General features: G+C 38.9%; 74 protein-coding genes and 1 tRNA gene. 34 read left to right on the top strand and 41 right to left on the bottom strand.

All coding sequences use genetic code 11. The features are described 5' to 3' along the window. From M0R21_04930 to M0R21_04955, 6 genes are all read right to left on the bottom strand, one after another. The coding region (locus M0R21_04930; protein MCK9617160.1) for an ATP-dependent DNA helicase RecG at positions 1 to 1650 on the bottom strand (1650 nt) is incomplete at its 3' end. A 93-nt stretch (positions 1651 to 1743) separates the two neighbouring features. Then, the gene (gldN, locus tag M0R21_04935) at positions 1744 to 2604 is read right to left on the bottom strand and encodes a gliding motility protein GldN (GenBank protein ID MCK9617161.1); all 861 of its coding nucleotides are present in this window, start codon (positions 2602 to 2604) and stop codon (positions 1744 to 1746) included. A 29-nt stretch (positions 2605 to 2633) separates the two neighbouring features. Beyond that, positions 2634 to 4199: a gliding motility protein GldM gene (gene gldM, locus M0R21_04940; protein ID MCK9617162.1), complete on the bottom strand. Its 1566-nt coding sequence runs from the start codon at positions 4197 to 4199 to the stop codon at positions 2634 to 2636. Between the two features lie 56 nt (positions 4200 to 4255). Then, complete coding sequence (gene gldL, locus M0R21_04945; GenBank protein MCK9617163.1) at positions 4256 to 5284, bottom strand: gliding motility protein GldL; 1029 nt, start codon at positions 5282 to 5284, stop codon at positions 4256 to 4258. Between the two features lie 47 nt (positions 5285 to 5331). Next, positions 5332 to 6684: an SUMF1/EgtB/PvdO family nonheme iron enzyme gene (locus M0R21_04950; GenBank protein ID MCK9617164.1), complete on the bottom strand. Its 1353-nt coding sequence runs from the start codon at positions 6682 to 6684 to the stop codon at positions 5332 to 5334. Positions 6685 to 6783: 99 nt separating this feature from the next. Further along, positions 6784 to 7737 (bottom strand): type IX secretion system membrane protein PorP/SprF, encoded by a 954-nt coding sequence (locus tag M0R21_04955; GenBank protein MCK9617165.1) that lies wholly within the window; start codon positions 7735 to 7737, stop codon positions 6784 to 6786. 168 nt (positions 7738 to 7905) lie between these two features. Here M0R21_04955 and M0R21_04960 point away from each other — a divergent pair, with 168 nt between their 5' ends. Beyond that, complete coding sequence (locus tag M0R21_04960) at positions 7906 to 8826, top strand: YitT family protein (GenBank protein MCK9617166.1); 921 nt, start codon at positions 7906 to 7908, stop codon at positions 8824 to 8826. Between the two features lie 20 nt (positions 8827 to 8846). On the opposite strand, the gene M0R21_04965 is transcribed toward M0R21_04960, so the two are convergent. After that, on the bottom strand, positions 8847 to 9548 hold the full coding sequence (locus M0R21_04965) for a Crp/Fnr family transcriptional regulator (GenBank protein MCK9617167.1): 702 nt from the start codon (positions 9546 to 9548) through the stop codon (positions 8847 to 8849). A gap of 193 nt (positions 9549 to 9741) precedes the next feature. Here M0R21_04965 and M0R21_04970 point away from each other — a divergent pair, with 193 nt between their 5' ends. The 8 genes from M0R21_04970 to M0R21_05005 all read left to right on the top strand — a co-directional run bounded on the left by M0R21_04970 (position 9742) and on the right by M0R21_05005 (position 17542). Then, on the top strand, positions 9742 to 10548 hold the full coding sequence (locus tag M0R21_04970) for an ATP-binding cassette domain-containing protein (GenBank protein ID MCK9617168.1): 807 nt from the start codon (positions 9742 to 9744) through the stop codon (positions 10546 to 10548). A gap of 8 nt (positions 10549 to 10556) precedes the next feature. Continuing rightward, on the top strand, positions 10557 to 11258 hold the full coding sequence (locus M0R21_04975; GenBank protein ID MCK9617169.1) for a hypothetical protein: 702 nt from the start codon (positions 10557 to 10559) through the stop codon (positions 11256 to 11258). A gap of 3 nt (positions 11259 to 11261) precedes the next feature. Beyond that, positions 11262 to 12425, top strand: a complete 1164-nt coding sequence (locus M0R21_04980; GenBank protein ID MCK9617170.1) for a cysteine desulfurase — start codon at positions 11262 to 11264, stop codon at positions 12423 to 12425. Between the two features lie 9 nt (positions 12426 to 12434). Beyond that, positions 12435 to 12644 (top strand): DUF6356 family protein, encoded by a 210-nt coding sequence (locus tag M0R21_04985; protein MCK9617171.1) that lies wholly within the window; start codon positions 12435 to 12437, stop codon positions 12642 to 12644. Positions 12645 to 12676: 32 nt separating this feature from the next. Next, entirely contained in the window at positions 12677 to 13360 is a 684-nt protein-coding gene (locus M0R21_04990; protein MCK9617172.1) for a hypothetical protein, read from the top strand. 671 nt (positions 13361 to 14031) lie between these two features. Next, the gene (locus M0R21_04995) at positions 14032 to 14982 is read left to right on the top strand and encodes an AccI family restriction endonuclease (GenBank protein MCK9617173.1); all 951 of its coding nucleotides are present in this window, start codon (positions 14032 to 14034) and stop codon (positions 14980 to 14982) included. A gap of 104 nt (positions 14983 to 15086) precedes the next feature. Further along, positions 15087 to 16526 (top strand): N-6 DNA methylase, encoded by a 1440-nt coding sequence (locus tag M0R21_05000; GenBank protein MCK9617174.1) that lies wholly within the window; start codon positions 15087 to 15089, stop codon positions 16524 to 16526. Positions 16527 to 16810: 284 nt separating this feature from the next. After that, positions 16811 to 17542, top strand: a complete 732-nt coding sequence (locus tag M0R21_05005) for a hypothetical protein (protein ID MCK9617175.1) — start codon at positions 16811 to 16813, stop codon at positions 17540 to 17542. Positions 17543 to 17847: 305 nt separating this feature from the next. On the opposite strand, the gene M0R21_05010 is transcribed toward M0R21_05005, so the two are convergent. The 3 genes from M0R21_05010 to M0R21_05020 form a co-directional block, all read right to left on the bottom strand. Continuing rightward, a complete protein-coding gene (locus M0R21_05010) occupies positions 17848 to 18561 on the bottom strand; it encodes a hypothetical protein (protein MCK9617176.1) in 714 nt (237 codons plus the stop codon). 373 nt (positions 18562 to 18934) lie between these two features. Continuing rightward, entirely contained in the window at positions 18935 to 19156 is a 222-nt protein-coding gene (locus M0R21_05015; GenBank protein MCK9617177.1) for a hypothetical protein, read from the bottom strand. Positions 19157 to 19774: 618 nt separating this feature from the next. Beyond that, on the bottom strand, positions 19775 to 19963 hold the full coding sequence (locus tag M0R21_05020) for a hypothetical protein (GenBank protein MCK9617178.1): 189 nt from the start codon (positions 19961 to 19963) through the stop codon (positions 19775 to 19777). Positions 19964 to 20224: 261 nt separating this feature from the next. Here M0R21_05020 and M0R21_05025 point away from each other — a divergent pair, with 261 nt between their 5' ends. Beyond that, positions 20225 to 23101: an N-6 DNA methylase gene (locus M0R21_05025; GenBank protein MCK9617179.1), complete on the top strand. Its 2877-nt coding sequence runs from the start codon at positions 20225 to 20227 to the stop codon at positions 23099 to 23101. A gap of 17 nt (positions 23102 to 23118) precedes the next feature. Further along, a complete protein-coding gene (locus M0R21_05030; GenBank protein ID MCK9617180.1) occupies positions 23119 to 23904 on the top strand; it encodes a DUF3800 domain-containing protein in 786 nt (261 codons plus the stop codon). A 621-nt stretch (positions 23905 to 24525) separates the two neighbouring features. Here the strand turns inward: M0R21_05030 and aroF are convergent. The 4 genes from aroF to M0R21_05050 all read right to left on the bottom strand — a co-directional run bounded on the left by aroF (position 24526) and on the right by M0R21_05050 (position 29023). Further along, positions 24526 to 25521, bottom strand: coding sequence for a 3-deoxy-7-phosphoheptulonate synthase (gene aroF, locus M0R21_05035; protein MCK9617181.1), 996 nt, complete (start codon positions 25519 to 25521; stop codon positions 24526 to 24528). A 2-nt stretch (positions 25522 to 25523) separates the two neighbouring features. After that, entirely contained in the window at positions 25524 to 26531 is a 1008-nt protein-coding gene (locus M0R21_05040; GenBank protein MCK9617182.1) for a CBS domain-containing protein, read from the bottom strand. A 293-nt stretch (positions 26532 to 26824) separates the two neighbouring features. Further along, on the bottom strand, positions 26825 to 28036 hold the full coding sequence (locus tag M0R21_05045) for an acetate kinase (protein MCK9617183.1): 1212 nt from the start codon (positions 28034 to 28036) through the stop codon (positions 26825 to 26827). Positions 28037 to 28060: 24 nt separating this feature from the next. Next, positions 28061 to 29023, bottom strand: a complete 963-nt coding sequence (locus M0R21_05050) for a 3-hydroxyacyl-CoA dehydrogenase NAD-binding domain-containing protein (protein ID MCK9617184.1) — start codon at positions 29021 to 29023, stop codon at positions 28061 to 28063. A gap of 172 nt (positions 29024 to 29195) precedes the next feature. Here M0R21_05050 and M0R21_05055 point away from each other — a divergent pair, with 172 nt between their 5' ends. The 7 genes from M0R21_05055 to M0R21_05085 are packed head-to-tail and all read left to right on the top strand — an operon-like array spanning position 29196 to position 35380. Beyond that, a complete protein-coding gene (locus M0R21_05055) occupies positions 29196 to 30104 on the top strand; it encodes a DUF4271 domain-containing protein (protein MCK9617185.1) in 909 nt (302 codons plus the stop codon). A 52-nt stretch (positions 30105 to 30156) separates the two neighbouring features. After that, positions 30157 to 30912 carry a uroporphyrinogen-III synthase gene (locus tag M0R21_05060; protein MCK9617186.1) on the top strand — a complete coding sequence of 252 codons (756 nt, stop codon included), beginning with the start codon at positions 30157 to 30159 and terminating at the stop codon, positions 30910 to 30912. A gap of 55 nt (positions 30913 to 30967) precedes the next feature. Continuing rightward, positions 30968 to 31360 carry a ribonuclease P protein component gene (locus M0R21_05065; protein MCK9617187.1) on the top strand — a complete coding sequence of 131 codons (393 nt, stop codon included), beginning with the start codon at positions 30968 to 30970 and terminating at the stop codon, positions 31358 to 31360. Then, positions 31341 to 31562, top strand: a complete 222-nt coding sequence (gene yidD / locus M0R21_05070; GenBank protein MCK9617188.1) for a membrane protein insertion efficiency factor YidD — start codon at positions 31341 to 31343, stop codon at positions 31560 to 31562. Before M0R21_05065 ends, yidD begins: the two co-directional genes overlap by 20 nt. Positions 31563 to 31581: 19 nt before the next feature. Next, a complete protein-coding gene (locus tag M0R21_05075; protein ID MCK9617189.1) occupies positions 31582 to 33285 on the top strand; it encodes a S41 family peptidase in 1704 nt (567 codons plus the stop codon). Between the two features lie 7 nt (positions 33286 to 33292). Further along, positions 33293 to 34858, top strand: coding sequence for an O-antigen ligase family protein (locus M0R21_05080; GenBank protein ID MCK9617190.1), 1566 nt, complete (start codon positions 33293 to 33295; stop codon positions 34856 to 34858). Between the two features lie 33 nt (positions 34859 to 34891). Further along, entirely contained in the window at positions 34892 to 35380 is a 489-nt protein-coding gene (locus M0R21_05085) for a cytidine deaminase (GenBank protein ID MCK9617191.1), read from the top strand. 4 nt (positions 35381 to 35384) lie between these two features. Here the strand turns inward: M0R21_05085 and rodA are convergent, their stop codons facing one another. From rodA to M0R21_05100, 3 genes are all read right to left on the bottom strand, one after another. Continuing rightward, positions 35385 to 36644 (bottom strand): rod shape-determining protein RodA, encoded by a 1260-nt coding sequence (gene rodA / locus M0R21_05090; GenBank protein MCK9617192.1) that lies wholly within the window; start codon positions 36642 to 36644, stop codon positions 35385 to 35387. Further along, entirely contained in the window at positions 36641 to 38455 is a 1815-nt protein-coding gene (mrdA, locus tag M0R21_05095) for a penicillin-binding protein 2 (GenBank protein MCK9617193.1), read from the bottom strand. Before mrdA ends, rodA begins: the two co-directional genes overlap by 4 nt. Before the next feature lie 181 nt (positions 38456 to 38636). Continuing rightward, positions 38637 to 39134 carry a hypothetical protein gene (locus tag M0R21_05100; protein ID MCK9617194.1) on the bottom strand — a complete coding sequence of 166 codons (498 nt, stop codon included), beginning with the start codon at positions 39132 to 39134 and terminating at the stop codon, positions 38637 to 38639. A gap of 54 nt (positions 39135 to 39188) precedes the next feature. On the opposite strand from M0R21_05100, the gene M0R21_05105 reads away from it, so the two are divergent. From M0R21_05105 to M0R21_05115, 3 genes are all read left to right on the top strand, one after another. Next, entirely contained in the window at positions 39189 to 40178 is a 990-nt protein-coding gene (locus M0R21_05105) for an acyltransferase (protein ID MCK9617195.1), read from the top strand. 20 nt (positions 40179 to 40198) lie between these two features. Further along, the gene (locus M0R21_05110; GenBank protein MCK9617196.1) at positions 40199 to 42259 is read left to right on the top strand and encodes a hypothetical protein; all 2061 of its coding nucleotides are present in this window, start codon (positions 40199 to 40201) and stop codon (positions 42257 to 42259) included. Between the two features lie 111 nt (positions 42260 to 42370). Next, a complete protein-coding gene (locus M0R21_05115; GenBank protein ID MCK9617197.1) occupies positions 42371 to 43147 on the top strand; it encodes a radical SAM protein in 777 nt (258 codons plus the stop codon). A 2-nt stretch (positions 43148 to 43149) separates the two neighbouring features. On the opposite strand, the gene dusB is transcribed toward M0R21_05115, so the two are convergent. Beyond that, complete coding sequence (gene dusB / locus M0R21_05120) at positions 43150 to 44121, bottom strand: tRNA dihydrouridine synthase DusB (protein MCK9617198.1); 972 nt, start codon at positions 44119 to 44121, stop codon at positions 43150 to 43152. Positions 44122 to 44243: 122 nt separating this feature from the next. Here dusB and M0R21_05125 point away from each other — a divergent pair, with 122 nt between their 5' ends. Then, positions 44244 to 45197, top strand: coding sequence for a CPBP family intramembrane metalloprotease (locus M0R21_05125; GenBank protein MCK9617199.1), 954 nt, complete (start codon positions 44244 to 44246; stop codon positions 45195 to 45197). An 80-nt stretch (positions 45198 to 45277) separates the two neighbouring features. After that, the gene (locus M0R21_05130; GenBank protein MCK9617200.1) at positions 45278 to 46186 is read left to right on the top strand and encodes a magnesium transporter CorA family protein; all 909 of its coding nucleotides are present in this window, start codon (positions 45278 to 45280) and stop codon (positions 46184 to 46186) included. A gap of 8 nt (positions 46187 to 46194) precedes the next feature. Here M0R21_05130 and M0R21_05135 read toward each other — a convergent pair whose 3' ends face one another. Next, positions 46195 to 47271 (bottom strand): bifunctional 3-deoxy-7-phosphoheptulonate synthase/chorismate mutase type II, encoded by a 1077-nt coding sequence (locus M0R21_05135; GenBank protein MCK9617201.1) that lies wholly within the window; start codon positions 47269 to 47271, stop codon positions 46195 to 46197. 111 nt (positions 47272 to 47382) lie between these two features. On the opposite strand from M0R21_05135, the gene asnS reads away from it, so the two are divergent. The 3 genes from asnS (at position 47383) to M0R21_05150 (ending at position 50947) form a co-directional block, all read left to right on the top strand. Then, the gene (asnS, locus tag M0R21_05140; GenBank protein ID MCK9617202.1) at positions 47383 to 48789 is read left to right on the top strand and encodes an asparagine--tRNA ligase; all 1407 of its coding nucleotides are present in this window, start codon (positions 47383 to 47385) and stop codon (positions 48787 to 48789) included. A 74-nt stretch (positions 48790 to 48863) separates the two neighbouring features. After that, positions 48864 to 50312 (top strand): RNA polymerase factor sigma-54, encoded by a 1449-nt coding sequence (gene rpoN / locus M0R21_05145; protein MCK9617203.1) that lies wholly within the window; start codon positions 48864 to 48866, stop codon positions 50310 to 50312. Positions 50313 to 50335: 23 nt separating this feature from the next. Next, positions 50336 to 50947: a hypothetical protein gene (locus M0R21_05150; GenBank protein MCK9617204.1), complete on the top strand. Its 612-nt coding sequence runs from the start codon at positions 50336 to 50338 to the stop codon at positions 50945 to 50947. Positions 50948 to 50950: 3 nt separating this feature from the next. On the opposite strand, the gene M0R21_05155 is transcribed toward M0R21_05150, so the two are convergent. From M0R21_05155 to M0R21_05245, 19 genes are all read right to left on the bottom strand, one after another. Continuing rightward, positions 50951 to 51688 (bottom strand): PorT family protein, encoded by a 738-nt coding sequence (locus M0R21_05155; GenBank protein MCK9617205.1) that lies wholly within the window; start codon positions 51686 to 51688, stop codon positions 50951 to 50953. 678 nt (positions 51689 to 52366) lie between these two features. Further along, a tRNA-Ile gene (locus tag M0R21_05160) sits at positions 52367 to 52440 on the bottom strand. 93 nt (positions 52441 to 52533) lie between these two features. After that, complete coding sequence (locus tag M0R21_05165; protein MCK9617206.1) at positions 52534 to 53949, bottom strand: transporter substrate-binding domain-containing protein; 1416 nt, start codon at positions 53947 to 53949, stop codon at positions 52534 to 52536. A 43-nt stretch (positions 53950 to 53992) separates the two neighbouring features. Next, complete coding sequence (locus tag M0R21_05170) at positions 53993 to 55045, bottom strand: ABC transporter permease (protein MCK9617207.1); 1053 nt, start codon at positions 55043 to 55045, stop codon at positions 53993 to 53995. 91 nt (positions 55046 to 55136) lie between these two features. Then, positions 55137 to 56246: an ABC transporter permease gene (locus tag M0R21_05175; GenBank protein MCK9617208.1), complete on the bottom strand. Its 1110-nt coding sequence runs from the start codon at positions 56244 to 56246 to the stop codon at positions 55137 to 55139. A gap of 5 nt (positions 56247 to 56251) precedes the next feature. After that, on the bottom strand, positions 56252 to 56989 hold the full coding sequence (locus M0R21_05180; protein MCK9617209.1) for an ABC transporter ATP-binding protein: 738 nt from the start codon (positions 56987 to 56989) through the stop codon (positions 56252 to 56254). Positions 56990 to 56991: 2 nt separating this feature from the next. Further along, positions 56992 to 57915 carry an ABC transporter ATP-binding protein gene (locus tag M0R21_05185; GenBank protein ID MCK9617210.1) on the bottom strand — a complete coding sequence of 308 codons (924 nt, stop codon included), beginning with the start codon at positions 57913 to 57915 and terminating at the stop codon, positions 56992 to 56994. Positions 57916 to 57959: 44 nt separating this feature from the next. Continuing rightward, the gene (locus tag M0R21_05190) at positions 57960 to 58418 is read right to left on the bottom strand and encodes a DUF2147 domain-containing protein (protein ID MCK9617211.1); all 459 of its coding nucleotides are present in this window, start codon (positions 58416 to 58418) and stop codon (positions 57960 to 57962) included. Between the two features lie 11 nt (positions 58419 to 58429). Next, a complete protein-coding gene (locus M0R21_05195; GenBank protein MCK9617212.1) occupies positions 58430 to 59326 on the bottom strand; it encodes an HlyD family efflux transporter periplasmic adaptor subunit in 897 nt (298 codons plus the stop codon). Positions 59327 to 59337: 11 nt separating this feature from the next. Continuing rightward, the gene (locus M0R21_05200; GenBank protein ID MCK9617213.1) at positions 59338 to 60606 is read right to left on the bottom strand and encodes a TolC family protein; all 1269 of its coding nucleotides are present in this window, start codon (positions 60604 to 60606) and stop codon (positions 59338 to 59340) included. A gap of 24 nt (positions 60607 to 60630) precedes the next feature. After that, positions 60631 to 61263 (bottom strand): TetR/AcrR family transcriptional regulator, encoded by a 633-nt coding sequence (locus M0R21_05205; GenBank protein ID MCK9617214.1) that lies wholly within the window; start codon positions 61261 to 61263, stop codon positions 60631 to 60633. A 169-nt stretch (positions 61264 to 61432) separates the two neighbouring features. Then, a complete protein-coding gene (locus M0R21_05210; protein MCK9617215.1) occupies positions 61433 to 63154 on the bottom strand; it encodes a LysM peptidoglycan-binding domain-containing protein in 1722 nt (573 codons plus the stop codon). Between the two features lie 253 nt (positions 63155 to 63407). Then, positions 63408 to 63578 (bottom strand): twin-arginine translocase TatA/TatE family subunit, encoded by a 171-nt coding sequence (locus M0R21_05215; GenBank protein ID MCK9617216.1) that lies wholly within the window; start codon positions 63576 to 63578, stop codon positions 63408 to 63410. Positions 63579 to 63628: 50 nt separating this feature from the next. Further along, positions 63629 to 64873 (bottom strand): peptidoglycan DD-metalloendopeptidase family protein, encoded by a 1245-nt coding sequence (locus M0R21_05220; GenBank protein MCK9617217.1) that lies wholly within the window; start codon positions 64871 to 64873, stop codon positions 63629 to 63631. A 50-nt stretch (positions 64874 to 64923) separates the two neighbouring features. After that, complete coding sequence (locus tag M0R21_05225) at positions 64924 to 65742, bottom strand: DUF4292 domain-containing protein (protein MCK9617218.1); 819 nt, start codon at positions 65740 to 65742, stop codon at positions 64924 to 64926. Further along, the gene (locus M0R21_05230; protein MCK9617219.1) at positions 65735 to 67468 is read right to left on the bottom strand and encodes a tetratricopeptide repeat protein; all 1734 of its coding nucleotides are present in this window, start codon (positions 67466 to 67468) and stop codon (positions 65735 to 65737) included. The genes M0R21_05225 and M0R21_05230 overlap by 8 nt, the downstream gene beginning before the upstream one ends. Beyond that, positions 67461 to 68477, bottom strand: coding sequence for a sugar phosphate nucleotidyltransferase (locus M0R21_05235; GenBank protein ID MCK9617220.1), 1017 nt, complete (start codon positions 68475 to 68477; stop codon positions 67461 to 67463). Before M0R21_05235 ends, M0R21_05230 begins: the two co-directional genes overlap by 8 nt. A gap of 26 nt (positions 68478 to 68503) precedes the next feature. Then, positions 68504 to 68938 (bottom strand): dUTP diphosphatase, encoded by a 435-nt coding sequence (gene dut, locus M0R21_05240; GenBank protein MCK9617221.1) that lies wholly within the window; start codon positions 68936 to 68938, stop codon positions 68504 to 68506. 56 nt (positions 68939 to 68994) lie between these two features. After that, entirely contained in the window at positions 68995 to 70479 is a 1485-nt protein-coding gene (locus M0R21_05245; GenBank protein MCK9617222.1) for an oligosaccharide flippase family protein, read from the bottom strand. Between the two features lie 126 nt (positions 70480 to 70605). Here M0R21_05245 and M0R21_05250 point away from each other — a divergent pair, with 126 nt between their 5' ends. The 6 genes from M0R21_05250 (at position 70606) to M0R21_05275 (ending at position 81145) form a co-directional block, all read left to right on the top strand. Next, positions 70606 to 71859: an MFS transporter gene (locus M0R21_05250; GenBank protein ID MCK9617223.1), complete on the top strand. Its 1254-nt coding sequence runs from the start codon at positions 70606 to 70608 to the stop codon at positions 71857 to 71859. A 104-nt stretch (positions 71860 to 71963) separates the two neighbouring features. Then, on the top strand, positions 71964 to 73457 hold the full coding sequence (locus M0R21_05255) for a hypothetical protein (protein ID MCK9617224.1): 1494 nt from the start codon (positions 71964 to 71966) through the stop codon (positions 73455 to 73457). 755 nt (positions 73458 to 74212) lie between these two features. Beyond that, positions 74213 to 74917, top strand: a complete 705-nt coding sequence (locus M0R21_05260) for a T9SS type A sorting domain-containing protein (GenBank protein ID MCK9617225.1) — start codon at positions 74213 to 74215, stop codon at positions 74915 to 74917. 211 nt (positions 74918 to 75128) lie between these two features. Continuing rightward, positions 75129 to 75581: a response regulator gene (locus M0R21_05265; GenBank protein ID MCK9617226.1), complete on the top strand. Its 453-nt coding sequence runs from the start codon at positions 75129 to 75131 to the stop codon at positions 75579 to 75581. 6 nt (positions 75582 to 75587) lie between these two features. Then, positions 75588 to 79133: a PAS domain S-box protein gene (locus M0R21_05270; GenBank protein ID MCK9617227.1), complete on the top strand. Its 3546-nt coding sequence runs from the start codon at positions 75588 to 75590 to the stop codon at positions 79131 to 79133. Between the two features lie 14 nt (positions 79134 to 79147). Then, a complete protein-coding gene (locus M0R21_05275) occupies positions 79148 to 81145 on the top strand; it encodes a PAS domain-containing sensor histidine kinase (protein MCK9617228.1) in 1998 nt (665 codons plus the stop codon). Positions 81146 to 81778: 633 nt separating this feature from the next. Here M0R21_05275 and M0R21_05280 read toward each other — a convergent pair. Further along, entirely contained in the window at positions 81779 to 82339 is a 561-nt protein-coding gene (locus M0R21_05280) for an LEA type 2 family protein (GenBank protein ID MCK9617229.1), read from the bottom strand. 146 nt (positions 82340 to 82485) lie between these two features. Between M0R21_05280 and M0R21_05285 the strand changes: the two genes are divergently transcribed. Both M0R21_05285 and M0R21_05290 read left to right on the top strand, forming a co-directional pair. After that, entirely contained in the window at positions 82486 to 84150 is a 1665-nt protein-coding gene (locus M0R21_05285) for a Zn-dependent hydrolase (protein MCK9617230.1), read from the top strand. Between the two features lie 256 nt (positions 84151 to 84406). Next, the gene (locus M0R21_05290; GenBank protein ID MCK9617231.1) at positions 84407 to 86665 is read left to right on the top strand and encodes a S46 family peptidase; all 2259 of its coding nucleotides are present in this window, start codon (positions 84407 to 84409) and stop codon (positions 86663 to 86665) included. Between the two features lie 232 nt (positions 86666 to 86897). Here the strand turns inward: M0R21_05290 and M0R21_05295 are convergent, their stop codons facing one another. Next, complete coding sequence (locus M0R21_05295) at positions 86898 to 87950, bottom strand: HAD-IIIA family hydrolase (GenBank protein ID MCK9617232.1); 1053 nt, start codon at positions 87948 to 87950, stop codon at positions 86898 to 86900. 666 nt (positions 87951 to 88616) lie between these two features. Further along, the coding region (locus M0R21_05300; GenBank protein MCK9617233.1) for a T9SS type A sorting domain-containing protein at positions 88617 to 88830 on the bottom strand (214 nt) is incomplete at its 5' end.

Here is an 88830-nt window from a genome sequence, read left to right on the forward strand (position 1 = left end):
AACAGTGGTAGCTACTAATATCTGGGTTTCAGCTTTTATAAATTTTTGCATTTCGACTTCTTTATCAGCAGTTTTCATCTGACCATGTAACATGCTGATACTGCAATCAGGAAATATTTCGCACAATTGGGCATACCCTTCTTCGAGATGTTTTATATCGAGGGTTTCCGATTCAAATATCAGAGGGTATACAACATACGCCTGCCGTCCCTCTTTGATTTTTTCATACAAAAATTTATACACCTGTATTCTTTTATTTTCAAATGCATGTATGGTTTTAACGGATTTTCTTCCCGGAGGGAGTTCGTCAATTACAGAAGTATCAAGATCGCCATACACCGTCATTGCCAGGGTGCGCGGAATGGGTGTGGCGGTCATTACCAAAACATGAGGCGGAATACTTGTTTTCTCCCAGAGTCGCGAACGTTGCTCTACCCCAAAACGGTGTTGTTCGTCAATAATTACCAATCCCAAGTTGCTAAATTGTACATTTTCTTCGATAAGGGCATGCGTGCCTATAAGGATGTGAATGGTATTGTTTTCGAGTTGTTGATGTAAAGCCTTCCGCAGGGCAGATTTGGTACTACCCGTTAAAAGTGCAATGTTAATGGACATACCGTTAAGAAACCGTTGTAAAGTAGCAAAATGCTGGGTGGCTAAAATTTCGGTCGGAGCCATCATGCAACTTTGAAATCCGTTATCTGCAGCAATGAGCATACACATCAAAGCCACCAGGGTTTTTCCGCTCCCAACGTCGCCTTGCAGCAAACGGTTCATCTGCTTTCCCGAGCCTAAATCTTTTCTAATCTCTTTTACAACTCTTTTTTGTGCCGCTGTAAGTTGAAAGGGAAGATGGTACTGGTAAAAACTGTTAAAAAATTCTCCTACTTTAACAAAAATCTGTCCTTTGATTTTCTTCTCCCGTAAATTTTTTACGTTCAGCATTCCTAACTGTAAAAAGAAAAGTTCTTCAAATTTCAGTCGGGTTTCAGCCTTTTTCAGCAACAAAGGATTTGCGGGAAAGTGGATATTTACAAGAGCTTGTTCCCTGCTTATCAACTTTAAGTTACTGATAATTTCTTCGGTAAGGGTTTCCGGAATCTGTTCCTTGGCTGCCGGAAGCAACGTTTGCATTATTTTTGCCAGGGTTCTGCTGTTTATGCCCCATTTTTTAAGTTTTTCGGTAGTATTGTAAAAAGGGTACAAACCCTCATAAGGAACGGTATTTTCGGGATTGGCTGTATCTATTTCGGGATGGGGTATGTTGTAAATACCATTAAAAAGAGTGGGTTTGCCAAAAATAATGTAATCAATGTTAGGGTTAAAGCGGTCGGAAAGCCATTTGAATCCCTGGAACCAAATCAGTTCAATAGTCCCGCTGTTATCGGTAAGCAGGGCGGTCATTCTTCTACTCCGGTCTTTGCCGGTAAATTGGATATTGCTTATTCGTCCTTTTAATTGGATATAGGCAAGGTCATTCTGTATTTCGCTGATTTTGGTAATTTTACTTCTATCTATATATTTATAAGGATAATACGATAAAAAATCTTCAACAGTAAATATCTGAAGTTCTTTTTTTAATAAATCTGCTTTTTTAGGACCAACTCCTTTGCAATATTCTACAGGAGACTCAAGAAAAGTATTTTGCATTTTCCTTTAATAATAACGCAAAGATAAGAAGCAATATCAATAAAAAAGCCGTCCCAAGGTTTTGAGACGGCTTTTTTTGCTTAAGTATCAATTTTAGTATTCCCACAAGTCGTGTTCGTAGTTAAACATGTCATCTTTTATCCGTTGTGCTTCGAGCAAAGCATCCAAACCTTGTGCATACTGCGTTATTTTACGGTCGTAAACATTGTCTTCCTTATACACATAGCTTGAAAACATGCGTTTCCAGAACAGGTCGTCAAAGGTAAGGCGGTTAGAGCCATTGTTGCGGTTAAAAACTTCGGCTTTGGCAAGAATATTTCTTGCTTCGGGGAAATATATCCAAAACATAGGTTCATCTCCACGATAATTGCCTTTTTCGTCGAAACTGGCTTTAACCGGGCAGATGCCTATTATTCTTACATCCATCATTGAGCGTTGCTTATCGAAGAACCAGTCTTCCTTGATACGGATTTTTTTAACATCCGATGCATTGAAAGTATTGGTAATTATGGTATCATAGAAATCGTAAGGGGGGTTTGGGCGTTGCATTTGTTGTGTATCTGCACGTTCCAATCGCCCAATGATTTCCTGATAGGTAAGAGGTACTATCATCTCATCGGTTGAGGATGTGGCGTCGTAGGCAGTAAGGGTACCTTCTTTCAGGGCATCCATGATGACTGTCATAAAACTACGCCAACCACTATGCTGAGATTCAGGGTAGTATAACGGCTGATTCATTTTTTCGCGAAAATCAATGACTTGCCAAAGGCGTTTCTGCCAAAAAATATCTGCTTCGCGTACGTAAGCATACGATACAGGTTTTTTCTCAATGGTATTTATTTTATCATAAACGCCGTCACGCGGAGGAGTATCCTGAATTTGTTGCGCAAAACCATTCAGATGAATTGTTGCCAAACCTATGAGCAACAATAAGAAACCGGTGAAATTTTTCATATATAACCTCCAATTAATGATTTCAATAATTATTTTATTTCAAGGCTAATGGTACCCAAGCGACGGGTACTTCCGTCGGGTCCTTTTGCCATTATATTTTCAAGCCAAATTTTATCACCTCGTTTTGAATTTCTGATAAAATTTTTCATTTCTTCTGTAAGAAGATTGCCCTTACCCTGAAGGGGGAAGACGTCTCCTCCGCGGATAGAAATAAAAGTAAACGAATTGATAACAAAGTTCAGGTCGAATTCAAAGTCTTCGGGCATACGTGGGATAAGAGCTCCGGCAGCCAGAAGTGCATTTTTGGCAACGGGACCTCCGTCAACATTGGCAATAAAGGCGTTGGGTGGTGGTAATCGTTTTACCCTGAATTCGGCACTACCCATGCTACGAGTGGTTTTGTCGCTTTTCATTGCTACACTGATGATTGCCTTTCCTTGTTGACTAACTCTTACTACCCAATTTTTGCCCGAAGCATCACGGCGTAGTGTTCCTGTGCTGATGGTTGCAGATAGGTTATTATCTGCTACACCCGGTACGGAAATGGAAACAGGATTATCAACGCCCATATAAAATACATTCATTTTTATAGCAGATACTGTTAATGAAGGACGTGCCACGATGTATTCGTTTTCGAAAGGATAGCTGTTTGTAATTCCGGATGGGGAGGTAACTTTAATTACTCCGTTGTATTTTTTCACTCCTTCGCTTGTTGCAGCGGCTGTGTAGTTTACAATACCATTTTCGCCTGAAATTCTTCCGCCTCCGATAACAACTTCGGGATTTTGTTTGGTATCATAAGCGGCTACCAGGATTTCTGCTTCATATTTATCACCCAAGAAAACGTAGTTACTTTTTGCAATTACTTTTGCAGTAATGGCATCAAAGGTAAAATCTTCAGCAGATATAGATGCATAAAGGTGATTTACAACATCAAACTCAATATTTTGGATGTCGTTGACCAGTTTGTTTAAAATTGTTACATCGGCTGCAAGAATGGTATGGTAAAAGTGATGCATTTCCCATGGTTGCTTGTCACCGCTCGCATCATAAAAAGGACCATCGGTATTAATTCCAATTGTGATATTAGAACGGTTTGCCGGGTCAATCAGATTTAATACATTTGTTTTGTACTGAATAATCTTGTCTTTCAGTTCACGGGCTTTCCCGTTGGAGCCATTTTGTGATTCTCCGATAAAATACCGGGTAGATTGGTCATATTTATCTTTGGTTTGAATTTCGCGTAAAGGGATTTTTTTAGCTTCATCAATAGTAATTCCTTCTGAAACAGAAATTACTTCATATTTTATTCCTTCAATATATTTGATAAGTTCTTGGGTAAGTTTTTGTGCTTTCTGGGCTTTTTCCCAGTAAGGACGTACCTTGTTTTGATTAATTGCAAATTGTTGTTGGAATTTAGAATACGTTCCGTCAATTTTTTGGGAGAAGCTCTTATTAGTGGTTTCCATACTTTCGTTTACCACAAGAAATGCTTCCAGAATTTCAACGGAGACGTTCAATGCCAACAAAGCAGTTAACACCAGGTACATCATCGCAATCATTTTTTGCCTTGGTGTTTCCTTATATGAAGCCATAATTATTTTTTCTAATTAAAATTTGAGTAATGTATTGATTGGTATTGTGCAGATGACTATTTAACATTAACATTCATAGCTGCCAGCATATTGCCATACACGTTGTTGAGTGCGGCAACCCGCTTAGTAAGATTGTCCACTTCGTCTTTGTATAAGCCGGTTTTTTCATTACTGGCTTCGAGATTGGAAAGGAAATTTTTAATCGTTACCTGCAATTTAGCCGTAGCTTCTGCCTGCTGGTTCGAACCCTGGAGTTGCAGTTCGTAAACAGTATTAAGGGCTGCAAGGTTATCAGAAATTTTCTTGATATGTTGGTTTAGCTGAGTAGTTTCTACTTTTGAAAAATCGAGTTGCTGAGCAGATTTTGTCAGTATTTCAGTAGTTTGTGCATATTTCTGGGCAAAAGCATTGACTGTTTCTGTTGCTGTTTTTACACTTCCTGCAAAGGCGTTGGTGGCATTTAAATCCACTTTCAGGGCTTCAGAAGCTTGGGCATAAGCGGTGGAAAGGGTGCCAATGGAAGAAGCTGCCTTTTTCATATTGTTGAAATATTCATCAGAAACGTTGATGTCGGCTTCCAGTTTTTGTGAAGTTTTAAGGTAGGATTCCGATAATTTGCCCACGGATTGCGAAGCACCTTTCATATTCTTAATATATTCATCGGTAGCCATGGAAGCGCCGGAAACATCGTTAAGTTTTGCAGTGGTGTCACTCAGTGAGCGCAAACCTTTACCAAGGCTCTCAATAAGTTCGGGACCTATTTTGGCTTTACCCAGCATATCGTCCAATTCCTGGGTAAGGGGTTTTTTACCTTTAATTACCTCGCCTACTTTGCCGCCATGATAAATTCCGGCAAGTTCGGGATAAACAAGACTCCAGTCAGGTTCAACATGAGGGGGTTCAAAAGCTGAAAAGAAGAATATGATAGCCTCGGTACCTAAACCGATAATAAGCATCATATTGGCACCGTAATAGTGATTAATTTTAAATAGAGCACCCAAAATTACAACTGAAGCTCCCCAGCCATACAACCTAGCCATGAAATTTCTGTATCCTTTTGATCTGGTTAATGTGAATAAACTCATAATGAAATTATTTTTAAAATTATTGTAAATTGGTTAATTGCGAAAGGTTAATTATAAATTCTTGATGCTCTGGCGGGACTATCATCTTTCTGGCGTCCCAGATAGTTCTGAACGCAACGGAAACCGATATAACACTTGGCAGTATCCTGATATTCGTAAGCACGGGTAGAAACCTGAAGGTAATAGGAAATGTCTTTCCACGAACCGCCACGTACCACTTTACGTTTCATGGAAGGGGGGTCGGTATCTTTGGCATTATATACATAGTTTTGGTTCAAATCCCAGGCAAAGTTATAGGTAGCTTCATCAAAAGCAGAATTGGTCCATTCTGCCACGTTGCCTGCCATATCAAAGAGTCCCCAGTCGTTGGGAGGATAATGGGCTACGATAACGGTGTACAAACCTCCGTCGCAGGCATAGTCGCCACGCATAGGTTTAAAGTTGGCAAGGAAACATCCTTTGGCATTACGGGTGTAAGGTCCACCCCAGGGATAGGGGCTTAAAGTATTTCCACCGCGGGCTGCCCATTCCCATTCTGCTTCGCTGGGCAGACGAAATTCGCTAACAATGGCTTGTTTTTTCCCGTGCAGATAATTAGACATTTTTTGTGTACGCCAGATGCAGAAAGCACGTGCCTGTTTCCAGTTTACACCCACTACCGGGTAATTGTCGTAAGCCGGATGCCAAAAATAACGTTCTGTCATAGGGTCATTGAAAGTGTAAGCATAGTCGTGTATCCAGCAAAGAGTATCGGGGAAAATATTTATCACTTCTTTACGAACGTAAACGGAACGGTCTTTCATCCCTTGCGGACGGTTTGCCAAACCTGCATCTTTGGGATCGCCCTGGGTATAATCCTTGCTTGCGGCAGCTTTCAGGTCAACCCAGTAATATTCGTAATATAATTTACGTGTATCAATTTCCTTACGGCGAAAATATCTTTCGTGTTCGGGGAGGAACATGGCTTCGAGGGCTTCTTTTTCCTGCTCACCATCCCATTTAATATCATTTTTCATGTTAAGAAAAGGAGGGTCGTATTGGTTCCCTTTTTTGTCTTCGGTAATCAGGTAGCGTTCGGGTACAGCTTCACCGACAAGGCGGCGGGCTATGGAATCGCGAACCCAGAATACGAACTCACGGTATTCATTATTGGTAATTTCTGTTTCATCCATAAAAAAAGCAGGAGTGGAAACGGTTTTGGGTTCACTGATCTGGGCAAAGGGAACATCTTCATCACTTACACCCATCGTAAAACTTCCCATGGGTATGTATGCCATTCCGTAAGGATCGGGTTGGTAAAATTTTGAACGCTTTGTAACCCCGGTAAGTTCTCCGTTTCCGGAGTTACCACAGCTTCCTAAAATGACAAGCATGGTGAAATAAAGGAGCAGTTTTTTCATGTTATTTTATGATTTTGTATTCAACTAACGTATTTTCAGTATATTTATTATTTTTTGATAATTTTTTTTCCGACGCAAAAGTAAATAAATAGTTTAATTTTACAAGTATCTTGTATTTTTATAACTTCTCGGATGTTTTTCTATTTCCAATCCGAAGCAATATCGCAACATAATTTCATGACTTCCCGAAGTACCGGCTCCTAAAATTTTCGAGGTGGTAAGGTCGTACGAATAGCCTATCTGCAGGTCTTTTATCGTTAATCCTAAAAAAATTACTACTGCATCCTGTACACGATAAGTTAAACCTCCCCATACTTTATTATTATATTTTAGCATGGCATTAATATCGTATTGGGCAGTAGTTCCGTCGGTTTTAACAAATACCGAAGGAATAACTTCGTAGGCAGGGTGCCCGGGTATTGTCATTGGATAGCCTCCCGTTAGATAATAATGCCTTACACCCTTGTAAGCCGTGGTTTTTCCTTCGGTACCCAGCAACTGTGATGCTGACAACCCTGCATAAAACCCGTTGGGTACCTGGTAATAAATACCTAAACCTCCGTCCAAAATCATTTCGCTTTCTTTTCCCTTTTCTCCCAGCACAGGATCGCCTGTTTTGCCGTCGGGCGGAATGTATTTTGAGAAATCACGTGACTGATTTAGCATACTGATGTTTAATCCTATACCTAAGTCTCCTGCACCTGCAACCGTACGATAGGCATAGCCTATCTTCAGATCAATATTTTTTTCAAACCCCAGCTTATCCTGATAAATGGCAAATCCTATGCCGCCATGCAAGAGATTAATTGGAGCATCCGCCGAAAAAATAAAAGTTTCGGGGGCTACGTTATTACCCTCCTTGTCCTTAAATCCTACCCATTGCTGCCGGATTAACCCGGTAATGCATACAGCATCGCTACTACCCAGACTCCCTGGATTTACCACGGCATGATTGAACATGTTATGGCTTACCTGGTATTCCTGCTGGGCTTTTGCTTGCACACATAGCATTACCAATGCACTTACGACTGCTATTATCCTTAGGTATTTCATCCGGTAATTATCCATCTAAAACGGGGGCATAAAATAACGACTAAATTTTTATTTGAACAAATACAGAGCAAACATTTTTTAAACTTGGTTTACTGCTTTTTATTGTAAAAAGGACTTAATTTTGCAGACTTTTTTTATTGTAAAGCTATTTATCAAATTATCAAAAGTATGGCAATGTTATCATCTGAAAAGATTTTCTCAAAAAAGTGGTTTCTTTCTTACAGCCTGATTGTAATCGGCTCGTTTATTCTGGCTGCAGGTTTTGTATTTTTTATCAACCCCTATCATATCGTTCCTGGCGGGGTGTATGGTATAGGCATAGTGGTGCATTATCTGGTTCCGCAAATTCCTATTGGTACCTTTGGTTTGGCAATGAATATTCCACTTACACTCATTGGGATAAAACTACTTGGCCCGCGTTTCGGGATTAAAACAGTGGTTGGCATGGTGTTTGCCTCTGTGTTTATGGATTTGCTTACCGCAATGGTAGGCGAAAACCCTGCCACCATCCTGCATGGTTCGGTCAACCTTACGGATGATATTTTACTGTCGTGTATTTTTGGCGGAGTGGTAATTGGTTTTGGGCTTGGTTTGATTTTCAAAGCCAAGGCTACTTCCGGTGGCAGCGATATTGTTGCTATGATTATCGCCAAATATACCAAACTCCCATTGGGGCAATTAATGATTTATGTGGACTCCACCATTGTTTTGATTGGTTTTGCCGTGTTTGGTGACTGGAAAATCCCTCTGTATTCCTGGATAGTGATTTTCGTTACCGGAAAAGTAATAGATGTGGTGCTACAGGGAGTAAATTACGACAAAACCTTATTTATCATCTCCGATAAATATGAAGAAATCCGGGAAAAGGTAATTAACGACCTTAACCGTGGCGGTACTTTCATCCCTGGAAAAGGAATGTACAACGGCAGCGATAAAACCATCATCTTTACCGTGGTAAACCGCACTGAGCAAGCTATACTGGAAGAATACATCCACAATGTTGACCCGCATGCTTTTGTAACCGTACTCGAAGCAAACGAAATCCTTGGTGAAGGGTTTAAAAGTCTTGATGAAAAATTAAAAGGATAAGCAAAGAAATTTTTCTGGTCTTATCCTGTTTTGCTTATCTGTAAAAGTTTTTCAAAGTCGAGAATTTCGATATTTTTGCCTTCAACCAACAGGATCCCCTCATTTTTAAATTTGGAAAGGGTGGTAATCACATTTTCCTGCGAAACGCCGGCAAATTCTGATAATTCTTTTCGCGTAAGCGAAAGGGTAAATTTATTCGACTTGTAAATATTTTTCGAAAGGTAAATAAAAATATCGGCTATCCTGCCGTTCACATGCTTATGGGCAAGGCTGATAAAGTTGAAAATAGCATCACGGAACATATCCGTAGCTACAGAAAAAAGTTTGAGTGCATACTGACTATTCATTAATATAGTATGTTTCACGGCATCCATCTCGATGAGGCAGGCATGGCATTCATCAAGGGCGTAAATGGAAAAAACATTAGTCCCATCGTAAAACATGTTGGCACCACCGATAAGATTCGGAGCACTGTTGATAGCCAAAATAAGAGTGCGGTCATTTTCATCCAGGTAAGTATGTTTTACGATACCTTTAGATAAATATGCAATGTGGGTGGATCGTGCACCTTGTTTTACAATGGTTTCCCCCTTCTGAAACTTCAGCTTGGTAGCATTTTGCCTCAATAACTGGAATTCTGTGGGGCTTAAAGATTCGCAGCATACCATCTTGAAAAAGCAACTTTCACATTGAATCAAATCATCACCGGCAGTACTGCTCATAGAGAAATATTAAATTTTCAATAAAAATACCTTCAAAAAGAAAGATTAAATAATACAATGTCCAAGAATTTTTTCTGAAAACATACCCGTGTTTTCCCGGCGAATGGCTTCAGTTTCTTGGGACTTTTGTAAGCTTCTTGGTTTGCAAATGTAATTAAAAAAATAAAAGTATAAACAAGCAAATATAAATAATGTGGAAATAAAAAGAATCACTATCATAGGAGGATGTGGCAAAAATGGCCAGAAGGAACAGGTAGAAAAGGTGGAACTGAACATGGGCGATATTATAAGCATAGTAGGCCCTACCGGTTGCGGTAAAACAACACTTATCAACGACATTGAACTATTTGCCAATAAAAACACTCCATCGGGAAGAAAAATATTGCTTAACGATGAGCCCGTTCCCGACGATTTCAGCTTCGATCCTGCCAAACATCCCATTGCATTGATTTCGCAACATACCAACTTCCTTTCAGACCTGCCGGTAGGGGAGTTTTTGCAGATTCATGCAAGAGTGAGAGGTGCCGACGATGTAGAAAATCTGGTAAACGAAACGCTTGAATTTGCCAACAAGCTTACCGGTGAAGCCGTCATCCGCGAAACGGCAATGACCGAACTTTCGGGCGGACAAACCCGTTCGCTACTGATTGCCGATGCCGTTATCATTGGCAATTCACCAATCATCCTGCTGGATGAAATAGAAAATGCAGGCATCCATCGCGGCAAAGCCCTCGAACTCTTGAAAAACTACAAGAAAATCTTCGTTTTCGTTACCCACGATTCCAACATTGCCTTGCTTTCGGATTTCCGTATTGTGATGAAAAACGGAGCCATGCAAAAAATCATCGTTACCGGGGAAGAAGAACGCCTGACTTCGCATAAGCTGAAGAAAATGGATGAAGCCATCCTTGAATTCCGGAAAGTTATCCGTTCGGGAAACGAGATTACCGAAAAAATATTCAGCGAAACCATGGAAGAATTTATGAATTACAAAAACTGAAAAACAACATGAAATTAATCGTATTAGCCGGTCCTCCTACCTGCGGAAAGACCACCGTGATAAAACAAGTGATAAAACGGATGATAAGCCGTAACCTGAAACCCGCTTATGTAAAAATTGATGTTTTGTATGCCGACGAGGACGAAATGCTGAAGAATGAGTTTGGTATTCCAACCCGTAAAATTTATTCCGGCGAACTCTGTCCCGACCATTGCAACGTAGTGGTGCTCGATGAAGCCGTGGAATGGGCAGAAAAGCAAGGTGCCGAATATCTCTTTGTGGAAACCGCCGGATTATGCCTGCGTTGTTCTCCTTATGTGGAAAATTCTCTTGGCATCGTGGTGATTGAAGCCACCAGCGGAATGAATCTTCCAAGAAAAGTAGGTCCTATGCTTACCCTTGCCGACATTTGCGTGATAACCAAAATTGATCTGGTGTCGCAGGCAGAAAGGGAAGTATTCCGTTACCGCGTACTCGAATCGGCAAAAGAAGTAACCATAGTAGAAAGCAATGCTTTATATGGCATTGGCATTGATCCTATCGTAAGAAAAATTGTAAACATTGCCGATGTTGAGTTCCCGATGTTTCTGCGTGGCAACCCGCCGGTAGGAACCTGTACCATTTGCGTAGGCAAAAAAGAAATTGGCGCTGCCAACCACTTTGGTGTGTTGCGTACTCTGGAACAAGATCTGTTTTATGTAGGTGAATAAATCATGAAAAAAAGAATCTATCTGGACTATGCCGCCACTACTCCCACCGACCAAAGGGTAGTGGAAGCCATGCTCCCCTATTTTACCCAGGAATATGGCAATGCTTCCAGTCTGCATGCCTTGGGTGCAAATGCCAAAACTACTCTGGGAAATTGCCGTCGCACCATTGCCGGTTTTGTTGGTGCCGAACCGGAAGAAATCATTTTTACTTCGGGCGGAACCGAAGCCAACAATTTTGCCCTGAAAGGCATTGCTTTTGCCAACCGTTACCGTGGAAACCACATCATTGTTTCTGCCATCGAGCATGATTGTGTGTTGAATACAGCAAAATGGCTCGAAGATACAGGTTTTGTGGTAAGCTACCTGCCTGTGGAAAGCGACGGATTGGTGAATCCGGAGATGTTGCAACGCATGATCAATCCCCGCACCATCCTCGTGTCGGTGATGCACGCCAATAACGAGATAGGAACCATTCAGCCGCTGGAAGCCATCGGGAAAATTTGTTACCAACGCCATGTGTATTTTCATTCCGATGCCTGCCAGTCGTTTGGTAAAATTCCTTTGAATGTAAACGCACTACACATTGATTTGCTTACGCTGAATTCCCACAAAATTTATGGCCCGAAAGGCGTGGGTGCATTATATGTGAGAAAAGGAACCGTAGTTACTCCTTTGTTGCATGGAGGCGGGCAGGAATACGGACTGCGTTCCACCACCGAGAACCTGCCCGGCATTGTAGGCTTTGCCAAAGCCGCTGAATTATGTTTTGCAGAAATGGAAGAAGAACGCAAACGGCAGCTTCGTCTCCGTGATAAAATTATTTATGCCCTGCAGGAATTTCAGGAAGATGCTTACCTGAACGGAGACCCGATGCAACGGCTTCCCGGTAACATCAATTTCAGTTTCCATGGGCTGGAAGGCGAAACCATACGACTGATGCTGCTCCTGGACGAAGAAGGAATTGCCGTTTCCACAGGTTCTGCCTGTTCCAATAACGACAAAAGTTACAATGCCTCCCATGTGTTGCAAGCCATCGGACGCGATCCTTTTGAAGCCCGCGGCGCTATCCGTTTAAGCATCGGACGTTTTACCACCGAAGAAGATGTGGACTTTTTTCTTGAAACAATGAAAAATGCTTTATTCCGGTTGCATCCCATTTTTAGCTGATGAAAAATCATGCAAACAAACAATCCTTTTACAAAATATCCGAAAGATGTAGGCATGACTTACCGGCAGCATATGTGTTTTGCGCTGATGCTTGCACGTGTTACTTTCGTTTGTGCCGTAGCCTCGGTAGTCCATGCCTTTTTCCCTTTCTTTTTTACACACAGTACCAGCAAAAGGATTTTTAAACTTTACGATTTGCTTAAAAACAGAATAAAATAACCAAAATTTTCAATTTTAAAAATTACAAAATCATGACATTTAAAGAAAACCAAACGATCATCAATACCCAACTGCCGGGGCTGGATTGTGGCGCCTGCGGCTATAAATCCTGCGAAGAATTTTCCAATTTATTAAAAGTACAGCCCGACGAAATAAAAAAGTGCATTCATATCCAAGCCAAAAATGGTTTTGGAATGAAGAATTCGCATTGTGCTGTCAACTTTCAGCCAGGTTTGGGCGAAAAAATGGGTTGGAAAGATAACCTGAAACGTGATTTTGATTTCATCCTCGATTGTTTCGATGGCGAACCCGGTCCACGCGAAACCATTTTGCCTTACAACCCGCAGTTGATAAAAGAACTTGGCGTAAAAAAAGGCGATGTAATGATAGGCCGTCCCATGGGGATGTCGTGCGGATGCCCCATTACCCATTGCGGCATTGTTACTTCTGCCGATGCACGCAACGGCATCATCAACTGGTGCGTTACCGGACCGCTGAAACCGCGTACCGAAGGATTTATTGACATAGGCTATTACGTTGCCGAAGGATATGAAGGACTGATTCGCGAAGCTAAGGAAGAGATAAAACTTGGTCGTCGTTACTGGTTTTTGCCCCGCCGATGTATGCTGCAATGGCGCCATAGCGGATTGGTAAATGCCGTTACACGTATGCCTGATGGCTACAAAGTAAGGATAGAAGGATTATTTATCGGGTAAAGATAATTTACCAGAACCTTTAATAGCCAGCATTAAATTGTCGTTGTTATTTTTTTCTTCTTTCAAAACCTTATTTGAGCAAATATGATTTCACAAATAACTTTTAAAAAATTACGAATTAAAAATTACGAATTACGGGGCTAAACCTGCCAGAGTACGATAAAATCGGAACTGGTAGAGTTTAAAACGAGATTCAATTACGAATTTTTTGCGCCTCTTTGCTAAAAACTCAGCGATCCTTTGCGGTTTAATTATTTTATCAAAATGACAAAAAAAATTACGAATTGTTGGAAATCTACCGGCATGAATTTTCCTTCTACCAGTACGATAGTAATTCACTTAACTAATTCCAAAAAAACTTTCAGATAATTTGTTTTTTTAAATATTACTATATTTGTGGACAAAAAAACAACAGATTAGAACGAAATAATTTGGAAAAAGAGGATATAATTGAATTGACATTCATTGTGAAAAGGCAAAACAGACCACAGATTGACCAAGTAATTTTTGGTACATAAAGAAACAATGAAAATCCACTTCGCATTTAGATGCATTTTTTAAACCAATGCTATTATTAACACTTCGCATACAGAAGAGCATTCATTTACAGTCCCACTCTGTTTAAAACTACTGAAAAATAATTCAAGATCAGCCATAAAATAATACTAACTTTGAAAACAAAAATCATGCATCCATTTGAAAGAATATTATCAGTTTCAACAGTTGATATCGAATTAGAATTAAGAGGAATTACTGAAATCAGTTGGGCTGATTTTCTTCTAAATCCGAGAAAATTAAGAGGCAGCGATTTTTTGATGCGATGGTCTCAAGGTGTTTGGAGTGAAAACCGTTTGGTTGAGGCAATAAACAAGACAAACCAATTTTATGCGATAGCTTATGGTCCGAGTGGAACAGCTCCAGACAATGATGTCAGAGCATTTGAACTTTACTTTGAAAGATTAGAAGCAGCAGGTTTGGGAAATATTAAACGTCCTGACTTATTAATTTTCAAAATCTCTGACAAAACTTTCGTTGATAAATTTCTTAATGATATAGGCGGTGAAGGAGAATTGCCTTTTATTTCTGAAGACAAACTACAAGGCTTAATTTCAAAAGCAATCATCGCAGTTGAATGTGAAAATTCACTTTGGGTTGCAGAAAAAATGCCAGATTATAAAACCCCATTAAAAGCTCAAAAACGACTTGGTGGAAAACATGGGCTATCAAAAACTGCTGTTCTTCCTACTGTTATTATTAAAGAAGAAGACCGGGTGCCTTTAAGTAAATGGCAAGAAGAAAACGAAGTCCCGATTCACGTTTGGCACGTTTTCTTTGATAGAGCTTATGGACTTTCTTTTGATGAAGCACAAAGACTGGTTAACGAAGGATTAATACTTCCTACCGAACAAGTTTTTCAAGCTCCCGGTGGCGCCACAACTAAAAAAGCGATATACAAATACTACTATCATTATGCCTATCCACTAGGAATTGCATCTGAAAGACCTAAACTGATTCCTGCTTTCATTGAAGATAAAAATGGGCATATCTTGCCTTACGTTAAGTTTGAGGGAGGGTCGTTGGAGATAGATAATGAAACAATCAATGTTTTAAACAAAATTTAATGGGCAAAACAAAATTACATCAAAAATTACCAACTGATTGGAACAAAAGAGAAGTTCTTCGTAACAAAGGACAATTCTGGACACCAGGCTGGGTTGCCGAAGCAATGGTTTCTTTTGTTTCTGAAAAAACCGATTTGGTTTTCGACCCTGCAACCGGCAGAGGAGCTTTTCTTGAAGCCCTTATTAAACTCAATAAAAAAGAAATTACATTTTTTGGCACCGATATTGACCATGAAGTTTTAAATGATGAAATTTATAACAATAAAAACTGTTTAGTAGAAAAAAGAGATTTTATTAAAAATCCTCCACAAAGAAAATTTAAGGCTATTGTTGCAAACCCACCTTACATTAGACATCATCGAATTGATGAAAAAACAAAAACTACATTAAAAAAACTTTCGGCCTCAATAACGGGTTTTACAATAGATGGACGTGCGGGCTATCATATTTATTTTTTTATTCAAGCCTTGAATCATTTGGAAGAAGATGGAAGATTGGCTTTTATAATGCCCGCCGACACTTGTGAAGGAACTTTTGCTTCAAAATTATGGAAATGGATTTCTGAAAATTATTGTTTAGAAGCAGTAATAACATTTGAACAAAAGGCTACTCCCTTTCCAAATGTAGATACAAATGCAATTGTTTTTTTAATTAAAAATTCAAAACCTAATGAAAACATATTTTGGGTAAAATCAAATCTGGCATATTCGACAGATTTATTGGAATTTGTTTCTTCAAAATTCACAAAACTTACTTTCGATAGTCTCGAAATCACAAACCGAAAATTAAAAGAAGCAATTGATACCGGGCTAACTCGACCCGAACAAAATCATAATGGTTTTAAATATCACTTACATGATTTTGCCAATGTTATGAGAGGCATCGCAACCGGTTCAAATGAATTTTTCTTTTTAACAGCAAAACAAGTTATCGAACTCGGAATACCTGATGAATTTATTAAGAGAGCAGTTGGAAGAACAAAAGATGCTACTTCAAATATTTTGACCGAAAATGATCTTAATATTTTAGAAGAAAAACAGCGACCAACTTTCCTTTTTTCTATTAATAATATCCATAATAATTTTCCAAAATCGGTTTTAAACTATTTGAAAGTTGGAGAAGAAATGGGGCTTCCAAACTTATCATTGATTAAGCAACGAAAGCCCTGGTATAAAATGGAAAAAAGAGAAATTTCCCCTCTGCTTTTTGCCTATCTCGGAAGACGAAATACTCGTTTCATATTGAATGAAGCTGGTGTAATTCCTTTAACTTGTTTTCTTTGTGTGTATCCAATTTATACTGACAAAAAATATATAAGAAATCTTTGGGAAGCACTAAATCATCCCGACACTTTAGAAAATCTGAAACTGGTTGGCAAAAGTTATGGCTCAGGTGCATTAAAAGTTGAACCTGGCAAGCTAAATAAATTACCAATACCTGAGCACATTGTTGAACAATTTGAATTGAAACGACCCTACAAAAAAACAGATGCTCAGCTCGATTTATTCAGAGAAAAAGAAGAAAAATACAAGATTATTTCATGAATAGTTTCTCTTAACATAAACTCACCCATCTTCATCAAGCACAATGGCTGACCACACAAAAACAAATCCCAATGGCTATCGGAATGCAAAAGTGCCGGATTCGAGCCGATGCATTAAGGTAAATTACTACATTTGGTGTGTTAAATGAACAAATAATCCTGGATTTTGAAAATGTTCTTCAAATTTTAAAAAATTAGAGAATATTTTGAATAAATCAGCCGGATGAAACTACCTGTGTTTTGAAGAATTAAAAAAACGTATTGAATCTTATAAAAAACTGAAAAATGAGCTACATCTATCGTATGGAAGAGAATCTGTTTCTTATACCCAATATCCGTAATAAGGATGTTTACATTCCTTTGAAAAAAAACCGAAAATGGATACGCAGATTTGGCGATGTGGCTATCTACCTCAAAAATGAAGAGGGAGAAGGAGTTTTCAGTTTTGCAAAAATCGTTGATAGTATCATTCACAAATCTTCACAAATCGAAGCTGAAAAGTCAACAGAACTAATCAAAAGAAATTATTTCCAGTTGCAGATTTTGCCAATGATGTCAAGTAGAGCTCCTATTATTGACATCACGATACTACGACATTTCCCTTCATGGAATAAACCGGATTTTCAAAAACCCTTTAAGCCATATAAACTCTATTGGGCTTCGTGGCTGAGTTGGGAATTGGATTATCTCGAATACCGGTTTCCGTATGATTTTTGTCCAACCTGTGGACCTGGTTTTTTCTCCAACAAATACTGGCGTTTTTATATTCATATACTCCGCGAGCAGAGTGTAAATTATTACCAGAATAGTAAACTGCCAAATGAAAAACGCAGATGTGAACATTGTGGTTATTCTGTTCATGTACCTTACTTTCTCGAAATCCACGATACGGCAGTAATAGATTTCGAGTCGGATTATAAACCCGTAAACATAAAGGATTTTATTGTCCTTTGCCCTAATTGCCATAGGAAAGAACATCTGACGCTACGGGACGAACGGGTGTTTTATAGAAAATGAATTTCTTACAGGGCAAAACCTTGCAATCCCCTTTTCTACCTGATGCCCTGATTTTAATTAGCTAATTTGTTAATTAGTCAATGTGCTAATTGTGATGTTTTGGGGGAGAGGAGTTCCGGATTGCTTTTGTTGCTTGCTGAAAAAGGTTTACAAAAAACATGGAAAACCCTCAAGGTTTTTAAAACCTTGAGGGTTTTTGAAAAATAAAAATTCTTTCCATGGATATGAAAACCCTGACGGGTTATTATCAGGCAAACCAAATACCTGTTTTATCCTGAAATCAGCTTAAAAATTTTGCTTACCCGTTAGGGTTGAGTTCCTGTTTCGGGAGGTTTGGGCTTTTCTTCACCGGCTTTATAAAGGTTAAAAAGTTTACGCGTTTCGGCGTCGTCTCTGTAAATTGACTTGGCGCATTCGCTCACATAACTCATCTTTGCCCATATACGGTTAAGGACAATAATTCTATCCCGTTTCGACAAGCCTCGGGCTTTTTTAAGTAGTTCCTGCTTTTTGTTAAGCCGGATAATCGCCTGAGCTGAAGTATTAATTTTTGCAGCCTCGGTTTCAGTAAGTCCTTTGTTTACCAATAAAGGTTTGTAGTCGGGATTTTTGTAACTGGTGAATGCCCTATCGAGCAATTGGGGCAGGAGGGTTTGCGAGTTGCGCATTTTAAGGTAATCTTTCTTACCAAACAGATTCAACATAGCTGCATTGCCCGGAAAAGCATGTTCAACATAAATAAAAACATCCTGAAGAATATTTCTTCCATTGGTCATTTCTGTTGTTAACTGTTGCGTAGCAAGGGCAGTAAGGCTTACATTGTCAGCATCGGAGGTAAACGAGCGGGCAACCTCAATGTCGTTGCGCCAGTCGGTATTGAAGGGTCCATCAAGGTCGGGATATTTTTTTACAAAAGCATCCCTCCTTTCATCAAAGGCGGCATTCATAAGGTCGCCTTGTTCAATTACTTTGTCATCGGGTTTGTTATAATCCCTTTTGACTTCATCTGAATTTGTCATTACTGAAAATTTTAATTAATACTAAATGAATTATATTACAACCATTTATAAAACATTTACATAATCAATATCCGGTTACCTATAAACCGGTGCAGGCAAATCGCTCAACTATTTTTCACTTTAAACTTTTTAATTTCTATTTGTCCTTTGTCCTTTTTTACTGTAAATCACCATATAGAGGCTGATCAGTGTCGTCTATAGCCTGATCGGCATCATCTATAATCTGGCTGGCATCATCGGGGATGTAACTGGCATCGTCTATATGCCGACCTGCATCGTTGGGAGCTTGATCCGTACCGTCTATAACCTGATCGGCATCGCCTATAACCTGGCTGGTATCATCGAGAGTATGACCGGCATCATCTATAGCCTGCTAAATATCATCTATAGCCATAAAAGCATCATCAAGAGGGTGGCAACATTTTTCGGTAAATGGAAGAACTGCATTTAGGAGGAATAATCCTGCCATGACTGGATTTTGCATTGTTTCTATAGGCGTAAATTTTTCAACGTAACAAAGAACTTTTGTGCCTTTGGGGCAAAGCCTGGCAGCTTTTCCCCGGTGGGGCATCTCCCTGCCTCTTACCACAGCCAAGAGGCTTCTCTGTACATTAAAAGCAAATCCGAATGTAAAAGTACAAAAAATGAAGCAAACAAGATACAACGCAAGTATTTTTTAAAATTCGTAAAAAAATTTTAATGAGCAAACTGAAGCTTCCGGCAAGCTGAACTATTTTTTAAAATTACGAATTAAAAATTACGAATTACGGGGCTAAACCTGCCAGATTCCGATAAAATCGGAACTGGCAGAGTTTAAAACGAGATTCAATTACGAATTCTTTGCGATTCTTTGCTAAAAACTCAGCGATTCTTTGCGGTTTAATTTTTTTATCAAAATGACAAAAAAAATTACGAATTACGGGGCTAAACCTGCCAGAGTACGAAGTTCCTGGCAGAGTTTAAAACGAGATTCAATTACGAATTCTTTGCGCTTCTTTGCGTAGAACTCAGCGATTCTTTGCGGTTTAATTATTTTATCAAAATGACAAAAAAATTACGAATTACGGGGCTAAACCTGCCAGATTCCGATAAAATCGGAACTGGTAGAGTTTAAAACGAGATTCAATTACGAATTCTTTGCGCTTCTTTGCTAAAAACTCAGCGATTCTTTGCGGTTTAATTTTTTTATCAAAATGACGAAAAAAATTACGAATTACGGGGCTAAACCTGCCAGAGTACGAAGTTCCTGGCAGAGTTTAAAACGAGATTCAATTACGAATTCTTTGCGCCTCTTTGCTAAAAACTCAGCGATTCTTTGCGGTTTAATTTTTTTACCGCAGAGAACGGAAAGAATTGCGCAGAGAACCGCAAAGCCTGCCTTGTTGAAAAAATAACGTATCATAAAGATTTATCAATATTTTTCTTCATAAGTAATTGTTTTATAATTTTAGACTGGAAAACGAATCATCATTTATAAAAACTATGAGAATAAACCTGAATGAAGTTACAAACAACGGTTGTAAAACCGGATGTGCGAAGGGCGCAACTTCGCAATTGAGATTTTTTTACAAATGTATTTTTATGATTTTAGTTAATTTGTTAAATTTTTTATATGAAAATACTTTACAATTTATATTTTTGAATAAAATTTTTTTAATAAAACATGCCCGATACTTCCCTACTTAGTTTTGTGGACTATTGCCAAACGTATATAAAGGGCGATGAAAAGGGCGAAGCCCAGATTTTTTTAGATCATTTTTTTACGGCATTGGGTTATTCCGAAGGATTAAAAGGCGCAGGAGCCGATTGCGAATTTAGGATTAAAGATGGGAAAAAAGGCAGTACCAGTTTTGCCGATTTAGTATGGAAACCCATTGTACTGATTGAAATGAAAAAACGGGACGAAAAGCTTGATTTGCATTACCAGCAGGCTTTTACTTACTGGACACAGCTTGTTCCAAACCGTCCACAATACGTTATTTTGTGCAACTTCGATGAATTCTGGATTTACGACCTCAATCGCCAGATTTACGATCCACTGGAAATAGTGCCCCTTTCCAAACTACCCGACATGAAAGATGCTTTTGCTTTCATGCTTCCAAAACCGGCTACTCCTCTTTTCGGAAAAAATAAGGACGACGTTACGGAAAATGTAGCTTATTTATTGACCGATGTATTTAAAACGCTTAGAAAACGGTATAATCAGGAAGATGCTTTACGCTATTGCCTGCAACTAATCCTTACCCTTTTTGCTGAGGATGTAAACCTTTTACCATCCAATATTTTTTCACGCATTTTGCAGGAGTTGCAGAATGAAATTAATGATGGTCTTAATCCAGTTGAAAAATCGTATGATTTAATCAGCGGGTTATTCCGCGAAATGAATATCTCGGGTGTTACTGCCAGCGGCAGATATAAAGGAGTCGAATATTTTAACGGAGGGCTGTTCGAGAACATTTATTCCATCGAATTAACGCCAAATGAAATAGGACTGGTAAGCGCTGCTGCTTCTAAAAACTGGCATAAAGTAAATCCAGCTATCTTCGGATCCATTTTTGAAAAAGCCCTTAATGATACCGAACGACATAAGCTGGGTGCGCATTATACCCATGAGTTGGATATTAAAAAAATTGTTGACCCGGTAATTGTGCAGCCTTGGACAAGAAAGATTGATCAGGCACAATCACTTGACGATTATTATATTTTACTTAACGAACTTGTTGATTTTAAAATTTTGGATGCTGCCTGCGGAAGTGGTAATTTCCTGTTTGTTGCCTTTAAGGAAATGAAACTGATAGAACGCAAGCTTCTTTTTCTTGTCAGAAAACACTCTGTTAACAAAGGCGACGGCCAGCGGCTGGCGGACTTCCTGCGTGAATACCCTTATGTAAATACACGGCAATTTTACGGTATAGATATAAAACCCCTTGCTGTGGAGCTTGCCAAAGTTACCCTGATGATAGCCAAAGAACTTTCGTGGGCAGAAAACAGGGAGGACTATGACCAAAAGTTTAAACCCCTGCCTTTGGATAATCTCGATCAAAACATTATCTGCGAAGATGCCCTGCTCAATGCCGATGGCAGTCCCAGAGAATGGCAACAGGCTGACGTCATCATCGGCAACCCTCCTTACCAGAGCAAGAATAAAATGCAACAGGAGTTCGGAGTAGAATATATTAACCGTTTGCGGGCAGCTTATCCCGGAGTTCCGGGCAGGGCAGACTTTTGTGTGTATTGGTTTTACAAAGCACACCAGCATCTGAAACCCGGATGTTATGCCGGTTTGGTAGGTACCAATACTATCCGCCAAAATTATAGCCGCGAAGGCAGCCTTGATTACATAGTTAACAACGGGGGAACTATTTTTAATGCCGTAAGCAGCGAAAAATGGAGTGGCGAAGCCGCCGTGTTTGTAAGTATCGTCAACTGGAAAAAGGGAGAATACGAAGGAGAAAAAACGTTATATTACCTTGATGAAAAAGACACATTGCAAAGTCTCAGGCAAAGCCGTATCAACAGTAGCCTGAGCCTGAAAACCGATGTTTCTTCTGCCAGGGTGCTGCAATGTAATCGCACTCCCAAACGGGTGTTTCAGGGACAAACCCACGGACACGAAGGATTCCTGCTCAGCAAAGCCGAAGCATTGCAACTGCTGAAACAGCATCCGGAATATGCTGAAATATTGAAGCCTTTTCTGATAGGCGACGAATTAGTTTCCAACCCGGGTTCCCAGCCTGGCAGGTTTGTGATTGATTTTACTTATAAAAACCAAATAGAAGCATCAAAATATCATAAACTTTACCAAATACTTGAAGAAAAAGTTTTACCCGATGTTGAAAAGAAAGCAAAGGATGAAGAAGCCGGTATAACCAAACCAAATGGCAGAGTGGCACAATTAGGCATTTGGTGGAAAATGTGGCGCAGAAGAGAAGATATGTTGCAGTCTGTTTCTAGACTAAATCGGTATATTTCGTGTTCAAGAGTTACATTAAGACCAATATTTTCTTTTATTGATTCGGAAATAAGACCAAATGATGCCTTAATGGTATTTGTTTACGACGACTATTTTAGCTTTGGAATAATCCAATCAAAACATCATTGGGAATGGTATAATGAAAAATGTTCTACTCTTGGAAATCAATATAGATATACTGCCAATTCTATTTGGGATACTTTTCCTTTTCCCCAGCATCCCACAGAAAAACAGGTGGAGAAAGTGGCAGAGGCGGCACGTAATCTGTATCAGGAACGTAGCCGGACATTGAAGGATTACAACATGAGCCTTCGCGACTTGTACCGCCTGCTGGAAAAGCCCGGCAAAAATCCCATCAAAGACCTTCACCGGATGTTAGACGAAGCCGTAACCGAAGCTTATGGGTTCAATCCGCAACACGATATGCTGGAACAATTGCTTACCCTTAACCTGGAAGTTGCCACCAGGGAAGCCAACGGAGAACAGGTACAATCCCCCGGTTTGCCGGAATGGATTACAGACAAAGGAAAATTTGTAGATGAGGAATGCGTGAGGTTTAAAGGGTAAAACTAAAATAAATAATCATGTATATAGCTTATTTTGACGAAACAGGCGATGATGGATATCCCGTGTATTCGTCCGAGTTATTTATTCTTACCAGCTTATACATGCATAGTAGCAATTGGAAAGAAAATTATTACCGCATTTATGAATTCCGTAAAGAATTAAAGGCTAATTATGGTTTTCCGATAAAAGAAGAATTTCATGCAAAAGAATTTATTACCGATAAAGACCCTTATCATGGCAAATATACTGCTAATATACGCAAAGAAATAATATTCCGCTTTTTTCAGTTTATTCCTTCATTAGATATAAAGATTATTTCCGTAGCAATTGATAAACAAAAAATACAACGTCCGGAATATAATGTGCTGAAGAAAGCTTTAACATATAACGTACAAAGGATAGAAAACGACTTAATCAAAACACAGGAAAAATTTCTGATTATAACTGATGAAGGAAGAGTAAGCGCCATGCGTAATATTACTCGTTCTATACAGAAGATAAATTATATACCTACTGGTGATGGCTCAGGAAGTTACCGGAAAGAAATCAAATGTTTGATAGAAGACCCTTTACCAAAACCATCCAATGAATCGTTTTTCATTCAGTTGGTAGATTTATTTTCTTTTATAATCAATTTGTATGTGAAACAAAACTTATGCGTTCCTAAATTACAATGGGGGAAAAGGATACTTAATGTTTTAGATTATGGTAACGAAATAACATTACTAGATTTAATCAGGGGAAAATTAAATACTAAAGCAAGTAAGAGTAATGAATATGGAATTGTCTATTACCCAAAATGACAGAAACCGCCCTTAAGAAGCGGTTTCTGTATAAATTTTTAGAACCACCAGCTACAATCCATTCGGATTTTTACTAGTTCGATACAAAGGTACAAAAAAAATTGATTCCATCAATAGAAATAATAAATTTATTAACGAAACACTGTTAATAACCAAAAAGTATTTGGTTTAACATAAAATCTTTTGTTCTTATGGTTCAAAATAAAATTTATCATTTTGCACAGCCCCGGTTTGCCGGAATGGATTACAGACAAAGGAAAATTTGTAGATGAGGAATGCGTTAGGGTTGAAGGGTGAGGAGCGGCAAGCAGTATAGACTTAAAAAAGAAACGGCAGGGGAAAAACCCTTGCCGTCAAACCGGAGGTACTATCTCCGGCGCTGTTAAGGATACAAGGTTAATTTTTATTTTTTAAAATAATATTTTCCATTCACCTTATTTGTATTTTTTTTGTAACTTTATATCCTCAAAACTCATACGTTATGAAACGTATCATTTTACTCACGGTTTTATTTTTTTAGTACATCTTCCTCTTTGCAATGGGAAGAATAACCGTGCTCCGGTATTTCATAACTCCAAATCCTAGCTACCAGCCCAGATTATAAAAACCTTATGCGTGTTTTTACACCAATGCAATATGTAAAGCTTCCGACATACTTTTCAGTTCGCCATACAGTTTGCGGAACTGCTCGTGGCTGAGCTGTTGCGATGCATCGCTAAGGGCTACTTTGGGGTCGGGATGCACTTCTATCAGCAATCCGCTTACGTTCATGGCAAGGCAGGCTTTGGCAAGATCGGGAACACCGTAGGCATACCCCATGGCATGCGAGGGGTCTAAAATCACAGGCAGATTTGTATTGTATTTCAGGTAGGCTGCGCCGCACAGGTCGAGGGTAAAGCGGGTTTTGGTTTCGAAGGTGCGAATGCCTCGTTCGCAAAGCATCACGTTTTCGTTGCCACCGCTTAAGATAAATTCAGCCATCTGGACGAGTTCCTGTAACGTTGTGCCGAAGCCGCGTTTCAGCAATACCGGTTTACTGCTTTTGCCGCATTTGCGCAAAATTCCGTGGTCGTACATTGATTTGGCACCGATTTGTACGATGTCGGCATAGGCTATCACGTCGTCGGCATGGGTTGAGTCTCTTACTTCGGTAATAATGTAGAAGCCGTATTTCTGCCGCATTTTATCAAGCAGTTTTAATCCTTCTAATCCTAATCCCTGGAATGAATAGGGAGAGGTGCGAGGTTTGTAGGCTCCGGCGCGAAGCACTTTTGTCCCCAGTTCAAGTAAAAGTTCTGCAGTTTGTTCCATCTGTTTTTCCGACTCCACCGAACAGGGACCCGCCATCATCACACAGGAATCGGGTGCACCGAACGTGATATTGCCAACTTTCACAATACGTTTTTCAGCAAGGTATTTTGTTCCGGCAAGTTGAATATCCGTATCGGTAATTACCTGTTTGGTAATATATTTATCAATGCTTCTGTCGGTTTCTTTTGTTGCCGAAGGTGTTATCAGCACGTACGTTTCGGGTTTTTCGTAGTGTACAGCCTGGTGATGGGTAATAAAATCTTTTAGTAAGCTTTCAGGGATGTTTTTTGCAACGTGAATGATCATATTTATAATTCTCCTTTAATTAAGTTGTGGAAAGAAACGGCGCCCATCAGTTGATGGTTATGGTTTATTACCGGCACAAAATTTACGTTATGCGATTGCCGGCTTACTTTTTCGAGCATATCTTTCACATTTTCGTTGTCATAAATATAAAATGGGTTACGATTGATAAAATCTATCTTTTTCAGTTCGTTAAAATCGCTGTAATGCCGGATGAGAGCCCTGCGGAGGTCGCCGTCGGTGATTAAGCCTTTCAGTTCGTTATTTCCATTTACGACGAGACAAAAGCCCATTTTCACCTCGCTTATGCGTACCAATACCTCAAGTAAGTCCAATTCGCTTTCCTTTACAATGGCTAATTCGTTGGTTTTTTTCATGAATGAACTTATCTTGTAGTGCATGCTGTCTCTGTCCGACTTCAGTTTCAGCAATGATTTACTCAGGTATTCCGATTTCAGCAGGTAAGAACCCGAAACGGCACAATACACTCCGAGGTTTCGCAATATGAATGAAATTTCCTCATTCACACCTCCGTCAACGTGGATTAATTTATCCGGAAATTTATCTTTGAACGCCCTTATTTTTTCAAAATTTCTTTCGTCGAAGTTGCCACCACTTTTCCCCGGAACAGTAGTCATAAGTAAAATATGTGAAAAAACGTCCTTGTAATGTTCAAAAACACTGATAGGAGTTTGTGTCATGATTGCTAAACCCCAGTTTGTATAATGATTATTACCCGGCGTAAACGGACGAAGAAGGTTTTCATATTGTACGGTAACCGATTCAACAGAAAGTTCTTTTATCCCTTCGATGTATTTTTCAGGTTCGGGCGAAATGATGTGTAGGTCAATGGGTGTAGCACTTATTTTCCTTATTTTACGGATATCGTCAAAAACACTGAGGTCGTCGTTGCTATCAATATGAAAAAAATCAATGTTCAGCTTATCGAGTTTCTTAACCGAATCCACCAGTTTTTCGCGGGCAACGGAGTATAAAGAAGCAGATATTTTCATTTGTTATTAATCGTTAATTTATTGGTTACATAGCTTGTCCCGATAGCCCAGGGGAATATCCATAAAATATCATTCTCGGTTGGTATAGGCATAGCCCTTATGGACATTTCATTTATAAAGAATAGATCATCCCGGAAACAGAGCATAGCGGGCATGTAATAAAAGGACAAAAGTACGTAAATTGTTTTGTTTGCCGAAAAACCGGATGCAACCAATGGAAAATAACAGGCAAACCACCCCTTGCTTAATGATGTATTTCCGTTTTGGGCAGCAGGAGTGGTTGTAAAATAAGGCTAATTTACAAAGTTACCATTTACAATATCATAAGCATCCTGGGCAATAACCAATTCTTCATTGGTAGGGATAATTACAACTTTCACCTTTGCATCGGGTGGAGAAATGAGGGCGTCTTCACCACGCAATTCCTTGTTGATAGATTTGTCAACCTTAATTCCCATAAAATCGAGACCATCCAGCACTTCGGCACGGGTAACCCAGTCGTTTTCGCCCACACCTCCGGTAAAAACAACAACATCCACACCCTTCATTGCAGCTGCATAGGCTCCAATGTATTTGCGGATGCGATAACGATACATCTTCAGTGCAATTTCAGCCCTTACATTGCCTTCTCCGGCAGCGGCTTCCACGTCGCGCATATCACTCGAAACGCCTGAAATACCAAGAATCCCGCTATGTTTGTTGATAAGAGTATTCGCGGTGGCAATATCTATCTCTTCTTTATTGATAATATGAAACAGGGCACCTATATCGAGATCGCCACTGCGGGTGCCCATTATCAGTCCTTCTATAGGGGTCATCCCCATGGAAGTATCAAACGATTTGCCATTCTGGATGGCAGCAATGGAGGCACCATTACCCAAATGGCAGGTGATAATACGTTGTTTGTTTATGTCGAGGTTAAGAAATTCGCAGGCGCGTTTTGAAACGAATTTATGGCTTGAACCATGGAAGCCGTAGCGGCGGATTTTGTATTTTTCATAGAGTGAATAAGGAATTCCATATAAATACACGAAATCGGGCATGGTTTGATGAAAAGCGGTATCGAAAACACCTACCTGGGGAACCTGGGGTAAGAGTTTGGTTATTGCATAAATTCCTTCCAGGTTAGGAGGGTTATGCAAAGGAGCCAAATCAATACATTCTTCCAATGCTTCCACAACGGCATTAGTAATATTAACACTGCCGCCAAATTTTTCGCCGGCATGAACCACGCGATGCCCTACGGCATCAATTTCATTCAGGCTTTTTATGCATCCGTATTTTTCGCTGGTAAGAATTCCCAGTAAATATTCAATGCCCGTTTGATGGTCGAGAATCTCTCCTTCGAGTTTTACTTCTTTACCATCGTTTCTGCTATGTTTTATTGATGACCCTTTCAGCCCGACTTTATCAACAAGACCTTTTACAAGCACTTTCCGCGAAGGCATATCGAAAAGCTGGTATTTAATGGATGAACTTCCGCAATTTAAAACTATAATTTTCATTGTTATATATTTTTTGTCAAGGTATTAATTAAATTCTGTGCAAGTAACGGTTTGTCCGATGGCTTTTCCGCCTTCGTAATTATAAAACCCCTTGCCTACGCGGCGTCCTACCTGGTTGGCACGTACTAAACGTTTGATGATAGGGGAAGCTTTAAACTGTTTTTCACCGAATTCGGCATAGAGGTTGTCCATCCATTTCAACAGTTTATCCAGCCCGATACGATCTGCCATTTCGAGGGGTCCGAATTGCAGACCAAATCCTAATTTCATTGTTTCATCAATGGCTTCCACCGAGCCGACTCCTTCCATCAGGATTTCGCAAGCTTCATTGATAAGTGTAACGATGAGTCTTGTGCTGATATTACCGGGAGATTCGTTGATATTGATCACCTTTTTCCCTATCATCCGTGCAAATTTATTTACCATTTCATAGGCTTCATCGCAAGTTTGCACTCCTTTTACCACTTCAACAATTTTCACCTTGGAAGCAGGGGCAAGAAAATGCAACCCTACGGCTCTTTCGGGATGTTTGAGTACAGAAGCCAGGTCGGAAATGGTAAGTGTAGAAGTGTTTGAGGTAATAACGGTATTTTCTTTTACTTCTTCTTCCAGTTTTTGGAAAATCTCTTTCCGGATTTCGATGCTGGTCCCTTTTTTCTTGGAATCAATGGTTTCAATTACTATATCGCAGTCTTTCAGGTCGGAGTATGAAGTAGTTCCCTTGATACGGCTGAGGATGAGCTTTTTCTCACTGGCAGTAAGTCCCCATTTGTTTATCATTTTATCAAGATGGCAAGAGATGCTTTTTAAGGCTTCTTCCACTTTCCCCTGATTGATTTCAAGAAAAATTACGTCTATTCCTGACTGGCTTACCACCCGGGTAATTTCTTCCCCCATGGTTCCACATCCTATCACTCCTATTTTTTGAAGTGTCCCCTTATTCTGTATAGATTTGCTCAAGCTGAAATCCTCTAATACTTCTGGCATTTTATTTGATATTTAATTGTTTATAAAAGTTTGTTCCGTTTTTTTATTCAATAGCTGAACGTTCAAAATTAAAACATATTTCACCACAGCCATTAAAAAAAAAGAAGTTTTTTTCGAAGAATATATTTAGGCGGTATTTTAGTAATAAATTTGCAAACTAAATACCCACCGGATGGTAGCCGACAGTGTCACCTACGTTTATTTTAGCTCGGAAGTCAATGATAGTTCTGTAATACAGCTTGTCCCATTTTCGCCGGACTTGCCCTCTGCATTTTATGATTCGATAAAACAGCAAAGCGACAGTGTTTCCGTTAATTTTTCGACCCTCAATACCCATTTGTACGAAACGCCTCCAAAAGATTCTTTAATGCTGACAACGTCCCTGCTCTATCCACACTCCCTGCCAGTATTCCGGATAGCGCCGCATTACATCCAAAAAGAAAATACCGATTGGATTTGGGGTATATTCCTGCTTAATTTATTGCTCTTTACCTGGGGGCGTTTGTTTTACAGGAAACGGATTGCAATGATCTTTAAGGCTTTTTTTGCCCGCAGACTAATGAACCAGTTGGTTCGCGAGGGCGATCTGTTTAATGAGCGCATTGCCATTTCTCTCTCCTTGATTTTTATTACGTCAGTGTCTTTATTTATTTATTCTGGTTTTGGTGTTGCGGGCGTTACGTTTATTCGCTACGAAGGATTGGTGTTATTTGGAGAAATTTTAGCAGGTACTATTGGGTTTTTTGGGTTAAAACTATTATTTATCCGGCTTATAGGACATGTTTTTAAAAATTACAACCAGTCGCACGAATATCTCACTACCGAATTTTTGTTTTATTTGGTACTTGGTATGCTGATAACTCCCCTGATGCTGCTAATTTGTTATACAAAAACAGTTTATATTTATTATTTTGTAGCATTTTTTGTAGCATTTTGGTTTCTATATAAATTTCTACGCGGATTTTCCATTGGCTTATCCCATTCTAAGTTTTCTATTCTTTATTTATTTTTATATCTTTGCACCCTTGAAATTTTGCCTGCGTTAGTTCTGATTAAAATAGCGTTGATTTATTCTAATTAGAATATTACTAAATGATTACAACTAACATTTTTTGTACAACAACAGAAAAAAAATGGCTCAGAAAATAAAAAACATTCTTGTATCGCAACCCCAACCGGTAGATTTTGAAAAATCGCCCTATGGTGAACTCGCAAAAAAGTACAATCTTGTATTTGAATTCAATAAGTTTTTCAGGATAGAAGGAATTTGCTCAAGTGATTTCCGGAAAGAAAAAATTTATCTTCTCGAATACACAGCAGTAATTTTCAGCAGTAAAAATGCGGTGGATAACTATTTCAGACTTGCAAAAGAACTAAGGCTTGAAATTCCAGACGAAATGAAATATTTTTGTTTCAATGAGTCGGTAGCCTATTATCTGCAAAAATATATCCAGTTCCGTAAAAGGAAAATCTTTTTTGGTAAAGAGGACATTATGTCGTTGCTTGATATTATGAAAAAGCACAAAACCGAAAAATTTCTCTTTCCTTGTGCTGATAATCATAAAGATACACTTCCTGCTTTGCTTGATGAAGCAAAATTTGATTATTGCAAAGCTGTAATGTACAAAACCGTACCCAATGACTTATCGAATATTGATCTGAAGCAATATGATATGCTTGTTTTTTTCAGTCCTACCGGAATTCAGTCGTTACGGTTGAATTTTCCCGATTTTGAACAGGGAAACATCATTATTGCCGCCATGGGGTCAACAACTACACAAGCTGTTATTGATGCCAATCTTACACTAAATATCAGTGCGCCCACTAAAACATCTCCGTCCATCACTTCTGCCATTGATGAATATTTACAAAAAATAAATAAAAAGTAACTCTGGTATTTACTTTTATTTACCGGATTCTAAAATCCTTACCATTGTTAAGGACATGAAATGTACATTTACTAAAAAAGAAAAAGTATGCAATGAAAAAATTGCAGAAGACCTGTTTACACACGGAGCCACTTTTTCTGTTGCAAATTTCAGGATATTCTGGCAAATGGACACTCTTATTACCACCATCCCTGCACAAATTCTTATCAGTATTCCCAAAAAAAGGATGAAACATGCCACTGACCGGAACCATATGAAACGTCTTATTAAAGAAGCTTATAGGAAAAATAAACACTCATTTTATCAATTTCTTACAGAAAAAAATAAACAATGTGTTTTTGCACTTGTTTTTACAGGCAGGGAAAACATCAGTTATCCACAGGCAGAAGATACAATTTTGCTAATTTTACAACGTTTATACAGCGAATATGAAAAACTTGCTGGGTAACCTGTTTATTTTTATAATCCGGATATATCAAATGGTTATTTCGCCATACCTTATGCCTTCCTGCCGTTTTACCCCTTCATGTTCGGCATACAGCGCCGAAGCAATAAAAAAGCATGGAGCTTTTAGGGGAGGATGGCTTTCGCTGAAAAGAATTTTTCGATGCCACCCCTGGGGAGGAAGCGGCTATGATCCTGTACCTTAAAATATTGAAATTTATTTGCATGAAAACCATAAAAGAAAAAAGTCATCTGTTAGCACGAACCTCAATTCTGTTTCTGTTCGTTTTTATTTTTATACTACCAACTGTTGCCCAGAAAAAATCATCCAACAACTTCGAAGCATCAAAAAACATGGAGATTTTTACTACAATAATTAAAGAGCTGGAAACTAATTATGTTGATGAGATCAAACCCGGAGAACTTATTCCGATTGCCATAGAATCAATGCTTGAAGACCTTGATCCTTACACCAATTATATTCCCGAATCACAGATTGAAGATTACCAGTTTATGACTACCGGACAATACGGAGGCATAGGGGCATTAATTCATAAGAACAATGATTATGTGGTAGTTTCAGAGCCTTATGCAAATTTTCCGGCGAACAAAGCTGGTTTACAGGCAGGAGACATTATACTAGAAATCAACGGTAAGTCTGCAAAGGGGAAAACAGTAAATGAAGTGAGTGAAACTTTAAAAGGGCAACCCGGCACAGTTTGCGAAGTTCTTGTTGAAAGATATGGCGTATCGAAACCTGTAGTAAAAGCTGTTACCCGTGAAAAAATTACTATTGACAACGTTTCTTATTTTGGTTTGCTTGATGGCAATATAGGGTTTATCCGCCTGACGGGTTTTACACAGGATGCCTCGAAAGAAGTGGCATCAGCATTAGCCAAATTAAAAGAAAAAACCACCTTGAAAGGGCTAATTCTCGACCTGAGAAATAACGGGGGCGGACTTATGAATGAAGCCATTAACATAGTTAATCTTTTTGTTGATAAAGGCGAATTGGTAGTAAGCACCAAAGGAAAACTCGACGACAAAAACAAATCGTATCGTACACAATTTATGCCTATTGACAAAGAGATTCCCCTTGTAGTGCTGGTAAACAACAACAGCGCCTCTGCTTCCGAAATTGTTTCGGGTGCCATTCAGGATCTCGACCGCGGAGTAATAGTAGGACAGCGTACATTCGGCAAGGGTCTTGTACAAAATGTTGTTCCCCTGGCTTATAACACCCAAATGAAAGTTACCGTAGCCAAATACTATATTCCAAGTGGACGTTGCATACAGGCTATTGATTACTCACACAAAAACGGCAACGGGGCTTTTGAAAAAATACCTGATTCGCTTATCAATGCTTTTCAAACTAAAAATGGAAGAATGGTTTACGACGGAGGAGGGATTGAACCCGACGTTGTACTCGTCCCTGTTACATACAGCAATATAGCTTATACACTGGTAAATAAATTTCTCATATTCGACTATGCAACAAAATTTTTCAGCGAACATCCTGGCATACCTCCTGCTAAGGATTTCGAAATTACTGATGCCATTTTTGATGACTTTGTAAATTTTATTTTCGATAAAGATTATTCGTACTCTACCAAAACGGAAGAAACGCTCGACAAATTGAAAGCTGTAGCCGAAAAAGAAAAATACTACGAGGCGATTAAAGAAGAGTTTGAAGCATTAAAATCCAAGGTAAGCCACAATAAAAAAGACGAGTTACTTACCTATAAAAACGAAATTCAAACCCTGCTGAAAGCCGAAATTGCATCACGCTATTATTACCAAACCGGCAGAACCGAAGCATCATTGCCAACGGATACCGAGTTAGCTAAAGCAACAGAAATTATTAATGATACTACCCAGTACACCTCCCTGCTGAAAATCTCATCACCAAAGCCCGAAATCAGCAAGTAAAACCGCCATGCTGAAAGCAACTCCTGAAATACGTTATTATGCTTTTGTAGCAGCTTTGGGAGTGATGCTCATCGCTATACCTACTTCTAATTATCTGATGAGCATAGCCCAGTTTCTGATGGCAGCCATCTGGCTTTGGGACGGGTTTTGTACAGGAATTATCAATAAATTCAGAAAATTTTTTGCGAATAAAACAGCCGTTGTTCTTACGTCTTTATTTGTATTGCATGTTATCGGCATGTTGTTTACCAGCGATTTTTCCTATGGTTGGAAAGATTTACGCACCAAATTGCCATTGTTAATACTCCCGATAATGCTCAGTGCAACACCTCCTTTAAAAAAAAGAGAGATAAACTATCTGCTTTTGCTTTTTTCTGCAACAGTAATTTTCGGAACACTCGTAAGTATGCGGATTCTTTTTCAATCCACAGTAAGCGATTTCAGAGAACTTTCTCCTTTTATTTCACATATAAGATTTAGCCTTAATATTTGCATTTCAATATATATATTACTATATTTTGTTTACAGAAACACTTTCTGCAAAAGGAGATTCCAAATACTTTTCATTTTGGCAGCTTGCTGGTTAATTTTGTATCTGTTTATTCTTAAATCCTTATCAGGACTAATGGTTTTCTTTGCTTTTTTGCTTATAGTTATTGCATGGTTTATTTATTTTAAAAAAAGTATTTATCTGAAATTATGTTTTACATTTTTAATTATCGCTATTCCATTTTTATTAATATATTATATTTATTCGATTCTTGATAAATATACAGAAATCAAACCCGTAAACTTTTCGAAGCTTGCAACCCATTCTGCCAACGGGACACCTTATCTTCACGATACTGTTAACTTCGGCATCGAAAACGGGCATTACGTTGGCTTATACATTGCTGAAAAAGAACTTCGTGAAACATGGAACCGACGAAGCACACTTGACTATGACGGAAAGGACCTGAAAAATCAGCAACTAAAATTCACACTTATTCGCTATCTGAGTTCCCGAAACCTGAATAAAGATTCTGTAGGGATAACACAGCTTACTAACGCTGAAATCCATTACATCGAAAAAGGCATTGCCAACACCAATTATCTTGAAAATTTTGGATTAAAAACCAGAGTAATACAAGCATATCAAGGACTGGAAAATTATTATACTACCGGAGATCCGAGTGCCAACTCGTTTGCCCAGCGTCTTGAATACTGGAAAGCTTCCATAGCACTTATTAAAAGCCATTTTTTTACCGGAGTGGGAACAGGCGATATGAATGAAGCTTTTATTCAACAATATGAAAAAATGCATTCTCAGCTTAACTACAAATTCAGAAGGCGATCGCACAACCAGTTTTTTTCTGTTTTCGTGGCATTCGGTGTCATTGGTTTTTCCTGGTTCTGTTTTACTTTACTTTACCCTGTTATAGTACACAAAAAATGGAACGATTATTTATATATGCTTTTCTTTTTCACCGCCATTCTTTCAATGCTGGTGGAAGATACCATTGAAACGCAGGCAGGAGTAACTTTTTTTGCATTTTTTAATGCATTTTTTCTTTTTTGTACGAAAAAAGAGTGATTTTTGTAAACAATAATATGAAGGAGAGGCAGAATGCAATTAATCAATAAAGAATTTCAATATGTAGAATACGATTCCATAGCGGAATTGTCGGCAAAGGACAATTTTCTGTTTGTTCAGGCACAACAAGCTGCATTGTTGGCTTATGCTCCTTATTCCGAATTCAAAGTCGGAGCAGCAGTATTACTTGAAAACGGGACTGTTATTACCGGTAACAATCAGGAAAACGCAGCTTTCCCTTCAGGGTTATGCGCAGAAAGAGTAGCCGTTTTTGCGGCAGCTTCTCAGTTTCCAGATATTGCTATTGATACCATTGCTATTACGGCTATATCTTCAAAATTCAAAGTAAATTACCCTGTAGCACCCTGCGGTTCGTGCCGCCAGGTATTGGCTGAATCGGAAAAAAGACAAAAGAAGTCTTTCCGCTTACTTTTAGGAGGAACGAACAGTAAAATATTTGAAATTAAAGGGATTGAAAGTATACTACCTTTTATGTTCAATTCCGAAAATTTAGGAATGTAGCAACCTATACAAGCTGCAATCTGTTCATATCTTGTTTTATAAACACAAATAGCATAAGTGTAAACGCCAATAGAGAGGATCCTCCGTAGCTATAAAATGGAAGCGGAATGCCAATTACAGGTGCCAAACCTATGGTCATCCCGATATTGACAAGAAAATGAAAAAACATAATAGAGGCTATCCCATAACCATACAGTCTGCTGAATTGCGATCGCTGGCGTTCTGCCAGAATTATCAAGCGTGAGAAAAGTCCAATAAACAAAGAAATAACGATAACACTACCCATAAATCCCCATTCTTCACCTACTGTACAAAAAATAAAATCGGTGCTTTGTTCCGGAACAAAATTATATTTTGTTTGTGTGCCTTTTAAAAAACCCTTACCTAAAAATCCACCCGAACCAATAGCAATTTTGGATTGGTTTACATTATAACCTGCTCCTTTCAAATCTATTTCCTTTCCAAGCAGCACATTGATTCTTGTCTTTTGATGATCTTCAAGAAAGTGTTCAAAAGCGTAATCCACACTAAAAACAAAGCCTACAATTAATAGTAACAAACCCGCAAGCGATAAAATATTTTTCCTGTTTTTTTTGATAAAAAAGAATAAAACCAGTGCAAAGCCAATAAAAATCCCGCTAACCACAATTTTGTCGAACATCAGAGTAACCAGAAAAAGTAAAGCAATTCCCACTCCGGTAAGCAGAAGATTTCCCGACAAACCCACACGATACAATACCAGTACAAATGAAGAAAAAACCAGAGCTGATCCGGTATCGTTTTGCAAAAAAATCAATAATGCAGGTATTCCTAACAGCAACAAGGGAATTATTTTTGTTTGATTCCGATGGGTGTTTATATCAGGAGCACTCAGAAATTTTGCCATGGCAAGGGCGGTTGCAAATTTTGCAAACTCTGCCGGTTGTAAGGCAAATCCTCCAATCTGAAACCATGATTTTGAACCTGATACAACATTACCTGCGCCCAAAACTGCAACAAGAAGCAATAAAAAAATACCGTAAATCAAATAAGCAAATTGAGAGAAAAATTTAGTATCAATGACAAGAATAAATAGTGCAATGATAAATGATGAAACAATAAATATTAATTGTTTACCATAATTTTGAGTAAAATCAAAAATACTATTATGCTGCTCATTGTATACCGCAGCATATATATTTAACCAGCCTGTTAATACAAGTACAATATAAATGATTACAAGTGTTAAATCAATATTTGCAAATATGTTTTGTTTTTGACTCAAGGTTTTGAAATCATATTAAATTCAATCATTCGTTGTTCTACGTCTTTACGTTTCACCGTTCCGGTGAGATACTTTTCAATAAGCAAACTGGCAATGGGTACAGCCCAGGTAGATCCAAAACCGGCATTTTCAACAATTACCGCCATGGCTATCTTCGGATGGTCTTTCGGGGCAAAACAAATAAATAGTGAATGGTCTTTCCCGTGCGGATTCTGAGCGGTTCCGGTCTTACCACACATAGGAATACTATCCAGCTTGTACCATGCTGCTGTACCGTGTTCTACCACCTGAAACATGGCTTCTACCATAAAATCATAATACTGTGAGTGGATTTTCGTCTGGTGTTTCTGGGTAAACCTTTCTATATAACTTTTGGGAGACCCTACCGAACGAACCAGATGAGGAGTAATATAATATCCTCTGTTTGCGATAATACAAGCCAGATTGGCAAGTTGCAGAGGTGTGGTAAGAATTTCGCCCTGCCCGATGGAAAAAGAGCGTATAGTCATGGCATTCCAGTGTCCCTTCCCGTATATTTTATCAAAATATTCTGATTCGGGGATATTTCCATCCAGCTCGTAGGGGAGGTCGGAATTGTATTTTATGCCAAAACCCAAATCAGTAACATAATCCTGCCATGCATTGTAAGCATTTTTTACTGAACCATATTCTTTTTTATTGATAATACTCCTGAAAACCTGCCAATGATAGGGATTGCATGATTGCTGAATGGCTTGCTTCAGGTCAAGGGGACTAACATGATTATGCGTACACCTGATAGGAGAAGTTCCCGGACCCTGACAAGAGTAAAAAGTAGAAGGAAACAGTACCCCTTCTTCGAGACCGATGAGGTCGTTAACGATTTTAAAAGTAGAACCCGGAGGGTATTGCCCCATCAAAGCCCTATTAAGCAAGGGTTTTACAGGGTCATTACTTAGTTTTTGATAATTTTTGCTTCTAACCCTACCCACCAACAAATTAGGATCATAAGTGGGGCTCGATAAAAAGGCAAGGATTTCACCTGTAGAAGGTTCAATGGCAACTATGCTGCCCCGTTTACCAGCCATCAGCAGTTCACCATATGCCTGAAGCCCGGCATCAAGCGAGGTGTACAAATTCTTGCCCATTATGGCTGCAGTATCGTATTTCTCATTTTGAAAACTTCCCTGCTCGCGGTTAAAAACATCCACCATTCGGATTTTCATCCCTTTAACACCTCTTAATTCTTCTTCGTAGGATTTTTCAATACCACTGATACCTATGTAATCGCCCGATTTATAATAGGGTACTTTATCCAAAACTGACTGAGTGGCTTCGCCGATATACCCCAATAAATGAGCAGCTAAAGATTGGGGATATTTACGAATAGTCCGGGGTTGAACAAAAAATCCATGAAAACGATACAATTTTTCTTCAAGATATCCAAATGCTTCCTTTGAAATTTGTTTCTCAAATGCAGATGCTTTATAAGGTGAATATTTCCGGGCTTTTTCTATCCTTTCAATAAACCCGGCTTTATCAATGCCCACCAATGTGCAAAATTCTGTCGTATCAATATTTTTTACATGGTTGGGAGTTACCATCAAATCGTAAACAGCTTCATTGAATACCAATAGTTTGCCATTCCGATCGTAAATAAGTCCGCGGGCTGGATATTGTGTGATATACCGCAAAACATTATTGTTTGCTGATAAGGTATAACTCCGGTCAATAACCTGAATATAAAACAACCGAAGAGCAAAAATAATTCCTACAATAATAAATGTTATAATAATTATATATTTCCTGTTTGAATAGTAGGAATTTTTCATGTAAAATTTCGAGGCATTATAATCAGGCAAATGTATTGAAAATCCTCATCTTTTTATTTCTATTATCCGGTGGTAAAAAAGAAAATGTTCCGTTCATTTTTTCTATTATTCATCCTGGCTTAGGGATTCTTTTTCTATAAACTATCGGAAATATGGAAAATAATAAAGGAATAAATGTGCTTTATTTTTGTTTGATTACTACAATTTCGGGAGTTTTCAGTATATTGCTTTGGTGTAACTTTCTATCAACTATGTAAAATTCAAATAATATTGTATCGTATTGCGAAAGAGCATTATTAACAAAAAGTGTGTCTTCTATTTCACCTTTTATCGCTTTATTACTTCCATTGTTATTCAATATCGGGATGCGGCTGTTAAGGGTAAATGGCAAGTCCACTTTGGTTAAAACCCCTTTTTGCTTTTCGTAGTACGTGATGTAGAAATTATAATCGTAGGGAGCCGTTGTGTCGGAATCGTATAAACCAATATCTCCATCACCATCTGTAAATGAAAATGTTAACACTCCTTGTTCGGTAATATTCTGTTTATTAATCAGAGTTTCAAAATTTATAAACTGGATTTGCGGTTCTACCGGATAGTCGTTGTCATCAAGGCACGAAAGAAATGCTAAAGGACATGTTACTAGAAAAAAAATAAGTATTTTTGGCAGGGTTTTCATCAAAATAGGTTTGAGCGGTTAAAAATACAAAATGAATTTGCACTATACAATTTTATGAGCGTAAACATTTTCAACAAGCAGGTGTTTGCAATTAACGACGAAAACACTTTCAATAGTGTGGCTATCGAAATTTTTAGGTATCAATACCATGCAAATTCACTGTATCGTCAATATGTTGATCTGTTAAAAACCGATGTTCAGCACATTACTCATTACTCAGCAATTCCTTTTTTACCCATTTCAATTTTCAAAAGCCATGCCGTTGTCTGTGGAACGACGCTTCCCCAACAATTTTTTATCAGCAGCGGAACAGGAGGAACCCAAAGCAAACATTATATTCTCGACGTCACGGTTTATATTGAAAGTTTTACACGTGGATTTCATTATTTTTATGGGAATCCTGAAAAATACTGCTTGCTTGCTCTTTTGCCCTCATACTTTGAAAGGAAAAATTCGTCGCTGGTGTTTATGGTCAATCACCTGATGCAACTTTCGCAGCATCCGCTTAACGGTTTTTACCTGAACGAACACAACCAACTTTACGAAAAACTTGTACTGCTAAACGAAAGCAACCAGCCTACCCTGCTTTTAGGAGTAACTTTTGCTTTACTCGATTTTGCAGCGAAGAAATACAAATTACATTTTCCCACACTTACATTGATGGAAACAGGAGGAATGAAAGGGCGCCGCACAGAACCTGTAAGGGAAGAAGTGCACCAAATCCTTTCCAATGCATTTGGAGTGAACGCAATACACTCAGAATATGGCATGACTGAGATTTTTTCGCAAGCATATTCTGCTCAAAACGGACAGTTTAACTGTCCTCCTTGGATGAAAGTACTTACGCGTGACCCTCACGACCCTCTTTCGCTACTTGCTGCCGGAAAAGTCGGCGGAATAAACATCATTGACCTTGCAAATTACAATACCTGTTCGTTTATTGCCTCTCAGGATCTGGGCAAAGTCAGCACCGACGGCACATTTGAAATTTCAGGACGCTTCGATGCAAGTGATATACGCGGCTGTAGCCTGCTTACTGCATGAAAATTTAACACTTCAACACTATGAAAAAGTATATTGCTCTTATGTTTTTAACCATTATGACTGATTTTGCATTCAGCCAAACCACTCCTAAACCTATTCAAGCTGGCATTCAGGTGTCGCCGGTTACAGAAGCCACTATCAATCAGGTTATCAAAATTTTATCAGCCAGTAGCGGTGAAAAAAACCTGGCTCGCATTCAAAAAGGTGTTACCCAGGCAGCATCTCTCTGGCGCGAAACCGATGGCAACGAACAGGATTTTGCTGCTTTTTGCTCAGGCAATTTTATGCCTACCGAAACCGGGCTCGATACCCTGTTTATTCGCCTACAAAATTATTTCGAACTGATGTTTGGCACTTACAATAAACTAAGTGTCAGCCTTAAGGAAACTATTCACCTGGAAAATGGCACCTTACTTCCCATTGATGAAATGTTTGGTGGTTACGAACCATCCGCCCACTTTACCGATGACTTCTTCCAGAATAAAATTGCTTTTGTAGTGGTTTTGAATTTCCCTTTTTATTCACTTGGGGAAAAAACCACGCTTGGTACAAACTGGACACGAAAACAATGGGCATATGCCCGCATGGGCGATATTTTCACTTCGCGCGTTCCTGCAAACCTGCTGTTGAAAGCTGCAGAGACCCTTACGGCTGCCGATACCTATATCTCAGCATACAATATTTACATGGGCAATCTCACCGACAGCAAAGGAAAAACATGGTTCCCAAAAGATATGAAACTCATCACCCATTGGGGCTTACGCGACGAACTGAAATCGAATTATTCCGACAAACAAAACGGGATTATCAAACAAAAAATGATTTATTCGGTAATGAAACGAATCATTGACCAGAGCATTCCCCAGCAAATAATCAACAACGATACCTACCTGTGGAATCCCGAAACCAATACTCTTTTGCAAAATAGAAAATCCGTTCCATTTTCGCCTGAACCTGATACCCGCTATGCTACTCTGCTGAATAATTTTCAGGCAATGAAAGCCATTGATCCTTACAACCCAAATTATCCCGATTTTATTTCAAGGGCTTTTGATGCAGGTTTGGAAATATCACAGGCAGATGTTGAAAAGCTCTTCACCGATTTCATTTCTTCACCTCAGGTGAAAGAAGTGGGAAAGCTCATCAGTAAAAGGCTGGGACGCAATATTGAACCTTTCGACATCTGGTATGACGGGTTTAAATCGCGCAGCAGCATTTCAGCAGGATTGCTCGACGAAAAAGTTAAAAACAAATATCCCGACAGAAATGCCTTCGAAAAAGATTTGCCCAAAATTCTTATAAAACTTGGCTTTTCTCCTGCTAAAGCCGCTTATTTAACCTCAAAAATCCAGGTTGACCCTGCACGGGGTTCCGGACATGCCTGGGGTGCACAAATGAAAAACGACAAAGCACACCTGCGGACACGTATAGGAAATAATGGCATGGATTATAAAGGCTACAACATTGCCATTCATGAATTTGGACACAATGTGGAACAAACACTTTCGTTGTACGATGTAGATTACTACATGCTTAACGGGGTCCCCAACACGGCATTTACCGAAGCGCTGGCTTTCATTTTCCAGAAAAGAGACCTCGAACTACTGGGTATAAATGATGATAATCCTCAGAAAGAACATCTGATGGTACTCGACAACTTTTGGGCATGTTATGAGATCATGGGGGTATCACTGGTTGACATGAAAGTATGGAAATGGATGTATCAGCATCCTGATGCTACTCCTGCCCAATGCAAACAAACCGTTATCTCCACTGCCAAGGAAATCTGGAACCTCTATTATGCACCCGTTTTCGGTACATACGACGAACCAATTCTTGCTATTTACTCCCACATGATTGATAATCCTTTGTATCTTTCGGCATACCCCGTTGGGCATCTTATAGATTTTCAAATAGAAAATCATATCCGGGACAAAAATTTTGCCTCCGAAACCGAAAGGATTTATACCCAAGGCAGATTGATTCCCCAATTATGGATGAAAAAAGCTGTTGGCAGTGAAATTTCTATTCAGCCCTTGCTGAAAGCTGCCACCGAAGCATTGAAAGTGGTAACAAAATAACTCCCTGATTTGATGCAGGGAGGATGATTTTCCTCCCTGCCGGGAAAATTCCCTTTTATTATAAAAAATGGATACATCCACTTTAAAAAATATACTTTTGCAATAAAAAAAATGGCAGGATTTCTTTTTGATGAAATTGTTTTCGGACCCGTTAAAAGCCGACGTTTTGGCACATCGTTGGGTATTAATTTATTACCAACAACTTATAAATTTTGTACTTTTAACTGCATCTATTGTGAGTGTGGCTGGACAACGGTAGATGTATCGAAACCCGTACAATGGTATTCACGTGATACTATTCGGAATTCGCTCGATCAGCATCTTATAGATATGAAAGAACGTGATGCGGCGCCCGACAACATCACCTTTGCAGGCAACGGGGAGCCAACCCTACACCCTGAGTTTGCCAAGATAATTACAGATTGCATAATGCTTCGGGATATCCATTTTCCCAATGCAAAAATTACGGTACTTTCCAATTCCACGACATTAGACAATGAAGAAATATTCAATGCCTTATACAAAATTGACAATAATGTGCTGAAACTGGATGCCGGAACCGAAGCTATTTTCGGACAAATGAATCGTCCGCTGATACACATCACAATCGAAAAAATTGTGGAGAACCTTTCCCGTTTCAAAGGCAGACTTATCATACAATCCATGTTTTTAAAAGGCAAGGTTAACGAAGAAATCGTTGACAACACAATCAGTAGTGAGGTAAAAATATGGCTGCAGCATTTACAGAAAATCCAGCCCTCTCTTGTCATGATTTATACCATTGACCGTCCCACACCTTCAGGTCACCTGGAAAAAATAACTCATGAAGAATTGGAAAAGATAGCCCTGCAAGTGAAAAATCTTGGTATCAACGCAGAAGTGTACTAATTTCATGCGCAGGCTATTGCATCCAAAAATCTGAAAATGGAATCTGCATCGCTTAGCGACATCAATTGCAACCGTTTGCTTTTAAAGTCAGGAATGGATTTGAAATAATTGGCGTAATGTTTCCGCATTTCGAATACTGCCCTTTTTTCACCTTTATACTCCACAGCACCTGCCAGATGTTGTTTGCATACTTCCACTTTTTCCTGTAATGAAGGAGCCGGTAACAAGTTCCGGGTAGATAGAAACGCTTTTATATCCCTGAAAATCCATGGATTTCCAATTGCTGCCCTGCCAATCATAATTCCGTCAACTCCATGACGTTCCATCATCTCGAGGGCTTTTTGCGGGTGGGTAATATCTCCGTTGCCTATCACCGGGATTTTCATACGCGGGTTCTTTTTCACTTCCCCTATCAACGTCCAATCGGCTTCGCCCCTGTACATCTGGGACTTGGTTCGACCATGAATGGTAATAGACCTGATACCACAATCCTGTAACTGCTCAGCTATTTCCACTATATTTTTATTTTTATCGTCCCAACCCAGCCGGGTTTTTACGCTTACCGGAATTGAAACGGAATCTACAACGGTACGGGTAATTTTTACCATTTCGGGTAGGTTGTTCAATAATCCGGCACCTCCCCCTTTCGAGACTACTTTTTTGACCGGGCATCCGAAGTTAATGTCAATCAAATCGGGTTGCGCTTCCGCAGCCATTTCAGCAGCCCGTTGCATGGAGGAGGCATCATGCCCGAAAATCTGTATACCTACCGGTCGTTCTTCTTCCGAAAACAATAATTTGCGTGTACTTTTCACGGCATCGCGTATCAAACCCTCCGATGAAATAAACTCAGAAAAAACCATATTGGCTCCCATCTTCCGGCAAATCAGGCGAAATGCAGGATCAGTAATGTCTTCCATGGGTGCAAGCATCACGGGTTTTTCCGAAAAAATAAGGTTTCCGATGGCAATCATGCCTGCAAAAATAAGGTTTTTGCACCACAGAAGGTTTTTTAAAAACCACCATTCAATAATTGTTTGGCATTATCACACTTTAAATGCGTAATGTGTATTTTTACCCATTCAATCTACGTATTATGTTCAAGCATTTCTTTCCTCCATTCCAACGGCTTTCTCACGTAAGAAGAATTGTTCTATTTCTTTTTGTAATGCTTGCTTCTACCTTTTTTGTTTTTTTAACCGGTTTGCTTATCGGGGTTTCTTTTTTTGGAAAAGAGATTTTGCATCAGCTTCCTGCGATGAGTAATCCTGCAAATCCGGAAAACATTCCCCTACTGAAATATCTGCAAATAGTAAGCCAGGTAGGCATGTTTGTATTGCCGCCCCTGTTGTTTGCCTTTTTAGTAAGTTTTTCGCCCGGGAAATATCTGGGCTTTATTCGCAAACCTCAGCTTTTTACCCTGGTTATAACGGTGTTACTTGTTCTGTTTTCTATGCCTCTTATTAATATTTTTATCCTGCTTAACGAATCGCTACAGTTACCGGCTTTTTTGAAAGAAGTGGAAAATTGGATAATACATTCAGAAAAAGAGGCAAACCAGCTCACGGAAGCATTTCTTAACACCTCAACACCAGGAGGACTGATGGTGAATATTCTCATGATGGCACTGCTGCCTGCAATCGGCGAAGAATTGGTGTTCAGGGGAGCAATTTTACGCCTGCTATTCGACTGGACAAAAAACAAACATTGGGCAGTATGCATCTCAGCGATAGTATTTAGCGCCTTTCACTTGCAGTTTTTTGGTTTTTTGCCCCGGATGTTGCTGGGGATGTTGTTCGGATATTTGGTATTGTGGTCTGGTTCGTTATGGGTAGCAGTTTTTGCCCATTTTATAAACAACATTTATGCTGTAATTACAACGTATATAACTAATAATGCCGAATCTCCACTGAATGGTAGCGAAACGATACAGGATAGCATGCTGACATTAATCAGCAGTGGGATTGTCGTAATCGCATTATTATTTATTGTCTTCATAACAGAAAAACGCAGAGATATGGCTTATAATTTTAGTTTACCTGAACGTTAATTTTTTTACTTTTGCAAAAAAATAAACCAATACCGGAATGTAGAAAATAACGTAAATATTAATTTTTCAGGGAAGGAAATATGATTGAAACAATAAAAATCGGGACTCTGAAGTGGCATCATTCGCTCAGTCCTACCGACGCAGACCTTCAGTATTTATTAGATAACTTTCATTTCCATCCTCTGGATATAGAAGACTGTAAAAGTTTCAACCAAAGACCTAAAATTGATATTTACGATGATTACTACTTTATCATTCTACATTTTCCATATTTCGACAGAGAAAATAAGTTTCTGAAAATAAAAGAAGTAAAAATTTTCTGGGGCAAGGATTATATTATCACCATAGGGCAATCGCACTGGGTGGTAAAAATTATGTTTAACCAGGCAAAAGAACGACCTGAAGAAAGCGGAATTTTGGATGTAGGCACCAGTGATGCCCTGCTTTACAAAATTCTCGAGCGTCTGATGACCGAAACCCTGTCGCTTATCAACAAAATAGGGAATGAGGTAGATTTTATTAACCGCGATCTTTTTGTAAAGCGCGCTGAACGCATTATTGAGCGGATATCCGTTACGCGGAAAAATATTATTTTGCTGAATACCATTTTCAAACCCCAGTTGCGACTTTTCCATAAATTTGAATCGGGCGAAATTGAAGGTTATGCCGAAAACATGGAAGAATACTGGGGTAATATTCTCGATTATTACCAGAAAATGTGGGACTTAACCGAAGATTACCAGGAAATGATTGAAGGTCTTGCCAAAACTTTTGACTCTTTACAGACCAATAAAATAAACGAAATAATGAAGGTGCTCACCTTCTTTTCCTCCATTATGCTTCCGCTTACTTTCATCACGGGTTTGTACGGAATGAATATTGGGCTACCATTTCAGAGCCATCCCAATTCGTTTTGGATAGTAGTGAGTTTCATGGTATTCGTTATTTTTGCCCTGATTTATTTTTTCAAGCGGATGCGCTGGATGTAAAATTACGCTTATTGTTCTAAAATTTGTGTTTGTATTCTGATGGATTCCCTATGTATTTCATCGAGCAGGCGCATTAAGAATTCTAAATCAAGACTGGACTCCCCGCCTCTTGCTTGCCAATCATTTATAATATTTCGCCAACGTTGTATTTGTAAAATGGTAATATTGTTTTCTTTTTTGTACTGTCCGATTTCTTTTACCACTTCCATACGACGACCCACTATATCTATCAGGGCAGAATCTAGTTTGTCAATTTCATTTCGCAATAAATCCAACCTGGTTTCAAATTCCGTATTGCCTGAAGGCTTTCTTATAATCAAATTATCAAGCAATTCTTTGAGTTGAACGGGTGAAATTTGCTGACGTGCATCTGTAAGGGCTTTTTCCGGATGCACATGTGTTTCTATCATCAAACCATCCATTTCCAAATCGAGGGCTTTTTGTGAAATACCAGCTATAAGCTCTCTTTTTCCGGTAATATGGCTGGGATCGCAAAGGATAGGCAGTCCGGGAACCCGACGTTTAAGTTCAATAGGAATTTCCCACATGGGTGCATTACGGCAGGGAGTTTTCACAAAAGAGGAAAAGCCTCTGTGTACAGCAATTATAATATCTATCCCTGCTTTTTTCACCCGTTCAATAGCTCCCATCCATGCTTCAATATCAGGGCTTACCGGATTTTTTATCATTACAACAGTATGAACACCTTTCAGGGCTACCGCTATTTCCTGTATAGAAAAAGGATTTACTACCGTACGTGCTCCTATCCAAAGTACATCCACCGAATGCAGCAGGGCTTGTTCTACATGTGCAGAATTAGCCACTTCTACTGCCGTAAGCATCCCCGTTTCGGCTTTTACCCTTTGCAACCATTGCAAGCCTTTATTTCCTACTCCTTCGAAACTGTTGGGCCGTGTACGGGGTTTCCATATTCCTGCCCTGAAAACCTTAGTGTTTGTCAACCGACTGATTTCCTTTGCGGTAGCCAATAATTGTTCTTCACTTTCGGCACTGCACGGTCCGGCAACGACCAATGGCTTCGGACTATTTAACCAATTGTGTATAGGCGAAATATCAGGCATCATGCCGCAAAAGTACAAAAAAAGCCCCATAAAAATGCCTTTCGTTTCTTCGCAGTTTCACTTGATAATGAAGTGAAATTTTCGTTTTTTTGCATTGCAATTTAAAAACAAAAAATGAAAGCTTTTGAAAAAATAAAAATTAAGGATCTCCTTGGAAAAGAATCACCCGTTGCAATTGGGGAAGAAGTTACGATAAATGGTTGGGTACGAACAAAAAGAGGGAACAAAAATATTGCATTTATCGCAGTAAATGACGGTTCTATAGTACATAGCATTCAGGTAGTTGTAAACATTGCCGATTTTGACGAAGAGTTGCTCAAACAGATTACCACCGGTTCATGTGTTTCGGTAAGCGGGAAATTAGTGGAATCCGCCGGACAAGGGCAAAATATTGAAATTCTGGTAAATAAAATAATTATTCACGGAACCGCTGACGCAGCAGAATATCCTTTACAGAAAAAGGGACATACCCTGGAATTTTTACGTGAAATTGCCCATTTGCGTCCTCGTACCAATACGTTTGGTGCAGTCTTACGTATCCGCCATGCCATGGCTTTTGCCATTCACAAATATTTTAACGACAGAGGTTTCTATTATATTCATACACCTATCATTACCGGTTCTGACGCCGAAGGTGCCGGAGCCATGTTCAGGGTAACAGTTTTAGACGAAAAAAATCCTCCTTTGAATGAAACCGGAAAAGTTGATTTTTCGAAAGATTTTTTTGGAAAAATGACAAAACTTACCGTTTCCGGCCAGCTTGAAGCCGAACTGGGAGCTCTTGCTCTTTCGTTGGTTTACACTTTTGGTCCTACTTTCCGTGCCGAAAATTCAAACACTCCACGCCATCTTGCTGAATTTTGGATGATAGAACCCGAAATGGCTTTTTATGACATTAACGATAACATGGACCTAGCTGAAGATTTTCTTAAATCTTTAGTCAATTATGCTCTTGAAAATTGCAGGGAAGACCTGAATTTTCTTAATAAAATGTATGATAACGAGCTTATTGAAAGATTACAATTCGTCGTAAACAACAACTTCAAAAGGCTTAGTTATACCGAAGCCATACAAATTTTGTTACAGTCAGGTCAATCGTTCGAGTTTCCGGTCGAATGGGGTTGCGATTTGCAAGCTGAACACGAACGCTACCTCGTGGAAAAACATTTTTCATGCCCGGTAATTCTGACTGATTACCCTAAAGAAATCAAGGCTTTTTACATGAAACAAAACGACGACGGAAAAACCGTGAGGGCTATGGACGTACTATTTCCGAAAATTGGCGAAATTATCGGAGGTTCGCAACGCGAAGAAGTATATAGTAAATTGATCAACAGAATCAACGAATTGGGAATACCCGAAAAAGACGTTTGGTGGTACCTCGAAACCCGGAAATTCGGAACAGCACCACATAGCGGTTTTGGCCTTGGATTTGAACGTCTTATATTGTTTATAACCGGACTCTCTAACATACGCGACGTAATTCCTTTTCCACGTACTCCACAAAATGCCGAATTTTAATCTCGATCTGGATATTTTTATTAACTTTACTCAATCATTAGTACCATAGTTTTTATCAGACAGTAAGGGGCATCATGCAAAAGATTAAACTAGAACAAAGGTTGCTTCAGAAACTTTCTCCTCAGCAAATTTTGCTGATGAAACTGCTGCAAATACCCTCTATTGCTCTCGAACAAAGAATTAAACAGGAAATAGAAGAAAATCCTGCATTGGAAGATATTGCCGGCGAGGAAAATCTGAAAGAAAACGAACAGGAAAACGAGGAAAATCAGGAAGAATATGATGCAGATAATGAGGAATTTGACATAACTGATTATGTTGACGATGACGAAACACCTTCTTACCGGCTCAACAGTTACAACACTTCGCCCGATGATGAATTCAGGGAAACTCCCTTCGTTTCGGGGCTGAGTTTTCATGAATACCTGCAGCAACAATTAGGACTTCGGCAACTTACCGAAAAAGAGAATACCATTGCGCAAACCATTATCGGTAACCTCGACGAAGCCGGTTATCTGCAACGCGAAGTAGCTGCTATGGTTGACGATTTGGCTTTCTCACAAAATATTTCCACTACTAAAAATGAAATTCTGGATGCATTGAAATACATTCAGCAACTCGATCCTCCCGGTGTTGGCGCCCGTAATCTTCAGGAATGTATTATATTACAACTACAGCGGATGAATGCAACCCCTCCGGTGCAACTGGCAATACGGATTATTGACCGCTATTTCGACGATTTTACAAAAAAACATTACGATAAGATTATTAAAAAAACCAATATTGACGAAGCCCGGCTCAAGCAAGCTGTCAACGAAATATTACGATGTAATCCCAAGCCTGGAAGCTATTTTTCCGACACCTCAAAATCAAATCAATATATCACTCCCGATTTTATCCTGACAAATAAAGACGGCGATCTTGAACTTAGTTTGAATGCCAAAAACACCCCTGAACTCAGAATTAGCAAAACATATCTTGATATGCTCGAAGCATATTCCGAAAATAAAAACAACGTATCTCATAAAGAAGCTGTAAGCTTTATCAAACAAAAACTTGATTCGGCAAAATGGTTTATTGATGCAATAAAACAACGGCAGAATACCTTATACATTACCATGAATGCCATTCTGCAATACCAGAAAGAATATTTTCTGGAGGGAGATGAAACAAAGCTTAAGCCAATGATTCTTAAGGATATTGCAGAACTTGTTCACCTTGACATTTCTACCATTTCGCGGGTGGCAAACAGCAAATACGTACAAACACCTTTTGGAATTTTTTTGCTGAAAAGTTTTTTTTCCGAATCAATGCAGACAGATTCGGGAGAAGAAGTATCCACACGGGAAATTAAAAAAATTCTATCCAACTGCATAGAAGCAGAAAATAAAAGCAAACCCCTGACCGACGAACAATTAACCGATATTCTTATTGAAAAGGGATATAACATTGCCAGGCGTACAGTAGCTAAATACCGTGAACAACTTAACATATCCATTGCACGCCTGCGTAAGGAACTTTAGCTTCGCAAAATAAATCGTTTTTTATGAACCAACGCTTTGAGAAAATTATTTCTGGAGTCTTCCACCCTGTGCTGATACCTTCGTATATGTTGCTGGTAATGATGAACCAGTCGTATTATTACGTTTATATCTTAACCCTAAAAGGGAAGTTTATTTTATTTGGTATCTCTTTTCTTTTTACTGCATTTTTTCCTCTCGCGATGATTTTTATTCTCCTGAAAAAAAAGTGGATAGCATCTCTCACTATGCACTCCCGTGAAGAACGGATTTATCCGCTATTTATCACTTCAATATTGTATTTTTCAACGTATTACCTGTTCAGGCAATCGTCGGTTTTTCCTGTTTTTGAAGTATTTCTGTTAGGTTCGATTATGCTGATAACCATTGCGTTACTGACGAATTTTTTCTGGAAAATCAGCATCCATTGTCTGGCTCTCGGAGGAGTAGTGGGGACTTTTATTGGTCTTTCGGCAAGGTATAACATTGCCAATATGTATCAGATAATAATAACTATTTTGCTTTCCGGAATAGTTGCATACTCCCGTCTTGCACTCAGGGAACATAGCTCCTTACAGGTATATACAGGGTTTACTACCGGAGCCGTAGTTATGTTTTTATTATTTTTTATGTTGTAATAATCAGAAAGGACGTAGCGCCAAACCCACAGAAATCGGGTAGGTATCAGGTCCTTTCCCGTCTTTAAACAAGGAAGAAAGAGAATAATATCCCATTACGTTAATCCATTTATAACCTACTTCTGCCTTGATTCCGTAACGCATGGATTCAATATTGGGGATCTTATTCATTTTAACGGAATAAGAATCAAATTGATTGTCATTATTAAAATCCATATATTCGTCGCCTTTGTACTTGGTATGGCTGCTTAGCAAAAATCCAATTTTAAAACCTAAAGCCGCCCTGAATTCGCTCTTGCTTTTATAGCGAAATTCCATTGGTATATCGAAATAGGCTATCGAAATTTTATTTTTTTTATAATTTACCTTATGTATATCCCCGTTAATTGTAACTGAATCAGGTATTTTATCGAAGTAAGAGATATTATTTGTGTCTACTTTGGGTAATGCATTGCTATGAAAATTATGTGTGCCCAGTCCGATTCCGATAGCAAAGCTAAAGGGTGTTTTGCCGCTTTTACCAATAGGAGAATTATAGGTAAAATAATAGTTTGTTCCTATGTTGATTGTTTTTGCTGTGATATTGTCGGGAACATTCATCCATATATCGGTAAAAACATCCATTCCTGTACTAAATTTTTCGCTTTTTACCGTCGGAACGTTTTCGTTATTTTCATTTTGAGCAAAAACATAAGAAAATGAAACCATTAGAATAATTACAAGAAAAATTTCTTTTTTCATCTTACGGGGGGGTTGGTTTATACAACATACTTGGTATGCAAATATACGTAGAGTTCGAGAATTTGTTGCAGACAAAAGAAAATTTATTTACAAAAAAAGCCGCTCTGGTTAAGAAACGGCTTCAGCGTGGAAAAACAGGGGAAAAACCATCCTAATTTTACTAGGCTGGTGTATGTTGATTAAATTTAGTGTTTTTATAAAAATATTTCATATAAACATAACCGGCTACAGGCGTTAAAAATATACCTATCAGCAAGCATTTAAGCCCTCCGGAACTCATTTTTTCACACAGGTTAATGAAGGGCAGCAGTAAAACAATATAAGCGATAAGAAGAAAATCCAACCACATAGTTTCTTTTTTAGATTATTTTTTTCACATAGCCATCTTTTTCACAAATTGGGCACATAATACCCTTTTTGGAAGTAACATATCCGCACCTACGGCATTTATAAAAGTGCATTACATCGCTCTTCTTTTTAATAAACCGAGGTATTCGCAAGCCGATTTTCATTTTGGAAATGTTATGCAACAAAATTATAATTAAAAACTTGAAAAATATCCGCGACTTTTCAAACGTATGGTTTTAGCAGAAATTCGTATGGTTTTTCAAGAAAAGCGCTAAAATGGATTCTAACAAAAATAAAAATTCCTCTGTTGAACCGCAGAGGAATTTTTTGTGGGCCCACCTGGACTTGAACCAGGGACCACCTGATTATGAGTCAGGTGCTCTAACCAACTGAGCTATAGGCCCGGATTATTTTTATCAATCTTTTGGCAAAAGTATAATTTATTAATGAATTTACAAATACCCGGAACAAATTTTATCTATATAATTGTATTACTGCTATTTATCTGTAATGTTTTTATAATGATAATATCTGTCGTATATTTCATTAACAAAATTGTAAGTGATTTTTCCCGGACAATATCCGAACAAAACTACCGAATCATTATAGTACTTAGGATTTGATTTTTGCAACATATATCCATCAACATTGTTCGACCACATATCGGGATCCTTTTTGTATTTCAGGGCAAGTCGCCTGGCATCCATAACATGTCCTATACCGACATTATAAGCAGCTAATACAAATTTTATCCTTTCATCCTTATCGGGGATATCTTCAAATTGTTTTTCTATTAGTACCAGGTATTTTACTCCGGCTTTAATATTGCCGTCTGGGTGAGAATATTGAGAAACTCTGTATTTTCTGGCAGTTTGTGGCATCAGTTGCATTAAACCGAAAGCACCATTGGAGGATACGGCATCAGGTTGAAATGCCGATTCTTGATAAATTAGTGAAGCCAGTAAACGCCAGTCCCATCCTATTTCACGGCTATGTTTCCGGATAATTTTATCGTATGGCGAAATAATACCTTTGCTTATATTTTCATACTCGGAATGGGCAAAGCCACTGGCTTTACTTTGCTGGAAATATTTGTTATAAGTCAATTTATATTGACGGGTTGTTTTGTACTGCGTTAACCAGTCGTTCATCGCATGCCGCAGGTGTGTTGAACCTTTTTGTACCGCCCAGCCCATGTTTTGCGGAAAACTGACTGCCGTTTGTATATCTAAGTTTGGATAATTACGTTGATACACTTTTGCTACATGCTCATCGCAAATGGTATATTTTATTTTCCCTTTGGAAACAAGAAAAGCCAGTTCTTCAACTGTGCTGGTGGGATCTTCGATAAGTGTTATGGAATCGCCTATTTCTTCCTGAAGATTGCGAACCCTGTCTGCATATACAGAACCTTTTTGTACAATTATGGTTGCCCCTCCCAATTGGAGTGGATTACGTACGCATTGCCATTTTGCACCTTTTAACGGTTTTTTTTGCACCAAGACTTGTCGTGCCTGCAAAATAGGTACTGAAAAATCGTATTTTTTACTTCTGCTGTACGTTTGCGTGAGGTCCATAGCCACAATATCGCAAAACCCATTGTTCAGGCATTCAAAGGCTTTGTTAATATCGTTATTTACAATAATCTCCAGTTCAACGCCCAGATAATCGGAAAACGATTTCAGTAATTCATACTGGTATCCAAGAGGTTCTCCTTTGTAAATAAAATAATTAATAGAATTAAAATCCGTGGACGCTACAATTTTTCCCTTGGCTTTGATTTTTTGTATTACAAAGCGACTTTCAGCATCGGTAAGCATTTCTTTTTTTTCTTTGCTCCTGCATGCTATTAATGAAAAAAGAAGCAGCATAAGAACAACGAACCCATAAGGAAGATGTCGGAGTTTTTTCATCTTTGCTTTTTGATAATTAAACGGTTGCAAAGATATAAAATTATCAGGTTGTTTTTCGGTACCTGTTTATGGCTATCGCCAAGGCAAGAACAGCCAATGTACACAATGCCAGGAATGGCTGAATAATATCCTGAAATTCACTTCCTTTCAACAATACATTTCGCATTATTTTTATGAAATACATTACCGGATTTATCGAATTAATATATTGAGCCCACCATGGCATACTCTCAGCCGGAGTAAATAAACCGCTCATCATGATGAAAACTATCATAAAAAACCATGACAGAAACATGGATTGCTGTTGCGTTTGCGTAATGGTTGACATCACCAAGCCGATACCAGCCATAACTATCAGATAAACTGCGGCTGCACCAAATATCAGCCCTAAGTTACCCACGATGGGAATATTAAACATGAGTTTTGCCAAAAACAGTCCGAATGCTAGTTCGGCAATTGCTAAAAACCAAAACGGGAAGAGCTTTCCGGCAATAAACTGGTATTTCTTGATGGGTGTAACATTAATTTGTTCAATTGTACCGATTTCTTTTTCCCGTACCATATTCATTCCCGATAAAAATAATCCTATTAAGGTAACCAAAATCACCAGAATACCCGGAACCATATAGGTTTGGTAATTTAATTCCGGATTGTACCAGAATGATCTTTCAATTGTTACCGGTGGCTGTACCTGTATTCCGAGAAATGACGATACCACCAGTTCCGAATTGTAATCTCTGGCAATGGATGTGGTGTAGGCATTCATCAGGGCGGCAGCACTACCATTAATTGCATCATTTACAATTTGTATCTTAGTTTTTCCTTCTTTTTTCAAACCCTTTTCAAAACCGGAGGGTATCATCAGTATCTGGTCTGCTTTTCTATTATAAAGGGCTTCTACGGCTTTTGCATACGAAGGACTATCTCCAACAATTTTGTAAAATGGTGAGCCCTGGTACTTCATGATTAACTGGTGCGAACAGGTACTTTTATCAGCATCAACAAGCAATATACGTATTTGTCTGATTTCAAAGGTGGTTGCGTAAGCCAGTATAAGTAATTGTAATAAAGGCATTACAAAAATAATTGGCAACATTGAACGATTGCGAAATGTTTGTATGAATTCTTTTTGTATTATAAACAATATTGTTCGCATAATATTGATTGTACTTGTCTTTGGTTTTTTATCAATTTTTTAATTCCTGAAGCCTGATTTTGAATTTTTTTATACTAATAAAAATAAATAATAGCGTCATTAAAAATAGAATCAGCGTCTCTTTCCAAATATAAGAAAAGCTGCTTCCTTTTAATATTATAGATTTAATAATTATGATAAACCATTTAGGGGGCATTAGCTGACAAACCCATTGCAAAACAACGGGCATATTTTCGATAGGATAAATAAAACCGGAAAGCAGCATCGTGGGCAGCATGAGTGCAACCATAGAAATCATCATCGCTACCTGCTGAGTTCGGGTAAGCGTAGAAATGAGAATACCTAAGGATAATGCCATGATAATAAACAATATGGTTTCACCTAATAAAAGCAGATAACTCCCCTGCATAGGCATTTTAAAAATCACAAATCCCATCAGCAAAATGATAACGGCAATAATAAATGAAAATAAAAAATAGGGAATTACCTTACCAATGATGATTTGTGCAGGTTTTAAAGGTGATACCAGCAAAACTTCCATGGTTCCCATTTCCTTTTCACGGACAATAGAAATAGAAGTCATCATGGCCGAAATAAGCATTAGCAATATGGTAATGGTTCCGGGAACAAACATAAAAACACTTTTTAATTCCGGGTTAAACAACATTTTCACTTCAGAGGTAATGGTAACCGGAACCGGACTAAGTTTCAGCAATTCTTCCTGATAGTCATTTATGATAGAAGAAGTGTAGTTAACTATCAGGTTGGCGGTATTGGGATCTGAAGCATCCGCAATAAGCTGAATATGCGCTTTTTGGTTTTTTTCAAAATTTTCGGCAAAATGATTTTCGAAAATCACTACTTCTTTTATCTTACCCTTGCGAAAGCTGGTTTCAATATCCTTTTCACTGTTAAGGTTTTCGGAAAGAACAAAATACCCCGAAGAAAGTAATTTACGGGTAATGTCTTGTGTCATATAATCTTTAGAATGGTCGAGGATAGAAATCTTTGCATCACGGATGTCGGTTGTGATGGCAAAACCAAAAATGAGCACCTGTACTACTGGCATTCCAAAAAGGATGATCATGGTTCTCACATCCCGGAATATATGATAAAACTCCTTAATAATGAATCCTTTCATGCGGTTTATTTTTTACGGGCAAGGGTTAAAAACACTGCATCCATCGAATCGGCTTTGTAATGGGTTTTAAGATTTGCAGGAGTATCAAGGGCTTCAATACCACCATCAACCATAATGCTTACCCTGTTACAATATTCTGCTTCATCCATATAATGGGTGGTAACAAAAACCGTAATACCGTTTTGGGAAGCCTCATAAATCATTTCCCAGAACTGGCGCCGGGTTACTGGGTCAACGCCTCCTGTTGGTTCGTCGAGAAAAACAATTTTGGGGTCGTGCATTATGGCTATCGAAAATGCCAATTTCTGTTTCCAGCCTAAAGGTAAGGATTTTAAAATAAAATTTAATGAATTATTTAATTCTAATTTGCTGATTAACTGCTCTGTTTTGTCTTTTATCTGTATGCGTGAGAGTCCGTAAATACCCCCGAAAAAGCGGAAATTTTCTTTCACAGTCAAGTCGTCGTACAAAGAAAACCGTTGGCTCATGTATCCTATATTTTTCTTTATTTTTTCGGTCTGCGTGTAAATATCATATCCGGCTACTTTCACAATACCGGAGGTTGGGGTTGACAGTCCGCACAAGATTTTCATAGCCGTGGTTTTTCCGGCACCATTAGCACCGAGAAATCCAAAAATTTCTCCTTTTCTAACAGTAAAAGTCAGGTGGTCGTTCGCAACAAAGTTCCCAAACTTTTTTACCAAATTTTCAACCCAAATGATATTTTCCTCCGCTGTTTCCATTGTTACTCTTTTCGCATTAAAGCCATAAAACAGTCTTCTATAGTCGCTTTTACCTGTTGAATATGTACGTCTGTGTGATTTTTTTCCTGACAAAACCGAATAATATCCTCGGTTACGATGTCGTTTGCCGAAGCCGACAGATGAATGGTATCGCCAAAGGCAAATGCCGATTTTATCCCAGGCAGTAGTCGTAGATCGTGAAGTAGCCGATACATATTGATAGCTTTCACAGCCCATAAAGATTCGCCATACTTATTCATAATTTCATCAGGGGTATTGATAATAAGTATTTTCCCTTTTTGAATCAGGGCAACCCTATCGCACAAACTTGCTTCATCCATGTAGGGGGTTGAAACAAAAATCGTAATTCCGTTACTTTTCAATTTTTTAAGCATTTCCCAGAATTCTTTCCTTGAAACAGCATCCACCCCGGTGGTAGGTTCATCCAAAAAAAGTACCAATGGCTTATGGATCAATGCACACGAAAGTGCCAACTTTTGCTTCATCCCACCGGATAGTTTTGCCGCTTTTCGTTTTTTAAACGGTTCAATCTGCACATAAATATCGCGGATAAGAGAATAATTCTCCTCAACAGTAGTATGAAATGCTGAAGCAAAAAAACGAAGATTTTCTTCCACCGAAAGATCAGGATATAATGAAAATCTGCCCGGCATATATCCAACTATCTTCCGGATTTCCTTATAGTTTTTAACCACATCCCAACCTTCTACAGAACAGGTACCTGCATTGGGAAGCAACAGTGTGGTGAGTATGCGGAAAAGGGTAGTTTTTCCTGCACCGTCGGGCCCTATGCATCCAAACAATTCTCCTTTGGACACTTCAAGGTTAATGTTTTGCAAAGCATTAACCTTTCCATAATTTTTATCCACATTTTTTACAGAAACCGAGATATTGTTATCAGCCATCGTAGATGGATTAATTTCCAGATTATCTTTTTACGTAAAACATGCTATTGCTGGGTTCGTGTCCACTCGGTTGTTCTGCCTAATCCCATCCACGATTTGCCAATATAACCTCTAACCATCAATTTATCAAGTTTTTCCATTCTAATCTTACAATTGTACGCCTTTCCTTCCTTGGGATCGTAAATGGTTCCTTCCACCCATTGCCCGTCTTCCCAAATAAAATGGCTCATAATAATCAGCCCGAGCGTAGGACGGTTGCGTTTGGTGGGGTCTGGATTTCGTTTGTCAAGCTTGGGTTTATGGGTTTCGGTGTCAATAGGTTCTTTCAGCCATATTATTTTACCATAATATTTATCTTTTTGTTTATAAATTTCTATTTTGGCATCTTTTTCACCGTTAAACCAAATCCCCACTACATCATGGGCTTTAATTGTTTGTGCGAAGAGACTCTCTCCCCATAACATTACGATAATTACATAAAATAAGCAACTAATTTTTTTCATATTATCTATTTTTAATTAAGTTTATTAATTGAAAAATTTACTTCACCTGGCATAGAAATTTTAAGGGTTCCGTCGTTTACCACCCTTACTTTCAAGGCATACACCAGGTTAACCCTTTCTTCCTTGGTCTGAATAATTTTGGGAGTGAACTCCGCCTTATCGGAAATCCAGCAAACGATGCCTTCCATATTTCGGTTTTCCTTTTCATTTTTATCAACCATAACCTGCACCTTTTGCCCTAAGGAGATACTGGATAGTTGTGCACCGCTGATGTACACTTTTAGATATATATTCCTCAAATCGGCTATTTTATACAAAGCTTTCCCGAGGGTAGTAATTTCGTTTTCTTCTGCATATTTACTTAATATAGTGCCTTCAACGGGGTTAATCAGAATGCATTTTTTCAATGAAAGGTTTGCCTGAGCTATTTGTTTGGTGATGGAATGGATTTCTTCATTAATTCCGGAATATTGACTGACAATGGAGGCAATTTGTTTTTCAACCAAACGTATGCTGGCATTTATATCATCTAATTGCTTGGTAGTTGCAGCATTGTCCTTTATTAATTGTTCCACCCGGTTTTTTTCTATAAGCAGATTGTCTTTTTGCTGCAATTGAACATCTACCTGTGAAGCCACGTTGCCCAGCTTTGCTGTAATGGCTTTTCGCTGTGCTACGAGTACCTGTTTTTTCAGGGAAATGTCTGCCGAATCAATATAGCCCACAATGGTGTTAGCCGCCAGGCTTTGTCCTTCTTCAATGTTAAATTTCAGCAATTTGCCAGTGGCTTCTGCCGAAATGGTAATTTCTGTGGCTTCAAAATTTCCGTAAGCATCCGATTTTTCTTTTTCGAGAGAACAAGATGATAAAAATGTTATAAAAATAAAATATAAATATATTTTTTTCATACAAATATTATTTAATATATTCCATTAGTAATAAGATAATCGGCTATTGATTTTTCGAGTTGAATTTTATGACTTTCCATATTAAGTTTTGCCTGTAACATATTATTAAGCTCAGTAACATATTCAGTAGACGTAATCACTCCGTTATCGAGCTGTGAAGAGCAAGTTTGAACAATGGAAGACCGCAAAGCAATAATTTCCTTATCTTTTTCTATTAGTTCAACATATTTACTAACGTTGTGTTTTTGTTGCTCGGATAGTATTTTTATATTTTTATTAAAATTGTTTTTTTGCGATTCCACAATTTTTTTCTGTACATCGAGCCATTGGTTATCTTTTTTATTTTGATTCCAATTCCATATGTTCCAGCTGAGTTTTGCCCCAATTAGGTAGTATGTATCGAAATCGGCTTTAAACATATCCAAGCCAGGTCTTCCGTATCCAGCTTGGCCAATGGCAACCAGGCGGGGCATGGTTTTTACCCTGTTAAGGCTTTTCATGGCATCCAGTCTTCGCATCTGCATGTCGAATACATTCATTTCTATCCTTTTATTTTCGAATACACAGGAAGCGGCATTGTTTGTGGGAAGTACAAACACCGTGGAATCGTCAATTGTTTCACCTATCATTTCGCCCAGAACTGCCAGTAAGCCCTTCCGTCCTTCCTGAATTTCCACTATCTGTTGTTCAATCCTTAACATTTCAGCTTTCAGGATGTTTGCATTAGAGGGCAAAACAATACCATTGCGTATGCCTGATTCCGTTTTGTCCAGTTTATTTTGCAAATCTTTTAAATTTACTTTGAGGAGTTTTTCATTTTCCTGCAAAAGCAAAACGGTAAAAAACGACTGGCTGATTTTGTCTTTTATCTGGTACAAATCTGCTTCTAATTTCTGCTGATCAACCTGTAATGTTATTTTTTCAATATTTTTTAGTTGACGGGTATTTCCGCCGTCATAAACATTCTGGTTTATGTCGAGGGTCATTTTGTATTGGTCCTTCTTCATTTCCTCAATCTGCAGACCTGGAATTTTTACAGGTATGCTGGTAATGTCGCTTTGCAGGGTTGCCTGTCCGTTCAGATAAATTGCAGGCATATAATTAATATTCAAACCTTTTAATTTAAAATCCATAGCGTCAGGCAACCATTGCCGTTGTTTTACCAAAGGGGAATTATCTGTTGCACGTTGTATACAATACGCAAGGGTAAAGGGTTGTGAATGCTGGGCAAAAGAGGCAGTTCCCCAAAATATTAGAAGAAAAAACAGAGTATGTTTCATTGCAAAAGCCTTTTAAACCAAAATTTATACAACGGGTTTTAACGATTCCATCATTATAGAAGGGATTAAATCAATTCGTTCATTAATAAAGCTATTGTATTCGATATTGGCAAAATTTAAAATCACACCTTCAATAATCGGGCGTGCGACAAATGGAAAAATTGTAAGAGACAAAAGGTTTACAATAATCTGGCAAGGTGCCATCGGACGGATATTACCTTGTTCTATTTCTTTATTTATCTGGTCGAAAAAAACTTTGGGTATTTCCGCAGAGTTTTTTAATGTTCCTCCTTGTTTAATATAACTGACTATTTTTTCGGGATGGCGGTTTAATTCATGTAAGATAAATGAAGGGATAAAAGGATTTTCGAAAAACATTTTAGAATAGGCTTTTGCGAATAAAATAAATTTTTCCCTCAGGGGCAGTTCGTTATTAAGTATGCCTAATACCTGAGGAACGAATTTTGAAAAAGTATCATTGAATACAGCATCAAATAACTTTTCTTTACTTCTGTAGTAGTAATGTAAAAGCGATTTATTTATCTGCGCTACATCGGCAATATTCTGCATTCGTGTTCCATCGAAGCCTTTTTCGAGGAAGACTTTTTTTGCAGCCTCCATTATTTGGGTTTCTGTATTCATTATTTTCTCTTCCATATCTGCATTGTTTAAATTAAATTTTTTAGTTTAATTTTTAGTTTAACTAAAAGGACAAAAATAAAACATTTTTTAATAGAAAAAATAAAAAGCTATTTTTTTTATTCCAAATATAAAAAGCGCATAACCATATGATTATGCGCTTTTTATTGTACAAAAATAATTTAATTTATCCTACTACGGGAATTTTAATTTTTTGTCCGGGTTTTAGTTGATTTGAATTAAGAATGTTATTTATCTGTTTGATTTGATTTACTGTAACACCCGGATATTTATTGGCAATTCCCCACAGTGTGTCGCCGATTTGTACGGTGTAATGGGTAAAACGTTCTTTTACAAGCTGTTTTTCAGTACTATCCGTAATATTTTGCTGAGATTTTTGATTGGGGTCAATTGGTGCAGGACCCGAAACTATTAATTGTTGCCCGGGATGTATTGTAGTTTCTTTGAGATCGTTCCAAACGATAATATCTTTTACCGAACACTTATATTGGCTGGCTATGACAGCAAGGTGTTCGCCGGAAATTACAGTATGGTAAACGGTTTCCCTGTTACTTGCTGCTACCTGGCTGGGGTCTTTATCAAGTGAAGGAGAATCCTGCAGCACTGCTTCCCTATACACTACAAGTCGCTGTCCTCGTTTTATATAGCTCTTTCTGAGGTGATTCCAGCGTTTTAAATCTCCCATCGAACATCCATAACGTTTTGCCACCATTGCAAGGGTTTCGCCATTTTTTACTTTATGAAATATTTTTTCGGATGCAGGTGCATTTTTAAGTAAAGAAAGTAGTTTTTCCCTTTCTACCCCTTTTGAAGTGGTATATTGATACAGGGCTGTTTCGTTATTGATAAAATCGGCTATATATTTTTGGGGAAGTCTTAAATAATAGGTTTCGTCCTTGGTAGAAGGAATAATTCCACGCATGTAGCAGGGATTCAGAAAATCAATATCTTCTCTGGGAATATTGAGTTTCTCGCTTATTTGATCAAAGGAAACCACATCCTTAACAGCAACGGTATCAATTTCGTAATGCATAAAAGCCGGAGCTATGGGATAAATATTATGTTCGGTGGCATAATTAATAACGTAGTTTACTGCTATAAATGCAGGCACATACCCTTGAGTTTCGCGTGGGAGGTAGGGTTTTATCTGCCAGAAATTCATTTTTCCACCCGAACGGCGTATGGCTTTGTTTACATTCCCCGGTCCTGAATTATATGCTGCTAATACTAACAACCAATCGTTATATATTTTATAAAGATCTTTCATATGCCTGCAGGCAGCCACGGTTGATTTGTACGGGTCGCGTCTGTCATCTACAAAGGAGGTAACTTTCAGCCCGTACGGTTTACCTGTTCCATACATAAACTGCCATAATCCCGATGCTCCCACTTTTGATTTTGCTTTTGGAATCAAAGCGGATTCAATTATAGCAAGGTATTTTAATTCGAGTGGCATATCAAAACGGTCGAGTTGTTCCTCAAATAAAGGAAAATAAAATTCCATTAAGCCTAACATACGAGCGGTAAGTCCCTTACGTTTAACTGCATATAAATCAATATACTGTTTGACGTCTTTGTTATAAGTAAGCTCGATGGGTGATTTCGCATTGAGCAACGCAATACGTTCAAAATAAATAGAATCAGAATAAGTGGGGGTAAAGTCGGGGGGAAAGTTGTACTTGTTTAAGCGGGCTATCTCGGTTGTAAATGATGAATTTTCGAAATATTTATAATTGGATAAACTATCAAGCATTGCTACTATGGGGTCGTCCTGTATAAATTCCTGCTTGGTTTTTATTGAATCATCAACCGGAATAAACCTACCAGCCGATAATGATTCAGTAAAAAAAGCAAATACCAATATTATCAGTAAATAACTGTGTTTCATGAAATTCTTTTTTCTACGCTTAAATAACGAGCCTTCAATCTTTTATCACGAAAGCAATCCTATACAATAACAATAAAAAGCCCGATTTATTGCCCTACAAAAATAAGTTACAAAAATTAAAAAATCCAGTTTTTAGAAAGGATAGAATAAAAATAAATTAGTAATTTGCTGTATTAAAAATAATTAACAATCAAATTGTGAATAAATTATTTTCCGGAAAATGATAATGCAGAAACTAAAAAGTCCAATCTGATTATTGTTCCTTGTTTTTATCTTCTTCTTTATTTTCTCCTTTAGATGCATCTTTAAATTCGCGGATGCCTTTGCCCAAACCCCGCATTAATTCGGGGATTTTTTTGCCACCAAAAAGCAAAACAACTACCAAAACGATAAGAAGTATTTCAGTTACACCAAATTTACCCATGATTTCCTTATTTTTTTACAAAATTAATAATAATTGAATAACTATTGTATTTATCTGGCTATCCATGAAGCCGGGTTTAAGGTTGTTTTTCCTTTCCATAATTCAAAATGCAATTCTGTTTTTCGGCTTTCAGGATGGGTGTAAACCGATCCGAGGTTTTGCTTAGTTGACACTTTTTCGCCTTTGGATACATATACCTCCGAAAGGTTGGAATATACTGTAAGAAACTCTCCATGGCTAATGATTACCACGTGGTTATAATTAGGTATAGTTATTACGCTGGAAACAGTACCTTCAAAAACAGAGCGAACTTTGGCACCGGGGTGGGTGGTTATGTTTATTCCGTTGTTTTTGATTTTTATCCCTTTTAGCAATGGGTGCTCATGCTCACCATAACTGCCTGAAATAAATCCATTTTCGCTGGGCCAAGGCAAATTACCTTTATTGGCTGCAAAACTGCCCGATAATGCTTTCTCGGCAGGAGTATAGGTAATGGCTTCCGGATCAATTTTTTTACCTGCTTTTTTAGCTACTTCTCTTGATTTTCTTATCTCCTCGGCAATAATATTTTCAATGGCTGCCTGTAATTTACGGGCTGAACTTTCCTGTTCTTTAAGGCTGGCAAGTAACTTTCGCTCTTTCTGTGTCAATTGACGAAGGGTTTTGTTTTGTTCTTCCTTTTCGAGGGTAAGTTGCAAATTTTCTTTTTCGTTAGTTCTGAGAAGCAATAACTTGGCTGCTTTTCTGCTATTAAGTTCCGCTATTTTGCCATCAAGTTGTTTTTGTGTCTGCTGGATGAGCCGGGATTGCTCTTTTCGGTAAGTACTGTATTGCTGGAAATACTTAATCCGCTGGTAAGCCTGATTAACACTTTCGGAGGCGAAAATAAACATCAGCCGGTTGTAAAAATTTTTATTTTTATATGCGTAATAAATCATTTTTGCATACTCATCTTTAAGGTCTTTTAACTCTCTTTTCAGACGCATTACTTGAGATGAATTTGTTTGAATTTGTTTTTCAACATTTTGTAGTTCATCTGCAATAGTGGAAATCAATTCCACTCGCTTAGTAATTTTCTTGTTTAAAATCACAAGCTGGTTGAGAGAGACTTTTTTATTTTTTTTTGTTTCGCCTAAAAGTTTGTTAGTATATTGAATTTCATTTTCAATTTTCGCCTTTTTCTTTTGCAGTTGTTCCTTTTTATTCTTGTTTTGTTGGGCGTTAACGTAGGAAACCGGAAACAGCAACGGGATAATCCCAAAAGTAATTCCCAAAAGAAATAATTTATATTGCATTGTTTTACAGTTATCTAACATTGATTGCCAATTTTAAAAAGCGATTAAAATTATTGAATTCTTTGATAATTTTCAGGAATCCGGAAATAAATTGAGAAGGGTTCGTCAATTTTAATTTTGGAATTATGCATTTCAATATCAATTTTTTTCTCTGCTTCAATGTGGTACGAAACTTTGACCGGGAAAAATTGCTCGCCGTTTTTGGCAAATTCCTGGTAGTTTGCATCCATTTTTTTGTTTTCGTATTGGGTTTCTTTAAGCGAAATCCGTTTAATTTTAAAATTCTCAGGGTCGAGCCATATGTTTTGTATCAATACAATTAAAGCTTCATTTTCGTGCCGGATAAATTTTTTCAACTTTTGCCTCCCAATGGTATTTAGCTTATAAAAATGGTTTTCGATACCCGCCTTAAATTTATCATTTTCGTAATAAGAAAGGTCGTTACCCACAATCAGCGACTGTAACATATCAAAATCAACGGCATTATTTATTAACACATTGATATACTGAAAATCAGCATCATAATAAGTCTTTTCAATACGATTGATCATTTTCACGGAGTCGGGGGTAATCAATATCCTTAGCATTTCTATTCCCAAAGCAGGCGAAACAGAAATCCAGATAGCACTATCTTTTACAATACGGCATTGACCATTAAAGGAAATTTTATCTTTATTTTCAATATAATTCGCTGAAAAATTAAATGAAAGGTGTTTAAATTTTATTTCACTATTTTTTAGATTTGTAAAAATATATTCAGAACCATACTCTTTTAGTGGTACACGAATAGATTTTTTTACAGGGCTGCATGATGCAATTATAACTATCAGAAAAATATAGTAAATATTTTTTTTTAAATATTTATTCATACAAATTACGATCTTTTATTTTTCGAAGCAAAAATTCTGAACCTTTACCTGCGGCATGCGCTTTTCCCCAATACAGGATGGCATTTTCAGTGTCATTAAGTTTGAAAAGAATATCTCCGAAATGTTCAAGCATTACCGGGCTGGAATTATTGTTTTTTTGCAACGCCTTTTCCATCCATGATTTTGCCTCGGCTAAACGTCCCAACTTATACAGTACCCAGGCATAAGTATCCTGATAGGAAGCGTTGTCGGGCTCAATGGCATTGGCATGCCTTGCCATATTTTCTGCTTTGTCCAAGCGTTCGTCACGCAGTGCCAGATAGTAACTGTAGTTATTTAGCACATATGTATTATCAGGATTAAGGGCAAGGGATTTTTCATAAAATTCGTCGGAAGCAGCATAATTCTTCAGTTGGTAATAGGCGTCGCCGAGGTAGGTATTAAATTCAATAAGCATAGCGCTGTCGCCGACAACTAACGGAATTCCTTTTAAAAAAGCATCGGTAGCCTGTTGGTAATTTTTAAGTTGAAAATGTGCCACACCATTGAAAAGGTACAAAACGGGTTGGTTTACAAATAGCACAAGGGCATTTTCACTTTCCCTGGCAACAGCCTCAAAATTATTAAGCTGGGCTTCTAATCTGATCAGTTGCTCCCAAACAATATAGCGGCTGCTATCCGAAGCCAATACAATTTTAAATTCATTTCTTGCTTCGGAATATTTTTTTTCCTGAACAAGAAAATCGGCATACAAAGCATGTGCAGCAGGCTCGCCGGGATGAGTTTCTATCAATATTTTTACCAAAGAGAAGGCTTCATCTTTCCACTGGTAATTTAATTCATTAATATTAAAGTAAGTAACAAGCAAATGTATTTTCGTTTCCAGATCGAGCCTGGAGTTGGCAAACCCAAGTTTTAATTCGTTATAAAAATTTTCTTTATCGCCTTTCTGACGGTAATATTCAGATAATGAAATGTGGATATAAGGATTATCGGGTTCTATTTCAAGAATTTTTTTGTAAATAGGAAAAGCTTTTCCCTGCATTTTGTTATTCATGTACAACTCGGCAAGCATAGAATAGTATCTGCTTTCGCCGGGATACTGCTGAATAAGCTGCTGCAATTCGTTGGCAGCATTATCTAATTTATTGATAAACAAATATATTTTTTGTTTTTGTGCAGTAATTTCTTCTGTCTTGCCTATTTTTTGCTCGAGCCGGTTATATACTTCAACAGCCTCGGCATATTTAGCCTGAAAAATATAAACAGAGGCAAGACTTTGGTAATAGTCGCTGTTTTCGGGTTCGTTTTTAATAAGTTTGTTGTAAATTTTTACCGATTCAGAATACTTTTCATTCTTCAGGTTTAAGTCGGCAAGCAGGAGCAAATACCATTTATTATCGCCATCAATCTGGGATGCTTTTTCAGCATAAGCCAATGCCGTGTGATAATCATTGGCTTCATTAAATAACCTTGCAAGTTCAAAGTAAGCGGCATCATTTTGCGGGTCGAGGTTAATACTTTGAGAAAATAATTGTATAGCCTGCTGTTTGTTATCAAGCGCTTTTTGGTTAATTCCATCGAAAAACAGGGAAGTTGCCCGCGTTTTTGCCTGGTTGGATATTTTTTTCTCGGGATGTGATTGCACGTTTTTTTCGGCACTTTTACATCCATAAAAAGAAATAATTATTAATGCAAAATAATATATAAATGTCTTTTTAAGCATTCGATGTTTTTTTAATGGTAGTATAATCTCCTATGCTCACATCCAAAATTTCGCCACTGTATTCCACAAAATTACCTATCATGGAATTGTCAATATTTGCATTCAGAATATGGGAATGGCTTTCAATAATGCTGTTGGTAACGATAGAATGGCTGATGAAGGTATTTTTCTCTACCGACACATGGGGACCGATGATGGAATTAACAATTTCTGTTTCCCGGCTGATGAAACATGGCGGAATGATGATGGAGTTAATGATTTTGGCATTTTCTGCTACCTGATTGCCCATTTGGGCTAATTCGAGAATACGCTGGTTAGTAAAAACAGTAGCGTCTTTATTTCCGCAATCAAGCCATTCGTTCACCCTGTCAATGGCAAAACGGGTACCTTTTTTCATCATATTTTGCAAAGCATCTGTAAGCTGGTATTCGTCGTTTTTTGATATGTTATTATCAACCAGAAACTGTATTTCGCTACGCAGGTAAGCTCCGTCTTTAAAATAATAGATTCCGACAATAGCCAGATCGGAAATAAAGTTTTGGGGTTTTTCGATAAAATCAATAATATAATTTTGTGCATCAAGTTTTACCACGCCAAATTGCTCGGGATTATTTACTTTGTGTACCCAAATTACACCATCTTCTTTTTCGTTAAGTGTGAAATCGGCTTTAAACAAAGTATCAGCATAAGCTACTGTTATTTTCCCTTCGAGCGAAGGTGCAGCACATAACAAAGCGTGTGCGGTACCCAGCGGTTGGTGTTGGTAGTATATTTTTGCTTCGGCGCCCAGTTTGGTGGCTATGTGGATGAGTTTTTCTTCTACTTCTTTTCCGAAATCACCGACGATAAAAGCAATTTCTTCAACGGTTTCGTTGCTGACTTTAACAATATCTTCCACCAAACGCTGAACGATAGATTTTCCGGCAATACTTATCAGAGGTTTGGGAAGAGTGAGTGTGTGTGGGCGCATCCGTTTGCCCATGCCCGCCATGGGAATTATAATCTTCATACCTGTAACTTTTACAACGTTAGTAATTAATTTAAGCCTGTATGCCCGAAACCTCCGGTTCCTCTTTGTGTTTCCTCAAGAATATCCACTTGTTTCCAATCCACTTTTTCGTGCGCCGAAATAATCATTTGTGCTATCCGCTCGCCATCGTTAATAACAAAATCCTCATTGGAAAGGTTTACCAGTATAACTTTTACTTCTCCGCGATAATCGGCATCAATAGTACCGGGAGTATTGAGTACTGTTACGCCTTTTTTTGCAGCCAAGCCGCTACGAGGACGTACCTGTGCTTCGTAACCTAACGGTAATGCTATGTAAAGCCCGGTAGGGACCATCGCTCTTTCAAGGGGTTTAATAACGATGGGAGCATCCAGATTTGCCCTGATATCCATCCCTGCACTTGCAAGGGTTTCGTATGCAGGCAACGGATGTTTTGAATTACTTACAATATTAACAATCATTCATTAAAAATTTGGGGTCAAAATTACGGAAAAAATGTTACGGACAGGGGGGAATGCTACTTAAACCTGTTGAAAATAAATTGGGGCTTTTCAATGTAAACAATACTTACCACATAAATTATCAGAAACAACGTATTGACAATTAACTTTACAGATAATGCCAGATTCCCAAACAACCTGCTTAAAAAGTAAAAACCCACAGCCATACCAAGGTAACCGAGAATTTTCGGAAGGTTATAATTTACAGTAAAATATTTCTGCCCAAAATAATAAGACAAAACCATCATAGAGCCATAGCAGATAAAATGTCCCCAGGCGGCTCCCATATATCCAAAACGAGGAACCAGCAAAAAGTTTGCAACCAGTGTAACTATGGCTCCGAAAATAGCCAGATAAGCACCATAAAGTGTTTGTCCGGTAAGTTTATACCAGATAGACAGATTGTAAAAAACTCCCAAAAAAAGATTAGCTACCAAAAGAATGGGAACAACAGGCGCCCCAACCCTGTAGTCTTTTCCTACAAAATACAGTGCGATGTCAATATACAGCATCACCAGGAGAAAAATCAGCGAACAAACAATAACAAAATACAGCATCACTTTGGCATATAACCCACGTGCATCGGTATTTTTGCTGTGTGAAAAGAAGAAAGGTTCGGCGGCATATCGGAAAGTCTGAATAAACAGGGTCATCAGTATAGAAAGCTTATAACAGGCTCCGTAAATACCCAACTCCGACATCTTGTTTACAGTATCGGGCAACAGATGCTTTAATAAAATACGGTCGAAGGTCTCATTCACAATGCCTGCCATTCCAAATATCATCAGGGGAAGTGCATATTTCAGCATTTTTCTCCACAAATCTTTTTCAATACAGAAGTGCACCGATTTTATTTCCGGTAACAGCATCAGCAAGGTGATACTGCTTGCAATCAGGTTGGAAATAAAAATATAGCTTACCATATTGTCAGGACGGTAAATGTAGCCTAATGCAGTTCTTGCCCAGCCTTCACCTAATTCGTTGTATAGCAATGGACATAATAATATAAAAAACAGGTTAAAGGCAATATTTATCGAAATATTGATAGACTTGATGAGTGCAAACCGCATCGCTTTATTTTGTTCTCTCAAGCGGGCAAATGGGATAGCACTCAATGCATCAAAAGCAAGAATAAGAACAAACCATCTTATGTATTCAGAATGGTTGCCATATTCCATCCAAACTGCAATGTTACCTGAGAACAGAAGTGTTATCAATACAAAAAAAGTTGTAGTAACGATGAGTGACGAAACTGCCGTATTATATACCCTGCTTTTATTTTCCTCTGTTTGTGCAAACCGGAAAAAAGCGGTTTCCATACCATACGTAAGTATTACGAAAATAAATGCAACATAGGCATATAGTTCGGTTACAATACCGTACTCATGCGTAGGAAGCATATAAGTGTACAGAGGTACCAGAAAATAATTGAGTAACCTTCCTACGATGGTAGGAAGTCCGTAAATGGCTGTTTGCCCTGCAAGTTGTTTTAACGGGTTCAACCGTGTTGTTATTTTGAGGCAAAAATACAAAAAAAGGAATTGGGGTCTGGGGACAGATTGTAATTTGCCTTTGTCCTCTTGTCTCGTTAAATAAGTTGTATATTTGAAAACTTAAACATACACGGCATGTCTGAACCTTTTTTATGTGAGTCGGTTAAGCCCACCCGTACGCATTACAAGATTCTGCTCATGAGTTGGGCAGGTTGGGTTTTCGATTTTTACGACTTGGTTCTGTTTACTTTCCTGCTGATTCCCATTGGTAATGAATTTGGGTTTTCGCAAACAGAACTTTCGTACCTAATGGGGACTTCGCTGGCAGCTACCGCCATCGGAGGGATAATTTTTGGGGTGATTGCCGATAAAATAGGCAGGAAGCTTACCCTACAACTTACCATTCTTACTTACAGTATCGGTACTTTTTGTTCCGGATTTGCCTCCAGTCTTTGGGTATTTCTGATATTTCGCATCATTACCGGACTGGGCGTAGGCGGCGAATGGGCTACCGGACAAACCTATGTGGGAGAAACTTTCCCGCCTAAAAATCGCGGTAGATATTGTGCTTTTATGCAAACAGGAGCTCCGCTCGGCATAGCTCTTGCTTCGGTGGTAGGTGGTTTGCTTGCCCCTGGAATCGGTTGGCGTTACTGTTTCTTTATTTCGGTGATTCCTGCCCTGCTGGTGGTTTTCATCCGTAGACATTTGCCTGAATCCGATCTGTGGCATTTTCAGCAACAAAAAGGCACCGTTAAAAAAACTGTAAAGCACAAAAACAAAATCAGCGAACTTCTGAGTCCGGCATACCGGAAAATTTTTATTCTGGCGCTGGTACTTGCCATCTTCGACATGACTGCTTACTGGCTTACCTATTCGTGGATGCCCGGCTACCTGCACCACGAACGTAATTTTACAATGACCAAATCAGCCATCTGGATTTTAGTTACCCAAAGTGGAGGTTTTGTGGGATATTTCTTTTTCGGATTCATCGCCGACCGCCTGGGGCGCCGCCCGGCGTACAGCATCTATTCGGTAATTATGGCAGCCGGACTGCTGATGATCACGGTTTTTTGGAAAAATATAGAGATGTACCCTTCAATCATCCTTGGTTTTATGTTCCTTGTAGGCTTCGGAACCGGGATGTTTGGCGGTTACGGTTCGCTGTTTGCCGAACTCTTTCCTACGCACATCCGTAGCACTGCCATGGGAACAGCCTTTAACCTGGCACGGGGCATTCAGTTTTTTACCCCTGTGATAATTGCCACTATTGCCATCCGTTACGGATTGGGAGGCGGAATTGCCCTCGCTTCGCTGTTTGCCCTGCTTACCGGCATCTGGATTTGGACATTCCCTGAAACCAAAGGGAAAAAACTGCATCCTGAGTAGAACAGACAACCCAAGCTGAATATAAATTCTGTACTTTTGCCCGTAATTAATCCGCTGTTATGTTCGGGTCGTGGTTTTCTTTTAAAAAAAATGGGTTGCTTATAATGGCTTTGCTGTTTACCACATGCATCGTTGCACAGGGGCAAAAAAGAATCCGCCTGGTACAGGCTGACGAACTCAGTTACGACAAAATGCTGGGAGATGAAGTGCGCAGAGTAAAAGGAAATGTACAGTTTGAACACGAAGGAGCTTACCTCTATTGCGATAGCGCCCTCCTTGACGAAAAAACCAACAATGTTACCTGCTTCAGCCGTATTCACATCAAATCGAGCGATACGCTGAATTTGTATGGCGACATGCTTACCTACAACGGCGATACCCGCATTGCAGATATCACAGGAAAGGTAAAACTGATTGACAACCAAACCGTCCTTACAACAACCCATCTTATTTTCGACCGCAACACGCAAATTGCCAAATACGAAGTCGGTGGAGTGATCATCAATAAAGAAAATAAGCTCATAAGCCGGATTGGACATTACTACACCCAACAAAAAGAATTCTTTTTTAAGGAAAGAGTGGTGCTTACCAACCCGGATTATGTTGTGAATTCCGATACGTTGAAGTACAACACTCTTTCGCGTACCGCTTTTTTTTGCGGACCTTCAACCATCAAAGGCAAAAAAAACTTTATCTATTGCGAAAATGGCTGGTACGACACCCGTAACGACGTTTCCCGTTTCAGCAAAAAAGCCTACTTTATCAACGGCGATCAATTGCTGAAGGGCGACAGCCTGTATTACGACCGCACCAATGGAATAGGAAAAGGATTCAATAATGTATCCATTACCGATACCGTACAAAATATCATCATCCGGGGTAACCTGGGTAATTATTATGAAAAATCCGGTTTTGCCACCATGACCGACAGTGCATATGCCATACTTATTGATAAAAACGATTCATTATTCCTGCACTCCGACACCCTGAAAGCTACTTTCGACAGTTTGCGCACAACCAAAGCCCTTTATTCCTTTCATTCGGCAAAATTTTTTCGTAACGACCTGCAGGGAATGTGTGACTCGTTGGTATATACCATCAGCGACAGTCTGCTTACACTCTACCACAAACCTGTACTGTGGTCGCAAGCAAATCAACTTACCGCCGACACCATCTGTATTCTGATAAAAAACAGGCAAATTTCTGAATTGCTGATGTATAACGCGGCTTTCATCATTTCAAAAGACACGCTGAAAGGATACAACCAGATAAAAGGCAGAAATATGCATGGTTATTTCAGAAATAACGACCTGGTAAAAGTAACGGTGGAAGGTAATGCCGAAACCATTTACTGGATACGCGAAGACGACGGGGCACTTATTGGGATAAACAAAGCCGTTTCGGGAAATATGGACATCCGTATCAAAGAAAACAAGGTAAAAAAAATAACCTATATCGGTCAGCCCAAAGAAACCCTTTTCCCCGAAAAAGACCTTCTTGAGCCAGACCTTTATCTCCGCGATTTCAAATGGCTCGAAAAAAGCAGACCCCTGAAAAAGGAAGATATTTTTGGTAAGGAAATAGGAGTTGGAAATTAAGGGGTTGGCAGTACGATAAATCACAACAAAATTCTGAAAACTGTCCGGATTATTGATTTAAAAAGGATAGGTTTAAAAAAGGCAAACCAGTTTGGCGACAAAATCCTCGACTTGGTAAATACTTACCGCGAGGAAAAAGGGATAGTAGAATTGGAATGCGGCAGATTTGTCCCAGAGTTTACGTATTCATGCTCTTCGGTTTATATCGAAGAACCATTTTTACGATTGTTTTGTTAGAATGTTCTTCAATATAAGCCGGAATGCAAGCATTTTATAACGTAAAGTAGAGAGCCTGTTTCGTACTTTTTCGTTGATAACGAATTGTTTAAACAAACTCATAACGTTGTATGCAATAGTCATTAACAGCAAACAAGCTTCAGTGTCATCAAACCCGTTTTGATTCATTTTATCCAATCCGTATAAACTTTGCATTTAAGGTTAAAAACAAAAAATGTTACCGGGTTGGTTGAGAAGCTGAAACCTTTATTAAGCCTTGTAAATTAAAATTCTAACTGGCACATCTCAACTGAAAGAGGGCAGAGGACTAATACGCAAAATAGAGATTCTTCTATGGCTCTGTTTTATTCACCTCTGCTCTTTCCGGTTAACTATTTTATAAAAAAGTAATATCTCCTTATTGATTTGCAAAGCAATCACGCAAAACGACTGTTTCCGCAAATTAAAAAAAATTTACCTGCTTGTTCTGAATTTGTATATTTTTTCGTACCTTTACAATGTAAAAAAAATTCCTTGTTATGAAACACTTATTTTTATTATTCGGATTGTTTGTATCCGGTTTTAGCCTGTTTGCACAGGACGACAGTATCTTTGCCACGGTAGAGGGAAACGCAGTTACCATATGGCATACCAATGTAAATCGAAACTGTGGCTCAATGTACGATATGCAATATTTACTCAACGATTATCACCTTTTTGTTTACGAAAAGGATACAGGTGCAATGGCATTTTGTTATTGTTATTTCGATTTAAGCCTTACCATTGATTCGCTTAGCACTGGCAACTACGATGTTGACGTTTATGGCATCAACTTCGGTAACGATACCATCGCCGACGATACGGTTTATTATGGCTCTACGGGCTTCAGCATTACTGCCGGGCAGGGAATGCCATTCCGCTTGGCTTCTTACCAAAGCACCTGCCAGAGTAGTTCGGTAGAAGAAACCCCGCATGGAAACGGGAATGCACTATTGATTTTTCCCAACCCGGTAACAGATAAAGTTTCTATCCGTTTGCCAAAAAATCCGACTGCCAAATCCGGTCATTTTGATATTTATGATGCCTATGGAAGACAGGTTGCCACTTCTGTTTTCAACAGCGATGTCCCGCAGAGCATCGAATGGAATGCAAAAGACCTTGTACCGGGAGTTTATTTTTGCCGGTTTCGTTGTGGCAGCGGGTATTTTTACGGAAAGTTTATTGCCGGCGGTACAGAACGGTAAACCTACCCTGACTTTTGCAGATTGTTTTATTCATAATTTCGGACCGGCTAAAAACAAAACCGCCGGTATGTTGTTGCATTAAACTAAAAAGAAATATCTCCCATATATACATTTTTTTCTGTCTTATTTTATTGTTAATACTTTCTATCATACTGCTTTCTGCCTACTACCTGCCGTTTTCAAACAATGTAGAACTTAACCATATAAAATCATGAATTCCAACGACAAAACTATCATGCTGGTGGAAGATAATCCCAGCGATGTAGAACTGACCAAAAGGGCATTGCTAAAAGAGCACATCCTAAACGAAATTATCGTTGCCGAAAACGGACAGGAAGCCCTTGATTATTTGTTTAGAACAGGAAAATATTCCGACAGAGATATTTCGAAGATGCCAGCTCTTATCCTTCTCGACCTAAAGCTACCACTCGTCGACGGGCTTGAAGTATTGAAACGAATAAGAGCCGATGAACGTACACGTAGATTATTGGTTGTTATGCTCACTTCCTCAAGAGAAGAAAAAGACCTGATAAAAGGGTATAACTTAGGTGTAAATAGTTATATTTGCAAACCTGTTGATTTTAATCAATTTGTCGAAGCAGTTAAATATCTCGGGCTCTATTGGTTAGTTATTAACGAAACGCCCCCTCTTTCAACTATTTAATCTCATATGGAACTACCGCTACATATACTGATTGTCGAAGATAAAGAAAATGACGCAGACTTAATCCTTCATAATATTAAAAAAACCGGCTCCACTATTGTTTCTGAACGTGTGGAAACTGCCGTTGAAATGCTTACAGCCCTTGAAAAACAATCTTGGGATGTTATCATCTGCGATTACAGCTTGCCACAATTTGATGCTCCGGCTGCACTCCGGCTACTCCAAAATTCCGGAAAAGATATTCCTTTTATTGTTGTTTCCGGAACCATAGGCGAAGAAACCGCAGTTGAAATGATGAAAGCCGGTGCACACGACTACCTGATAAAAAACAATCTTACCCGCCTGAACTCAGTTATTTTGCGCGAAATGGCCGAAGCCAAAATAAGGAAAGAACGCAAATATGCCATAGATACCCTGCGCGAAAATGAAAAAAGATATCGCGTTTTTATCAATTCCACCAACGACATGGCATTTTTAAAAAACAAAGATTTTAAATACGTGATTATTAACCGGGCTAATGCACGGTTTTTCGGAAAAGATGAAAAGGGCATCATAGGAAAAACCGATTTCGAACTGATGGGGAAAACGGCTGCCGAACAATGTCGTATATCTGATCGTTTGGCACTCACTTCTGATTCTGTAATCATCAGTGAAGAACATGTTGGCGAAAAAATATATGAAACGCACAAATTCAAAGTGCCCCTGCCCAACGCTACCTTTGGAATTGGGGGCTACATCCGTGATATTACCGAACATAAAAAAGCTCAGGAAGCACTCGAAAAAAGTGAAAAGACATTAGCAAATCTCATAAGTAATTTGCCCGGTTTTATCTACCGCTGTGCCAACGACCCAAACTGGACCATGGAATACCTTAGCGACGGATTTCTGAAGCTCACCGGATATTCCGCTGAAGAAGTCCTGGGCAACAAACGGCTCTCGTTTAACCAAATAATCTTTCCTGACGACAGAAACAGATTGTGGGAAAAATGGCAGATTATCCTGAAAGATCATCAGCTTTTCGAAGATGAATACCATATTATTACTAAAAACGGCACCATCCGAAATGTTTGGGAACGCGGACGGGGAATTTTCCGGGATAACCAATTACTCTATATCGAAGGATTCATCACCGACATCACCGAACGGAAGCAGGCGGAGGAAGACGTAAGACGCGAACGCATCCTGCTTCGTACATTAATTGATAACCTGCCGGATATCATTTATGTAAAAGATAAGGAAGCCCGCAAAGTTGTTGCCAACCGCGCCGATTTAGAATTAACCGGCTACTCTTCCGAAGCCAATCTCATTGGAAAAACCGATATGGAAATCTTTGGCAATGAAGTCGGAATTCGGGGATATACCGACGACATAAGCATCCTGCAAACCGGCAACCCAATAATTAATCGCGAAGAAGATTTTTATGACCCCAAAGGCATTCAACGATGGCTTATTACCTCTAAAATACCTCTGCGCGACGAACTTGGTAATATCATTGGATTAGTCGGCATGGGCCACGACATTACCGAACGTAAAAAAACAGAAAAAGCCTTAATTGAAAGCGAAGAGCGCTTCCGTAGCCTTTACGAAAACGCTACCATTGGTTTGTACCGGACGACTCCCGACGGGCAGATTATGCTTGCAAACCCTACTCTGGTTCAAATGCTCGGGTTCGACTCTCTGGAAGATTTGAAAAAACGGAATATTTCCGAAGAAGGCTACGCATTAGATTATCAACGCAAAACCTTTCAGGATACTATTGAAAAACAAGGATATGTTCACGGATTGGAATATGCCTGGAAACGCAAAGACGGCACCAATATCTTTATTCGCGAAAGTTCCCGGCTCATCCAGGATAAAAATGGCAAATCCCTGTATTACGAAGGGACAGTGGAAGACATTACCGAAAGCAAACATGCCGAACAATTACAAAAAGTGCTGTTCAATATTTCGAATGCGGCAATTTCCACCAACAACCTGAAAGAACTAATTGAAACAATAAAGCAGCAACTTAGTACACTCCTTGATACAAGCAACTTTTATGTCGCTTTTTATGATGAAACTACAGGAATGTTTTCTTCCCCTTATTATAGCGATGAGAAAGATGCTATCGAAACCTGGCCTGCCGAAAAATCGCTTACCGGTTGTATTATAAAATATAATAAGCCAATGCTTATAACCGATAAGGAATATCTTGAAATGAATAAAAAAGGGGAAGTTAATCTTATCGGCGAACCTTCTAAAATCTGGCTTGGCGTCCCGTTACAAGTAGAGGGTAAAGCAATAGGAGCCTTTGTTGTACAAAGCTATGATGATGTCAATGCTTACAGCGAGAAAGACAAAAATACCCTTGAATTTGTTTCACACCAAATCAGCATTGCTATTCAACGTACTAAAGCAATGCAGGATTTAAAAGCAGCCCTCGCCAAAGCCGAAGAAAGCGATAGGCTAAAATCTGCTTTTCTTGCCAACATGTCGCACGAAATACGCACGCCCATGAACGGAATTCTTGGTTTTGCCGATCTGTTGAACGACGATTCTATCCCGCCCGATGAAAAACGTCGTTTTATCAACATTATCAAAAACAACGGACAGCATCTTCTTTCAATTATCAACGATATCATTGATATTTCAAAAATCGACAGCAATCAGCTTAAAATAACTAACGTAAATTTCAACCTGAACCATTTGCTCGACGAGTTATTCATTGCGTATCAAAACGAAATTGTTCAGAAAGGGAAAACGGAAATTACCCTGCAACTCGACAAGACGTTACCGGATGCACAAAGTCAAATTATTTCTGATAATATTCGCTTACGGCAAATTCTGTTCAATCTGATAAGCAATAGCCTTAAATTCACTAAAAGTGGATTTATCCGTTTTGGTTATTCCCTTTCGGAAAACAACCTGCAATTTTTTGTTAGTGATACTGGAAAAGGCATTGCCAAAGATAAACAATCCATCATCTTTGAACGTTTTAGACAAGAAGAAGAAACCCATACCCGGCAGTTTGGGGGTACAGGTTTAGGGTTATCCATTTCTAAAGCGCTGATCGAACTGATGGGAGGAAAAATATGGCTGACTTCAGAAGAAAGAGAAGGCTCGGCTTTCTATTTTACCATTCCATACACTCCTTTCGTAGCCCAACCGGAACCAAGTCGTGAAAAGAGCCATCAAAAAAACGATTTCGATTTTAGCGACAAAACCATTTTGGTAGCGGACGATGTTCCGGTTAATCTCGATTTAGTTAAGGTATATCTGAAAAAAACGCAAGCCTCCCTGCTTTTTGCCAACGATGGTAAGGAAGCTCTCGAAATCTGCAAAAACAATCCGGCGGTGGATTTGGTTTTGATGGATATTCAAATGCCGGTGATGAACGGATATGAAGCTACCCGCGAGATACGCAAGCTCAATAAAGATTTGCCGGTAATCGCTTTTACGGCTTATGTTTTTGCTAACGATAAGGTTCAGTGTCTCGAAGCCGGATGCAACGATTTTATCCCAAAACCTATGGATAAAAACCTTCTTCTGAAAATGTTGAGTAAATATTTATAAAATCAGAATTTGCCATGTCTGGAAAAAAGAAATTTGCTAATATTACCAGTCTGCGAAACATTGTATTCCTATCGGGCGCCATGGTGCTACTGACAGGTTTGGTTACACTTGCCGGATGGATAAGCGGAAATTTGGCGCTTGCCGGAATTAGCGATAACTATATTCCCACGTCTTTTGCCTCCGCCATTTGCTTTATACTGCTGGGATCTATTTTATGTTTGGGGATTTGTTATTCATGCCAAAAAAAAACCAGAATCGTTATTGCCGTAATCATTACAATTATGGCTGTTTATGGTTTTTTGCAATTTAGCAGCGTTTTCTTTCATGCCGACTTTTTCATTGATCATCTTTTATTCCCTGTCCGGGGGAAAATAGACAATTTTCCCATCAACCGAATGTCGCCTTATACGGGTCTGTTATTCTTTATCAGCAATACGGCAATGTTGGTTAAACTATTTGGCAAAAACAAAATTTTATCGCTGAGTGTAGTTGGCACTTTGGGATTGATCATTGCTTTCGCCGGATTCCTGGCAGGATTAGGATATATTTTTGGAACCCCTTTTTTATATTCAGGCAACCTAATACCTATGGCAGCGCCCACCGCTTTTTGTTTTCTGTTTCTGGGATGCGGACTGATTGCCATATCGGGAAGCCGGACGTTTGTCCTGCGTCATTTCAGCGGAAATACGGCAAGCGCCAGGGTGCTGCGAACCATTCTTCCACTCATCGTGGCTGGAATTCTGTTCGACAGCTTTCTTCAACATTTTCTCACCAGTTATCTCCATATCAATCCGGCTCTGCTTTTGGCTTTGCTTACCATCATCCTGGTCATTTTAACCAGCATTGTCATTATTAATGTTACCCGTATCATTTTCCGGAATGCCGACAAAGAGGAGGGAAAACGTATTCTTGCCGAAAAAGCATTACGCGAAAGCGAAGAAAAATTCCGTGCCATTTTCGAGAATAATTCTTCGGCTCTTGCCATTATTGAGCCGGATACTACTATTTCGATGGTCAACGATGCCTATTGCCTGATGAGCGGCTATAGCCACGAAGAGGTCGTAGGCATGAGTTGGACCCTGCACATCCCTCCCGGAGATCTTGAAAGGCTGAAGGAATATAACCGGATACGGCTTACTAATCCGAATGAAGCTCCCGATAAGTATGAATTTATGTTCTATCATAAAAACGGAAAAATAAAACATGGGCTGATGTCGGTGGCAATGATTAAAAGTTATCGTAAAATCATTGTTTCCTTTACCGACATCACCGAACGCAAACAAAACGAACTGGAACTCCTGAAATATTCCGAAGAACTAAAAGAAAGCAATGCCACCAAAGATAAATTTTTCTCCATCATTGCCCACGATCTGAAAAGCCCGTTTAATTCCATCATCGGATTTTCGGAATTGCTGATGGAAAACTATCGCGAGTATAGCGAAAAGGAAATTGAGGACAGCCTGAATACGATAAAGAAGTCTTCGCGCCAGGCATACGATTTGCTCGAAAATCTCCTCGTTTGGGCACGCTCCCAAACCGGCAAAATTGATTTTCGTCCCGAAACGTTTGCTTTATCTCAGGACATCAGCAATACTCTTGCCATTGCCCGCAGCATTGCCGGCAAGAAAAACATCCAAATTATCAATAATATTCAGGAGCCTTGTCTGGTTTATGCCGATAAAAACATGCTAAATACCATTTTGCGCAACCTGCTTGCCAATGCTATTAAATATACTCCCCGTAACGGTAGCATCATTATAGACTGCCGCCAACGTAACGGCAACATCGAATTTTTGGTGAAAGACAATGGCATCGGCATCCCCAAACAAAATATCGGACAACTTTTCAGGATCGACAGCAAATACAGTACTCCCGGCACCGAAAAAGAACAGGGAACCGGCTTGGGGCTTATCCTTTGCCGTGAATTTGTGGAAAAACACGGCGGAAAAATATGGGCGGAAAGCGAAGAAGGCAAAGGCAGCGCTTTCAGTTTCACCCTTCCTCTTCATTGATGATTTTACAGTCTCCCCCGACGCAGTTCCTATGTAAAAGGGATTGGAAATGCCATTTATTTTCGCGGAAAGCGTAAACGAAGGGCACGGCAAGCTTTCACCATCGTGTGAAAGTCCAAACGAGAGCTGCGGCAGGCTTTCACATCGTGTGAATGTCCAAACGAGAGTTGCGGCAAGCTTTCACCATCGTGTGAATGTTCAAACGAGAGTTGCGGCAAGCTTTCGTACCTCCGTGAATAAAATTACGGGCATACAAGCCTAAAACCTGCAGATTTTGAAAGAGTTTTAACAATCCATAACTTGTATTCCTTACAGTTATCCGAAAATTTTTATTTTTGCACCATTTCGGTAAAAATTGCAGCGTATGGAAAACAAACCTGTTAAATGAATGACCCTGGGGCAAGCCCCGAGGAATTCTCTTGAGTAAAAAAATATTTTTTGATGTACCCCTTCCATGATCGTTGCCATCTTTTTTTCCACCAACCTTATTCTTCCGGATAGGGGCACGAGATAAAAAGTGTTCTGCAACGCATGACTGTGGTTCCAGAAGTTATGAAAGTGGGAGAAGAAAAACATTATTTTTTTTAACCCGAACTCAGGTTCCTACTTCCCTTACAGAAATAGCAACTGCAATTATCTCGAAGTAAAAACCGTTTTTACCGTAAGATAACCTGGGTAGCTTAAGGGATAACTGCCAATCATAATAGTAGGTTTTAGCTGCATCATCATCCGGGTGGGTTTGTTGCCTGCACTTGCAAGGTTCAGCCCGAAATTGATTATTGCATCAGCAGTTTTGCCTTTCAGCACTTTTTTCAGATCAACGCTGGCATTTACCGGGATTGCTTTGATACCTTTTGCAGGAATGGTTACCTGTTGGTTAACGGCGCCACTCAGCATCTGGATGTCGTCAATAAACAGTATCCAATCCATTTTACTTAATCCTGCCGCAGAAGTGTTGGGATTCCGGACATCTACATTTAAGGTAAAGGTTAGCGGAAAACTGTTGGCGGCAACAGCCGTAAGCAGACGCTGGGCATCCATAAGACTCAGGTCTTTTACTGCTTTTGCATTTTGTACGTTAATACCTGCCAGTTTTAAATTTGTAACCGAGCCCAGTCGGAATTCGCATTTTGTTAAGTTTGCCATTTTTTCAGCCTGCTGCAACACATCGCAAGCCGTGAAAATAGATGCCATCAGTACTGGCAATATGATTAGTAGTATTTTACTATACAAGTTCCGCATAAAAAAATTTCCTGTAAAAGTAAACAAAAGTTAACGTATTGCCGAAAATATGTAATTTCGCTTTCAAAAAACAAATTGAAACTTTTAAATCTGATCTTATGATAAAAAAACTTTTTACAGTTGTGGCAGCCATTGTTCTGCTGGTGGGAATAAGCAGTTGCCATACAAAGACAAAAAACGCCGAAGGCAGTGCTGATTCACTTAAAACAGATACCATTATGCAAAAAAAATTAGCGGGTTTTGCCACCGTACGGCTTACTACCGACCTTTCCCAACTTTCGGAAAAGGAAAAACTGATGATTCCCCTGCTGATAGAAGTTGCGCAGATAATGGACGAACTGTACTGGCAACAATCTTTTGGCGACAAAGCTAAGTTGTTCAGCAGCATTGCCGACGAATCCACCCGCAAGTTTGCCGGAATTAACTACGGCCCCTGGGAACGTCTTAACGACAATAAACCTTTTATTCCTTCTTATGGTGAAAAACCCCTTGGCGCCACTTTTTATCCTGCCGACATGACCAAGGAAGAATTTGAAAAACTGAGTAACAAGGATAAGACCAGTCTTTACACGGTAATCCGCCGCAATGCCGACCGCAGCCTTAAGGTGGTGTGGTATCACGACGAATACAGGGAAAAGCTGCTGCAAGCTTCCGACCTGATTAAAAAAGCTGCCATCCTTGCCGAAGACACCGGGCTGAAAAGATACCTTGAAATGCGTGCCGAAGCACTGTTAACTTCAAACTACCAACCCAGCGATTTTGCATGGATGGATATGAAAACCAATAAAATTGATTTTGTCGTTGGACCTATCGAAAATTACGAAGATGCACTATTTGGCTACAAAGCTGCCTTCGAATCTTTTGTTTTGGTTAAAGATATAGAATGGAGCAAAAAACTTGAAAAATACCTCTCTTTCCTTCCTATGCTTCAGAATGCTCTTCCGGTGGAAGCCAAATACAAAAAGGAAAAACCAGCAACCTCGTCCGACCTGGGCGTTTACGATGCAATCTACTATGCAGGCGATTGTAACAGCGGAAGCAAAACCATCGCTATCAATCTTCCAAACGACGAACAGGTACAGTTGAAAAAAGGTTCACGCCGCCTGCAACTGAAAAATTCAATGAAAGCCAAATTCGACAATATCCTGGTGCCTATTGCCGATAAACTTATTGATCCTTCACAAAAAGCAAACATAAAATTCGATGCTTTCTTTAACAATGTGATGTTCCACGAAGTAGCACACGGATTGGGAGTTAAAAACACCATCAACGGAAAAGGCACCGTTCGCGAAGCCATGAAGGACACCTACTCTTCGTTTGAAGAAGCCAAAGCCGATATACTCGGACTCTTCATGGCTACTCAACTCATCGAAAAAGGAGAAATAAAGAACATATCAGCCGAAGATTGTTACGTAACTTTCATTGCCGGAATATTCCGCTCGGTACGTTTTGGCGCAGCAAGTTCGCATGGCAAAGCCAACATGATGTGTTTTAACTTTTTTGAACAAAAAGGCGCCTTTACTCGAAATGCCGACGGAACTTACAAAGTTGATTTTGCAAAAACAAAAACAGCCGTTGACCAATGGGCTGCCTATGTCCTGCATTTTGAAGCCAATGGCGATTACATTGGTGCAGTAAAATACCTGCAGACTAACGGCATCATCCGCCAGGGGCTCCAAAAGGATCTGGACAGCTTTGCCACCACCAACATTCCTGTGGATGTAGTGTTCGAGCAAGGTTTGTCGGTATTGCAGCTTCAATAAATAAGTTGCAATACCTAAAAATTGTGTTCGTGAACGTACAACTCCAAAACGTCAGCGAACACATTTTTTTGTAACTGTTTTTTAACTTTATGAAATAACAGATGTTATTGTTCGTGGTATAATTTTGGATAATCAAACTTTTTTTAATATTTATTAACTCCATCAATTTATGAACCGAGCATGTTCGTTAAACACAAACACGGATGAAAATCTCACATGCGAGTTCCATCCGACCTTAATTTAAAATTATTTACGGATGAAAAAACTTTTTTTAATTATTGTTTCTGCTCTTTTACTGGGAGCAAAAGGATTTACGGCAAGTTTGCCCGATGAGGGCATGTGGTTGCCCATGTTTATTGAAAGGCTCAATTACGTGGACATGCATAAAATGGGGCTGCAATTAACCCCTGAAGAATTATACAGCATCAACCATTCCAGTTTAAAAGATGCTATCGTGGGTCTGGCAGAAGGTTCCGCTCCTAACGGTTATTTCTGTACTGCCGAAGTAGTTTCTTCGCAGGGACTTCTTTTTACTAATCATCACTGTGGCTTTGGTTCCATTCAGGAACACAGCTCCCTCGACCACGACTATCTTACCGAAGGGTTCTGGGCTATGAAAAATGAAGAAGAACTGCCCAACGAAGGCATGACCGCTTCTTTCCTGGTTCGCATGGAAGATGTTACCGCACAAGTGCTGGCAAACGTAAAAGACAACATGAGCGATGTTGACCGTAGCACTGAAATAAAAAAAGTCATCAGCGAACTGAAGAAAAAAGCTTCGGAAGACGGGAAATACGAAGTAGCACTGAAAAGTTTTTTTTCCGGAAATGAATACTATATGTTTGTTTATAAAACCTATCGCGACATCCGCCTGGTAGGAGCACCTCCTTCTTCCATCGGGAAATTTGGCGGCGACACCGACAACTGGATGTGGCCCCGCCACACCGGCGATTTCAGCATCCTGCGTATCTATTCTTCACCCAATGGCGAACCCGCGAATTATTCTAAGGAAAATGTTCCCATGAAAACCGAATACCATCTGCCCATTTCCCTTAAGGGTGTTAATAAAGATGACTTTGCCATGATTTGGGGCTACCCGGGAGGTACCGAACGTTTCCTTACTTCTTATGGCGTAAAATTTACCCTCGAAGGGCAGAATCCAACTTTAATCGGAATCTGGGATAAACAACTGGCAAGCTGGAAAGAAGACATGGATGCAAGCGACGAAGTACGCATTAAATATTCGTCGAAATATTTTGGTATTTCCAATGGATGGAAAATGATGATCGGACAGGACCGCATGCTTAAACGGCTGAAAGTAATTGACCGTAAACAACAACAGGAAAATGAACTTATGGCATGGATTAATGCCGACGAACAACGAAAGGCAAAATACGGAACTTGTTTGCAGGATATTTCGGCAGCATATGCACAGGTGGAAAAATCTTATAAGCCCTTGTATTATTACGCTGTTGCCGGAATGAGCGGAATCGAATTGATAGATTTTACCCAGGAATTTGCCCAACTACAAGCCCTTCTCGAACAGGATAAAAAAGACCATACCAAAAAACTTCTTGGAGTAAATGTTAGCATGGTTTATTATTTATTTCATAAAGATTCAAAGGAAAATGCAAAAGCTATTGATGAAACCATTGCCGGGCTGAAAGAAGCTATCCAGAAACATTTCAAGGACTATAATATGCCCACCGACCGCAAGACTTTCGCAATAATGATGGAACTGCTTTACAATGACCTTCCGAAAGAAAACCACATTGCCGCCTTTGCGGATGTGGAAAAGAAATTTAAAGGAGACTTTAAAGCCTATGCCGATTACGTGTACAGCCATTCCATTTTTGCTACCGAAGAAAAACTGAACACTTTTCTTGCCAAACCCAGCGCTAAGAAATTGGAAAATGACCCCGCCATGGTACTGATGAGCCAGATGATGGAATCCCAAATGAAATACGGACAGGAATTCAGCCAGGCACAAAAATCGAAAACCAAAGCAGAACGCCTGTTTACAGCAGCTCTTCGCGAAATGAATCCCGGGAAAAACTGGTATCCCGATGCCAATTCTACCATGCGTTTTACCTATGGTAAGATTAAGGATTATTTTCCTGCTGATGCCGTTCATTACGATTATATCACCACACTGAAAGGGGTAATGGAAAAAGAAGACCCCACCAACGAAGAATTTGTTGTTTCGCAAAAACTGAAAGACCTATATGCCAAAAAAGACTATGGTCGCTATGCAACACCCAACGGTGATATGATTACCTGTTTCCTTACCACCAACGACATCACCGGAGGCAATTCCGGCAGCCCGGTAATGAATGCCAATGGCGAACTGATAGGCTTGGCTTTCGATGGCAACTGGGAAGCCATGAGTGGTGACATAGCTTACGAAACCGAATACCAGCGCACCATCTGCGTTGATATCCGCTATGTGCTGTTTGTTATTGACAAATATGCCGGAGCTAAAAATATTATCAATGAATTAACCATACGTGAATAGTTGTTTAGAGTACACTGTTCTTTTGCCGCCTCCGGTTTTCGGGGGCGGTTTTTTTTTGTTAGAAAAGTAGAGAAATAAAGCTATTGGCTAAAGAAAATTTATCCATGAAGTTTTTCTTCTATGCATCATTCCGCACTTGGAGTGGCTTGTAAAACTTTCCTACACTTCATTCTTTCATAGAAATTGCGTCCGAAAATAAATTCCATCCATCAAATTTCAATCAACTTCCCTATCACCCCAAATAGTTATCTACCAACTCACGCACACATCCTTCCCCGCCTTTTTTTTCAAGAATAATTTTGGCTTTGTTTTTTATGGCTTTCACCGCATCAGCAGGACAAACACTAAGCGCCCCGGCATCAAAAATTTCCAGATCAACCAGGTCGTCGCCTACGTACATCACGTTTTCATATTGTAGTTGCAGCTCCTTTAACCAGCCGTCAACGATTTCTTTTTTAGGTGTGAAACCAACGTAGCAATATTGTGCCCCAAGTAACTTAGCACGGCTTTCGATGAGGTTGTGGTTTTTGCCAGCACTGATAAATCCAACGGTAAATCCTTTTTTTACAAGCGATTTTATTGCAAGACCGTCTTTGGTATCAAATTTTTTAAACTCGTCGCCGTTTTCGGTGTAGTACATTCCGCCGTCGGTAAGTACACCGTCAACGTCGAGCAGCAGCATTTTTATGGTGTGCGGGTGCATAAGTCGGACAACTTCGGGCGAAACGGTTTTGAAAAAGTTAATCCCTTCATCGGAAGAGGCAAATTTTTCAACATCTGTTACATTGGTAAACACCTGTGCCTCGGGAGGCGAAAGCAGTAAAAATCCTGATAAATTATATTCGCCTGTTGGTGTAAAGCTCAGTGGCAATTCAATCGCATTTTCTTCAACGAGCAAAGGATTTTCGGCATTGAAACCAAAGGATGAAACTGAAGCTGTAACCTTTTTCCTATCCGAAACAGCCATGCTGATGCCCTTTTGAATAGATTCAACTGTAACGCAAGGCATACCGGCATAGAGGGTGATGATGCAGCCTGGCTGGGAAGAAAATAGTGAGCGGGGTAAATTTTCGTCTGAAATGTCGTTTGTAATTAGTGTTTTAAAACCATAATCGTTGCATCTAACAGCGATTATTTCACTGCCGGTAAGCACAATTACGTTCTCTTTTCCTATACAGGAAGCCACTTTTATGGCAGAAAAAAGGAAAAAAGGAATTCCTTTCAACGGACGGATAAACGCCTGCTCATACAATTGCGGGGCTAAAATTACAGCACAGGTTTTCATATTATTTTATCTGATAGGCAAAAATATACTTTTATTTTAAACTGTTCCCTTACAACCGGCAATTAAAATGAAGTTATAATGCAAATCAAGGGTTAAAAATAATAAGATATGAAAATTAATCAAATTACAGAAAAGATCATAGGATGTGCAATAGAAGTACATAAAAATCTTGGTCATGGTTTGCTTGAATTAGCGTATGAGAAAATGTATAATTTTTGAATTAAGAAGTGCAGGATGGAAAGCAGAAAAACAAATTGCTGTTCCTGTGATTTATAAAGATATAAATATTAAGCTCCGTGGTTCTCCGTACAAGTTAAAATATTATAACACAAAGAAAAAACAAACCTTAGTGCTACTTCGTGCCTTCGTGGTTTATATTTTTTAACCACTAAGAGCACCAAAAAACACAAAGAAAAAACAAACCTTAGTGCTACTTCGTGCCTCCGTGGTTTATATTTTTTTAACCACTAAGAGCACCAAAAAACACAAAGAAAAAAAAACCTTAGTGCTGCTTCATGCCTCCGTGGTTTACCCGGCTGAGCAATAAGCTCGGAACATAGCGGAAATTGCATTTCCACAATTATATTAAAATAAAAATATGCCGGCAACTAATCAAATAAAAGATCAATATGCCACTCAGCGGGGGGAGGAAGGTTAGGAGTGGTCTCATTCTTTCATCATTTTCGTAGTTCCTAAAGTCCTGCCTTTATAAACTATCCTTAGCAGATACATCCCCGGTTGCCATGCGGATACATCCATAGTAAGAGATTGGCTCTGCCCGGAAAGAGGCTCACCACTTATCATTCTGCCATTGATATCATAAACCTGCAGACAGGCTCCATCCCAGCGGTGGTATGCCTGGGTTACCTGTATGCCTTGT

Source organism: Lentimicrobiaceae bacterium (assembly GCA_023227965.1).
In the GTDB taxonomy this organism is placed as follows: Bacteria; Bacteroidota; Bacteroidia; order Bacteroidales; family JALOCA01; genus JALOCA01.

Coding starts and splice junctions, on each gene's coding strand:
- gldN (MCK9617161.1), bottom strand. CDS start 2,604: ATGAAAAATTTCACCGGTTTCTTATTGTTGCTCATAGGTTTGGCAACA.
- gldM (MCK9617162.1), bottom strand. CDS start 4,199: ATGGCTTCATATAAGGAAACACCAAGGCAAAAAATGATTGCGATGATG.
- gldL (MCK9617163.1), bottom strand. CDS start 5,284: ATGAGTTTATTCACATTAACCAGATCAAAAGGATACAGAAATTTCATG.
- M0R21_04950 (MCK9617164.1), bottom strand. CDS start 6,684: ATGAAAAAACTGCTCCTTTATTTCACCATGCTTGTCATTTTAGGAAGC.
- M0R21_04955 (MCK9617165.1), bottom strand. CDS start 7,737: ATGAAATACCTAAGGATAATAGCAGTCGTAAGTGCATTGGTAATGCTA.
- M0R21_04960 (MCK9617166.1), top strand. CDS start 7,906: ATGGCAATGTTATCATCTGAAAAGATTTTCTCAAAAAAGTGGTTTCTT.
- M0R21_04965 (MCK9617167.1), bottom strand. CDS start 9,548: ATGAGCAGTACTGCCGGTGATGATTTGATTCAATGTGAAAGTTGCTTT.
- M0R21_04975 (MCK9617169.1), top strand. CDS start 10,557: ATGAAATTAATCGTATTAGCCGGTCCTCCTACCTGCGGAAAGACCACC.
- M0R21_04980 (MCK9617170.1), top strand. CDS start 11,262: ATGAAAAAAAGAATCTATCTGGACTATGCCGCCACTACTCCCACCGAC.
- M0R21_04985 (MCK9617171.1), top strand. CDS start 12,435: ATGCAAACAAACAATCCTTTTACAAAATATCCGAAAGATGTAGGCATG.
- M0R21_04990 (MCK9617172.1), top strand. CDS start 12,677: ATGACATTTAAAGAAAACCAAACGATCATCAATACCCAACTGCCGGGG.
- M0R21_05000 (MCK9617174.1), top strand. CDS start 15,087: ATGGTTTCTTTTGTTTCTGAAAAAACCGATTTGGTTTTCGACCCTGCA.
- M0R21_05005 (MCK9617175.1), top strand. CDS start 16,811: ATGAGCTACATCTATCGTATGGAAGAGAATCTGTTTCTTATACCCAAT.
- M0R21_05010 (MCK9617176.1), bottom strand. CDS start 18,561: ATGACAAATTCAGATGAAGTCAAAAGGGATTATAACAAACCCGATGAC.
- M0R21_05020 (MCK9617178.1), bottom strand. CDS start 19,963: ATGATACGTTATTTTTTCAACAAGGCAGGCTTTGCGGTTCTCTGCGCA.
- M0R21_05025 (MCK9617179.1), top strand. CDS start 20,225: ATGCCCGATACTTCCCTACTTAGTTTTGTGGACTATTGCCAAACGTAT.
- M0R21_05030 (MCK9617180.1), top strand. CDS start 23,119: ATGTATATAGCTTATTTTGACGAAACAGGCGATGATGGATATCCCGTG.
- aroF (MCK9617181.1), bottom strand. CDS start 25,521: ATGATCATTCACGTTGCAAAAAACATCCCTGAAAGCTTACTAAAAGAT.
- M0R21_05040 (MCK9617182.1), bottom strand. CDS start 26,531: ATGAAAATATCTGCTTCTTTATACTCCGTTGCCCGCGAAAAACTGGTG.
- M0R21_05045 (MCK9617183.1), bottom strand. CDS start 28,036: ATGAAAATTATAGTTTTAAATTGCGGAAGTTCATCCATTAAATACCAG.
- M0R21_05050 (MCK9617184.1), bottom strand. CDS start 29,023: ATGCCAGAAGTATTAGAGGATTTCAGCTTGAGCAAATCTATACAGAAT.
- M0R21_05055 (MCK9617185.1), top strand. CDS start 29,196: ATGGTAGCCGACAGTGTCACCTACGTTTATTTTAGCTCGGAAGTCAAT.
- M0R21_05060 (MCK9617186.1), top strand. CDS start 30,157: ATGGCTCAGAAAATAAAAAACATTCTTGTATCGCAACCCCAACCGGTA.
- M0R21_05065 (MCK9617187.1), top strand. CDS start 30,968: ATGAAATGTACATTTACTAAAAAAGAAAAAGTATGCAATGAAAAAATT.
- yidD (MCK9617188.1), top strand. CDS start 31,341: ATGAAAAACTTGCTGGGTAACCTGTTTATTTTTATAATCCGGATATAT.
- M0R21_05075 (MCK9617189.1), top strand. CDS start 31,582: ATGAAAACCATAAAAGAAAAAAGTCATCTGTTAGCACGAACCTCAATT.
- M0R21_05080 (MCK9617190.1), top strand. CDS start 33,293: ATGCTGAAAGCAACTCCTGAAATACGTTATTATGCTTTTGTAGCAGCT.
- M0R21_05085 (MCK9617191.1), top strand. CDS start 34,892: ATGCAATTAATCAATAAAGAATTTCAATATGTAGAATACGATTCCATA.
- mrdA (MCK9617193.1), bottom strand. CDS start 38,455: ATGAAAAATTCCTACTATTCAAACAGGAAATATATAATTATTATAACA.
- M0R21_05100 (MCK9617194.1), bottom strand. CDS start 39,134: ATGAAAACCCTGCCAAAAATACTTATTTTTTTTCTAGTAACATGTCCT.
- M0R21_05105 (MCK9617195.1), top strand. CDS start 39,189: ATGAGCGTAAACATTTTCAACAAGCAGGTGTTTGCAATTAACGACGAA.
- M0R21_05110 (MCK9617196.1), top strand. CDS start 40,199: ATGAAAAAGTATATTGCTCTTATGTTTTTAACCATTATGACTGATTTT.
- M0R21_05115 (MCK9617197.1), top strand. CDS start 42,371: ATGGCAGGATTTCTTTTTGATGAAATTGTTTTCGGACCCGTTAAAAGC.
- dusB (MCK9617198.1), bottom strand. CDS start 44,121: ATGATTGCCATCGGAAACCTTATTTTTTCGGAAAAACCCGTGATGCTT.
- M0R21_05125 (MCK9617199.1), top strand. CDS start 44,244: ATGTTCAAGCATTTCTTTCCTCCATTCCAACGGCTTTCTCACGTAAGA.
- M0R21_05130 (MCK9617200.1), top strand. CDS start 45,278: ATGATTGAAACAATAAAAATCGGGACTCTGAAGTGGCATCATTCGCTC.
- M0R21_05135 (MCK9617201.1), bottom strand. CDS start 47,271: ATGATGCCTGATATTTCGCCTATACACAATTGGTTAAATAGTCCGAAG.
- asnS (MCK9617202.1), top strand. CDS start 47,383: ATGAAAGCTTTTGAAAAAATAAAAATTAAGGATCTCCTTGGAAAAGAA.
- rpoN (MCK9617203.1), top strand. CDS start 48,864: ATGCAAAAGATTAAACTAGAACAAAGGTTGCTTCAGAAACTTTCTCCT.
- M0R21_05150 (MCK9617204.1), top strand. CDS start 50,336: ATGAACCAACGCTTTGAGAAAATTATTTCTGGAGTCTTCCACCCTGTG.
- M0R21_05155 (MCK9617205.1), bottom strand. CDS start 51,688: ATGAAAAAAGAAATTTTTCTTGTAATTATTCTAATGGTTTCATTTTCT.
- M0R21_05165 (MCK9617206.1), bottom strand. CDS start 53,949: ATGAAAAAACTCCGACATCTTCCTTATGGGTTCGTTGTTCTTATGCTG.
- M0R21_05170 (MCK9617207.1), bottom strand. CDS start 55,045: ATGTTGCCAATTATTTTTGTAATGCCTTTATTACAATTACTTATACTG.
- M0R21_05175 (MCK9617208.1), bottom strand. CDS start 56,246: ATGAAAGGATTCATTATTAAGGAGTTTTATCATATATTCCGGGATGTG.
- M0R21_05180 (MCK9617209.1), bottom strand. CDS start 56,989: ATGGAAACAGCGGAGGAAAATATCATTTGGGTTGAAAATTTGGTAAAA.
- M0R21_05185 (MCK9617210.1), bottom strand. CDS start 57,915: ATGGCTGATAACAATATCTCGGTTTCTGTAAAAAATGTGGATAAAAAT.
- M0R21_05190 (MCK9617211.1), bottom strand. CDS start 58,418: ATGAAAAAAATTAGTTGCTTATTTTATGTAATTATCGTAATGTTATGG.
- M0R21_05195 (MCK9617212.1), bottom strand. CDS start 59,326: ATGAAAAAAATATATTTATATTTTATTTTTATAACATTTTTATCATCT.
- M0R21_05200 (MCK9617213.1), bottom strand. CDS start 60,606: ATGAAACATACTCTGTTTTTTCTTCTAATATTTTGGGGAACTGCCTCT.
- M0R21_05205 (MCK9617214.1), bottom strand. CDS start 61,263: ATGGAAGAGAAAATAATGAATACAGAAACCCAAATAATGGAGGCTGCA.
- M0R21_05210 (MCK9617215.1), bottom strand. CDS start 63,154: ATGAAACACAGTTATTTACTGATAATATTGGTATTTGCTTTTTTTACT.
- M0R21_05215 (MCK9617216.1), bottom strand. CDS start 63,578: ATGGGTAAATTTGGTGTAACTGAAATACTTCTTATCGTTTTGGTAGTT.
- M0R21_05220 (MCK9617217.1), bottom strand. CDS start 64,873: ATGCAATATAAATTATTTCTTTTGGGAATTACTTTTGGGATTATCCCG.
- M0R21_05225 (MCK9617218.1), bottom strand. CDS start 65,742: ATGAATAAATATTTAAAAAAAAATATTTACTATATTTTTCTGATAGTT.
- M0R21_05230 (MCK9617219.1), bottom strand. CDS start 67,468: ATGCTTAAAAAGACATTTATATATTATTTTGCATTAATAATTATTTCT.
- M0R21_05235 (MCK9617220.1), bottom strand. CDS start 68,477: ATGAAGATTATAATTCCCATGGCGGGCATGGGCAAACGGATGCGCCCA.
- dut (MCK9617221.1), bottom strand. CDS start 68,938: ATGATTGTTAATATTGTAAGTAATTCAAAACATCCGTTGCCTGCATAC.
- M0R21_05250 (MCK9617223.1), top strand. CDS start 70,606: ATGTCTGAACCTTTTTTATGTGAGTCGGTTAAGCCCACCCGTACGCAT.
- M0R21_05255 (MCK9617224.1), top strand. CDS start 71,964: ATGGCTTTGCTGTTTACCACATGCATCGTTGCACAGGGGCAAAAAAGA.
- M0R21_05260 (MCK9617225.1), top strand. CDS start 74,213: ATGAAACACTTATTTTTATTATTCGGATTGTTTGTATCCGGTTTTAGC.
- M0R21_05265 (MCK9617226.1), top strand. CDS start 75,129: ATGAATTCCAACGACAAAACTATCATGCTGGTGGAAGATAATCCCAGC.
- M0R21_05270 (MCK9617227.1), top strand. CDS start 75,588: ATGGAACTACCGCTACATATACTGATTGTCGAAGATAAAGAAAATGAC.
- M0R21_05275 (MCK9617228.1), top strand. CDS start 79,148: ATGTCTGGAAAAAAGAAATTTGCTAATATTACCAGTCTGCGAAACATT.
- M0R21_05280 (MCK9617229.1), bottom strand. CDS start 82,339: ATGGCATCTATTTTCACGGCTTGCGATGTGTTGCAGCAGGCTGAAAAA.
- M0R21_05285 (MCK9617230.1), top strand. CDS start 82,486: ATGATAAAAAAACTTTTTACAGTTGTGGCAGCCATTGTTCTGCTGGTG.
- M0R21_05290 (MCK9617231.1), top strand. CDS start 84,407: ATGAAAAAACTTTTTTTAATTATTGTTTCTGCTCTTTTACTGGGAGCA.
- M0R21_05295 (MCK9617232.1), bottom strand. CDS start 87,950: ATGAAAACCTGTGCTGTAATTTTAGCCCCGCAATTGTATGAGCAGGCG.